This is a genomic window from Thermaurantimonas sp., assembly GCF_046299575.1.
In the GTDB taxonomy this organism is placed as follows: Bacteria; Bacteroidota; Bacteroidia; order Flavobacteriales; family Schleiferiaceae; genus Thermaurantimonas.
On the sequence record NZ_JBKBHX010000005.1, the window covers coordinates 115,343 to 214,258 of the forward strand.

Annotated in this window: 94 protein-coding genes, 2 tRNA genes and 1 rRNA gene (1 of these 97 running past the window's edge); 59 read left to right on the forward strand and 38 right to left on the reverse strand. The window is 41.8% G+C overall.

Annotation, left to right across the window (positions count from 1 at the left end; genetic code table 11):
- On the forward strand, positions 1 to 410 hold the 3' portion of the coding sequence (locus ACK4EX_RS08065; protein ID WP_409771582.1) for an acetyltransferase. 226 nt of this gene lie to the left of the window's left edge; the window shows 410 of its 636 coding nt (coding positions 227-636); its start codon lies beyond the left edge, outside the window; it ends in the stop codon at positions 408 to 410.
- Here the strand turns inward: ACK4EX_RS08065 and ACK4EX_RS08070 are convergent.
- The 7 genes from ACK4EX_RS08070 to ACK4EX_RS08100 form a co-directional block, all read right to left on the reverse strand.
- Complete coding sequence (locus ACK4EX_RS08070) at positions 407 to 1,213, reverse strand: energy transducer TonB (RefSeq protein WP_409771584.1); 807 nt, start codon at positions 1,211 to 1,213, stop codon at positions 407 to 409. The two genes, ACK4EX_RS08065 and ACK4EX_RS08070, sit on opposite strands and share 4 nt — an antisense overlap.
- Entirely contained in the window at positions 1,210 to 1,707 is a 498-nt protein-coding gene (locus tag ACK4EX_RS08075) for a biopolymer transporter ExbD (RefSeq protein WP_409771586.1), read from the reverse strand. The genes ACK4EX_RS08070 and ACK4EX_RS08075 overlap by 4 nt, the downstream gene beginning before the upstream one ends.
- Positions 1,704 to 2,306: an ExbD/TolR family protein gene (locus tag ACK4EX_RS08080; protein WP_409771588.1), complete on the reverse strand. Its 603-nt coding sequence runs from the start codon at positions 2,304 to 2,306 to the stop codon at positions 1,704 to 1,706. The genes ACK4EX_RS08075 and ACK4EX_RS08080 overlap by 4 nt, the downstream gene beginning before the upstream one ends.
- Positions 2,307 to 2,308: 2 nt before the next feature.
- On the reverse strand, positions 2,309 to 3,100 hold the full coding sequence (locus ACK4EX_RS08085) for a MotA/TolQ/ExbB proton channel family protein (RefSeq protein ID WP_409771591.1): 792 nt from the start codon (positions 3,098 to 3,100) through the stop codon (positions 2,309 to 2,311).
- Positions 3,101 to 3,233: 133 nt separating this feature from the next.
- Positions 3,234 to 3,590, reverse strand: a complete 357-nt coding sequence (locus ACK4EX_RS08090) for a PUR family DNA/RNA-binding protein (RefSeq protein WP_124398158.1) — start codon at positions 3,588 to 3,590, stop codon at positions 3,234 to 3,236.
- A gap of 116 nt (positions 3,591 to 3,706) precedes the next feature.
- Positions 3,707 to 3,790, reverse strand: a tRNA-Leu gene (locus ACK4EX_RS08095).
- A 17-nt stretch (positions 3,791 to 3,807) separates the two neighbouring features.
- Positions 3,808 to 3,880: transfer RNA gene (locus ACK4EX_RS08100), tRNA-Lys, on the reverse strand.
- A gap of 218 nt (positions 3,881 to 4,098) precedes the next feature.
- Here ACK4EX_RS08100 and ACK4EX_RS08105 point away from each other — a divergent pair.
- From ACK4EX_RS08105 to ACK4EX_RS08120, 4 genes are all read left to right on the forward strand, one after another.
- Entirely contained in the window at positions 4,099 to 4,653 is a 555-nt protein-coding gene (locus ACK4EX_RS08105) for an RNA polymerase sigma factor (protein ID WP_409771594.1), read from the forward strand.
- A complete protein-coding gene (locus ACK4EX_RS08110; RefSeq protein WP_409771597.1) occupies positions 4,637 to 5,380 on the forward strand; it encodes a hypothetical protein in 744 nt (247 codons plus the stop codon). The genes ACK4EX_RS08105 and ACK4EX_RS08110 overlap by 17 nt, the downstream gene beginning before the upstream one ends.
- 2 nt (positions 5,381 to 5,382) lie before the next feature.
- A complete protein-coding gene (locus ACK4EX_RS08115; protein WP_409771600.1) occupies positions 5,383 to 6,564 on the forward strand; it encodes a hypothetical protein in 1,182 nt (393 codons plus the stop codon).
- A gap of 154 nt (positions 6,565 to 6,718) precedes the next feature.
- On the forward strand, positions 6,719 to 7,432 hold the full coding sequence (locus ACK4EX_RS08120; RefSeq protein ID WP_409771602.1) for a pirin family protein: 714 nt from the start codon (positions 6,719 to 6,721) through the stop codon (positions 7,430 to 7,432).
- Between the two features lie 115 nt (positions 7,433 to 7,547).
- Here ACK4EX_RS08120 and ACK4EX_RS08125 read toward each other — a convergent pair whose 3' ends face one another.
- From ACK4EX_RS08125 to ACK4EX_RS08175, 11 genes are all read right to left on the reverse strand, one after another.
- A complete protein-coding gene (locus ACK4EX_RS08125; protein WP_409771604.1) occupies positions 7,548 to 8,726 on the reverse strand; it encodes an acyl-CoA dehydrogenase family protein in 1,179 nt (392 codons plus the stop codon).
- Positions 8,727 to 8,872: 146 nt separating this feature from the next.
- Entirely contained in the window at positions 8,873 to 9,823 is a 951-nt protein-coding gene (locus ACK4EX_RS08130; protein ID WP_409771607.1) for an arginase, read from the reverse strand.
- 9 nt (positions 9,824 to 9,832) lie between these two features.
- Entirely contained in the window at positions 9,833 to 10,990 is a 1,158-nt protein-coding gene (locus ACK4EX_RS08135) for a 5-(carboxyamino)imidazole ribonucleotide synthase (protein WP_409771610.1), read from the reverse strand.
- Between the two features lie 524 nt (positions 10,991 to 11,514).
- On the reverse strand, positions 11,515 to 11,874 hold the full coding sequence (locus tag ACK4EX_RS08140) for a hypothetical protein (protein WP_409771612.1): 360 nt from the start codon (positions 11,872 to 11,874) through the stop codon (positions 11,515 to 11,517).
- An 815-nt stretch (positions 11,875 to 12,689) separates the two neighbouring features.
- A complete protein-coding gene (locus ACK4EX_RS08145) occupies positions 12,690 to 12,785 on the reverse strand; it encodes a hypothetical protein (protein WP_409771777.1) in 96 nt (31 codons plus the stop codon).
- 263 nt (positions 12,786 to 13,048) lie between these two features.
- A complete protein-coding gene (locus ACK4EX_RS08150; protein ID WP_409771614.1) occupies positions 13,049 to 13,774 on the reverse strand; it encodes a hypothetical protein in 726 nt (241 codons plus the stop codon).
- A gap of 217 nt (positions 13,775 to 13,991) precedes the next feature.
- On the reverse strand, positions 13,992 to 14,708 hold the full coding sequence (locus ACK4EX_RS08155; protein ID WP_409771615.1) for a hypothetical protein: 717 nt from the start codon (positions 14,706 to 14,708) through the stop codon (positions 13,992 to 13,994).
- Between the two features lie 186 nt (positions 14,709 to 14,894).
- Positions 14,895 to 15,569, reverse strand: coding sequence for a hypothetical protein (locus tag ACK4EX_RS08160; protein ID WP_409771617.1), 675 nt, complete (start codon positions 15,567 to 15,569; stop codon positions 14,895 to 14,897).
- Positions 15,566 to 16,291, reverse strand: coding sequence for a class I SAM-dependent methyltransferase (locus ACK4EX_RS08165; RefSeq protein ID WP_409771619.1), 726 nt, complete (start codon positions 16,289 to 16,291; stop codon positions 15,566 to 15,568). The genes ACK4EX_RS08160 and ACK4EX_RS08165 overlap by 4 nt, the downstream gene beginning before the upstream one ends.
- A 705-nt stretch (positions 16,292 to 16,996) precedes the next feature.
- Positions 16,997 to 17,944, reverse strand: coding sequence for a hypothetical protein (locus tag ACK4EX_RS08170; protein ID WP_409771622.1), 948 nt, complete (start codon positions 17,942 to 17,944; stop codon positions 16,997 to 16,999).
- A gap of 6 nt (positions 17,945 to 17,950) precedes the next feature.
- Positions 17,951 to 19,864, reverse strand: a complete 1,914-nt coding sequence (locus ACK4EX_RS08175) for a phospholipase D-like domain-containing protein (RefSeq protein ID WP_409771624.1) — start codon at positions 19,862 to 19,864, stop codon at positions 17,951 to 17,953.
- 104 nt (positions 19,865 to 19,968) lie between these two features.
- On the opposite strand from ACK4EX_RS08175, the gene ACK4EX_RS08180 reads away from it, so the two are divergent.
- Positions 19,969 to 20,112 carry a hypothetical protein gene (locus ACK4EX_RS08180; protein WP_409771626.1) on the forward strand — a complete coding sequence of 48 codons (144 nt, stop codon included), beginning with the start codon at positions 19,969 to 19,971 and terminating at the stop codon, positions 20,110 to 20,112.
- A gap of 134 nt (positions 20,113 to 20,246) precedes the next feature.
- Here the strand turns inward: ACK4EX_RS08180 and ACK4EX_RS08185 are convergent, their stop codons facing one another.
- A complete protein-coding gene (locus tag ACK4EX_RS08185) occupies positions 20,247 to 20,471 on the reverse strand; it encodes a hypothetical protein (protein ID WP_409771628.1) in 225 nt (74 codons plus the stop codon).
- A 24-nt stretch (positions 20,472 to 20,495) separates the two neighbouring features.
- Between ACK4EX_RS08185 and ACK4EX_RS08190 the strand changes: the two genes are divergently transcribed.
- Positions 20,496 to 20,954 (forward strand): transposase, encoded by a 459-nt coding sequence (locus tag ACK4EX_RS08190; RefSeq protein WP_409771779.1) that lies wholly within the window; start codon positions 20,496 to 20,498, stop codon positions 20,952 to 20,954.
- 152 nt (positions 20,955 to 21,106) lie between these two features.
- Here the strand turns inward: ACK4EX_RS08190 and ACK4EX_RS08195 are convergent, their stop codons facing one another.
- On the reverse strand, positions 21,107 to 22,621 hold the full coding sequence (locus ACK4EX_RS08195) for an MFS transporter (RefSeq protein WP_409771630.1): 1,515 nt from the start codon (positions 22,619 to 22,621) through the stop codon (positions 21,107 to 21,109).
- Between the two features lie 250 nt (positions 22,622 to 22,871).
- The gene (locus ACK4EX_RS08200; protein WP_409771632.1) at positions 22,872 to 23,792 is read right to left on the reverse strand and encodes a restriction endonuclease; all 921 of its coding nucleotides are present in this window, start codon (positions 23,790 to 23,792) and stop codon (positions 22,872 to 22,874) included.
- 655 nt (positions 23,793 to 24,447) lie between these two features.
- On the opposite strand from ACK4EX_RS08200, the gene obgE reads away from it, so the two are divergent.
- Together obgE and ACK4EX_RS08210 are read left to right on the forward strand one after the other, a co-directional pair.
- The gene (gene obgE / locus ACK4EX_RS08205) at positions 24,448 to 25,440 is read left to right on the forward strand and encodes a GTPase ObgE (RefSeq protein ID WP_409771634.1); all 993 of its coding nucleotides are present in this window, start codon (positions 24,448 to 24,450) and stop codon (positions 25,438 to 25,440) included.
- A gap of 79 nt (positions 25,441 to 25,519) precedes the next feature.
- Positions 25,520 to 26,014 (forward strand): phosphatase PAP2 family protein, encoded by a 495-nt coding sequence (locus tag ACK4EX_RS08210; RefSeq protein WP_409771637.1) that lies wholly within the window; start codon positions 25,520 to 25,522, stop codon positions 26,012 to 26,014.
- A 5-nt stretch (positions 26,015 to 26,019) separates the two neighbouring features.
- On the opposite strand, the gene ACK4EX_RS08215 is transcribed toward ACK4EX_RS08210, so the two are convergent.
- Positions 26,020 to 26,223 (reverse strand): hypothetical protein, encoded by a 204-nt coding sequence (locus ACK4EX_RS08215; RefSeq protein ID WP_409771640.1) that lies wholly within the window; start codon positions 26,221 to 26,223, stop codon positions 26,020 to 26,022.
- Here ACK4EX_RS08215 and trmD point away from each other — a divergent pair.
- Together trmD and rimO are read left to right on the forward strand one after the other, a co-directional pair.
- Positions 26,197 to 26,907, forward strand: a complete 711-nt coding sequence (gene trmD, locus ACK4EX_RS08220; protein WP_409771642.1) for a tRNA (guanosine(37)-N1)-methyltransferase TrmD — start codon at positions 26,197 to 26,199, stop codon at positions 26,905 to 26,907. The two genes, ACK4EX_RS08215 and trmD, sit on opposite strands and share 27 nt — an antisense overlap.
- Positions 26,888 to 28,195, forward strand: a complete 1,308-nt coding sequence (gene rimO / locus ACK4EX_RS08225) for a 30S ribosomal protein S12 methylthiotransferase RimO (RefSeq protein ID WP_409771781.1) — start codon at positions 26,888 to 26,890, stop codon at positions 28,193 to 28,195. The genes trmD and rimO overlap by 20 nt, the downstream gene beginning before the upstream one ends.
- 77 nt (positions 28,196 to 28,272) lie before the next feature.
- Here the strand turns inward: rimO and ACK4EX_RS08230 are convergent, their stop codons facing one another.
- A complete protein-coding gene (locus ACK4EX_RS08230) occupies positions 28,273 to 29,679 on the reverse strand; it encodes an LruC domain-containing protein (RefSeq protein WP_409771645.1) in 1,407 nt (468 codons plus the stop codon).
- A 6-nt stretch (positions 29,680 to 29,685) separates the two neighbouring features.
- The gene (locus tag ACK4EX_RS08235) at positions 29,686 to 30,045 is read right to left on the reverse strand and encodes a hypothetical protein (RefSeq protein WP_409771648.1); all 360 of its coding nucleotides are present in this window, start codon (positions 30,043 to 30,045) and stop codon (positions 29,686 to 29,688) included.
- Between the two features lie 347 nt (positions 30,046 to 30,392).
- Here ACK4EX_RS08235 and glgP point away from each other — a divergent pair, with 347 nt between their 5' ends.
- Positions 30,393 to 32,090, forward strand: coding sequence for an alpha-glucan family phosphorylase (gene glgP, locus ACK4EX_RS08240; RefSeq protein ID WP_409771650.1), 1,698 nt, complete (start codon positions 30,393 to 30,395; stop codon positions 32,088 to 32,090).
- A gap of 418 nt (positions 32,091 to 32,508) precedes the next feature.
- Positions 32,509 to 32,841: a hypothetical protein gene (locus tag ACK4EX_RS08245; protein WP_409771652.1), complete on the forward strand. Its 333-nt coding sequence runs from the start codon at positions 32,509 to 32,511 to the stop codon at positions 32,839 to 32,841.
- Between the two features lie 29 nt (positions 32,842 to 32,870).
- Here the strand turns inward: ACK4EX_RS08245 and ggt are convergent, their stop codons facing one another.
- Positions 32,871 to 34,535 carry a gamma-glutamyltransferase gene (gene ggt, locus ACK4EX_RS08250; RefSeq protein WP_409771653.1) on the reverse strand — a complete coding sequence of 555 codons (1,665 nt, stop codon included), beginning with the start codon at positions 34,533 to 34,535 and terminating at the stop codon, positions 32,871 to 32,873.
- 91 nt (positions 34,536 to 34,626) lie between these two features.
- On the opposite strand from ggt, the gene ACK4EX_RS08255 reads away from it, so the two are divergent.
- The 6 genes from ACK4EX_RS08255 (at position 34,627) to argS (ending at position 39,814) form a co-directional block, all read left to right on the forward strand.
- Positions 34,627 to 36,228, forward strand: a complete 1,602-nt coding sequence (locus tag ACK4EX_RS08255) for a DUF4139 domain-containing protein (protein WP_409771656.1) — start codon at positions 34,627 to 34,629, stop codon at positions 36,226 to 36,228.
- A gap of 130 nt (positions 36,229 to 36,358) precedes the next feature.
- Positions 36,359 to 36,697: a 30S ribosomal protein S6 gene (rpsF, locus tag ACK4EX_RS08260; RefSeq protein ID WP_409771658.1), complete on the forward strand. Its 339-nt coding sequence runs from the start codon at positions 36,359 to 36,361 to the stop codon at positions 36,695 to 36,697.
- Between the two features lie 3 nt (positions 36,698 to 36,700).
- Entirely contained in the window at positions 36,701 to 37,006 is a 306-nt protein-coding gene (gene rpsR, locus ACK4EX_RS08265) for a 30S ribosomal protein S18 (RefSeq protein ID WP_409771660.1), read from the forward strand.
- An 8-nt stretch (positions 37,007 to 37,014) separates the two neighbouring features.
- Positions 37,015 to 37,464 (forward strand): 50S ribosomal protein L9, encoded by a 450-nt coding sequence (gene rplI, locus ACK4EX_RS08270; protein ID WP_409771663.1) that lies wholly within the window; start codon positions 37,015 to 37,017, stop codon positions 37,462 to 37,464.
- 97 nt (positions 37,465 to 37,561) lie between these two features.
- Positions 37,562 to 37,849, forward strand: coding sequence for an Asp-tRNA(Asn)/Glu-tRNA(Gln) amidotransferase subunit GatC (gene gatC / locus ACK4EX_RS08275; RefSeq protein WP_409771666.1), 288 nt, complete (start codon positions 37,562 to 37,564; stop codon positions 37,847 to 37,849).
- 192 nt (positions 37,850 to 38,041) lie between these two features.
- On the forward strand, positions 38,042 to 39,814 hold the full coding sequence (gene argS, locus ACK4EX_RS08280; protein ID WP_409771667.1) for an arginine--tRNA ligase: 1,773 nt from the start codon (positions 38,042 to 38,044) through the stop codon (positions 39,812 to 39,814).
- A gap of 124 nt (positions 39,815 to 39,938) precedes the next feature.
- On the opposite strand, the gene ACK4EX_RS08285 is transcribed toward argS, so the two are convergent.
- Positions 39,939 to 42,116: a S46 family peptidase gene (locus ACK4EX_RS08285; protein ID WP_409771669.1), complete on the reverse strand. Its 2,178-nt coding sequence runs from the start codon at positions 42,114 to 42,116 to the stop codon at positions 39,939 to 39,941.
- A 94-nt stretch (positions 42,117 to 42,210) separates the two neighbouring features.
- On the opposite strand from ACK4EX_RS08285, the gene ACK4EX_RS08290 reads away from it, so the two are divergent.
- From ACK4EX_RS08290 to ACK4EX_RS08330, 9 genes are all read left to right on the forward strand, one after another.
- Positions 42,211 to 43,554, forward strand: a complete 1,344-nt coding sequence (locus tag ACK4EX_RS08290) for an exonuclease domain-containing protein (RefSeq protein ID WP_409771671.1) — start codon at positions 42,211 to 42,213, stop codon at positions 43,552 to 43,554.
- Positions 43,517 to 45,166 carry an amidohydrolase gene (locus tag ACK4EX_RS08295; RefSeq protein ID WP_409771672.1) on the forward strand — a complete coding sequence of 550 codons (1,650 nt, stop codon included), beginning with the start codon at positions 43,517 to 43,519 and terminating at the stop codon, positions 45,164 to 45,166. Before ACK4EX_RS08290 ends, ACK4EX_RS08295 begins: the two co-directional genes overlap by 38 nt.
- A 100-nt stretch (positions 45,167 to 45,266) precedes the next feature.
- Positions 45,267 to 46,973 carry a bifunctional metallophosphatase/5'-nucleotidase gene (locus ACK4EX_RS08300; RefSeq protein ID WP_409771674.1) on the forward strand — a complete coding sequence of 569 codons (1,707 nt, stop codon included), beginning with the start codon at positions 45,267 to 45,269 and terminating at the stop codon, positions 46,971 to 46,973.
- A 3-nt stretch (positions 46,974 to 46,976) separates the two neighbouring features.
- Complete coding sequence (locus tag ACK4EX_RS08305; RefSeq protein ID WP_409771676.1) at positions 46,977 to 48,374, forward strand: OprD family outer membrane porin; 1,398 nt, start codon at positions 46,977 to 46,979, stop codon at positions 48,372 to 48,374.
- Positions 48,375 to 48,517: 143 nt separating this feature from the next.
- Positions 48,518 to 51,181: a gliding motility-associated C-terminal domain-containing protein gene (locus tag ACK4EX_RS08310; RefSeq protein ID WP_409771678.1), complete on the forward strand. Its 2,664-nt coding sequence runs from the start codon at positions 48,518 to 48,520 to the stop codon at positions 51,179 to 51,181.
- A 439-nt stretch (positions 51,182 to 51,620) separates the two neighbouring features.
- The gene (locus ACK4EX_RS08315) at positions 51,621 to 52,001 is read left to right on the forward strand and encodes a hypothetical protein (RefSeq protein ID WP_409771679.1); all 381 of its coding nucleotides are present in this window, start codon (positions 51,621 to 51,623) and stop codon (positions 51,999 to 52,001) included.
- The gene (locus ACK4EX_RS08320) at positions 51,998 to 52,216 is read left to right on the forward strand and encodes a helix-turn-helix transcriptional regulator (protein WP_409771681.1); all 219 of its coding nucleotides are present in this window, start codon (positions 51,998 to 52,000) and stop codon (positions 52,214 to 52,216) included. Before ACK4EX_RS08315 ends, ACK4EX_RS08320 begins: the two co-directional genes overlap by 4 nt.
- A 17-nt stretch (positions 52,217 to 52,233) precedes the next feature.
- Positions 52,234 to 53,661 (forward strand): 23S rRNA (uracil(1939)-C(5))-methyltransferase RlmD, encoded by a 1,428-nt coding sequence (gene rlmD / locus ACK4EX_RS08325; RefSeq protein ID WP_409771683.1) that lies wholly within the window; start codon positions 52,234 to 52,236, stop codon positions 53,659 to 53,661.
- A gap of 129 nt (positions 53,662 to 53,790) precedes the next feature.
- Positions 53,791 to 54,549 (forward strand): hypothetical protein, encoded by a 759-nt coding sequence (locus ACK4EX_RS08330; protein WP_409771686.1) that lies wholly within the window; start codon positions 53,791 to 53,793, stop codon positions 54,547 to 54,549.
- A gap of 340 nt (positions 54,550 to 54,889) precedes the next feature.
- On the opposite strand, the gene ACK4EX_RS08335 is transcribed toward ACK4EX_RS08330, so the two are convergent.
- Positions 54,890 to 55,207, reverse strand: a complete 318-nt coding sequence (locus ACK4EX_RS08335) for a methyltransferase domain-containing protein (protein ID WP_409771784.1) — start codon at positions 55,205 to 55,207, stop codon at positions 54,890 to 54,892.
- 278 nt (positions 55,208 to 55,485) lie between these two features.
- Here ACK4EX_RS08335 and ACK4EX_RS08340 point away from each other — a divergent pair, with 278 nt between their 5' ends.
- The 7 genes from ACK4EX_RS08340 to ACK4EX_RS08370 all read left to right on the forward strand — a co-directional run bounded on the left by ACK4EX_RS08340 (position 55,486) and on the right by ACK4EX_RS08370 (position 62,045).
- Positions 55,486 to 56,277, forward strand: a complete 792-nt coding sequence (locus ACK4EX_RS08340; protein ID WP_409771688.1) for a ParA family protein — start codon at positions 55,486 to 55,488, stop codon at positions 56,275 to 56,277.
- Between the two features lie 39 nt (positions 56,278 to 56,316).
- A complete protein-coding gene (locus ACK4EX_RS08345; RefSeq protein WP_409771689.1) occupies positions 56,317 to 57,216 on the forward strand; it encodes a ParB/RepB/Spo0J family partition protein in 900 nt (299 codons plus the stop codon).
- A 31-nt stretch (positions 57,217 to 57,247) separates the two neighbouring features.
- Positions 57,248 to 57,829 carry a DUF5683 domain-containing protein gene (locus ACK4EX_RS08350; protein ID WP_409771691.1) on the forward strand — a complete coding sequence of 194 codons (582 nt, stop codon included), beginning with the start codon at positions 57,248 to 57,250 and terminating at the stop codon, positions 57,827 to 57,829.
- Positions 57,826 to 58,536 carry a 4-hydroxy-tetrahydrodipicolinate reductase gene (gene dapB / locus ACK4EX_RS08355; protein ID WP_409771693.1) on the forward strand — a complete coding sequence of 237 codons (711 nt, stop codon included), beginning with the start codon at positions 57,826 to 57,828 and terminating at the stop codon, positions 58,534 to 58,536. Before ACK4EX_RS08350 ends, dapB begins: the two co-directional genes overlap by 4 nt.
- 12 nt (positions 58,537 to 58,548) lie before the next feature.
- The gene (gene lepB / locus ACK4EX_RS08360; protein WP_409771695.1) at positions 58,549 to 60,201 is read left to right on the forward strand and encodes a signal peptidase I; all 1,653 of its coding nucleotides are present in this window, start codon (positions 58,549 to 58,551) and stop codon (positions 60,199 to 60,201) included.
- 59 nt (positions 60,202 to 60,260) lie between these two features.
- Complete coding sequence (locus ACK4EX_RS08365) at positions 60,261 to 60,866, forward strand: WbqC family protein (RefSeq protein WP_409771697.1); 606 nt, start codon at positions 60,261 to 60,263, stop codon at positions 60,864 to 60,866.
- A gap of 114 nt (positions 60,867 to 60,980) precedes the next feature.
- On the forward strand, positions 60,981 to 62,045 hold the full coding sequence (locus ACK4EX_RS08370) for a hypothetical protein (protein ID WP_409771699.1): 1,065 nt from the start codon (positions 60,981 to 60,983) through the stop codon (positions 62,043 to 62,045).
- A 254-nt stretch (positions 62,046 to 62,299) separates the two neighbouring features.
- On the opposite strand, the gene ACK4EX_RS08375 is transcribed toward ACK4EX_RS08370, so the two are convergent.
- The 4 genes from ACK4EX_RS08375 to ACK4EX_RS08390 form a co-directional block, all read right to left on the reverse strand.
- On the reverse strand, positions 62,300 to 62,821 hold the full coding sequence (locus tag ACK4EX_RS08375; protein WP_409771701.1) for a DUF2452 domain-containing protein: 522 nt from the start codon (positions 62,819 to 62,821) through the stop codon (positions 62,300 to 62,302).
- The gene (gene gatA / locus ACK4EX_RS08380) at positions 62,769 to 64,193 is read right to left on the reverse strand and encodes an Asp-tRNA(Asn)/Glu-tRNA(Gln) amidotransferase subunit GatA (RefSeq protein ID WP_409771703.1); all 1,425 of its coding nucleotides are present in this window, start codon (positions 64,191 to 64,193) and stop codon (positions 62,769 to 62,771) included. Before gatA ends, ACK4EX_RS08375 begins: the two co-directional genes overlap by 53 nt.
- Positions 64,194 to 64,226: 33 nt before the next feature.
- Positions 64,227 to 64,409, reverse strand: coding sequence for a twin-arginine translocase TatA/TatE family subunit (locus tag ACK4EX_RS08385; protein ID WP_409771705.1), 183 nt, complete (start codon positions 64,407 to 64,409; stop codon positions 64,227 to 64,229).
- 366 nt (positions 64,410 to 64,775) lie between these two features.
- Positions 64,776 to 65,651 carry a cupin-like domain-containing protein gene (locus ACK4EX_RS08390; protein ID WP_409771708.1) on the reverse strand — a complete coding sequence of 292 codons (876 nt, stop codon included), beginning with the start codon at positions 65,649 to 65,651 and terminating at the stop codon, positions 64,776 to 64,778.
- Positions 65,652 to 65,980: 329 nt separating this feature from the next.
- Between ACK4EX_RS08390 and pafA the strand changes: the two genes are divergently transcribed.
- From pafA to ACK4EX_RS08415, 5 genes are all read left to right on the forward strand, one after another.
- Entirely contained in the window at positions 65,981 to 67,603 is a 1,623-nt protein-coding gene (gene pafA, locus ACK4EX_RS08395) for an alkaline phosphatase PafA (RefSeq protein WP_409771711.1), read from the forward strand.
- Between the two features lie 52 nt (positions 67,604 to 67,655).
- Positions 67,656 to 70,001, forward strand: a complete 2,346-nt coding sequence (locus tag ACK4EX_RS08400) for an alpha-amylase family glycosyl hydrolase (RefSeq protein WP_409771713.1) — start codon at positions 67,656 to 67,658, stop codon at positions 69,999 to 70,001.
- Between the two features lie 135 nt (positions 70,002 to 70,136).
- The gene (locus ACK4EX_RS08405) at positions 70,137 to 70,613 is read left to right on the forward strand and encodes a hypothetical protein (RefSeq protein WP_409771715.1); all 477 of its coding nucleotides are present in this window, start codon (positions 70,137 to 70,139) and stop codon (positions 70,611 to 70,613) included.
- Positions 70,613 to 71,830: a hypothetical protein gene (locus ACK4EX_RS08410; protein ID WP_409771717.1), complete on the forward strand. Its 1,218-nt coding sequence runs from the start codon at positions 70,613 to 70,615 to the stop codon at positions 71,828 to 71,830. Before ACK4EX_RS08405 ends, ACK4EX_RS08410 begins: the two co-directional genes overlap by 1 nt.
- 60 nt (positions 71,831 to 71,890) lie before the next feature.
- A complete protein-coding gene (locus ACK4EX_RS08415; RefSeq protein ID WP_409771719.1) occupies positions 71,891 to 72,130 on the forward strand; it encodes a hypothetical protein in 240 nt (79 codons plus the stop codon).
- Positions 72,131 to 72,331: 201 nt separating this feature from the next.
- On the opposite strand, the gene ACK4EX_RS08420 is transcribed toward ACK4EX_RS08415, so the two are convergent.
- Together ACK4EX_RS08420 and ACK4EX_RS08425 are read right to left on the reverse strand one after the other, a co-directional pair.
- Positions 72,332 to 72,811, reverse strand: a complete 480-nt coding sequence (locus tag ACK4EX_RS08420) for a type II toxin-antitoxin system VapC family toxin (protein ID WP_409771722.1) — start codon at positions 72,809 to 72,811, stop codon at positions 72,332 to 72,334.
- Positions 72,812 to 73,075: 264 nt separating this feature from the next.
- A complete protein-coding gene (locus tag ACK4EX_RS08425) occupies positions 73,076 to 73,204 on the reverse strand; it encodes a hypothetical protein (RefSeq protein WP_409771725.1) in 129 nt (42 codons plus the stop codon).
- A gap of 28 nt (positions 73,205 to 73,232) precedes the next feature.
- On the opposite strand from ACK4EX_RS08425, the gene ACK4EX_RS08430 reads away from it, so the two are divergent.
- Positions 73,233 to 73,532: a hypothetical protein gene (locus ACK4EX_RS08430; protein WP_409771727.1), complete on the forward strand. Its 300-nt coding sequence runs from the start codon at positions 73,233 to 73,235 to the stop codon at positions 73,530 to 73,532.
- Between the two features lie 56 nt (positions 73,533 to 73,588).
- Here the strand turns inward: ACK4EX_RS08430 and dnaG are convergent, their stop codons facing one another.
- Complete coding sequence (gene dnaG, locus ACK4EX_RS08435; RefSeq protein ID WP_409771729.1) at positions 73,589 to 75,526, reverse strand: DNA primase; 1,938 nt, start codon at positions 75,524 to 75,526, stop codon at positions 73,589 to 73,591.
- Entirely contained in the window at positions 75,523 to 75,954 is a 432-nt protein-coding gene (locus ACK4EX_RS08440; RefSeq protein ID WP_409771731.1) for an exosortase F system-associated membrane protein, read from the reverse strand. Before ACK4EX_RS08440 ends, dnaG begins: the two co-directional genes overlap by 4 nt.
- A 154-nt stretch (positions 75,955 to 76,108) precedes the next feature.
- On the opposite strand from ACK4EX_RS08440, the gene ACK4EX_RS08445 reads away from it, so the two are divergent.
- The 3 genes from ACK4EX_RS08445 (at position 76,109) to ACK4EX_RS08455 (ending at position 78,609) form a co-directional block, all read left to right on the forward strand.
- Complete coding sequence (locus ACK4EX_RS08445; RefSeq protein ID WP_409771733.1) at positions 76,109 to 76,954, forward strand: UDP-2,3-diacylglucosamine diphosphatase; 846 nt, start codon at positions 76,109 to 76,111, stop codon at positions 76,952 to 76,954.
- Complete coding sequence (locus tag ACK4EX_RS08450; protein WP_409771735.1) at positions 76,951 to 77,937, forward strand: glycosyltransferase family protein; 987 nt, start codon at positions 76,951 to 76,953, stop codon at positions 77,935 to 77,937. The genes ACK4EX_RS08445 and ACK4EX_RS08450 overlap by 4 nt, the downstream gene beginning before the upstream one ends.
- Before the next feature lie 315 nt (positions 77,938 to 78,252).
- Positions 78,253 to 78,609 (forward strand): hypothetical protein, encoded by a 357-nt coding sequence (locus ACK4EX_RS08455; RefSeq protein ID WP_409771737.1) that lies wholly within the window; start codon positions 78,253 to 78,255, stop codon positions 78,607 to 78,609.
- Here the strand turns inward: ACK4EX_RS08455 and mtaB are convergent.
- Positions 78,576 to 79,994, reverse strand: coding sequence for a tRNA (N(6)-L-threonylcarbamoyladenosine(37)-C(2))-methylthiotransferase MtaB (gene mtaB / locus ACK4EX_RS08460; RefSeq protein WP_409771740.1), 1,419 nt, complete (start codon positions 79,992 to 79,994; stop codon positions 78,576 to 78,578). The genes ACK4EX_RS08455 and mtaB overlap by 34 nt on opposite strands.
- On the opposite strand from mtaB, the gene ACK4EX_RS08465 reads away from it, so the two are divergent.
- The 5 genes from ACK4EX_RS08465 (at position 79,993) to ACK4EX_RS08485 (ending at position 85,082) form a co-directional block, all read left to right on the forward strand.
- On the forward strand, positions 79,993 to 81,573 hold the full coding sequence (locus tag ACK4EX_RS08465; RefSeq protein WP_409771742.1) for an ABC transporter substrate-binding protein: 1,581 nt from the start codon (positions 79,993 to 79,995) through the stop codon (positions 81,571 to 81,573). The two genes, mtaB and ACK4EX_RS08465, sit on opposite strands and share 2 nt — an antisense overlap.
- A 131-nt stretch (positions 81,574 to 81,704) precedes the next feature.
- A complete protein-coding gene (purQ, locus tag ACK4EX_RS08470) occupies positions 81,705 to 82,406 on the forward strand; it encodes a phosphoribosylformylglycinamidine synthase subunit PurQ (protein WP_409771744.1) in 702 nt (233 codons plus the stop codon).
- 1 nt (position 82,407) lies between these two features.
- Positions 82,408 to 82,926, forward strand: a complete 519-nt coding sequence (gene cysC / locus ACK4EX_RS08475) for an adenylyl-sulfate kinase (RefSeq protein ID WP_409771746.1) — start codon at positions 82,408 to 82,410, stop codon at positions 82,924 to 82,926.
- Positions 82,927 to 83,063: 137 nt separating this feature from the next.
- Complete coding sequence (locus ACK4EX_RS08480) at positions 83,064 to 83,717, forward strand: CoA transferase subunit B (RefSeq protein ID WP_409771748.1); 654 nt, start codon at positions 83,064 to 83,066, stop codon at positions 83,715 to 83,717.
- A 15-nt stretch (positions 83,718 to 83,732) separates the two neighbouring features.
- Complete coding sequence (locus tag ACK4EX_RS08485) at positions 83,733 to 85,082, forward strand: hypothetical protein (protein WP_409771750.1); 1,350 nt, start codon at positions 83,733 to 83,735, stop codon at positions 85,080 to 85,082.
- Between the two features lie 193 nt (positions 85,083 to 85,275).
- On the opposite strand, the gene ACK4EX_RS08490 is transcribed toward ACK4EX_RS08485, so the two are convergent.
- Positions 85,276 to 85,905 carry an META domain-containing protein gene (locus ACK4EX_RS08490; protein ID WP_409771752.1) on the reverse strand — a complete coding sequence of 210 codons (630 nt, stop codon included), beginning with the start codon at positions 85,903 to 85,905 and terminating at the stop codon, positions 85,276 to 85,278.
- A 378-nt stretch (positions 85,906 to 86,283) separates the two neighbouring features.
- Between ACK4EX_RS08490 and ACK4EX_RS08495 the strand changes: the two genes are divergently transcribed.
- From ACK4EX_RS08495 to ACK4EX_RS08540, 10 genes are all read left to right on the forward strand, one after another.
- Positions 86,284 to 87,477 carry a pyridoxal phosphate-dependent aminotransferase gene (locus tag ACK4EX_RS08495; protein ID WP_409771754.1) on the forward strand — a complete coding sequence of 398 codons (1,194 nt, stop codon included), beginning with the start codon at positions 86,284 to 86,286 and terminating at the stop codon, positions 87,475 to 87,477.
- Between the two features lie 4 nt (positions 87,478 to 87,481).
- On the forward strand, positions 87,482 to 88,105 hold the full coding sequence (locus ACK4EX_RS08500) for a DUF4254 domain-containing protein (protein WP_409771757.1): 624 nt from the start codon (positions 87,482 to 87,484) through the stop codon (positions 88,103 to 88,105).
- Between the two features lie 4 nt (positions 88,106 to 88,109).
- Positions 88,110 to 89,099, forward strand: a complete 990-nt coding sequence (locus ACK4EX_RS08505; RefSeq protein ID WP_409771759.1) for a glycosyltransferase family 9 protein — start codon at positions 88,110 to 88,112, stop codon at positions 89,097 to 89,099.
- A 329-nt stretch (positions 89,100 to 89,428) separates the two neighbouring features.
- Positions 89,429 to 90,103: a VWA domain-containing protein gene (locus tag ACK4EX_RS08510; protein ID WP_409771762.1), complete on the forward strand. Its 675-nt coding sequence runs from the start codon at positions 89,429 to 89,431 to the stop codon at positions 90,101 to 90,103.
- Between the two features lie 60 nt (positions 90,104 to 90,163).
- The gene (locus tag ACK4EX_RS08515; RefSeq protein WP_409771763.1) at positions 90,164 to 90,394 is read left to right on the forward strand and encodes a hypothetical protein; all 231 of its coding nucleotides are present in this window, start codon (positions 90,164 to 90,166) and stop codon (positions 90,392 to 90,394) included.
- 963 nt (positions 90,395 to 91,357) lie between these two features.
- Positions 91,358 to 91,798, forward strand: coding sequence for an HYC_CC_PP family protein (locus ACK4EX_RS08520; RefSeq protein ID WP_409771765.1), 441 nt, complete (start codon positions 91,358 to 91,360; stop codon positions 91,796 to 91,798).
- Between the two features lie 375 nt (positions 91,799 to 92,173).
- Positions 92,174 to 92,521 (forward strand): heavy-metal-associated domain-containing protein, encoded by a 348-nt coding sequence (locus tag ACK4EX_RS08525; protein ID WP_409771768.1) that lies wholly within the window; start codon positions 92,174 to 92,176, stop codon positions 92,519 to 92,521.
- 18 nt (positions 92,522 to 92,539) lie between these two features.
- Positions 92,540 to 94,753: a TonB-dependent receptor gene (locus tag ACK4EX_RS08530; RefSeq protein WP_409771771.1), complete on the forward strand. Its 2,214-nt coding sequence runs from the start codon at positions 92,540 to 92,542 to the stop codon at positions 94,751 to 94,753.
- 150 nt (positions 94,754 to 94,903) lie between these two features.
- A complete protein-coding gene (locus tag ACK4EX_RS08535) occupies positions 94,904 to 96,175 on the forward strand; it encodes an NAD(P)/FAD-dependent oxidoreductase (protein WP_409771773.1) in 1,272 nt (423 codons plus the stop codon).
- Between the two features lie 195 nt (positions 96,176 to 96,370).
- Positions 96,371 to 97,732, forward strand: coding sequence for a TrpB-like pyridoxal phosphate-dependent enzyme (locus tag ACK4EX_RS08540; RefSeq protein WP_409771775.1), 1,362 nt, complete (start codon positions 96,371 to 96,373; stop codon positions 97,730 to 97,732).
- 915 nt (positions 97,733 to 98,647) lie between these two features.
- Here the strand turns inward: ACK4EX_RS08540 and rrf are convergent.
- Positions 98,648 to 98,758, reverse strand: a 5S ribosomal RNA gene (rrf, locus tag ACK4EX_RS08545).
- Positions 98,759 to 98,916: the final 158 nt, after the last annotated feature.

Sequence of the window (98,916 nt, forward strand, 5' to 3'; positions counted from 1 at the left end):
GAGTGCTTGATGAACGATTGACAGGCAGAAGCATAGAATTTCCTTCGTTGGTTCATCCGAGAGCAATGCTTGTGGATCTGAATGGGATTACGATTGGTCAAGGCACTGCCGTTTGTCCCGGGTCGATATTAACTACTGAAATAGTTATTGGCCTACATGTTCTGATCAATCTAAACTGTACAGTAGGCCATGATGTCCAAATAGGTGATTACAGCAGTCTGATGCCGGGCGTGCACATATCAGGACAAGTGCGCATAGGCAGGGAGGTGATGATAGGAACCGGCGCAGTAGTATTGAATGGAATTACCATTGGCGATGGTGCCACCGTAGGTGCCGGAGCAGTGGTTAACAAAGATGTGCCTGAGGGAACTACTGTGGTAGGTGTACCTGCCAGGCCTCTACAGCGTTAATCTTTCAGAGCAAAGCGTATGGGCAGCGCATACCGCACATTTACCGGGCGATTGTTTTGGCGCCCGGGCGTCCATGTTGGCATGTTTTTTATTACGCGTAGTGCTTCTTCGTCACAACCGCCTCCGATACCCCGGGCTATTTCCACATCTCTGATTTGGCCATTTTTGTCAACGGTAAATTGTACGATCACTACGCCTTGAATATTAAGCTCTCTGGCTATTTGTGGATATTTTATGTTTTCGGCCAAGTAGCGCATCAGCGCTTCCCTACCTCCGGGAAATTCAGGTTTTATCTCTACCACAGCAAAGAGCACATTTTCTGACTCGTCTGCTTTTACTTTGACGCTCTGCTCATCGATCACTACGCTGTCGATGCCTTTTACCGTTTCTGTTCCGGGATTAGCTTTTTGAAATTCTTCTTGTGTGGGCACGTAGGTTTCTTCTCGCACCTCTTCGTCTTTTTTTATTTCGGGCTTAACGAATTTTAAAGTTGATACCTCTGCAGGTTTTTCGATGGTCTGTTGGGGTTGGTTTACCATCTCAATGGGGGGTGGTTGCAATAGCTGGGAATAAGAGACCACCGTGAGTTGCTCAACTTTAATCGCGTCTTTTTCACGAGCTGATTTGATCTTGTACACTAACAGCGGACTGCCATAGATAGCAAGCACTAAAACGCTCGACACCAAAAGTCCGATCCATTCTCTTTTCCATATTTTACGACGCTCCACAAAACTTCCGTACAGCTTATTTCGCCGGTAGTAGAGCCATTCTTCCCACTGGAGGAATTCTTCAGGAAGTTTCATGTTTTTAAGAATTTAGTCTCCTGATCGTTTAGTTCGTCGAGAGCATAGCGATTGAGCCCATGATTATTCAGTGCATCGATGGTGTGTACTACCGTTTCATAAGGAGCTGTTTCTGTGGGTTTTATAAAAATTACTGGATCTTTTACTGAGTTTTTAAAGGCAGTAAAAAAGTTTTCCGTTTGTTTGACATCGTTAATCAGCAGTTTTTCGAAATCTCCTTCCGGAAGTCCTTGATAATAAAGCACTGTATCTTCTTTATACGGTATCAGAACTAACACCCTGGAGGCTTTGATAGCCGGTCGCTCACCCTCTTGTTTATCTTCAGCAGGCATAATGAGTTCCATGGCAAATGGTCGGGTAAGTGTGGTGGTGAGCATAAAGAAGGTGAGCAATAAGAAAGCCATATCCACCATTGGATTCATGTCGAGGTCAACCCCCGATTCAAGAATCTTCTTTCGCCAACGCTGGGCTTTTTTCGTGGTAGTTTCTTTCATGGTTGTTTCGTAGAGGGCATTTTTTCGGTCAGAAGGTTGAAGCGAAGAATTTTGTTGTCTAGCAGGGTTTTGATCACTTTTTTTACGTGCTGATATTCAGTGTCTTTATCAGCTTTAATGGCTACGCGTATGGTCGGATTCACCACGCGAGCATATATCACCCACTCAGCCAACTCATTCGAAAGGCTATCGGTAGGAATACCCGCCATAGGATAAAATTTCAGATTCTCCCGGTCTTTCAACAAATTGGACAATTCAGATATGGGAACACCAAAGCCGCTTAATAGAGAAAAGTTTTCGATTTGATAATCTGAAAGTTCTAATTCGTAACGACGAGCAATGTGCTCTATAAGTGCCTTTTTTGAAAATTTTCCGTCGATTCCAAAAAATACTTGCCCCGAGGGATTGACGTAAATTGCCATCACACTCACCTCTGGCATTTGTATTTCGGCATTCGAAGTTGGCAAGATCACTTCAGTGGGGTCGTCGGTACGAAAAGAGGTGGACAGCATAAAGAAGGTGACCAAAAGAAAGGCCATGTCCACCATGGGATTCATGTCGAGTTTCACAATTTTAGGACGAGCCTTTTCAATGGCCATCTTTAGGCAGTTTGAAGTTTAAAATATTGTGCGATTGAAAAATTAAGTTCATCTATTGAGTAGATAATTTGCTCAATTTGAGTGGCTAAGTAGTTATAAACGATAATACCAACTGCCGCGGTAGGAATACCTAAAGCAGTAGTTACCAACGCCTGCGATATACCATTGGCCAGACCCACGGCATCAGGAGCGCCGACGCGAGCCATAGAGGCAAAGGCTACAATCATACCCGTAACCGTACCCAAAAGTCCGATTAATGTAGAAATTTGAGCTAGAGTAGAGATTACAACCATATTTTTTTGAAGGATAGGAATTTCAAGCTGAGTAGCCTCTTCTAACTCGGTTTCGATCCAGGCAATTTTTTCGGCCTGAGTAGCTTCAGGATGCGCTTGTTCCCACTGATGGTATGCTTGAAGAGCAGATTTCACTACATTTCCCAATGCCCCTCTGTGCTGATCGCATAGCGCATAGATGTCATCCCACTTTTTTTGTTTCAAGAGGTTTCGCACTTCAGACACAAAAAGCTGCGTTTGAATCTGGCCATAGGCCTTGCGCAGTGTAATGAGCCTCTCGATGGCGTAAGCAATAAGAATAATTTGAAAGGAAATAAGCACTACAACCAAAGGACCCCCTTTATACATTACACCGAGATAATTACCCTTTATGGGTTCTCCCGTATTAATACCTCCTACAAAATTGCTTCCAGCGCCAAGTATCTTTTCATAAATCAACCATGCCAATACGAGAGCAATTGGAATTACAAGCGCAGCAAACCAACGTTGGTAATTTTTCATTTTTATTTTTTTAGTAAAGCAAAGCTAAAAATCCTCTTACAAGATATGACGATTGTCAGATATCGATTTGTTTTTAATAAAAAAAAACCGGCACAAGGCCGGTTTGTAATATTTATAATTAAAAATCAGAATTTTATAAATCTTCGAAGTCGAGAGACTTTTCTGACCTACGAGAAGAAAAATATTTTTCTTTGTTGAAGTTCGGATCGTGCTTTTCTGAAATTACTTCTTCTCCTTTTTCGTTGATGATAAATTCAGTAATATCATCAAGCATTTGTTTGAAGGCATTAAAATCCTCCTTGTAGAGATAGATTTTGTGTTTTTTGTAATAAAACTCACCTGAACCTTCAGTTAACTTCTTACTTTCAGTGATGGTGAGGTAGTAATCGTTTGCTTTGGTAGCCCGTACATCAAAAAAGTACGTTCTGCTTCCGGCTCTAAGAACTTTGGAATAAATTTCCTCTTTGTCCATGTTGTCTTTCTCCTGCATGATGGGTAGTGTTGATATGCCACAAAAATATTTTTTTCCTTGAAAACAGCAAATGAAATTTGAAAGATAAGTACGGCTCAGAAATAAAAAATTCCGCCGTTGAAGCGGAACCAGTGTGCCCAGGACTGGACTCGAACCAGCACGCCCGAACGGGCACCACCCCCTCAAAGTGGCTTGGCTACCAATTTCAACACCTGGGCAAAATTTTTTGGGGGAGTGACTCGGCTGGGGCTCGAACCCAGGACCCCAACATTAAAAGTGTTGTGCTCTACCTGCTGAGCTACCGAGTCGTCAGTTGTTTTCTCAATTGGGGCTGCAAATATATGGCGATTTTTTATCTTTAATAGCCTAATTTTCCTTTTTAGAAAAATTTCACAAACTCAGTTTAGCTGACTTTATATCAAATTCGCCCATCAAATCATTTTTAAAATTCCTTACACATGCAACCTTTTCGAACTCTAACTGCATCTTTAAGATGAAATTTCTTTGAAATTAGTACCTTACCATTGTGAAGACAAAAGATGCAGAACTGATAGATCAGTTGGTAAAAGGCAGGGCAAAAGCTCAGGAACAGTTTTATAACATTTTTGCACCCAAAGTATTTGCTTTGTGCCAACGGTATCTATCCGATAAAGATGAGGCAGAAGACACCATGATTCAGTCGCTGCTAAAGGCATTACAGAATATCCATTCTTATAAAGCCGTAGGCACACTGGAAGGATGGGTTAAGCGCATTGCAGTGAACGAATGTCTTAGCAAGCTGAGGAAAAAAACGACATTCCATATTTTTTCACTTTATGAACTGCATAAGGAAGACGTCGATTTTTACTGTGAAGATTCAGATGTTACTTACCTGCTTGAACTTATTCGTGAATTACCCGAAGGATATCGAACTGTCTTCAATCTATATGTAATAGAAGGGTATAGTCATTCCGAAATATCTGAAATGCTTGGCATCAGCATCGGCACATCTAAATCACAGCTAAGCCGCGCACGAGCTATTCTAAAAGAAAAACTCATGAAAACGCATTTAAAAAACAGCTCAAATGAAAGAGAATATTGATCAATTATTTAAAGAAAAGTTTGAGAATTTAGAAATACAGCCCAGGCCAGTATCAAAAATAATTTTTCTACAAAAAGCAGCACAAAAAAAATCGATTCAAATGTTTCGATTTGCCACAAAAGCTTCAGCTGCTGTTATCTTGATTTCAATAAGTGGATATTTCATTACAAAACATATAGTTAATACCACAGAAAGTCAACTAATTAGCTTCCAAGAATATGAAAAAAAATCAGACGAAAACGCTAAGCCCGAAACAGATGAAATTTTTGATAAGAAAAATCACTCAAAAATTATCTATTCAAAGAGAAATATTTCGCATTCAAAGAATATAAATTATTCACATAAAAATGAATATTTTAACAAGGATAATTCTTTAAATATTCTACAAGTAAGTGATTTATTTTTTAAGGATACTACAGCAGAGCATACTCCCGAAAGTATTTCTATGATAGAACCAGAAATAGAAATAAAAATTACCGGTTTTTCAGAACAAATAGTCCATTATTCTCAGGCTGAATACAATCAAAAACCAACACAGATTTCATTTCATCTTCTAAGCCAAAAACTCACTGTTCATTCACCCGTCTTCGAAGAAGTCGATCAGGTATATCATCAGCTGAAAAAAGGGTTAAAAGATTTTAATTTAGCTGATGCCAGCCGGGCTATTTCAAATAATCTGGTCGATCGATTTTCATCACGAAAATATCAAAATCAAAATAACAATTAATTATGAGAAAAATCCTGTTTACTACTATGGTGCTGGTATGCACACAAATAATGACAATTACAGTAGCTCAGCAAAAGAACACAGTTTCAGACACCGTGCCCAAAGTATCAATCAAGGTTGAAGTAGATGGCACCCAGATTTCTATCAATACTTCGGATATACGCACAATAAGCGAGAAAGAACTCGACGAAGTCATCAAAAAGATTACCCGAAATGCTCAAAAAATTGCGCATAAAATGCAGTTAATGATTCAGCGAATTGAGTATCTGCGCGGACAGAATGCACTTGAACCCCGTATGGCTGATTCAATTCTAAAAGAAATTGTAAAGGCTGCTGAGGAGGGATTAGCTTTTAATAAAATGTCAAAAGACAATTGGAAAGAGTATCTCGATGACCATTTTGATAAAATAAATGATCAGTTCGAAAAAATAGAAGACCGCATACAGGAACTTGAAGATATCGCAGGTATAGCATATCAACCGCCCGTAGGAAATTCACAGAAATCTGATAAACCAGGAATATATTTTAAACGTGACTCTGTCTATGACTTTAAATTTCCCAAATACCGTTCAGGCCAAAAGGTATCTATTTTCCATTTTTCATTTGGAGTCAATCAATTAGGTGATAACAGCATTCTTAATGCAGATCTGCTGCGCTCCTGGACTTTCTCTGTTGGCATACACGGCAACCGAAAGTTTACAAAAACCAGCATTGCAGGCCTGTATTACGGGCTCTCTTACCGATGGACAGCTTTTGGTCTGCCAAACGATGTGCGTATGGAAGCTGCTCCGACAGGTATTAAGTTTGTAAGCGATCCGCAATCAACAGCTACGCGCAGCCGCCTCCGAAGTCAATCGATCGAAGCTCCACTTCTGCTCACATTTTCGCACAAAAAAGGATTCATCGACGGTGCCTATTTCGGTTTAGGCGTATTTGGCGGCTGGCGATTTAACAACAGCACCTTTATAGAAGACCTTACTGCCAATAATGATATGAAGCGCGAAACGGTAACATATGCTCATTTTCACATAAATCCTCTCTATGCCGGTGCAAGAGCGATTTTTGGGGTTCGCGGAGCCACGGCTACTATTTCGTATGAACTTTTTTCCTACTTTCGAAACAGAGCTAATCTTCCGAATCTAAGTCTTTTGAGTTTTACGCTTGGCGTTGATCTAACTGATTGATAAACACTCTTTTTACTTTTTCTGATTTGTGTAAATGTCACCTACCCCGGCTTTGCTGCCGGGGTTTTTTCTTGTTTTCATAGAGAAAATCTATTGGAAGTGCATTTTAAATGTAAATACATTTGTTTCAAATAAAATTTAAAAAAATAAAATCATGATAATCAACATTTTAAAATCAGAAGATAGGGGAAAAGCAGACTTAGGATGGCTTAAAACCAGATATAGCTTTAGTTTTTCAAATTATTATAACCCTCGCCGTATGCATTTCGGTATGCTGCGCGTGCTCAACGATGACCACATCGCCGGCGGAATGGGCTTTGGGATGCACCCGCATGACAACATGGAAATCATTACCATCCCTACCGCAGGGGGATTGCGTCATCGAGATAGCATGGGCAATAGCGCCACCGTACATGCCGGCGAGGTACAGGTGATGAGCGCCGGTAAAGGCATTTACCACAGCGAAGTCAATCCATATCAAGAGCCGGTAGAGCTCTTCCAGATCTGGATCTTTCCCGACAAGGATAATGTAGAGCCACGCTATGACCAAAAGTCATATTCCGATATGCTCGTCCCGGGACAATGGTCGCTCATCGTCGGCCCTAAGGGAGCATCAGATGTTGCTCTCTGGATTCATCAGAATGCCTTTCTGTCGTTGTTTCAAGGAAATGAAACTCCCATAGCCACCCATTATACCCCCTACTCTCCGGGTCAAGGGCTCTATCTGATGGTGGTGGAAGGTAATGCCACAGTAGAAGGGCATCAACTCAATCGACGTGATAGTATAGAAGTGTATGATTTTGAAAGGCTTAACATTGAAACAGCGCCTAACACTCAACTACTTGCTATCGAAGTACCAATTAAGTAATTATCCTACACCGTCTTTCGTCGATAAAAGTGCACATTTAGTTAAAAATAATACCCTGGATTCTTCGAATTTGAAGTCTCCAGGGCAATTTTTATTACTTAAGTTTCCTAAATGATCACTTAAACGCCGGGATTCCGGTAATATCGGCTCCGGTAATAAGAAGATGGATATCGTGAGTACCTTCATAGGTAATCACTGACTCGAGATTCATCATATGGCGCATGATGGGGTAATCGCCCGTAATGCCCATTCCGCCCAGGATCTGACGTGCTTCGCGGGCTATTTTGAGAGCCATTTCCACATTGTTGCGCTTAGCCATGGAGATTTGAGCCGATGTAGCTCTGTCTTCATTGCGCAATACACCCAGCCGCCATGCCAGAAGCTGTGCCTTAGTAATCTCAGTGATCATTTCAGCCAGCTTTTTCTGCTGTAACTGAAAAGCTGCAATCGGTTTATCAAACTGAATGCGCTGTTTGGCATATCGCAACGCAGTATCGTAGCAATCCATCGCTACGCCGATGGCGCCCCAGGCGATGCCATAGCGAGCACTGTCGAGACAAGATAATGGCGCACCTAAACCAGAACGACCAGGCAACAGATTTTCCTTAGGCACACGAACATTATCAAAGACCAATTCGCCCGTAGCACTGGCGCGAAGACTCCATTTATTCTTCGTTTCCGGTGTAGTGAAGCCCTCCATACCGCGCTCAACAATCAAACCGTGGATACGGCCTTCTTCATTCTTAGCCCATACTACAGCAATATCGCAGATAGGAGCATTGCTGATCCACATCTTGCTGCCATTGAGCAGATAATGGTCACCCATATCGCGAAAGTTGGTCACCATTCCGCCCGGATTTGAGCCAAAATTGGGCTCTGTCAGACCAAAAGCTCCCAAATACTCCCCGGAAGCCAGTTTTGGAAGGTATTTGCGTTTTTGCTCTTCAGTGCCGTATTTGTAAATGGGAAACATCACCAGGGACGACTGTACCGAACAAGTCGAGCGAATACCGCTGTCACCTCGCTCAATCTCCTGCATCATCAACCCGTAAGAGATGTAGTCAAGGCCAGCTCCGCCGTATTCTTGTGGTATAAAAGGCCCGTATGCTCCGATTTCTGCCAACCCTTTTCTCAAATGCGCCGGAAACTCAGCACGCTGGGCATACTCCTCAATAATGGGTGTTACCTCACGCTTAACCCATTCACGGGTTGTATCGCGCACCAGTTTGTGCTCCTCACTCAGCAATTCATCCACCAGATAGTAATCCGGCGCCTGAAACAAATCGTTACTCATATCACATTGCGTTATTCATTCGGCAAATCTACACGTCCTCGAGTATCCTTTTACTTAACTCATCGGTTCTTTGATAGTTTGTAATGATTTATTATTCAGAAAACTTTTTCATAAGTTGACGACCGACATAAGTAGCGATCTTACTTTTAATTATTAAGCTTTATGGTCTCGACGACAGTGGATAGGATGCGGAAGGCGGCCTCGCCCATGGCATTGCCCTTGTCATCGAGCACGGGATTGATCTCGGTAAACTCGAGGCAGACGACGCGAGGGTCTTCGAGCAGGCGATTGATGATGGCGGTGGCTTCCTCTTCATAGAGGCCGCCGGGTACAGGAGTGCCGGTGCCGCGAGATACGGAGGGGTCCATGCTGTCCACATCGAAGGAGATGTAGATAATGTCGCAATCGGCAAGATATTCAAGGGCTTTTTCGGCTGCGCGTACGGGGCCTGATTCGCGCACCTGCTCTACTTTGATGACGCGTACTTTGTTTCGGATGATAAGGTAATCCTCAGGCATCTCGGTACTGCGCAGTGCGATGAAGACAAGGTCGCTGTAGCGGATGCGGGGTGACTTGCCCTTAAGCTGGTTCCAGTACTGTAGGGTGCTATCGGGTACTTTCTTGAGCTTGCAATCGAGGTTGTCTTCAGAGAGGGCAGTGGCCAGCGGCATGCCATGTACATTGCCTGAGGGGGATGTGTAGGGCGAGTGAAGGTCGGCGTGGGCGTCGATCCAGATGACGCCAAGTCGCTTGTCTGGAAAGGCGCTTTTGATGCCGGCGATGGTGCCGCCGGCATTGGAATGGTCGCCGGAGATGACGATGGGGAAGTAGCCGTTTTCAAACACTTCGACGAGTTTCTCTTCGATGCGCTGATACATCGTGACGATGCCGTCGAGCCGCTTGGCGTATGGGGTGACGTCTTCCTCGAAGAGCATGTTGTTGAGGTGCTTTACTTCTTCGACTTTGTATTTTTTGAAAAATTTTGGATTGAGCTTAAAGGAAGCGATGCGCATGGCGTCGAGGCCGAGGCTGGCACCCCGTGTGCCTGCGCCCAGCTCGCTCATTACGCTTACAAGTCGTATTTTCCGTTTGGCCATATATATGGTTTAGATTGAAATGACGTGAATGGTATTTTTAATGGTCTGAATCTGAAGGAGTAATTCGTCAATATGGCTGCCGATGGCGGTGATGTGTCCCATCTTGCGGTGGGGTTTGGTGGTGCTCTTGCCGTAGAGGTGCAGATATACGCGAGGCATGGCGAGCACTCTGTCAGCGCCGGCGTAGTGCACTGGTCCCTGATGGTCAGGGTGGCCGGTGAGATTGAGCATCACGGCGTGGTGAAGGAGTGTGGTGTCGCCCAATGGCAGTCCGGCAATGGCTCTGAGGTGCTGCTCAAACTGGGATGCGGCTGTGGCTTCGATGGTGAGATGGCCAGAGTTGTGCACGCGGGGTGCGGCTTCGTTGATGAGCACGCGCTGGTCAGTAGTAATGAAGAATTCGACCGCCAGGGTGCCTACAAGGTCGAGCTCCGAGGCTAGGCGTGTGGCCAGCCCGATGCATTGCTCCTCAATATCAGACCCAAGGCTCGTGGGTGCAAATACCAACTCGACAAAATGAGCCGTGGGGTGAAACTCCATCTGCACCACCGGCTGGCAGGCAATCTGTCCGGCAGCTGAACGGTGAACGACTACGGCTGTCTCCGCAAGGATGTCGATGCACTCTTCGAGGATGCAGGGCACGTCGGGCAACAGAAGGGCATCGGCCGGTGCGTGGAGTTTGCGGACGCCACGACCGTCGAATCCGCCACGGGCTGCCTTCCAGATGATGGGAAACTCAACCCGAGTCTGCTCCAGATGCTGTAGCAGGCTTTGGCGATCTCGAAATTCATGATATAGGGGCGTAGGAAGGTGGTGGTCAGTGTAAAACTGCTTCTGTCGCTGCTTGTCCTGAAAGATTTCGATGATATCAGGCTGAGGATAAATTTTTTTGCCCTGCCGCTGGAGATCATATAGCGCGTGGGTATTTACATCTTCGATTTCGATGGTGAGGATGTCGCAATCGCGGCCAAAGTCGAGCACGGTGTGGTAGTCGCGAAAGTCGCCTTGTACGAATTCTTTCACGTAATGGCGGGCCGGTGCATCGCCGGAGGGGTCGAGGACTTTCAGGTAAAAGTCCCAGGGTGCTGCTGCCAGGGCGAGCATTTTGCCGAGCTGTCCCCCTCCGAGAATGCCAATCTTGCGGTCGGTTGAAAAAAAAGAATTCATAAAAAATGTGCGAAAATCTGTGATTCCCTTGACTTCATGGAAGAATGAAATCCTCCGGGCCAAAGGTAAGGCAGGTGAAGGAAGGGAATTGAGGGAGCTGTCAGAAGAATTGAAGTTGTCGGTCTTTATGTAAAGAAGCTATTGTTGGATATATTGAGGGAGTGAGTGTTCCCGACTTTAAGTTGATCACATCCTTTTTATATTGTTGGATATATTGAGGGAGTGAGTGTTCCCGACTTTAAGTTGATCACATCCTTTTTAAGGGTGTATGGCATCGTTAGGCTTTTCAAAGGGCTAAACACGCACCGCTGCTGATAATAGAAGCAATAAGGCTAAGGCGTTTACTAATGTAGTAAATAATTAATACGGGGACTACCTTAAGGGATGAACAACATTTGAAAATTATTGTTTTTAATTAGCTAACCCTTATTCGAAGAATCTCAGATGTTAATTTCCGACTTTACCACAAATATTTAAGTAAAGCCATTGAATTGGCTATTGGAATAAATCAGTTCTAAATTATGTCATTCAGTGTTTTTTATATCTTCTTCGACATGTAAAATATGCAGCAATCTGTGAATAATTGGCGCAAAGAAAACCGCAGTTATACTCAGAAATGCAATACCGCTATACAAGGCGTAAAAAGATGAGAACAACTTAGCTTTTGGCGTAGTCATTTCTGCCACAGGACCCATCCCAGTCAGAATCATGCATGACATATGGAAACTGTCGATCCACGACAGTTGGCCAATAAGGTGATAACCAATTGTCCCAAGTAACACGGAGAAGGCAACCAAAACAAAAGCAAAGAGTCCATATCGACCCAATCTGATTAGGAAGTGTGGGAATGGTGTTACTTTCTGTCTTCGATTTTCAAGTTTCATTTATTTTTATTTGTTTAAATAAGTCTTAAAGGCCGATGGTGTGAGATTTATAAATTTCCAACGGGTGAATATTTGGAAATACCAAAAAAATGTCAATTCTATGCTGTACTAAACCAACCAAAAGTAATTTAAAAAATTTTGCTAAGATACAGAAATATAAACTGGGATATTGATTAACCTTGAGCTTGTTGCACACCTTGATTGAGTTTGAAGATATACATAATATCAATATTGAAAAGGTGTTGAATATTTGAGATATAAGAATTAAAAAAGTGCACAATAAGTTATTTAAGTTTGTGGATTTGTGAACTTCTGGTGTATGAAAGGAAAAATCAACGCTCAAAAGAAGTATTACCAAGCATGAATTAGAGTCTGTGAAAATCATAAATGTTAGACTATTAAGATTTATTAAAATTTTATTCGAAGAGCCTGTAAAAAATCTCAGAAATTGGTTTTAGAAGTGCGATGAGTTATACCCTGAAAAAATTACTGAAGTTTATCCAACGCAAAGCACAAATAAAAGTGTCGGCCATGCCGAAACCTGAATTAGGCTTGAACACTATCAAAAATTTTCTTCAACACCTCAAAATGACATCAATATTGCCCATATAAGCAAGGCAAAAAATCACAAGCAAAAAAAAAACCAAGGATAAAACCAAGAGCTCTTAAAAGGGCTCTAATCCAGTCAAAATTTTAAGTAAAACTTAGTTATAGAATTTAAAAAGAGGTTGTGCAACGGTTACCCTTGTTACCGGCTGCCTTGCTGTCCGTCCGAAGTCGGTCAGATTGAAGTTTGCATACACCTTCGTTCATTGTCATTTGTCCTTTGTAAGGTGAAATTGGTATCTGTGTTTGATGTTTGAATTGTAATACTGTCCAAATGAAGAAGCGTTCTTAAAACCTGTCCGAATTTCAAGAGGTAAATTTTAATAGAGATAGTCTTGCTTGTCTGTTTCCAAAATGAAGTAACCTGTTTGGTTATCGCAACTGAATTACTTAGCACCTCTAATCCATAAACTCTTACTTGTATTTACATCGTCCTTGAGATTGAAATGTGCGTTTTCAATTTGTCTCTCTGCCTCGTCAAATGAGTTAAAAGTAGTCGGAAGTTTTCCGCAGTCAGTCCCACTACATGATGAGAAAACTATTATGAGCAGAATTGAGAATAATTTAATCATGATGTTATTGTCGGTGGAATGTTTAGAAAAGTTAGTCGGATGAAGGAACAATAGATGCAAAGACATAAAATTCCTGGAAACACTCCGATAATATTGTCAATTACAAAGTCCATAGATTCCATAGGATCGCTGCTAATGATTTCCAGATTAATGAGTAGTAGCATCAGTCCTGATGAAATAATGAAATGGATAACAAAAGAAAGAATTAATAATCCAACCAAAGTCCAAAAACCCAGAAAGATGTCAGCGTTTGGGTTTATTTTATCCAGAACTTCAAACAAAACTTTGTTTGCAAGCATTCGAAAAACGATTACACCTTGAACAAAAATTGAAGTCCCGGGTGTACTATAAATAAAACTATCAACAAAGGGAGTTGAAGATAGCAACAGTGTAATGCATATTGAAATTAGACCTGCTTTTGTAATAGCCCACCAATTTTCGGTTAGGAAAGAGAGAGAAATAAAGTCGTCACCACCGCACAGAATTGGAAAGATAGCCGTAACTAAAAATGAAACGAGTATTCCTTGTAGAGCAGGTCCTGCAATTAAATGTATCAGGCAACCAGCCATTTCAACACCTCTGTTGTCGCCACCTTTACTCAACGCAAATCCGAACAAGAGAAAGTAAGTTAGAAAGATTGTTCCATAAATTAAAATGCCTACCCAAATCTCCCAATGAGAAAAGAACATACCGATGCCGTCTACGATTGATGTCCAAAACATAGTTTTCTTTTTTTGTTAGTGTTTGCTCTGTTCGGTTTTCAGCAGTCCCGTTTGTGCCACCAGTGTCGTCATAAGGTTGCCGGTAACGTATGGCGTGTTGCCACAGTTGGCAATTTCGGGGCAAAAAAATTGGCAACCTGCACAAAAGTTTTATAGGTGCAGTCAGCCACACTTTTGTACGTCACCGCCAATTAAGGCAACATGCTGTTATGTGTGGTTATTTTCTTTTCCAAATTGTCACTTCTCCAAATGGTCCTTCGCTGTAATATGGACTTATAGTTCTTTCGTATTTGTAATCTTTCCAATTAAAATTATTGTAACCCATTCCATAGCCACCATAAAAAATTATGTCAGGTTTCCCATATTGATTTTTTAATACTACCCACGCTAATGCACCATTTCTATCACTGAAATTAGTCCAATTTAATCCAAACGCTGTTCCAGGTTGAATTATAGCCAATGCTTTTGCTGTTTTTTTGTTTGACCAATATAGAGCTTGATAGGTTGCAACACCTTCACCACCAATGTAAATTAAACTAAACCTATTTGGCCCGTGAGCTTCTGAAAAGTTCTCCATTCTTTCATAGACTGCCCAATGTGCAAATGGTATTTTAAATTCCTGTTTGTAGCGGTAATATTGTTTTATATCAAAATTTGGGGGAAGATGCATTTGCCAACCATTAGGAATTAATTCTTCTTTCCTGATAGGTCTATGGCCCAAAAGCTTGTATCCACGAAAGTCATTCAGATGTTTTAATAAGGCTTCTTCACCAGTTGCGTAGTCACAGTAAAAATAACTTTGAATTTCTCTACCATAAAACTTAATTATACCCCAGTCAAAACCGCATGCAGGATAGTAAAATGAATTATCAAGCAGTTCATTGATTGGAAGTTGCTTGGTTAGGATAATATCAGTTGTAAGATTTTCAATCATAATCATTTCATTTTCTGTATTTATAATCACACATAACTTTTTTCGGCTTTGCGTTCGGGCGGGTTTCGGAGCACAAAACTGTCAATCACCACTACACTTGAATATAAGCACAAATCTCCAAGTTTGCACTTCACCCCGCCTGACGCAAAATCCGAGTTATGCCTTCGCCCTTCTTTTTCTTTGTTTCTATTTCGCATATTTAAGTCTGTTGTTTTTAAGGTCAAGAACAACCTTGAAATTATTAAAAAAGTCAAACCCGATAATACCGTCCGTTCCACCCAGCATCAATGTCATTTGTAGCAGTGTCGGTAAGTTTCCATATTTCACAACAAATTCGTTGTCTCCGAAAACTGTTGTAATTTCAAAGCATTCCGTTTGAAATTTACCTACTCCTGGATAAAAGTCTTCGTCTGTTCCTACGCTTCCAAAGTTACTTGTCAAGCTGTCCGATAAATATGAAAGTTTCGCTCCTGTGTCTAAGAAGAATTTTAGTTCTTGGTTATCAACTGTCATTTTAATTATCGGTATTCCCATAAAATTTGAAATGTCCGCTTGAGTTCCGTCAATATCAATTTCCTGTTTGCTAAACTCAACTACTTGATTTTGATAGTCTAAAAGAATAATGTATTCAGATAATATATCGGCCCCAAGCAGAGTTGTAATTTCTGTTCCAAGCATATCAGAAATTTTTGAAACGGTCAAACCCATGTAGTTTGTTGTGCAGCCGAAACTTTTTGACAAGAAATTTAAACTATCTGAGGAGTGAATGGTTGAGGGAGCGCCTGTGTCTATTAAAATTCTATTTTCACCGTCATTGATAATCGGGTGTCCCTTGAACAGCTGTAATTGAAATTGTTTCATTGCTTTTTGTATAGTTTGTATGTTGAACCTGTTGAATTGAATTGCGGAAACGATTCCAAGGTATCAATGAAGCCATTTTCACTTAGTAGTTTGTCGAGGGTGCTGATTTCCCAATATCTTATTTTAAATTCATCTTCATAGCTAAATTCTTGTCCGTTAAAAATGCCACTACATTTTTCCCTGTATGTATAAATGTCATTTTCGTTGTAGTTTGTTAATTCCACAAGTCGTCTAAAAGTGTTTGAGTTTATATTTGTCAAACGACCTGCCTTAAAAAAAACTGCATTGGGTAAATCAAAAAAGAAATAGCCTTCTGGGTTAATATGCCTACAAATATTCTCTATGTTTTTAGAAAGTTCATCTTCTGTAGTTGAATAATTTAAAACGGTAAAAATTGCAATCGCTAAATCTGCTTTACCATTTACATATTCTGAAATTGAACAGTTATGAATTTCTATTTCAGAATTTTTTCCGTCTATCTTCCTTTTAAAGTCATTTACCATTCCTATGCTTTTCTCGACAGCTATTACATTGTAACCTTGTTCTGCTAAGGGTAGGGAAAGTCTCCCTGTTCCCGCTCCAAAGTCAAGAATTGTCCCTTGTGGCAAAATTTGATTGATTACCTTTAATGTTTCAGTTGTCAGGTTGTTGTAAAAACTTCCAAAAGTCTGTTCATAAACAAAGTCGTAATATGTTCCCCAATTGTCGTGTGGTTGTTTCATTGTTGTCTGTCTTATAGTGTGAGGCATAACGTTTTGGCGGTTTGCCGCAGGCGGGGCTTTTCAGCACAACGGTTCATTTGGAAAACCGCAGTTCAATAATACGAAAAAACTGTCAACCGAAGCACTGCACCCCCGCTTGCGGCAAACCGCTGTGCCTGTTGCACAACTAACTCAAAACTGTGAAAAAATAATGTAAAAAGCAAGCGTGAAAGAAGAAGTGTTTATTAAGCTTGCAGTTTGCAAGGCAGAAAAGAACTTCAACCCAAGATGCTCTATTAGGTGCATATCGACAGCTTGGTACCGGAAGATAATTTTTATCGTCAGCTATCATGCGCCATTGATTTAAACTTTTTGCAGAAATTTTATTAAGGTGCCAACAAGCATGTATTGTTAAGTGCAATGAGTTATAACCTGAAAAAATACCTAAAGTTTTTCCAACGCAAATCGCAGATAAAAGTGCAAGCCATGCCCAAACCCGAAATAAGGTGGAACACTACAGAAAATTTACTGCAACGCCTTAATATAACTTCAATAGTTCTATTATAAGCAAGGCAAAAAATTGCAATCCAAAAATCAAGAAGAAAAACAAGTGCTCTTAAAAGGGCTCTAAAGCAGTTAATTTTTTGTTGTAAAACTTAATTTATCATTTTAAAAAAGAGGTTGTGCAACAGTTACGCCTGTTGGCGGCTGCTTTTCTTTTGACTGTCAATGTTTTATGAGTTTTTGTATATAGTCATTAGGTAAATTTGTCTCTGCTGTTATGGGTCTCCATTCAAAATGTCTAAATCCACTTTCTTCTGCCCAAATTTTCCAAACTAGTCGTAAAATATTGTTGTCACTTAAATCTCCTGTATTCTTAAAAGTTCCTTTCTGAACATTAAACCCACGGTCATCAGTTTCCATAATATAAAGATTCACTAGCTTATTATTTTCTGAAACAAGTGGTTTTATCTTGAATTGAGGATTGTTTCTAATTGCCTCTTCTGGAGAAACTTTATTTGTTCTGCAAAACTTTCTTACTGCTTCAATTTGCGGCTCCCCATAATAAAATTCCTTAGAACCTGCTTTGGTAGAATATTCTAAATATCCATCTGTAAAAATGAATATATGATTATGGAAATAAAGTATTGTAGTGTCTGTTTCACTAATTAAATATTCAGGCTTTTTAATGTGATTTCCTGAATTAACTTCATTGTAAATTAAAGAAAGCAAATCCAAGCCGCCTTTATCACGTTCACGATAATTACATCTTACAATATCCTTAAATTCTGAAATTGCATCATTTAAATTTTTGTTATGGCTTTTATTGTTTACAAATTGTTGCTTTTCTTCTAGATTTTTAAATTGTCCAATGTCAATTTTAGCAGTTGGACAATTAGAGCGTTTATAATTTGCTCTTGAAAACGAAATTGCTGACCTGTCATTAACTTTAATGCCTGGTTTAACACAATGAGATACGAAAAAGTCTAAAATTTGATTAATTATAGCAGTATCATTTGGGTTACGATACATTCTGCTTGATAAATCGGTATAAATTATTATATTATCGTATTCAATAATATAAGTTTCATCTTTAGGTATTTCAATGCATCCACGGCATCCAGTGAGGATTGCTATTAAATATATGCAAAATAAAAAATTCAACATTTTCATAAATACTTATTCAAAATTTCTTTTTTCCCAATTTCTATGAGCAGTTTCAAGGCTCTCAATTTTGTTTGTGGCAACTTTGGTAGCGAAGTAATTGTTTAGGAAATTGTAGTATCCTGTTTTGAAGGCAGAAATTCTGCCGTTTATAACATTTTTCAAAAACTGTCTATTCCCGGATTCTACACTTGATATAAATGAATTAAATACATCTCTGAGGTTCTTATTCTTTTTCTCATTCCGTTCTTTCAATTCCAGTTTTTTGTTGTTTTCGTATGAATTAATCTCGTTCTTTTCGTCTTCATATTTTACAATGTTTGCTTTGAACTCATCAATTTCTGAATTTAGAGTATCTAGTCTGACCTTGAGCACTTCATATTCTTGCTGTTTTTCTGAAAGCTTTCTTCTATTTGAGTTTCTAAGCAGCGTTTTTTCTCGGTCTACTGATTCAGGATTTGATTTATTGTAAGCTAACCAAATGTTTTCAATTAATACTTTGGTTAGAAATAATGGTAATGCACCAAATACGAAAATCAACCAAAACTCACCGGTTGTAAATGCACTTCCTAATTCCCATTTTTCAGCACTACCTACAAGTAACCTTTTAATTTCAAAAGTGTGTTGACTTATCAGAATAGCTACAACAACGTCAATAGCAAAAATTCCTATTATCCAACCAACAGCAATCTCGATAAATTTATTTTTGTTGCTCAACAATTTAATGCTTGTTAATAAAACAGGAACAATAAAAAATAAAGCCGCAATAGTACCATAGAACACCCCTTTTTTACTGAATATTTTTACTAATGCATTCGCATCAAATAATGGTGGTGATTCAGGGGTTATACCACGTGATAAAAGTTTGAGTACTTCAGCTTCTTCAAAGAATATCTTCCATATTGCACTGCTAAAAAACAGAGATAGATATAGAAAAAATAGAGTAGTTAGTAATAGCTTTAATACTGTCGGAAGTGACCAAAAACTTTTTACGACAATTTGCCTATCTAAATTGTCTATTTCATCATTTATTTCAGTAATTGTTGCTTTGATTTTATTAACATCAGCATTTATTGTATTGTATTCTTCTTGTTTTTCCTTAAGTCTATTTCTTAAGTTTTCAATTTTATTATCGATAATTGCTTTTTTATCATTGCAATAGTTGTTCAATAAGTTTAGATCAGCCTCTAAGTTTTTAAGGTTTGATTCAATAGCCATTTCTAAAGAAGCCGTCATCCTTGTTTTAACAAGTGTTTTAACATGGTCTTCCTGACTTAGTTTACTATTTACTCTTGCTAATGAGGTGTCAAGATATGCAAGAAATACATTTTCAGCTCCAAGATTTTCTTCCGCTAGTTTTCGTCCTTCTTCAACTATTTGGTTATGATTAAAATCGTCAAATATTTGCGAAATGTGATTTTTTAATTGTTCCGTAAATTTTTCAAGGTAATTATCCTCTTGGGTTGGCTGGAGAATAGGTTTTTCATTTAAATAGATATTTGTCACGGTCGAATCTTTAGTAAGTGTGTCAAAAATATTTGAATATTCAGATATTAAATTGTAAGAGTCTGTAATATTTAAAGATTCTTGATTGTTTTTTGTTGCATTGTATGTGTAATTATATGAACCGTGAAGTAGAAGTGAGTTGTCTATAATGCAAAATTTGTGGTGCATTATACCGCGTCCATTTGATTCGTAAATGATTAATGTAAGCTTACCTTTTAGATATTCCCTAATTTCATTATTAGTTATGTCGCTGGATAAAACAACAGTAACTTCACGATCATTTTTACTAGCTGTAATTAATGCATCAGCTATCTCTCGATCAGTAAAATAAGCCATTGCCACTCTAATAGTGGATTTAGCTTGTGAAATTGATTCAATAATTTTGGCCTTACACGCCTGTCCGTCAGTTATTACTTGTTCCATTTATTTTACTATTTCTTGTTGGTGTCGTTATTTAAGGTTGCCGCTTACGGTTTGCAGGTTGCCGTAGTGCGACTTATTTAGTATAAACTTAAATTGACAATAATATGTTACAAGACCCAAATGTAGAACGGTATATTGAAGAAGCAGTAGAGCCGTTGAAAAAAGAGATACAGTTGATGAAACTTCAAATCGAAGCATTGAACCAAGCATTGCGGCAAACGGCTGTGAATGTTGCACAACTTATTTGATTTCAAACATACACAAAATTTCTATATTGAGAAGGTGTTAATAATATGAGATATAAACATTTGATTATTAATAACATAAGTTGATTAAGTGAGTGGGTTTGTGTATCTTTGAAGTATGCAAGGAAGAAAAATTCTCAATCAGAAGATGTATTACCAAGTGTGTTTGGACGACTTGGTACCGGAAGATAATTTTTATCGTCAACTTTCACGAGATTTTGTACAAGGCTACCGAATTTTATTATGGCAAGGAAGGTCAGGCGAGTATTGACCCGGTGGTATTTTTCAAGATATGTTTGGTAGGCTAGGAAGGCTTTATTTACACCAAGGAAAAAGACCAATACGAATGCCAGCGAGGACATCGGGCGATACTACCCTTTAGAAGAATAGCCACCGACAGCAAAGGCTACACCAAAAGGATCTACCGCAGTGATAACAGCAAATGTAAAGATTGCCCCTTAAGACAAACCTGCATAGGCAAGAGTGATTTTAAGAAGATAGAAGACAGTATAGATAAACCGTATTACGATAGGATGCATGAAAAACTAAGCAAGAAGAAGGAATACGCCCAAAAGCTAAGCCGCATACGGAGCAAAACCGTAGAGCCGGTATTAGGTACCTTGCTAAACTATTTAAATTTACGCAGAGTAAATACTCGGGGCATGGCGGGAGCCAACAAGCATGTATTGTTAAGTGCAATGAGTTATAACCTGAAAAAGTATCTAAAGTTTATCCAACGCAAAGCACAAATAAAAGTGCAAGCCATGCCCAAACCCGAAATAAGGTGGAACACTACCGAAACTTTACTGCAATACCCCAAAATGACTTCAATAGTTTCATTTTAAACAAGGCAAAAAATTACAACCCAAAAATCAAGAAGAAAAACAAGTGCTCTTAAAACGCCTCTAATGCAGCCAATATTTTAAGTAAAACTTAGCTTTTAGAATTTAAAAAGAGGTTGTGCAACAGTTACCCGTGTTGGCGGCTGGCGTTCTTGTCAACCGTTTATGCTCAGCCATTTATTTGTCCCACCGCAAAGCCAAATTGCATTTAGTCCTAACTCTTTTAATAGTTTTGCTCCGTCTTCTGACCGTCCGCCACCTTTACTACAAACTGTTACAAATTGAAAATTCTTGTCAAATTTTGAAATGCTGTCTTTCAAGTCTTGAAGAGAAATGTTCAAGGCGTTCGGTATGTGGGCTTGTTCATATTCTTGTTTACTTCTTACGTCAATGATTAGGATTTTTTTGTTTGTTTGAAGTGCTTCTTTTACTTCATCAACTTCAATACAGTCTTTGATTGATTTAATTTGTTCGGGCATTCGGAATTTGATAATGAGTGAAGAAATAATTGTTAGTCCGCCTATTAGTAGAATGGCATAATCAATACCAAATAGATCTGCTGTAACTCCTGAAATTACAGCACCAAAAGCATAACCCAAGTCTCTCCAAAGTCGGAATGTGCCAATACTCTCTGCTCGTTGTTTCGGGCTTGTCGCTTGTGCAATGGTGGATAAGAAAGTTGGGTAAACCAATGCTGTTCCCAAACCTAAAATTGCTGAAATAGAAGCCAAAACATAAAAGTCGCTACTGAATGGAATAAATAAAATGGCTAATCCTTGTAAAAGCATACCCCAAAAAAGCATTGCTTTTTTTGAGTAGTGGTCGGACATTTTACCTGTAAAAAGTTGTCCGATACCCCAAACAGTTGGGTAAATAGCTGTGATTATTCCAATATTTTCGTTGTTGTAGTTTAACGAAAACAATACGATTGGAAGCAAGCCCCAAATCATTCCGTCATTGAGGTTGTTTACAAGTCCTGCCTGTGTGACTGAACTTAAAGTTTTGTTCTTAAAAGTTGTTTCTAAAAAGACATTGTCAAGTTGTGCTGTATTGTCGGTAGCACTCTCTTTATGAACAAAAACCCTTGTGTCCTTAACCCATAGGGCTGTCAAAACGAAACCAAGAATGGAAATGAATATGCCTATGTAAAATGGATAAGGTGTAATACCATACGTGTTGGCTATATAACCTGTCAAAAAAGCAACAACACCCACAGCAAAGTAACCTGTAAATTCGTTTAAACCCATAGCAAATCCACGGTCTTTCTCTCCAACAAGGTCTATTTTCATCACAACTGTGCTACTCCATGTCAGTCCTTGACTTACACCCAAAAGCACATTGGCAAATATTACCCAACTCCAGCTTGAAGCGTAAATGAGTATAAACGGAATTGGATTGGCGATAAGCCAACCGAATAAAAGTAAATTCCTGCGTCCGAATTTATTGGCAAGTCGTCCTGTATAATAGTTTGCTATTGCTTTTGTAATACCAAAGGCTGTTATGAAAGAAAGAATGGCAGTTTTTGAAGCAACACCAAATTCCAGTTCAGCAAATTGAGGGAAGATTGTTCGCTCCATTCCAATCATTCCACCTACAAAGGCGTTCACGATTACCAAAATGGTAAACTGTTTCCAATTTTCCTTAAGACCGAGATTTATATTTTCTGTCATTACTTTTAAAAGCAAATTTCGCTCAATTTGTCCTTGTTAACTGTTACAAAAGTCACATTTGATTTAGTTTGGAGTGTCGTAATACGCTTGCCGCCAACGTTTTGGCGCTTGGCGCAGTGGCGGATTTCGGAGCACTTCACTGTCAACCAAGCACAAATGCTGATAGAGGCACTGCACTTGACTTAACCACGTCACTCGCCATTGTGCCAAACGCCTGTTAGCGGGTCGGCCTTCTGTCTGTCCGTATGTTTTATTCTTCTCCAAAATAGTCGCTGTCAATTTTTTTAAGTTCATAAGTCTGCTGTGTTGTGCAACCAAGATTGTAGTCAATCATTAGTTGAGCCAACTGTTCACCGTCTATGAGAACAATTTTCGTTTCATTTCTCGGTGTGTATTCCAATGCTTCTTTTGTGAAATTTGATGTCGTTATGAAAATTCCTTTTTTGGCTCCTTGTCCGGCAAGTGCACCAACGAATTTTTGAAGCTCAGGTCGTCCAACCACATTTCCAGGTTTCCAGCGTTTGGCTTGAATGTAAATGATGTCAAGACCAAGTTTGTCTTCTTTTATTGTTCCGTCAATTCCTTCGTCACCGCTTCTTCCTATTGCTTTTCCTGCGTCTTTGATAGAACCACCATAACCCATTTTTACTAAAAGTTCAACTACAAGTCGCTCAAAGAAAGCAGGAGAGAGGTCAACAACTCTGTTAAGCAGTTCAGACGCTAAGGATTTTCTTATTCGCTGATACGCTTTGTCTAAACTCTCTTCAGGTGTCTCGTCATTGTTTTCAATTATTGTCGTTTCGTCTTCTTCGCTTTCGTTATTGTTTCTCGAAGCGTTTAGAAACTCTAAAAATGCAGGAAACTGTCTTAAATATTTTGCATCAATGCGGTCAGGGTTTTTCGCTAAAGTCTGTCTGCCAAGGTCGGTGATTACAAACGTTGCTCGTTTTGGAGAGTCAATCAGTCCTGCTTTTTTTAGATAAGTCTTAGCCCAACCAACTCTATTGTCAAAAATGGCTTGGTTGCCACTTGCCAACAGTTCTTTTCTTTCTTCGTCTGTTACTTGAAATTCAATTGCCAAACTTTCAATCAAGTCTCTGTATTTGTGTTCTTGTCCATCTGAAACAAGTTTGAGTAATGGAAGCATTAAGGATTGATAGTCTGGAATCATATTTTCATTTAATTGTCAATTCGTTATTAAATATAGTTGTCGTTTATTAGGCTGCCCGCTAACACAAAAATATACGAAATTCGCATTACTGATTTTAAAAAGATAAAACTTTTTTGAGCCTTTTCTTGTATTTGATAATCAATATATTATAAATTACATACATTCGCATTCAATGTATCACATTGTATATCTAATCTTTTTTATCTAAACTAATAAACACGTATATTTCTGATATGTACTTTAGTTTTTTTTGTATTCATATGGTAGCATGCAATGATTATTTTAATCGGTATAGAAATATGAACGTGGTTAATGTTTTATTGATTGAGCATCTGACAACAATTTTATTTTATACATAATGTACTTTCTTTTCTCGACATTTTCTATAGGTTGTTTTTCGTTTTAGACGAATTTCCATATTTTTAATGGAGAAGAATAACCAGGACGAATTTTTATGATTTTTGAATTAAAAAGTGGTAGGTGTTTGCAAGTATGCGTTCAGACGGATTCTTAAATTAGAAATTTTAAAACTCTAAAGATTGCTGATTTGAGTTATGTCAGATAAGGGGATGCATATTAACAAAAGCATAATAGGGCGACAATTAACTTTGCAGGCCTTTTTATGGAAATTTACAATTCTGAAAGTCAGTAGATTATGTCCGGGTCAAACTTCGTGGATTACGTAAAAATCTGGTTTGCCAGCGGTAAAGGCGGTGCGGGATCGGCACACCTGCGTCGCGCCAAATATGTGCCAAAAGGGGGACCTGACGGTGGCGACGGTGGACGGGGCGGTCACGTGATCCTGCGCGCAAATCCACAACTCTGGACGCTGCTACATCTCAAATACCAGAAACACATCAAAGCCGAAGCCGGTGAAAATGGCTCCTCCAACAACTGCACCGGTCGCCAGGGCAAGGATGTGGTAGTAGAGGTGCCGCTCGGCACTGTGGTGAAAAATCCCGACACGGGCGAAGTGCTGGCCGAGCTGACCGAGCCGGGACAGGAGTTTATCGTGATGCGGGGCGGCAGAGGTGGTCTGGGCAATACGCATTTTAAATCGCCTACCAATCAAACTCCGCGCTATGCTCAGCCGGGTGAGCCTGGTGAAGAGGGCTGGCGCATACTGGAGCTGAAAATCCTGGCTGACGTGGGACTTGTTGGCTTTCCGAATGCAGGGAAATCGACGCTGCTGGCTACCATCACGGCTGCAAAACCAGAGATTGCTGACTATCCTTTTACGACGCTGGTACCTAATCTGGGCATTGTGGCCTACCGGGATTTTAAATCTTTTGTGATGGCTGATATTCCGGGAATCATCGAGGGGGCAGCCGAAGGACGGGGACTTGGCCATCGCTTTCTGCGCCACATCGAGCGAAATAGCGTGCTGCTCTTTATGATACCGGCTACAAGCGATAGCATTACTAAAGAATACAGAATCCTGCTGAACGAACTGAAGAAATACAACCCCGAACTGCTCCACAAACGACGGCTGCTGGCTGTGACCAAGTGCGACTTGCTGGATGAAAAAGCAATGAAAAACCTCTGGCGGAGGGTACCGAAAGAGGTGGACTTCGTACCCATATCGTCGGTAGCGCAGCTGAATCTCGATGTACTAAAAGACAAACTCTGGAATCTGATACATGAATGAACTGCTGCAATGGTTTACAGCCGGCGATGAGCGCCTGCTATTGGCGATCAACGGCAGTGGTACGCCGGGGATGGATGCGGTGTGGCTGTACGTGACGGGCAAATGGAGCTGGATGCCGCTCTATGGGCTGCTGCTGTTCTGGGTGTGGAAAGTAGCCGGCAGAGAGGGTTTTACAGCCTTTGTGGTGCTGGTGGGCATTGGTCTGCTGCTGAGCGATGTGGGATCGGTATGGCTTTTTAAAAATACGTTTAAGCGGCTTCGGCCATGCCATGTGGAGGCTTTGGCAGGGCAGCTCCGGCTGCCGGGTGGCTGTGGGGGCCAGTATGGGTTTGTGTCGAGCCATGCGGCAAACAGCTTTATGCTGGCAGGACTGCTGATGGCGTTGTTTTACAGAGGTCATAAGTGGATAGTGCTGATGGTGCTCTGGGCGGGATTGGTGAGCTTCAGCAGGCTATATCTCGGGGTGCATTACCCGACGGATGTGCTCTTCGGGGCGGTATATGGCGGTGTGATTGGTGTATTTTTGGGGTGGCGGGGCAGACACCTTGTGACAGGATTCACAGGAAAGCGATGATGTGATCAGGTATGTGCACGCTGCGCGTGAGGCATGCGAAGGGCGCGCGCAAGCGCGGTGCGAAGGCTGAGCACAGCGAAGCCGAGCACGGAAGCGATAGCGTACCCCGGAGCACGCCGACCCGAACGACGTAGCGAAGCGAAGGAAGTGAGGGGCACGCCCAAAATGAAAAAAGAAAGAGAATGAGAATTGACATTATAACGGTGCATCCGGAGCTGCTCTCCGGCCCCTTTAGCCACAGCATTCTCAAGCGGGCGCAGGAACGCGGGCTGGCTGAAGTGGTGGTGCACGACCTGAGGCCCTGGGGCCTGGGCAAACACAAGCAGGTGGATGACTACCAATACGGTGGTGGGGCGGGTATGGTGATGATGGTGGAGCCGATTTACCGACTGGTGCAGCATCTGAAATCGCAACGCTCGTATGACGAAGTGCTGTATATGACGCCTGACGGTGAGCCCTTTAACCAGCAGACAGCGAACCGACTGTCGATGAAGGAAAACCTGCTGATCATCTGCGGGCATTACAAAGGGGTGGATCAGCGGGTGCGCGATCTGCTGGTGACGATGGAGCTTTCGATCGGCGACTACGTGATCTCGGGGGGCGAGCTGGCTGCGGCTGTGGTGGCCGACGCGGTGATTCGGCTGATACCGGGTGTGCTCAACGATGAAACATCGGCCCTGACCGATACCTTTCAGGACGGGCTGCTGGCACCGCCGGTCTATACGCGTCCGCCGGAATTTATGGGGCACAGCGTACCGGAAGTGCTACTGAGCGGCCATCAGGCGATGATAGAGCAGTGGCGTTTCGAACAGTCGCTGCAGCGAACCCGTGAGCGCCGGCCGGATTTATATAAAAAATTCATTGAAACAGATCATGCGAACGAAAAGCATTAAAAAGAAGAAAATCAATGTAGTCACCCTCGGCTGCTCAAAAAATCTGTACGACAGCGAGGTGCTGATGGGACAGCTGCGCGCCAGCGGCAAGGAGGTAGTGGCCGAAGCTCCGGTAGGTGACATAGTGGTAATCAATACCTGCGGCTTTATAAATAATGCCAAGCAGGAGAGCATAGATACCATCCTGCACTATGTGGATCTGAAAGAACGCGGCAAGGTGGAAAAAGTCTATGTAACCGGCTGTCTGAGCGAGCGCTACAAACCGGACCTGGAAAAAGAGATTCCTGAGGTGGATCAGTACTTTGGCACGCGCGACCTGCCGCGGCTGCTCAAGGTGCTGGGGGCCGACTACAAGCACGAGTTGGTAGGTGAGCGGCTGCTGACCACGCCGGCGCACTATGCATACATGAAAATATCGGAGGGCTGCGACCGCCCGTGCAGCTTCTGCGCCATACCGCTGATGCGCGGTGGGCACAAGAGCACTCCAATCGAAGTCTTGGTAAAACAGGCCGAATCGCTGGCTGCAAAAGGGGTGAAAGAGCTGATCCTCATCGCTCAGGACCTGACCTACTACGGACTGGACCTGTACAAAAAGCGCGAACTTGCCCGCCTCCTCACCGAATTGGTCAAGGTAGAGGGCATCGAATGGATCAGGCTGCACTACCTGTATCCGGCAGGCTTTCCGGAAGATGTGCTCGAGGTGATGGCTCGCGAACCGAAAATCTGTAAGTACGTGGACATACCGCTGCAGCACATCAGCGATCCGATACTGAAAAGCATGCGTCGGGGTACTACCCGTGAAAAGACGAATCGCCTGCTGGCACTGATGCGCGAAAAGGTGCCGGGCATAGCGATACGCACTACGCTGATTGTGGGCTATCCGGGGGAGACTGATGAAGACTTTGAGATCCTGAAGGAATGGGTGCGCGAGACGCGCTTCGACCGGCTGGGGTGTTTTACCTATTCGCATGAAGAAAACACTCATGCCTACCAACTGACGGACGACGTGCCTGAAGAAGTAAAGCAGGCCCGTGCAGCCGAAATCATGGCCGTACAACAGCGCATATCGGAAGAGCTAAACCGACAGAAAGTAGGAAAAACCTTTCGCGTACTCATCGACCGCACGGAGGCCGGGCACTACATCGGCCGGACGGAATTTGATTCGCCCGATGTAGACAATGAGGTGCTGATCCCAATCGAATCGGCCGAATATCTGCGGATCGGCGACTTTTACAACGTGCGCATCACCGACAGCACAGAGTATGATTTGATCGGTGTAGTTGTCTGATCATTGATATCTCAATACGGAATAAAAAAAGCCCGGCTGTTTAGCCGGGTTTTTTTTACCACAAAAACCACACCCAGTTAAGGCTTCTGATAAATTTTTGTATTATCTCTGTATCCTGACAGATTGAGATACCAATCCGGAAACAACATTCCGCTGCTCATCGCCCACTGGCTGAACTTAAGGTGAGCACTGGTAATGGGCGTCTTTTCGATTGGATAATCAAATGTGCCGGGTATGTGAATTGCCCATGGAAGGTTCTGTTTGTTTTTATAATATCTGCCAGCCGAAGGATTTGAATCGTCATCGCCTGTGCCGAAGAGAGCTGTATTAGCCAATGAAGTAGGGGCTTTATCAGGCAGGTGAATTTCGCGGCCACGGGTCAAATTTGAGAAGATGAAGGGGTTGAAATTTGTCAAATTCAGCTGAGCTATTGTATAGGTTGGCGTGCTGAAGGTTATATCTATCAATACGGTCTGAGGCTCACGATAGGTTGCTCCAGGTGTAGTATTTACACCAATCGCACCTTGGCCAGGGTGGGGCATCAAGGAATATGCATTGTCAAAAACAATAACAGTAGGTATACTCTGACCGGCTTCCAGGCCATTGGAATTTAGTGATATAATGTTTTCAGACAGTGAGAAACCAGTAGCAGAGATAAGACTTTGATTGGTAGAAGTGCTTCCGAACTGGAATCCAAAGCCATTTTTAAATCCGGCTCCAAAAGCTTTGAGTGTGAAGCTTGCCTTAATGTCTTTTACTTTATTCAGGCTATTGGTGATTGCAGTTAATTTGTATTCAATAACCATATCGTTGAAGTCGTAGTCACCATTATATGGCCAGAGGTCCTCAAATGCAAGTGTTCCCTGAGCTGCTATGGATGAAAAGGCTCTCTGTGGGTCATTAGGAAATTCGTCCTGACCATCAGGCACACCATCTCCATCGGTATCAGCCGGTGCTGGAGTACAACCTGTACCATTGCAATTCATTACATAAGTAAAGTCAGCAACTGAGAAATTGACAATTTGTCCGTTTGTACCGGCTTTTGCAGATACGCGCTGGTTCTGAAGCGAAGTAAGAGTATATGTAATTTTCAGAACGCCAGCCTTGCCTCCTCCAATATTTTTGGTATTGTCAAATTTAAAACCCTGGAAAGGATCTGAACCAAGATTCGGACCGACCACTAGATTACCACCTGTCATACTGCCAGAGAGCACTTGTAAACTCATATTTGAATATGTACCGGGTGCTGCCTCTATGGACAAATGTGATAGCTCTCTACATCTTGGACCTCCACAGCCGTTGTGTGTGACATGCAATACGATAGTGTAGGTATTGTTGGGGTTACAAACTACCGACTTTATAGTGGTTGAGAATCCTCCACCGTTTACTTTGGTGATTTCGCATGCAGCAGATTGAGAATAAGTTCGTTTTCCAAAAAAGAATATTGTTAGAATAAGCATTAATCTTAAAGAAAAAGATTTCATGGTGTGTTAATTTAAAGTGAAGTGAATAGTTGACTGATCAAGATTTATTTCATAGACGTTATCTAGGAATTCAGCTCTTATTGTTTTATGATGTGCCGGGAGCTGAATTGTAGTCTTGTAAGATTCATCTTTGGTGAGCATCGCTTTGTGGATCACATTTCCATCTGAGTCTTTTATCAAAAGAACAGAATTTGCGTATCCGATGATATCCAGTTGATATGTTTTTGCAGCATCCCATTCGAAAGTACTGTTGACGACCATTTCATGGATGTCTACAGGACCGGTTGGATTGTTTGAGACAGGATCTTTATTACAGCCTAATAGTATTGATCCAAATATTGTTAAAATTAAAAGCTGTTTTTTCATGATTTAAATTTATTTTACTAAAACTCAAAAAAATTACATGCCAGATATCATATGATTTTGATATTCAAAATCATACATTTTTTCAAAATGTTTTTACTTGTCCCATTATTGGATTTTAATATATGTACTTTCCCAAAATTGGATTTTTTCCCGAGTTGTTGTTGTCAAATTAAGTTTAGGACAAATTTTTTTGAGATTTTTTGCAGCAGTCTATAAAATTAAAGTTAAGCTTAACAATTTACTGATTGCATAGTCATCTTTAAATTAAAATAAAACGTATAAAATGTACACTAATATCCCTAATGAGTATTTCATATTTGTAATCTCTAACACAAAAAGAAGTTATAATGAGCCGTTCAGAATACAGCAACTGGAAAATGCCCTATATTCCTGATGAGAGATATTCAAAGAGAGTAGCATACTTCTCAATGGAATTTGCCATTGATCAAAGTTTGAAAATATATAGCGGTGGTCTGGGCTTTTTGTCGGGCTCACACATGCGCTCTGCTTATAACCTTAAACAAAATTTGATTGGCATAGGAATTCTCTGGAAATATGGTTATTACGACCAAAATCGAAATCACGATCAAACGCTGAGGGTTGATTTTATTGAGAAGAATTATACCTTTTTAGAAGATACTGGAATCGTTGTAGAAGTTCAAATATTCGACAATCCTCATGTAAAAGTTAAAGCTTTTGTCTTGCGGCCTGAAATTTTTAAAACAGTTCCTATATATCTGCTTACCACCGATGTGGACGAAAATGATCACCTCTCCCGCACTATTACCAATCGCCTATATGACGACAATGAACTTACCCGCGTGGCACAGAGTATTGTGCTTGGCCAGGGTGGTGCCAAAGTAGTAGAAGCACTGGGTGGTGCCGACATTTATCACTTAAATGAAGGACATGCTCTGCCAGCATTCACCTACCTGTATGGCAAAGCTTCCGATAAAGAGGCCATAAAAAAACAATTTGTCTTTACAACACATACTCCTGAGCCTGCTGGAAATGAGGAACACTCATTAGACTTATTACAGAAAATACATTTTTTTCCAAATTGGAACAAAAAAGACATTGAACGAATAACTCATCAAACACCCGATAGAGTTAATTATACACTAGCAGCGCTTAGGCTATCAAAAAAAGCCAATGCCGTAAGCAAACTGCACGGCGAAGTATCGCGCGAAATGTGGAAAAACTACCAAGACGTATGTGAAATTGACCACATCACCAATGCTCAGAGTCTTACTTATTGGGGCGATAAACCCATACAGCAAGCTCTAGAAGCCAATGATTATCAGGCCATAGTAGCCCGTAAAAAAGAATTAAAATACGATCTCTTCAAAGTAGTGGCAGACCAAACCGGCAAACTCTTTGACCCTGAGGTGATTACAATTGTCTGGGCGAGAAGGTTTGCAGCGTATAAACGACCTGACCTGCTCTTCCGAGAAATGGAACCCTTTATGGAAGCCTTGACCAATAAAAAATATCCTGTTCAAATCATCTGGGCAGGCAAACCCTACCCTACCGATTATAGGGCAATTGATGTCTTTAATCGAATTGTACACCTTACAAAGCGTCTTCCCAATGCGTGTATACTTACCGGATATGAACTTGCTCTTTCTCGCATTTTGAAAAATGGCACCGATGTATGGCTCAATACCCCACGCAAACCCCGAGAAGCATCAGGTACAAGTGGAATGACTGCCGCTATGAACGGCGCAGTAAATTTCTCCATCAACGACGGATGGATGGTAGAATTTGGCAAACACCGGCACAATTGCTATCTGATACCTGATACCACTGCACCCGGAGTCGTGGAAATTCAGGATAAAGAGGATTTTGAAAACCTTTACAAGGTTTTAAACAACGAACTGCTCCCCGACTTTTATGACGGGAAGGGTATGTGGAAAAAGATTATGATGAACTCCATGAAAGAGGTATTAACCTACTTTAGATCTACCCGCATGGCCGATGAATACTACACAAAGCTCTACTTGTACCAACCAGTTTCAGAAAAAAAGACTTCCAAAAAACGTTAATCCGCCAAAAGTTAATTTGCATAAATCCTAAATTTTAAGCATTTTTATTGAGTTCCAAACTTCTTAAAACTGGGCAAGTACTTTAGCGCTTGTACAACCGGGAAAATAACCCTTCTTAGCAGAGATACATTCGATTTTTTGCAATTTGATTTAGCTTTGACCGTCAAGCTTTATGATTTTAGAGTCAAGTAGGTTTTCTAATGCATCCATCGGCTAAAAGAAGCTGGATGATAAGAATTTACCTTATAATTTTAAAATCCCATTTACCAAAAAAATCAAAAAAGAGCTATTTCATCAGCGATTTGAAATGATTGATTAAAAAATTTTTGTTATTTGTGAAATTTCGCTGAGAGAAAATTTTTTTAATCTTTTAATTTTGCCGGTGGAAAGCGAACTAAACTTTTAAAAAGTACCCACCATGAAAACAATCATTAGCCAACGTTCTGTACAATTTCTCAACAAAAGCATTGCAAATCAAGCAACAGCCACCAATTCATCTTTAGCGATGGCTGTGCAACAACTCAGTTTGGGCAACTTTAATCCCCTTGAGAATTATCTGAGAGAGAAACTTCTTTTGATCGACGATCAAGAGATGCGTGCCGAAGTAATTACAAATTTTTTTAACAAGGTAGAAAACCTCATAAATACCCTCCGCCACAAGGCTGCCATGGAACACGACATCTTTGAGATCGAAAACATGGAAAAAGCATCTGTGTATCTGCCAATACTTAAGAAGAAATTTATTCGATAACCCGCTCAGGCGCAGGTCTAACACATTTCTTACAGTCCTCCGGCGGCTGAATTTCCCTTACGATGGAAATCAGCCGCCGGAATCATTCTATCTCCCTGAAATTCAATTGCATTAAAAATTCCAATTTGTTCAATTTCCTGAATCTTATATCCCATGCGGCTCAAATTTTTTAAGCTTTTTTCTGAGAGTGCCCCCCTCTCCACGACCAAATCTTCCGGTAACCATTGAGCGTGCAGTTTTTTATGATCAATGGCAACCTGCAACGCCCAGCCACGGATCACCAAGTCGATTACCTGAAAGACGTTTGTAATAATCGTACTACCACCTGGTGTACCAAGAGCAGCAATCGGTTTTCCATCTTTTAAAACGATAGTGGGCGACATACTGCTCAGCATTCGATGACCAGGCCGGACTTTGTTGGCATCTGAATAAGGAAGTCCAAATTGATTGCTGTGGCCAGGGGCTGTCGAAAAGTCATCCATTTCGTTGTTGAAAAACATGCCTTTGTAATACAACTTAGATCCGAAGTAACCATTGAGGGTAGTAGTGATACTTACAATCAGTCCTGAAGAATCAGCCGTGCAGAAGTGCGTTGTTTGAAAGCTTTCGATTTTGCCTGATTTTGCCGATCCCAGCTCATCAGGGGGAGTTATTCGGCCTTCAGAAATAGAAGCAGCACGCGATTTCAGGTAATTATCCGATTGAATTTTCTGAATGTCATATTGATCCACAGCTAAGGGATCACCTAGATACCTATGTCGATCGGCATATATGCGTTTGGCCATTTCAGCAAAGTAATGCGTATACTTAGTTGAGTAAGGCTTAAAGCGATTGAAACGAAGCAACTCAGACATTTTAAAAAATTGATACATTCCAATGCCGCCAGCCGAAGGCAAAGACATGGTGTAAATGGTATGCCCGCGATAGCTGATCACTTGCGGTTCACGCCAAAGAGCTTTGTAGAGAGCGAAATCTTCGGCCGTGTGACATCCGCCTCCTGATTGCAGAAATTCAGCCATATCACGGGCGAATGTGCCCAGGTAGAAAGAATCCGGTCCATAGACAGCTATTCTTTCGAGCGTTTCAGCAAGCTCGGTTTGGACAAACCAATCTCCTTCTTTAAAAGGCGCATTTAAGTTTAGAAACGAAGGCAGCCGGCCGTTGATGCGAAGTATTTCTTTAATATTGTTATTCCAATGATCCGCCATATATTTTGTAAGCTTATGTTTTTTAGCCAATTCAATGGCGGGCTGCAAACACTCTTCCCAATTTAAACGGCCAAGTGAATCGTGCAGCATCTTCATGCCAGCTACTGAGCCTGGTATGCCGACCGCTGGAGCACCATCAAGGCTTGCCCGAATAATGGGCATCCCTACCGAATCCAGATACATATCGGCTGTAGCTGCCATCGGAGCAGACTCGCGAAAGTCAAGAGCCAGTACTTGCCCATTAGGTATGTATACGACAGCAAATCCACCACCTGCAATATTGCCTGCCACCTGATAAACAGCGGCTAAAGCAAAATGTACTGCCACGGCTGCATCTACCGCATTGCCTCCCCTCTTGAGGAGCTCAACCCCGGCCTCTACTGCCAGCGGGTGTGCGGCTGAGATCGCTCCGATACTGTATGCTTTATTCTGGGCTTTAAGAGAAATTACAAATATTTCGAGAAGGCTAAGCAAAAAAATTCTCATTTACTGCGTTTTGTCATAGCATAGATACTTAATGATTTCAAACCTTCGTTGCCGACTTATAAGGTAATTTTTCACAAAAAAAATTATTCAAATGAAAGTTCAGAATGTTCAAATAGCCATTGGACTTTTTGTCTTCACGAGCTTTTGCCTAAGTGGACAAAATTCCATTGGAGTCACGGTTACAGATGCCGAAGTTTATTCCAACGGCTATGTACAACTATATGTACAGCTCGAAACCAATTTGAGAAAAGGCGTAAATGCCATAACAGTCCTTCTACCCGGTCAAGAAATACAGCCACAAACGCTTGCTGTCGAAATAAATCCTTCAGGTAAAATTTCACGCATAAGTGAACCTATGGAACTGATGTGTAACGATGATGATAGTTGTCGATATTATTCAGATCAACTAAAACTCTTGCGAGAAAAAATCCAAGCAAAATCTCTGGAGCTAGAAAAACTCGATGCTCAAGAGAAATTATTGATGGAAAATTCGCGCTTAACAAATAGCAATAATCTGAATTTGCAATTGCTGCGCGATGCTCTACAATTTTTACAAAAGCAGCTTAGTGATGTTAAAGAAACTCGTGCAAAGACTAAAGCTCAGTTAGACGAACTTCAGAAAGAATATCAATCACTTCAAAATCAACTCAATCAACGTACAAACTACATAAAACAATCCTATAGAAAAGTTTCGATATTGGTAGATGTGAAATCCGATGCTTTTTACAAGCTTAATATTAGTTACGTAGCTACAGGTGTGCGATGGAACAGACAACAAGAGATTGATATCGCTGAAGCTGAAGAAAAGGCATATTTAAAAAATCTTGCTCAAGTGCATTCAGATTATATAGAGACCTGGCGGAATGTAAAGCTCACATTGATTGACAAGGAATTTAATTTCTCTGAAAAACCACTTCAAATACGACCTTTAAGAGTAGTATTTCACAATGGGTTGATCACTTTGAGAGACCGGAACGAAAACTTAAATCGCCATAAACCTAAGATCTTAACTCCAACTGCAGTGCAAGGAGCTTTTTCGCCCGAAGATGCAGGAGATGTTCAAACAAGAAAGCAACAAGGACTTGACGGAGAAATTTTTATTTTAACAGGCGCATATACACTTTCTTCTACCAAACCTTTACAAGCTGAATTGTCAACGGATACACTTTCCATAAGACTGCATTATGTGGTAGCTCCCTACATGGTCAATAAAGTGCAACTGCTCGGCGTAATACTCGAACGCACTGAAGCAATTAGTGAAACGCCATCTGTTGTAAGACTAAATGGCAGACCGGTAGGTATTAACGCGCCTGAATTTTACAGCAGCGACAGTGCTGCCTTTCAGTTAGGATACATTAAGGATGTAACCGTTCAGCGAAAGCGCGAAAACCCTTACTCATCACGGTCATTTTTTGGAAATACTCAGCGCGATACTTACGAATACACTATTAGCATTATCAATAGACGCTCCACACCCATTTCTATCACCATCATCGATCGGGTACCCGTAAGTACCGACAGTCAAATAGATGTGAAATTTAAAAAGGCGGATAACATCCAGCCAGGTCGCAACGGCGTACTGCGCTGGCACATATCTGTACCCCCTGGAAAACAATATTCTGTATCTTTTACATTTGAAATTTCATATCCTAAAGGTCGCACTATAACTTTTATGGAAGGCTATGAGGATTAACTTGAGGATAACTTTAGGATTTATAAAGCTTTTAATGAAAAATGTTTTGAAAAACAGATGTTTCCCCTATTTTTGCAGCCCTTATTTTAAATCAATATCAACTAACTAAAGTAAATTAAATCAACAGGTTATGGTTCAACAGTACGAGACTGTTTTCATTTTAAATCCCGTCTTGTCAGAAGAGCAGACAAGGGAAACAGTCGAAAAATTCAAGGGCATCATCGAGGCCAAGGGCGGAGAGGTGACCCATGTAGAACACTGGGGGTTAAGAAAGCTCGCTTACCCCATCCAGAAAAAACGCAGTGGTTTCTACCATTTGCTGGAGTTTAAAGCTTCCGGAGAACTGATCGACACCCTCGAAACTGAGCTCAAGCGCGATGAGCGCGTGATGCGCTACCTCACTGTTCGCATGGACAAATACCACATCGAGTACGCTAAAAAAAGAAGACAAAAACTTCAAAACGCTTAAAAAATGGACATCACTAACGAACTTGAAGCATCAGCAGCCGGTGGAGGTAAAGGTGAAATCCGCTACCTACAGCCCATCGCTATAGATACTACCAAGAAAAAGAAATATTGCCGCTTTAAAAAGTATGGCATCAAGTTTATCGATTACAAAGACCCCGATTTTCTACTTCGCTTCGTAAACGAACAGGGAAAAATTCTTCCCCGTCGTATAACCGGTAATTCGCTGAAATACCAGCGCAAGCTGGCTCAGGCTGTTAAGAGAGCTCGTCATTTAGCCTTATTGCCGTTCGTAGCTGATAACCTTAAATAAGATAGGCCATGGAAGTAATACTAAAGAAAGACGTTGAAAACCTGGGTTTTAAAGACGATATCGTTGATGTAAAACCAGGCTACGCCCGCAACTACCTCATTCCACAGGGCATGGCCATCTTAGCTACCGAATCTGCTAAAAAAGTTCTGGCCGAAACCCTTCGCCAAAGAGCTCACAAAGAGGCTAAAATCATTGAAGATGCTCGCAAACTGGCAGAAAGCATGCAGGCTGTTGAAATAAAACTGCCGGTAAAAGTCGGAAAAGGAAACAAACTCTTTGGCTCAGTATCAAATGCTGATCTGGCTGCTCATCTTGCTGGTATGGGCTTTCATGTAGATAAAAAGTATATCTACATTCCTGGATCTGTAATCAAAAACACCGGAAAATTCACTGCGAAAATCCGCCTACACCGCAATGTGCAGTTTGATCTGGAGTTTGAAGTTGTAGCTCAACAATAAAAGCCTTTTTTAATTGTAAAAGTCGCGGCTCAGGGGTCGCGACTTTTTTATTTACTCTTCTGCGATTGATACCTTTGCGTCATCTTTTTTATAAAAAATGAAAATCAGCAAGGAAGAAATCTTAAAAATTGCCGCCCTGGCTAAATTATCGCTCAATGAAGAGCAACTTGCTTCTATGGAAGCAGATATGAATAAAATTCTGGCATTTGTAGAGAAAATCAATGAACTGCCTTTAGAAGGTATTGAACCCTTGGAATATGTAAACGAAGACACAAATGTTTTGAGAAACGACCAGGTTGCTTACACCGTAAGTCAATACGATGCTCTAAAAAATGCTGCATTAAAAGATACCGACTACATCAAGGTGCCAAAAGTGTTAGGGTAATACGATTTTTACAAAATATAGCATAAAATTTTATTATTTTAACTCAAGCTATTGATTTTCAGTCACTTTAAAGCTTTTTATTAAGCAAGTTTTTTCAACTCTGTTTTTAATTATGTGAGCAAAAGGGATTAAAATAAAAGACCCGAATTCCATGCTTTGCTCCGAAATTTGCCGGCCAATTGAATACGGACAATGAACGAACTAAAACAAACGCTTTCCTTCTTACTTCTTCAAATTTTACAAAAAGATTACTCAAACGAAATCAAACACGTTGATCTGCAACCGACTCGAAAAGAATTTGAAGGCGACCTTACATATACGGTTTTTCCTTTGATAAAAATCACTCGAAAAGCGCCAGAACTACTCGGGCAAGAAATCGGCGAAAAACTGCTTGCTACAGCACCTGATTTGGTCGAAAAATTCAACGTTATTAAAGGCTTTTTAAACATCTCCATACGCAAAGGCTATTTTCTCTCAAAACTTATAGAACGCTACAAGTCAGGCCATTGGGTAAGTAAGACTGCTGAGCCACAACACATCATGGTGGAATACTCGTCGCCAAATACCAACAAGCCTTTGCACCTGGGCCATATTCGCAACTGCTTGCTTGGCTGGTCGGTATCGCGCCTTTACGAAGCCATCGGTCACACAGTTTACAGAGTTCAGATCATCAACGACCGCGGCATTCACATCTGTAAATCGATGGTAGCATGGCAAAAATTTGCCAACGGTGCTACTCCAGCATCAACAGGTATCAAAGGAGATCACTTTGTTGGGGATTACTATGTTCTCTTTGAAAAAGAGTACAAACGCCAGGTAAGTGAACTAGTGCAGCAGGGCCTTCCGGAAGAAATTGCAAAAGAACAAGCGCCTATCATGCGAGAGGCTCGCGAAATGCTATTGCGTTGGGAACAAAACGACCCGACTACCTTGGAGTTGTGGAATAAAATGAACTCCTGGGTATACGAGGGTTTTGATCGCACCTATGCCCGTCTGGGGGTGAATTTCCACAAGAACTACTACGAGAGCCAGACTTTCTTACTTGGCCGCGATATCGTACAAAAAGGATTAGAAAAAGGTATTTTTTACAAAAAAGACGACGGCTCGGTGTGGATCGACCTCACGGCCGATGGCCTCGACCACAAACTCCTCTTGCGTCGCGATGGTACATCAGTATACATCACTCAAGACATTGGTACGGCTGTAGCTCGCTTTGAGGAATTTCCGATTAAAAAACTCATTTATACGGTAGCCAATGAGCAAGACTATCATTTTAAAGTGCTTTTTCTAATCTTAAAAAAACTTGGCTATAGCTGGGCCGATCACCTCTACCACTTGAGCTATGGAATGGTAGAACTGCCCCATGGCAGGATGAAGAGCCGCGAAGGTACCGTGGTAGATGCAGACGACCTGCTCGATGAAATGGAAAAAACCAGTGCCGAGCTCACCGCGCAGTTTGGAAAAGCTGAAGGCTTGCCCGAAGAAGAAAAACGTCATCTCTACACTGCCATAGGCCACGGTGCTCTTAAGTATTTCATTTTAAAGGTAGACCCTCGAAAGAAGATGATCTTCAACCCCGAAGAATCGATCGACTTTAACGGACACACGGGGCCTTTCATCCAATACACTCACGCACGCATCAGCTCATTGCTTCATCGGGCTGAAAGCGTTTCCATTCCCAATGTATCAATTGTACTAAACGAGGAAGAATTTAACTTGCTCAAATCTCTGATGCTTTTCAGCGACACAGTGCATAAAGCTGCAGATGAGTACAACCCATCTGAACTGGCAAACTACCTATATGAAGTTGCAAGACTTTACAACTCCATGTATCAAAAGCACAGCATACTTACGGCTGAATCAGGCGAAAAAAGACAACTCCGGGTTTTCTTAAGCGACTGTACCCGCATTATACTTAGTCAAGGTCTTGATCTGCTGGGCATTAAAGCACCAGAAAGAATGTAATTGTTTATCAAAAGTACCAGTATTCGCTTAAAAGGCAGTAAACTGATTTCTTAAATAAAAATGGGGGCTTTTTTTTAATACCCCCTTCTTAATTTAAAGTCAAGTACAGACCTAAATGAGAAAATTAATTGCTGAAAACGAGCTCCATTTCATCGAGCAAATAACCAGCACCGGCATATACATCTACTACCCACAGAATGTAACGCACATCGACCATTATATTTCGGCATCGAGTAATGTCGTAATTGATATCACTCATGGTGCCTTCCCAGAGGCGATCGAAATTCAAACCAATTAAGTATCCATCGGCATTAAGGGCTGGGCTACCGGAGTTTCCGCCGGTAGTGTGATTGCTGGCGATGAAGCATACCGGTAATCGGCCGTTGGCATCAGCGTAACGGCCAAAATTCCGAGCTTCGTACAATTCCAGATAGCGCTTGGGAAGGTCAAATTCGTAATCTCCCGGTTTGTATTTCTGTTTAACGCCTTCGGCGTAAGTCTGGTGGTGATACCATATGCCATCGCGCGGCATCATGCCTTCTACCTGTCCATAGCTCACGCGCAGTGTACCATTGGCATCCGGATAAAAGCGACGCTCGGGAAAAGCCTCCATCAGTGCCTTCATGTAGTCAGCTTGCAAGTCTCTGGCAATGAGGCTGAGACTGTCATAGGGTTTATTAATATTGCTTAAAAAATAGCTGTACATATCGGCTGAGAGGCGATATAAAGGATCTTTTTCGAGCTTTTTTAAAGCAGCAGCCCATTGGCGGTCTTTATATCCCTGTGCATCAGCCAATATTGTATGCAGGTATGATCGGTCGTACACTGTGCGACGCACTTGAGAACGATCGCGATTCAAAGCTTTTTTATAGCGCATCAAAGCAGGGGCTGGGGAAATCTTGAGATCAGCATTTACGTACATGTACATCAGGTGTTCGAATGCCTCTCCGTCGGCATCCCGGTCATAGTCTTTCAGAAATTCCTCAATGGAGGTAAGTAATTTCTCACGATTTTCGAGCAAGTGCTTCATGCGTGTAGAATCTGGCAATTGATAAATACTGATGAAGTTTCGAGCGAAATTCATTAATTCTACTCCCTGAATGGCCGTTTCGATGTAGTAGTCCCGTGCCAATTGATAGGGCACTAAGTCGTTGTATGCCTTTTTAAGGGCGGTAAGGGTGCCGGAGTAAGCACTGCTGAGTTTCGGATTTTGCGCAATTTTCTGTTCGAATTCAGCTTCAAATCGCTGTTTGCGCTCTACGCCCTTGGTTTCGCGCACGCCTTCTGTCTCGCCGATCCATTTTTTCCAGGCATTGGCTATGCGAGCATATTTAGCTGCGTATTTAATTCGCACCTCATCACTAGTACGCATGCGACGGTCGAGCAGCGAGAGCAGTGTATCACGAATCTGAATTTTTACCGGATTGTACACATTTACCATGTTGTGTACTTCATTCGATGGCAGGTACTGATTGGTACGACCCGGAAAACCAAACACCATTGTAAAGTCGCCGGGTTTTACACCACCCATGTAGATTTTTAAAAAATTTCGCGGTACGAAAGGTTTGTTATTGTCTGATATTTCTGCAGGCTTGTTATCAGGCCCGGCATACACGCGGAAGAGGGCAAAGTCGCCTGTATGGCGTGGCCATACCCAGTTGTCAGTATCAGCACCGTATTTACCAATGGCTGAAGGAGGTGCTCCTACCAGTCGAACGTCTTTAAACGTTTCAGTGGCAAAGAGGATGTATTGATTGCCGTGGTAGAAAGGTCGCACAATGTAGTCATAGCCTTCTTGCGCCTTTTTACGGCGAATCAGTGACTGAATGTTTTCTTGCAATTTCCTCTGCCTTTCAGCTCCTTTGAGCTCATGGGTACCTTTAAGCACATCGTTGGTTACGTCTTCCATATAGCGCACAAACATGGCAGTTAGTCCCGGATTCTTCAGCTCCTGGTCGAGCGACATGGCCCAGAAGCCGTTTTTTAACAGATCGCGCTCTACGGAGCTGTGGTATTGAATCTGTCCATAGCCACAGTGATGGTTGGTAAGCAACAAGCCTTTGGGTGAAATGATCTCGCCGGTGCAACCCCCGCCAAACTGAACTATTGCATCCTTCAGTGAAGCCTGATTGACGCTGTAAATGTCCTGAGCACTAATGCGCATGCCCAGTGATTTCATTTCACTTTCATTGAGCTGTGAAAGCAGCATCGGCAGCCACATGCCTTCTACAGCTTTTGCAATAGAAACATGTAAGAAAAACCATGTGAAGAGCGTAATACGTAAGAAACATTTTATCAACATATCTGTGCTATTTTGAAAAGCAAGTATATGACAAGGAAGCTTATTTTTAGCCGACTGATTGGGATCAGAAAATCTTCAACGCAACTAGCCCTTTATGCCCACCTTGTATGCTGTAGTAGATGTAGAGACGACAGGCTCCCGCCCGGGTGTAGCTGAAATTACTGAAATAGGTATTGTACTAACTGATGGAACGAAAATTTTAGAAACTTGGAGCTCACTCGTAAAGCCTACAGTACATATACCTTCTAACATCATAGCCCTCACTGGCATTACAAACGAAATGGTACAATCTGCCAGGTCTTTCGCACAGTTAGCTGACGAAGTGTATTGTTTGTTAAAGGACAAGGTCTTCGTAGCGCATCATGTGCACTTTGACTACGGATTCATTAAAGCAGCATTTGCAGCAAGTGATATACATTGGGAAGCTGAAAAAATTTGCACCTCCAGACTTTACAGAAAGCTTTATCAATCCGAAAAATCTTCTCTTGCCTGGATTTGCAACCAACTTGGCATTGTAAATACTCGTCCTCATCGGGCACTACCCGACGCTATAGCCACAGCCAAAGCTTTTGTGAGGATGCTACATCACTACCGGAATACTTCAGGTAAAGACTTCTCACCGGCTGCGTTGCGTTCGGCATCAACCCATGCGCTTACGGATCAACTACCCACTTCGACTGGAGTGTATTATCTGTTGGATGAGGCTGGCAGAATTCTCTACGTCGGTAAAGCATCAAATATTAAAAATCGAGTGTATCAACACTTGCGCAACCCTGAAAAAAGCCGCTATATAGCTAAGGCGTCGTATCTCGAAACACATAGTCATTGGTTAGCTTTATTGGTAGAAGATTCTGAAATTCAGCGCTTATGGCCACCCTTTAACAGCGCTCAACGAAGACCTCCGAAATATTGGGGCATTATCCATTATTTTGATTCTTTTGGAAACATCCGATTTGGAATAGCAATGCAGGCAAAAAGACACTCTTCACTTGCTTATTTTCAAAATTACAGACAAGCACAAGAATTTTTGCTCAAACTTGTAATAGATTATAACCTCAATCCATCGATGTGTAGTGCTTCGGCTACTACGGCAAAATACTTTGATCCGCAGCACAATCAGGCGGCAGAAAAAGCGATTTGCGATTTAATGGCTGTTAAAGAGGCATCTTCTGTATTTACAGGTTGGCTTGAGCTGAAGGATCATTCATGGAGCGGCAAAGTCTTTATATGTTTTATAGAAGGTATAATAATCGGATATTCGATAACAGCTACAGACAAACCAGACATTTCAAACCTCCAGCGTCTGCGCATCGGTATTCATACGCCTTACATCCTGAGAGCACTATTTTCGCAGGCATCTCCATCAGATTTTACCCATGACCAATCAATACAACAAGCCTTTGACCATCAGGAATATCCTTTACTTCGGTTTTGTTAAGCTGTTTGTATTTGCCTTACTCTTTAATGCATGCTCTTCGCGCCAAAATGCTGATATCCTACTGACAAATGTTCAATTAATCGGCGCTGATGGTGCAATTGAAGGAGATTGCATCGCAATAAGTGGCGATACAATATCTGCAACAGGCCATTTCCGCGAAGTAAAAAAACATTGGAAGGCAGCCCAAATTATCGACTGCCAGGGGGCTACCGTCTTGCCCGGTCTGATTGATGCTCATGCTCATTTTTATGGATTAGCGCTTAATATGACATCAGCCGACTTACGCGGGACATCCTCACCCGAAGAAGTGGTCGAGCGATTAAAAAAGTTTTATGCCGAAAATCCCGGTCAATGGCTCACCGGACGCGGTTGGGACCAAAATCTTTGGCCCGATGGGCAAATGCCCCTGCCTGCTTATTTAGACACTGCTTTTCCAAACATACCCGTTTATCTAACGCGCATTGATGGACATGCACTTTGGATCAACCAGGCTGCTGCACGATTGCACGGAATAACTGGTAATGAACAAGTTACAGGCGGTAAGCTCGAGAAACGCGATGGACGCTTCACCGGAGTGCTGGTAGATGAAGCTATGAAACTCGCCCCCGTACCTAAACCATCTATGGACCAACTCCTCCCCTATTTGCAAAAAGCTGAGCAACAGCTCTTCGAAGCAGGAGTTACTTCTCTCACTGATGCAGGCCTGCCTTGGGAGGTGATTGATGGGTTTCGTCAGTTCTATCGCCGAGGTCTTCTTCGCATCGGATTAAACGCTTTGGCGGCTGACGATGACAAAACCTTCGAAAATCTGCTTACATATGGTCCCATATCCGAAGGCGAATATAGCGTAACAGGGATGAAATTTTACAGCGATGGAGCATTGGGATCTTACGGTGCTTGTCTTTTGAAGCCATACACTGACAGGCCCGATCAATATGGACTGTTGCTGCGCGATCCGGAATATTTTTTAACAAGGTTCGACAAGCTTCGCTCTTATGGCTTACAAGTAGCTACGCATGCGATAGGTGACAGTGCCAATCGACTAATTTTAAAAATATATGACCAGCTTTTGAAAGGATATGAAGATCAAGATCTTCGCTGGCGAGTTGAGCATTGCCAGGTTGTGCATCCGGAGGACTTAGCGTATTTTAAAAACCCCAACATCATCCCGTCTATACAGCCTACACACGCCACCAGCGACATGATGTGGGCACCGCGTCGATTGGGCGAGCGACTTAAAACCGCTTATGCTTACCGCAGTCTATTAGAGACATCAGGCATGGTAGCTCTCGGAACTGATTTTCCTGTTGAAAATATTTCGCCCGTTTTCACCTTTTATTCAGCCACATTTCGAAAAAATCCACAGCGCGAGCCGGCTGAGGGCTTCTTAATTGATCAGGCAATCAGTCGCCAGCATGCCATTAAAGGAATGACCTACTGGGCGGCCTACAGCATGTTTCAGGAACACAAAAAAGGGGATTTAAAAATCGGTTTAAAAGCAGATTTAACTGTGTTGAATAAAAATTGGCTGACCTGTAAAGCCGACGAAATTCTCGACTCCAAAGTGATTATGACCATAAAAAATGGAAAAATTGTGCATAAAAGCAAATAAATTCAGCGTTTAAACAAAAGGCATTAACATTTTTGTAACATTAATCACGGAAAATATTGATTTTTTACGTAAAAATTGCCGATATTTAACAACAAAAGGCATGCCTTCAGAAAAAAGAAGAAGTTTTTTAAAGAAGTTGGGTCTAGTCAGCTTGGGTGTTGGAAGTGGATGGATGAACGGACTAATGGCCTCTGATTTAATTAAAGAAAATTTTGAACCAGAAAGCTTATCAGAATCCGGTAGCCGCAGCTCACGCACTATTTTGAATATTTTACAAACAACCGACGTACACTGCCAAGTATTTCCTCACGATGAACTCTTTTGGGAAAACAACCAGGCCGTATTTCGACAATGCGGTGGATATGCTCACCTCGCTACCTTCTTTAAAGAAGAACGCAAGCAATATAAAAACACATTTATCATCGACACTGGTGATATGTTTCAGGGCAGTGAGCTCTCGGTGAAAACGAAAGGAAAGGCACTTGTTCCCATATTAAATGCCTTAGGCTATGACCTCTATTTGCCCGGCAACTGGGAGGTAGTGTACTACAAAGCAGCCATGCAAGATCTTATGGGCTCACTTAACGCTCCTAAGGTATGTGCCAATATGTATCACGACCTCGGAAATGGCAAAAGAGGTGAACTTATTTTTCAACCTTATTACATCTGGCATGTAGCTGGAGTTAAAATCGGTTTTTTAGGTTATACCGACCCCCTGGTTCCCAAGCGCCAATCTCCTAACTACAGCAAAGGCATCATTTATACCGATCCTGAAGAAAACCTTGAACACTATGTAAAAGTGCTGCGCGAACAAGAAAAATGCGCTTATGTGATTATCGTAGCTCATTTAGGACTTTCGCAACAAATTCACCTTTCCAATCAGCCAGCTTGTGAAGGGGTGGATATCATCCTGGGCGGTGATACACATGAGCGTGTGCGCAAACCCATTGTGGGAAAGTATTCAAAAGTTGTAGAACCGGGAGCCTTTGGCTCATTTGTAGGCAGACTTCAGCTGGTAATCGAAAATGGAAGAGTAGTTGATGAAATATACAAACTTGAAGAAGTGTCACCTAAAAAACTTAAGGCTGATTCAGTAGTTCAGAAAATCGTAGAGGAGAGCGAAAAACCCTTTATTGACGATCTAAGAACAGTAATCGGCTATAGTACTATACCGCTTTACAGATATTTCGTGATCGAAAATACTATTGACACCCTTATTATCGATGCCCTGCGATGGAAGATGCCCGACATAGACATCGTACTGTCAAACGGTTTTCGCTTCTGTCCGCCTCGCGTACAACGCGACAAAACCGGTTACATTCCCATTACAAGTTCATACCTCTATGACATGTTGCCAGTCGACAGCACTGTGCGCATGGGCTATGTAACAGGTAAACAAATCCAACAGTGGATCGAACGCGAACTGCACAACGTTTTTGCTGAAAAAGCTAAAGAGCGCTTCGGCGGATGGGTGGTGAAATTCGATGGAATGAAAGTTAAGTTTAAAGCATATGCACCTTTCGGCAGCAGAGTACAAGAACTCACTGTAGGAGGTCAACCTATCGACCCGGATAAAACCTATTCTATTGCTGCCTGTGAACGGGATGGCGATCCTGCTGACGTGCTCTGCCGATTTACTGGCGTCAAAAATGCCCGAAACATGGACTTCTCACTTCACAAAATGATAAAAGAATATCTCAAAGTAAATTCACCCGTAACACCTACCCCCAAAGGAAATGCTTTGGCGCTTGATGCTCCATCGAATTTGCTAACTCAAGTATACGGTGTTGATTACCAATTCACTTAAACATTGAAACACGCAAAACTCGTGGTAAAAACGATCGGAACATTCTTATTGCTTTTTTTTTCGCTTTCCAACGCTTTTGCTGGAGTTATTGATACCACACAATCGAGTCTTCAAAACTTTTTAAAAAAAGGAAAAATGAGTGGCCATATGCGCAACTATTTTATGGCCACAAACAACTATGGTCCGCTTACCGATTACTACTCACTGGCAATAGGTGCAGGTATTGGTTATCAAACACTTGAATTTAAAGGATTTACAACAGGATTCAGCGGATTTTTTCTCTTCAATGTCTGGTCAAACGACCTCGGCACCATCGATCCCCTTGGAAAAGGCCGTAGCCGATATGAACTGGGCAACTTCGACATGCAAGACCCCTACAACCGCAACAACCTCGAGCGACTTGAGAGCCTTTTTCTTAAATACCGCTTTGGCAAGTCCTCATTAACCATCGGTCGACAAAATCTGCTTACCCCCTTCATAAATCCGCAAGACGGCCGCATGAGGCCGTCGCTGCAAGATGCCTTTTGGCTCGAGGTACAAGAACTTAACTGGCTCGAGTTCAGAGCAGGCTACATCTACGGTATGAGTCCGCGCTCTTCAGTCAATTGGTTTACAGTAGGCAGAAGTATAGGTGTATATCCTGTGGGTAAAGGAGTAGATGGCAATCCTTCGGGTTACAGAAACTCAGTGGAAAGTGACTATGTTTTTCTTGGAAATCTTCAACTTAAGCCCTTTTCAAGTTTGAAAATGAATTACTGGTTTTACCACGTTGACAATGTATTTAATCTCCATTTTATCCAAACAGACCTCAATTATCCAATCTACTCCAAAAAAGGCAGCATCATTGCAGGTGTGCAGTATGGCCTGCAGTCAAGCAGCGGAAATGGCGGAAATTCGAATCCGGCCAAAACCTATTTGCTGCCAGGACATTCCACCGGCTTCATCAGTTCACGCCTGGGAATGCGTTGGCTCAACAACACTTTTTCACTCAACTACACGCACATTTTTGATCAGGACAGATTTCTCTTTCCTCGCGAATGGGGCATCGAACCTTTTTACACCTTCATGGCACGCGAGCGAAACGAAGGAGCTGCCAACACCCATGCCTTCACCTTTCGCTCAGAACATCAGTTAAACAGTGCTCTTAAAACGGGTGCTATTGTCGGTTATTTTCTGATGCCCGATGTACTAAATTTCCGCCAGAACAAAAACGGTATGCCCTCATATAACCAACTGAATCTATACCTAAACTATAGTTTTAAAGGCCCTTTGAATGGATTGAATTTACAAGCATTGTATGTATATAAAGGACTTGTCGGAGAAACCTACAACGATTTGCAATATGTTTTTAATCGAGTAATGATGTCAAATTACAACCTTATAGTAAATTATACTCTTTAAAAGAATTTACAAGGTTTTGAGATATAGTCAGGCTCTTTTATTAAAAAAATTTTCGTTTTTTTCTTGAATTTTTGGCTCAAAATCTAAAAAACAAAACTTTTAATCGGCGGGAAGCCTTAATTTAGTAGCATGTATTGCTGCTGATGATACGATTTCTCGCTGGTTTTATGTTTTTGAGCTTTACCCTGAATGCCACCCACAACAGGGCTGGTGAGATCACGTATCGCCATATTTCTGGCCTTACATACGAAGTCACCATCACTACATATACTAAAGAATCAAGCGTAGCAGCCGATAGATGCAGCCTCACCGTTTCATGGGGCGACAATACTACCTCAGTGCTCAATCGACTCAATGGCCCTACGAATCTGAACTGTGGCCCTGGAATAGGTATGGGCGTAAGCCTTGACAATGCCAACGACGTAAAGATGAATATCTATCGAGGTACACACACCTATCCCTCAGCGGGCATATACACCATCAGCATGGAAGACCCGAACCGCAACGGTGGGGTAAGCAACATACCTGGCAGCATATCCGTCCCTTTTTACATCCAAAGTGTTTTGATCATCAATCCCATTCTTGGTCCAAATAACTCGGTGACGCTGCTCAACCCTCCCATTGATGATGCATGCCTTAATCAACCCTACACCCATAATCCGGGAGCCTTTGACCAAGATGGAGACTCTCTCGCCTTCACTTTGGTAAACTGTCGTGGTGCCGGCGGAGTAGAATTTCAAACCACCTATGCACCCAACCTCGTTCAAGACCCTGTAAATATCGATCCTATAACGGGTGACTTTCAGTGGAACTTGCCGAAAAACCAAGGTCAGTACAATTTTGCCATTCTCATATCCGAATTTCGAAAGACCACCTCAGGTCAGTGGGCTCTGATCGGACAAGTGACGCGAGACCTGCAGATCACCGTTGGCCCATGCAACAACAAGCCACCTGTAATACCACCGGTAGGTCCATTCTGCGTTGTAGCAGGCCAAACGCTGCAATTTCCCGTAACAGCCCTTGACCCTGACTTCAGGAATGTAACCCTTACTGCCACCGGCGGACCCTTTGTGCTGCCTCCACCTGCCACATTATTGGGAGCTTCTACCGACTCTGCGTTTGTCACGCGCATCTTTCGATGGACAACTGCCTGCAACCACGTACGACCCCAGCCGTATCAAGTCTATTTCAGAGCCGTTGATCAGCCGGCTAATCCCTTTGAAAATCCACTATCAGCCTACATGACCACTGAAATATCAGTAATAGGCCCACCCCCTCAAAATCTGCAGGCGATAGGCTCCATGGGTCGCATTGAGCTGTCGTGGAATACATATGACTGCTTCGAGATGGTAAAACGCTATAAAATCTACCGACGCGAAGGCCCTTCGAGCTTTATCCCTGACTCCTGCCAAACTGGACTGCCGTCTTCTTCTGGTTTTACTCTTATTGGATTTGCTAACGGCGGGCAGTCAATCACTTTTACAGATTCTGTCATTCCAAAAATGGGAGTAGTGTATTGTTACAGAATCGTAGCTGAGTTTGAGAATGGAGCAGAAAGCATTACCTCAAACGAAGCCTGCAGCGAAGTACTGCGTACCGCACCAGTCCTTACTAATGTAGATGTGGAAAACACCTCTCAGAATCAAGGCCTCATCCACATCCGTTGGACACCACCTAAAGAAATCGACACCTCTAATTTTCCACCGCCCTACTCGTATCGCCTGGAACGTACTACCGGCATTGAGGGCATTGATTTTCAAACCATAGCCCTTCTATCTTCCTTCTTAGACACTACTTTTACTGATTCACAGCTCAATACAGAGAAAACGATCTATCGCTACAGAGTTGATTTTCTATCCGGGCAAAATCAAACAGTAGTTGGTAGAGCTTATCCTGCCACCCAGCCCTTTTTAGAATTGACTCCCTCTAACAGAGCCCTGCGCCTAAGCTTCCGGTACGATGGACCATGGTATAACGATGGCTTTGTAGTGTATCGCCGTGCACCAGGTAGCTCTACGTTCGACTCCATTGGCTTTAGCACTCAACCTACTTTTCTCGATACCGGCCTGGTGAATGGCGAGAGCTACTGCTACTACATTCAAACCATTGGAGCGTTTACCGGAACCGGTATGCCCGCACCCATACTAAATCGCTCACAAATCACATGCGGTGTGCCAATGGATACAGCATTGCCCTGTTCTCCCCTAGTACAAGTGGACTACAGATGCGAAGACAAATACCTTTCCTTTGAATTTACCTTCAACGATACAGGTGCTTGTCCAAGTGATGTAGATGTGCTTTATTACAACATTTACTTCAAAAAACGGAAATCAGATGATTATCCAAACACTCCTTCGGTAACGAATATAACCCAACCGACTTATCAGCTCCAAAATATGAACTTGGCCGGTTGCTACGCCTTTACTGTGGTTACCGTAAATCCCCTTGACCCGGCACGTCCGGCAAAAGAAAGCAGAAAGTCACCTGACTTATGCCTTGCCCCCTGCCCTGCCATTCAAATGCCCAACGTTTTTACCCCAAACAATGATGGGCAAAACGACCTCCTTTTGCCAATTAAATGGTCGGATGTACTCAGTGGGATGATAACGATATTCAATCGGTGGGGACAAATCGTTTATCAATCAGAGGCCAGTGCATTTGCTGAAAAGGGATGGAATGGCGTTGATCAAACCAGTGGACGACCCTGTCCAGAAGGCACCTACTTTTACACCATCACTGTACAACTAAATACAGAAGATGGCGCTCAAACTGTGGATTTGAAAGGAAGCATTACCCTTTTTAGATAATCATTTTTTATTGTTATTTATGCTATGTAATTGGATTACAGACCTTGAAATTTTTGATTATAAAACAATTATAAAACAGTCTGGCTCATTCAATCAGTTTCAGAATTCTGAACCTCTAAAAATCTTCCACCTTTTGATTATGAAATAACTTATTGAAATAAATTTTCTTCTACCGATTCTATCATAAAAACTTGAAAAGCTCTACTTACTTTTAGAACGGAAATCATTGGCTTCAGACATCTCTTTAGTCAAGAAATTAACTGATTTGGAAGAAAAAGACACTTTATTGTAAATTTTTATTGTCATAATGACAAGTATATTTTACATTTGAACATAAAAAGAAAGAGCCATGAGCCCCTTATTTCTCCTACCGCGTCGATTCAAGAAAATCGGATGGATTTTATTTAGTCTCGGAGTCTAAGCCGGATTCTACTGGCTATTGATTGACTCTGAGCCTAAGTGGTTAAATTCAAAAGTCTTTGTCTTTTACACAGATCTGCTTTTTGGGAAAGACCTATGGTATACATTTCAGGAGAATAACCTTCTCGACGAGGTCGCCTCTGTACTGCGTATTGTCGGTGGCTGGTTGGTAGCATTTAGTCGGGAAACGGTGGAAGACGAATTCATCACTAAGATTCGTCTTGACTGTTTGGCTTGGTCCATTCACATAAACTACCTAATTCTACTCGCCACAATCCTGTTTATACAAGGCATGACGTTTTTTTATGTATTGGTCTTCAATATGTTTACTCCACTCATATTATTCATTATTCGCTTCAGATGGTTAATTTGGAAACATTCCTATAAATTCGAGGCATGAAAAATCGCCTTCGCGTAGAAAGGGCGGAAATCAGACTGTCGCAAGCCGAACTTGCACAACGGGTAGGAGTGAGCCGCCAAACAATAAATGCCATTGAACGCGGAGATTATAACCCATCTGTAGTTCTGGCCCTAAAAATTGCACAGGTATTCGGAAAACAGGTCGAACAGATTTTTCAGCTCGAAGATTCCGACTGGCAGAGGAATGGTCAGTAACTACCTTTGTCTCCAGAATGAACGTAAAAAAAGGAGCTCAGCTCATCCTCGAAATTCAATCAGCAGGCGCTCAAGGAAAGGGTGTTGCACGTACATCCGAAGGACAAGTAGTTTTTGTGCCTTATGGAATTCCGGGCGATCAAGTAGAAGTAACTGTTATACAATCGAAAAAAAAATTTCTCGAAGCTCAAATTGACAAAATTTTAAAGCCATCGCCATCGCGCATCTCTCCAAAATGTTCACATTTTGGCATTTGTGGAGGCTGTAAATGGCAACACATGGATTATGAAGCTCAACTTGCGCATAAAAAGGCAGAAGTAACCAACAACCTTAAACATCTCGGAGGCCTTCAACTGCCCGAGCCAGACCCGATACTGGGCTGCAGTCAAATATTTGGCTACAGAAATAAGGTCGAATTTTCTTTCAGTTCCATGCGTTGGTTGTCAGAGGCTGAGGTAGCATCTCGTAATTTGTATGATCGACGCGCACTTGGTTTTCACATTCCAGGCCGATGGGACAAGGTGCTCCACATCGATTACTGCCACTTGCACGATGCCTATTCAAACGAAATCCGAAATTTTATCTTTAAACAAGCGATTGAAAACAATTGGAGCTTTTGGAATCCTCGTGAGCAGCGCGGCCTACTTCGCACCATAATGCTGCGAATCAGCTCTACAGGTCAATATATGGTTCTTTTACAATTTGGAGAAGACAATCAAAAAGTCATCGATTCATTGCTCAGTCGTTTGTTGAAAGCATTTCCTAAAATTTATACTTTGGTATATGCCGTTAATACTAAAGGAAATGACGCCATTTACGACCTCAACCTCCAAACTTTCAGCGGACCAGGCTTCATCGAAGAGAAGATGAAAGCCTACAAAGAAGGTGACCCCGATCTCATATTCCGAATAAGTCCTAAAAGCTTTTATCAAACCAACTCACTTCAGGCTGAAAAACTCTACAGCCGTGTACTTGACTATCTACAACCTACAGGAAATGAGAACATTTACGACCTCTACACCGGTACAGGCACTATAGCCCTCTACATGGCAAAGTATGTAAAACGCGTAACAGGCATTGAGTTAGTACCTGATGCCATTGCAGACGCACGCTCTAATGCTGAGCTTAACGGAATTAATAACATAGATTTTGTGGTTGGCGATATGAAAACAGCCTTTTCTGAAGATTTTATTACTCACTATGGGCACCCTGATGTAGTAGTGGTCGATCCGCCTCGTGATGGGATGCATCCCACTGTAGTATCTCAACTACTACGCCTTAATCCACAACGCATAATCTATGTAAGCTGTAATAGTGCCACCCAGGCCAGAGACATTGCCCTAATGAAAGACAAATACTCTATAGAATGTTACGGACCTGTCGACATGTTTCCCCACACCCACCATATAGAAAACGTCGCCTTATTAAAAGCAGTCACTTGGTAGTGATGCAGTCTTTTTGATCGCATCTCACGCCGTTTAACAAGCTTCCAACGACTTTTACAAAATTCTTTTGGAGTTAAACAAATTTTAAGAACTTTTGTTATTTTTGTGTTAGCAAATCACAATCTAACGATGAAAGCCGAAACTATCCGAGCCATATCCCTTTTTCATGAAATGGAATTGGCTCCTACTCCTATGGAAATTTACAAATACATCAAAACCGACATCGATTTAACCAATTTTACCTCCATGCTCTTTCAAATGGCTGAAGATGGAGAACTCGTTTATGAGAACAACAAATACGCTCTGCCAGGCAAAAAATACCTGATCGATACAAATTGGAACAGGGAATTAGAAATCCAATATTTTATCAATCAATTTCGCGCGGTAAGCCAATTTTTAAAACTTTTCCCTTTTATCAAAAGTGTTAGTGTCAGTAAAACAAGTTTTTACAACAATTCAAACGAAGTTTTTCTGAACTTAATTGTTGAGAAAGACACTGTTTATACAACTTATTACTTTGTAAAAAAACTGCTGAAATATTTTGATAAATATTCCATTTTCGACACAAAAATTCTCTTTATACTTACTTCAGATTCTAACATAGAAAAAGAAGACTCTGAAGCTTTTCTGATTCAAGAAGTTCACGAAATTTCCGGTGATTACAAGTTTAAAAATATTGTGAATGTTCACTTTGAAGATTTAAATAAAAAAACTGATTCGACTTTATCTGGTAAAATCGTTGCTTTTCTGTTTGAAAAGTATTTAAAGAGAAAATTTGAGCGATTAAGTTTTAAAAGAAAAGGTGTTTTTACTTTCACTAATATTGATCGATTTAAAGAGAAAATTTCTTTTACTAAAAGTTTAAATCAGCTAATCTACCGAACTTAAAGTCACTATTGTCAATACAGCATTATTCTCTCCTATCTTAATGATTTGATCAATAATATTTGAAAACAAAAAGAAGGGAGTAAAACCTATAATACCAATTGAGCTCATTAGCTTAACCGAAATTCTATGATCTTTTATCAACGGTACATAAAAAAATAAAAATATTTCGTGCGAAATGCTGTAAATTTTAAACGCGTATTTTTTATAATAATTAACATTATATCCAGAAGATCGGAGTAAATCTAAGAATTCACACTCTGAATAGAATCTTTTAATGTTTACTTCCTTTTCATAATGCTCATAGCTTTCTATAAATTTTTGAAGGAAATTCAGATATCTCTTATAACGAACAGGTTGATATAGGATTAATTTTCCATTTTACTTCAAAATATTTTTTAATATTTAACAACATTTCCTGATCATTCTCTACATATTGAAGCACGCCAACCATATAAACTAGATCAAAATTAACATTGGAAAGTGCAAAAAAATCACTTTCGCTCAAAAGGTGAACATTAGTTAATTTAAAAAAGGTACAAAGTCTTTCAACAAAAACGCGGTTTTCTTCTCGAACATCGTATCCGAAAAATGTAATTTTTTTATATCGCAATGCAAAAAGAATCAAATGAAGACCCTCTCCAAATCCAATTTCTAAAATCTTTTAAGCTCGTTGATTTTTGATATGTCTGCTAAATTCGAAAATGAAAATAATGTATCTCGGATAGTAAAGAAGAACATATAAAAAGTAAAACACTATGATCCAAGGATGCTCGAGTAATATTTTCGGGTAATGATGAGACTTTAAGACTAGTTTTTTATTCACTGATTTTCAATATTTTAAGAAATCAACACATAAGTTATCGCAAGCCATTTAACGTAAAATTTAACCCATAGCGTCAGGCGAAGTATGTACATTTGCAATCAAAAATACACTGTATGGGTAAGGTTGTAGCCATAGCCAATCAAAAGGGTGGAGTAGGTAAGACCACTACAGCGGTGAACTTATCAGCAAGCCTCGGCGTACTAGAACAAAGAGTTCTGCTAATCGATGCTGATCCTCAGGCGAATGCCACTTCTGGCCTAGGCGTCGACCCGCAGTCAGTCACTTTGGGCACCTATCAATTAATTGAGCATCAGGTAAATCCTAAAGACGTTATTATAAAAACAAATACGCCGAATGTATGGCTTATACCTTCCCAAATTGACCTTGTAGCTGCTGAAATCGAGCTTGTAGATAAGGAAAGGCGAGAATACATGCTGCGGGCAGCCATATCTGAAATTCGTGACGACTTTGATTACATATTAATTGATTGTGCGCCTTCTTTGGGTTTAATCACCATAAATGCCCTTACTGCAGCCGACAGTGTAATTGTTCCAATTCAATGCGAATATTTTGCTCTCGAAGGACTGGGCAAACTGCTTAATACCATTCGTAGTGTGCAGTCTATTCACAATCCTGATCTCGATATCGAAGGGCTACTCCTTACCATGTATGACTCTCGTTTGCGACTGAGCAATCAGGTAGTGGAAGAAGTTAAAACGCATTTTCAAAACATGGTATTTGAAACCATCATTTCACGGAATGTTAAACTTTCAGAGGCACCGTCTTTTGGCGAAAGCATCGTAGTGTACGACGCTACCAGCCAAGGCGCAGTAAATTACCTGAACTTAGCGCGCGAATTTTTGAAAAATAACACGGCATCAACAGAAAACTCTACTGCCAAATAGCGTATTTTTGACTTTTTAACGGTATTGACTACTCTAAAAATGGCGGACACTAAAAAACAAGTGCTCGGCAGAGGTTTATCAGCCCTGCTCAAAGACCCAACTACGGACATAAAATCTGCTGCTGATAAAAATGCAGAACAACTGGTAGGAGCGGTAGCTGAGATAGATATCGATGCTATTCATCCAAATCCATACCAGCCAAGAACGAACTTTTCGCGCGAAGCTCTCGATGAATTGGCGCAATCAATAGCACAACTGGGTGTAATACAGCCAATTACAGTTCGTAAGACGGGTTTTAATCAATACGAAATCATCAGTGGTGAACGCCGGTGGAGAGCCGCCCAAATGGCTGGTCTTAAAACCATACCTGCATATGTGCGACTGGCTGATGACCAAAACATGCTCGAGCTAGCCCTGGTTGAAAACATCCAGCGAGAAGATCTCGACCCAATCGAAATCGCTATCAGCTACCGCCGACTCATCGAAGAAATCAACCTAACTCAGGAAAAGCTCAGCGAGCGTGTAGGCAAAAAGCGGTCTACCGTAACAAACTACCTGCGACTGCTCAAACTACCCGACCTTATACAAGTGGGCCTGCGCGACCGTCTTATCAGCATGGGACATGCACGTGCCCTCATAAATATCGATGATGAAGAAGCTCAAATTGAGATTTATAAAAAAATCGTAGCAAAAGAACTCTCAGTAAGACAAGTAGAAGAACTTGTAAAGCGCTACAAGGAAAAAGGAGAGCTCGAATCAGATCGAAATCAATCTAAGAAACAAATAGATGAGGAATTAGACGCCATCAGAGAAGTACTCTCCCGCGCGCTGCGTACCAAAGTGGAAATCAGCAAAAAACCCGATGGCAAAGGACGAATCGTTATCAACTTTGAAGACGCAAACGACCTGGAAAGAATACTTGCCATCGTGCAGCAGTAAAGCTTTGCGATCGCTGTGTATTCTTCTTTTAATGGGTTTTCTTACAAACGCTCAGGGTCAAATAGACTCTTTAGAAAGAAAGAGGCCATCGCAAAAAAATCATATCATATCAAGAATTTTTAAAAACCCTGAGCGCCACTCTGTACAACGAGCGGTAGTTTATAGCGCTATAGTTCCGGGTCTTGGTCAGGTGTACAACAAAAAATACTGGAAGGTCCCAATCGTGTATGCTGCACTTGGCGCTTCAGGATACTTCGTTTTAGAAAATGACCTGCAATATCGCTACTATTACGGCGGTTTAGAGCGCTTGGTACTCGATAGCGTCGATATTTTTGAAGGTAGATATTCGCCACAAAACCTCATCTTTATTGCCAATACATACAGACGCTGGCGCGACCTATCGGCACTGCTCTTTGTGGCTGCATATGGACTTAATATACTTGACGCTTACGTAGATGCACATTTTTATTACTACGACATATCTGACAAACTCAGTCTTCACATAAAACCGAGCTTTCTGCAAGTTAATACAGCTTTTATCCCGGGAGTGCAGATTACTTTTATTTTTGACTCCGGAATCTCAAAAAAATCACAAAACCTAGTTCAGTTTTGAAAATAATACTCATCGGATACGGAAAGATGGGAAAGATGATCGAATCCCTTTCCCTTGATACACAAGACGAAATCATTGCCCGCATTACCAAGACTGAAGACATAGCTGCATATTCGAATCAGGCCGATGTAGCTATAGAATTTACAAGGCCAGAAGCAGCCGTTGACAATATTCATGAATGCTTCAGGGCTGGCATTCCTGTAGTTTCCGGCACTACCGGATGGTTTCAGCATTTACCTAAAGTTATCGAATTGGCTGAACAATACGGAGGTGCATTACTGTATTCGTCGAACTTTAGCATTGGGGTACAGCTATTTTTTAAGATTACAAACAAAGTTTCAGAAGTCTTATCCACTTTTTCGCAATACTCTCCAAGTATTCGCGAGATCCACCATACGCAAAAACTTGATGCTCCCAGCGGCACAGCAATCACACTTTCGCAACTGATGTTGCCACACTACCCCCACTTAAGAGGCTATTCGCTCAATGAATCTGAAGAAAACACGCTTAGAATAAATGCAATTCGCGAAGGGGATATTACTGGGATTCATGAAGTAAAGTTTACTTCTAATGTAGATGAGATAACCTTGAGGCACGAAGCGTTTTCACGTGTAGGTTTCGCTCAAGGGGCTCTGGCTGCTGCCCGGTGGATTATAGGGCGAAAGGGTGTTTTTACAATGGATGATATGCTTAACATAAACTTTTAACTGCATACGCACATGCATCAAAGCAATTTTCTGACTTTTTTTATCATTCTGGAGGTCTTTACATTTCTGTACACATTCCGCTTTTATCAGGCAGCTGGCCGTAAGGCATGGGAAGCAGCAATACCAGTGTATAAAACCTATGTGCTGCTTAAAATTATTAAAAGACCAACCTGGCAAATATTTCTCTTTTTTATTCCGGTAGTCAGCAATCTCATGACCCTTGTAGCTTTATATGAACTTCTCCACGTATTTAACTACCGCAAGTGGAAAGACTTTTGGACCAGTGTAATTACCCTTGGTGGATACTTGCTCTACTTGCAACTTTCAACACAACTCCGGTACGTGGGCCGCGATAATGCCTACATCAAAAAGCACGTAGGCGAAACACTGAACTCCCTTGTCTTTGCAGTGGTGGTGGCATCTGTTCTGAGAGCTTTCACCTTCGAAGCCTATGTAATCCCCACACCATCCATGGAGAAGACACTACTTGTAGGCGATTTTTTATTTGTAAGCAAGATGCACTACGGCAATCGACTTACTATTACCCCACTCTCTATACCCTTGATGCACAGCAAAATACCTTTGCTAAATTTCGACTGCTTTGTCGATTGGGTACAGCTTCCCTATATCCGATTGCCCAAATTTCAAGACATAAAACGCTTTGACAATGTGGTTTTTAACTGGCCAATGGAGAGCGACTTACCCATTGACAAGAGGATGAACTATATCAAGCGATGTGTGGGCCTACCCGGCGATACGCTTGAGATAATTGACCGCGAGCTAATTATCAATGGCCAAAAACCCACCTACCCTGACCGCACCAGATTGCAATTTGAATACTTCGTGCGCACCAATGGTGCTCCGTTCAACAAACGCATACTGCATGATAAACTCGATATTTACTACTCAAAAGACCTTGTACCGGGCGAAAATGACTTTTCACAAGTAAGGCAAATCAATCAAAACGAATATTTGGTCTTTATTCCGGAAGATAAGGTTGACCAATTTAAATCCCTACCAAATGTTGAAGAAGTAATACCCGTAATAGCTCCACGAGAGCCAGGTTCCTATGAATCCAATGCGCCCTTAGTTTTAAAGAACTACATAGACCGCTACCTCGTTCCAAACAGTGAGATGTTTCCGAACCGTTTCCACTCCGACATTATCAAATACGCCAATACTAGAGATAACTACGGGCCTGTGTACATTCCAAAAAAAGGAGCTACTGTACAAATTTCGCCTGACAACATTGAGTGGTACGAGCGCATTATCTCTGTCTATGAGGGAAATGAACTGCAAGTAACTGATAGCCTCATTTACATCAATGGTAAACAAGCTGATTCATATACGTTTAAGCAAAACTATTATTGGATGATGGGCGACAACCGCCACAATTCGCTTGATTCGCGCTATTGGGGATTTGTACCCGAAGATCACATCGTCGGTAAGCCTGTATTTATCTGGATGAGTTATGACAAAACCGCTGAAAAACTCACTGATCGAATACGCACAAAACGCGTTTTCACAACGGTTCATGGCGAAGGAAAACCGAGGTCATACTTCTGGCATTTTGTAGTGGTAGTCGCTGTGCTCAATTTGCTTTGGAAATATGTGATTAAAAAGATCAGAGACAAGAAGCGCAATCTGCCGGAAAAGACGATTTAAAAAATCGTCTTCAAAAATAATTCTTCCTTCAAAAGGGGATATCAATTAAAATTTTAGGAATGCCAACAAACACGATAGGTTTTCCTCCCTTCTTGTTTCCCTCTACCTCGTGGTTTAGCAAATGGTTGAAAAACACAGATAAATGCATTGTGACAGATTGGCCCTGGCAAAAGCAATCAGCCTTTAATCGCTTTTACATCGATGGGCCTAATGGTCAGCAAATACTTACTATACCTGTAAAACATCCCGAAAGGGATTCATTAGTAAGTCAGATTCAAATTTCCTATCACATCGATTGGCCATCACTACATTTAAAAACTCTGCATTCCACTTACAATAACAGTCCTTTTTATGAATTTTTGCAAAATAATCTTGCAGATTTATATAAAAATCGACCGGTTTACTTAATTGAATTTGTTCTTCTTTCAATCGATTTGTGTCTTTATTGGTTAAAAGAAAAAAAAACTGAAAAATGTGATCAAAAGACCTCTCAATTACTTCAACTAACTGATATTGAGCTAAAAAAGGGATTTTTTGCCGATGAAAGGACCAAAGAATACACTCAAGTTTTTTCTTACAAAAATGGCTTTTTGCCAAACGTGTCGTGTATGGATTTAATATTCAACGAAGGTCAATTAGCTAAGGCTCATCTGATTGACCTTTAAATAATTGATATTTTTGCAAAAAAAGAAATAATGTCCGTGAAATTGTTTTCAGTAAAAACGAAAACCTTACTCCTTTTATATATTCTCTCACACTTATCGATTGCACAGAATACCATGTGTGAATTTACCGAAGTACTTCAGATAGAAGCACAGTCGGGTATGCGCATTCGCGAAAAGCCGGATGCAACGGCTAAAGCCATCGGAGGAGTGCCATATAAGTTTAAAATTGAAGCTTGTGCTGAAACTTTTGGAAAAGCCAGTTTTGAAGGGATTGAGGGCAATTGGAGATTGGTGCGTTACAAGAATACAACAGGTTACATGTGGGATGGTTTAACAGTATTGGTATCCTCCTTTAAACCTCAGGCAGCAAATCAAAAAATAACTATTGAAAACCAACCTCAAACAGCCCGGGACGAATATCGAATAACAGAGGCCTCAGCTTCAACAACTACAGTTTCACAAACGCAAAAAGTCACTGCTAATCAAACAAATACAAGAACGACAGTTTCGCCTTTTTCTGAAGTAAAGCTGATCACCGAAAGCTATCCGTACTGCAGAGACATTACGGCTATCGATCGCACTTTGTACTACTATGCAGTGATGGCAGAAGATGAATACTACCAAATAAAACCTATTGATCTGACCATTGAGTTAAGGAAAAATAGCCCAAAAAACAAACTGCACTTTGATATAAAACCTTCAGAGGGCGATGGTTCTTTGTTCATAATTGGCCTCCCATCTCCCTTTAAAAACTGGAAAAAAATAAGAAACAACGATTATGTACTTACTCAATACAATAGAAAATTAACTCCTGGAGTACGCCTTGAGCTCTATGCCAGCGAGCCTGGTAATTCGTTGGGAAACATTAAGATAATGGCAGCTGGTACAGTGAAATCGTATAATAACGATTGTCCTGTGGTGGAAAATTACAAACTTTTAGTAGAAATGGTGGTAAATGAAAAAGAAGTAATTGAGGTATCGAATCAAATCTCACAGCCAGGAGCGTGCGGTGTACCCGATCTGTTTTGGTTTGGAGATTTAAATCAAGATGGGTATACAGATTTTATCTTGGTAGGTGAATATCCCAAATATACTGCTTTTACTTTGTTTTTTTCGCAACCTGATAATCCACAGCGCTTTAAAAAAGTGAGCGAGTGGGTGGTGGAAGATTGTGATTGATTGTAGTTTTTCTCTACTCACTCCCTATCCTCTAACAAAGAAAATTCTGAAGTACAGTTTCAGTACTCGCAGCGCTCTATTGCCTTTGGCAACTAATTGTGCAAACAATTAATTTGTATATAACAGTAATTAATTCTGAATATTTCTGCGTTCCAAAAACAAAAGTGGCTGAAGAGCGCAGCTGCCTGATTTGCACCTAATCTGCTTTTACTTATTTAACCAGGTAAGTACAATTAGATAACAAAGAATAATAATTATTGAACGATCTCCCAGGTGTGGTCTGCTAAGAGCTTTACGCTGTAGACGTAAGTGCCGGGGGCTTTGGAGCGGCCCCATTCTTTTGGCCCGATCATGCTGAGCACATGAGAACCATCAGGCCGCTGGTAGAGATGGTAAATGTGGTTTATTTCCGGACGAAAGCGAATCTCACAACTATAAATGATGCGGGCCAGCTCTTTGCGCTGCTGTATGGCATCGGCCTGACGCATTAGAAGTTCGACTTGTTCTCTGATTTGGGCGAGTTGTAAGTCGGTCTGATGCTCCATGGCTGCTACGGCCCTTCCAATGGTCTTACCTTGATCAATGGGCTTGATCACTGCGCTACCTACGTGGTGAGCATAAGGCAAAGTGGAAGGTTTTTCAGCTACTTTGTCAGCGTCGATAGGATTTTTGATTTCTTCAGCCATGCTTTTTGTAACAGTTGTGAAGATGGATTTGTTGGCTTCAGGTATTAATGCTTCTGAGCTGGATAGCAAGTTCGAATAGCTGGAAGTCATTGTATTTGGGTGCCATGAGTTGGATGCCTATCGGCAGACCGTTTGAATGGTAACCCGCTGGAATGCTCATGGCAGGTATTCCGGTGATGTTTGCCAGCACGGTGAAGATATCTTCAAGGTAAAGTTTGGTCGGGTCATCAAATTTCTTGTCGATGGGAAAGGCAGTTCCTGGTGTGGTAGGAGTTAGTAGAAAATCACAAGAGTCAAAGAGGGCAGTAGTTGTATCAGTTATAAGCCTGCGTGCGCGTTGGGCACGGCCGTAGTAAGCTTCGTAAAAGCCGGAGGAGAGCACAAAGGTGCCGAGCATGATTCGGCGTTTCACCTCAGAGCCAAAGCCTTCAGTACGTGTCAGGATGTACACTTCATCCATGGTCTTGGCATTGGGACTGCGATAGCCGAAGTGCACACCGTCGTAACGGGCGAGATTGCTCGATGCTTCAGCTGTAGCAATGATATAGTATGTAGGTGTAAGATAATCGAGATAGGGCATGTGAACCTCAACTACCGAATGTCCCTGGCTGCGAAGCAGTTCAAGTGTATCGAGAGTCTTTTGGCGAATTTCGGGGTCAAGGCCAGGGTGATTGAGCGTTTCTGCCAAATATCCGATGGTGAATTTTTGTTCAGAATGTAAGGCTTTGCTAAAGGCTTCTACCGGGCGCGAAGAAGAAGTAGAGTCCATGGGATCTTTGCCGGCCATTACTTCCATCAGCAGTGCCATATCTTCGAGGTTTGTGGTCATTGGCCCCACCTGATCGAATGAACTGGCAAAAGCGATCAATCCGTAGCGCGAAAGACGACCATAGGTGGGTTTAAGACCATAAATTCCACAGAAAGCTGCCGGCTGGCGTACGCTGCCACCGGTGTCGCTTCCGAGAGCAGCATGGCAAAGACCTACAGCTACTGCTGCAGCTGACCCACCTGACGATCCGCCCGGCACCATGGCTGAATTGTGTGGATTTTTTACTGGTCCATAGTAAGATGTAGTATTGGACGAGCCCATGGCAAACTCATCCATGTTGAGCCGGCCGATGATGATAGCATCTTCTTTAATCAGTCGCTCTACAACAGTAGCAGTATAAAGGCTTTCAAAACCATCTAAAATTTTTGAGCCAGCCGAAACACGATGATCTTTTAAACAAAGGTTGTCTTTAATGCCTATGATCATGCCCGCGAGCTTGCCAGCTGTACCGTAGCGCAATTTTTGGTCGATCACTGTGGCGCGCTCACGAGCCTCGCCATAGAAGATTTCCACAAAAGCATTATGGGTGTCTTTTTCAATGCGTTCGATATAGTGATTTACAGCTTCCAGACAGGTAAATTCTCCTGCTTTAAGAGCTGATTGCCATTCACGCAGGTTGGTGTATTTCATCATGCCAAAAAGTGCATTTTTGGGCTGAATTGCTTTTTACTTAGTGTCGTCCTTTTTTTCGGGATCTTTCATAGCATCCTTAAACTCTCTAACGCCAGATCCGAGACCGCGCATGAGTTCAGGAATTTTTTTTCCACCAAAGAGCAACAGAACAATTACAACGATTAAGACAATCTGCCATGGACCTACCATGCCAAGGAATATGGAGAGAAAATTCATTTTTGCTGAATATTCGATTTGTTTGCAAAGGTATGAAGGAATACCATCTGCATAGTGACATAAAAATTCAACTATTAAGATTTTAAAAACTGATTGAGCAATCGCGAATATAAAATAAATGAGTTGTAGGAACAAGAAATGTTTTTACGTCAATCCCTTAAACTTAATGAAATATACAATAAGATCACACTTCTTTGGGCAATATTACTTGTAAAGCTGATTGATTTTTTTTTTAGAAAAGAATTGTTCGAATTCGAACTATTTTTTGAAAAATAGCATAAAAGGAGCTTTAATCGATTTATGTGATTAAAGCTCCTTTTTGACAACAATTGGATTTTATTTTATATGAATAATAAGGCCTTATAATTAAGCAATTTGTAGTTCGCGTTCCTGTACGCGTTCATAGGCTTTTTTTGTTTTGTATTGTATCCAATCCTGGCCAAAAAGTTTGCGCATGGCATTGTCAAAATTTCGCACTACAAAAACATTATTTACTGCTTCTAATAAATTTTTTGGATGTGTCGGAATGCCTCTTAGAGACAACGAAAAACCATTGGTGTTATAAATCATGTAATGCCACCATCCTTCAGGCATGTAGAGCATATCGCCATGCTGAAGGGTAGCTTTGTAGAAGGTTACCTTTTTTAGTGCCGGATATTTTTGAATATCAGGATTTTCAAAATCGATTTCTTCAAGACTTATGGTAGAAAATGGCACATGGTAGAGGTTTGGCGTGTCATCAGGCGCTGCCAATATGGCAGTCTTAGTGCCGACAAAATGATAGTGAAAAATGTTGGCCAGGTCGATATCGTAGTGCATAAACACTTTGGAACCAGCCCCGCCAAAGAAGAGCATGGGAAGGCTTTTAAACAGGCGTACTCCGAGATCTGGATAGATAATATCTTTTTGAAGTTCGGGAATTTCTTTTAAAAAATTGTAAAGAAAAATCCGGTATTCGTTTTTTCCACTGAGCAGATAGTCGATGTATTCGTCGAGTTTCATCCATGCAACCGGTTCATTTACTTTTTTAGAGGCATCTACCGGCTTGTTGTCGTACAAGGGTACTACTTTGTCCCGACCTTTGGATTTGATATATTCAAGATTCCATTTTTCGAATGCCGGCCAGGTACGGGCAGCCCCCCTTACTACGACCGGCCGCTGAGGTTTATAGTATTTCCTTACAAAATCAGTTTTGGTAATATCATTGATGGATTCAATTTCAATAGTTTTTACCAGTTCCATACTTTGTAAAAATTTTTTACAAATTTGCATGACTCAGCGCTCTTAACAAAAAATATACCTTACAAAAAGGATAAATCATTGGTTTACTCAAACTGTCGTTTTTTCAGCTTATCGCCATTTAAAGATTACAGTCTTATTCAACGGGTTGTTAGTTGAAACATATCTATAATTTCATCAAAATTTCACTTCTCAGCAAACATAATTTTAGTATTGATAAGTTCGATTACTTTTTTAAATGTTATGAGCATTATGCTTAGGTTAAAAATTTCCTTGCATTTAGTGATTCCTTGCCGACATTGTGTTTTTTTGTCAGTGAAATAGTCCAAATCATGAGGAAGCTTTTACTACCTGTGGTCTTGTTATGCGATATTGTCGGTGCTCAGCCGAAACTTGTTGTAGGAATCGTGGTGGATCAGATGAAGTACGAATACCTCGAGCGCTTTGAACCCCTTTTCGATGCCAACGGTGGATTCAAACGACTGCTGAGCGAAGGATTCAACTACAGAAATGCGCATTACAACTATTCCCCGACTTATACCGGGCCGGGTCATGCCAGTATATACACCGGTACTACGCCCATGTATCACGGCATAGTGGGCAATGAGTGGTACGACCGCTATCGGCAAAAAAGCGTGTACTGCGCAGAGGATGAGACTGTAAGAACCGTAGGTGATGACAGTCGTGAGGGGCTGATGTCATGCCGTCCGCTGCTGGCCAGCACCATCACCGATGAGTTGAAGCTCCAGAGTGCACGCAGTAAGGTTATAGGTATTTCCGTAAAAGATCGCGGCTCCATCTTTCCTGCTGGTCACGCAGCAGATGCTGCCTATTGGCTGGCGGATGAAAGTGGCCGTTTTATAACTTCCACCTATTACATGTCATCCCTGCCAAAATGGGTGACCGATTTTAACAGACAGAATCTGGTGGATAAATACCTTTCTCAAAACTGGACAACAGCTCTTCCCTTAAGCGCATATTTGCCGTACACAGAAGCAGATGACTGCTCACACGAGGGCACGTTTACCGGCATGGCAAAGTCTGTATTTCCTTATCCACTGCCCTCTCTGAGACAAAAAGGCGGCAGAAAACTCATCAAGGCCACGCCTTTTGGAAATTCGATCATCTTCGACTTCGCAAAGGAAGCGATCAGGCACGAAAAACTCGGCCAACGCGCTGAAACGGATTTTCTGGCCATCAGTTTTTCCAGTCCTGACTATATCGGCCATATGTTTGGCCCGCGCAGTGTAGAGGTGGCCGATAATTATGTAAGGCTCGACAGAGAATTAGGAGAATTTTTAGATTATCTGGACAAAACGGTCGGAAAAGGAAACTATCTCATTTTTCTGACTGCCGACCATGCCGTAGCCGATATCCCATCCTATCTGATCGAACGCCGTGTGCCGGCTGGTGGATTCGATTATTCGGTAGTCAATGAGCTTAAAAAGCATCTTTTCGACACGTATGGCGATTCATTGGTTGAAAGGGCGACCAACCTTAACATATACCTTAACCACTCTGCTATACAATCGCGAAAGCTCGATTATCAGAAAGTAATGGAATCAGCCAAATATTTCCTTCTGAGCAAAAGCCCCATCGTGCATGTATTTACAGCTCAGGAAATTACTCAATCACACACATTGAATTTCCACCATTTATCTGAAACAGCACGCGGATATTACTACAGGCGCAGTGGCGATATAGTGATGGTACTCGAGCCCGGCTATATCGAAGGAAGTGGAGCGCGTCGTGGTACCACACATGGCTCTATGTATCCTTATGATACCCGAGTGCCGATTGTATTTTACGGCGCAGGTATCAAGGCCGGAAATTCAAGTCGTCGAGTGCACATCACCGACATTGCGCCCACGCTGGCTCTGCTGCTGAAAACTACATTTCCAAATGCCTGTATGGGACATCCTCTGGTGGAAATTACTGATGAACTGACTAAGTAAGTGTTGTAAATACACTTAGTCCGAATATATTTGTTGCGATTTTTACCAAACAATGACCCCCGGAATCCAGAGAATTTCTGCAATTTTTTCGGTTTTTGGACTATTTTTTCTGATTTCGTGCGGCAGAAATACTGATGGCTTTTCAGCCAATGACGATATCCGATACCTTTATCCCTTTACACCGATTAGGCTCTCACCTGATACCACGGTATTTTATTTAGACGATTATTTCCCGGATGAGCAGGTAGATTCCTTTCGCTTTCCCGACCCATTGCAAGTGGTTAACACAAACGAATCAAAGGTTTTCAAATTGGTCGGCAATGCGTCAGCAGCCATAGATGTGGCTACATTTTACACCTCATCCGGCAAATTTGAAATCCCAGTCTATCGGTCTGAAAAAGTACGCTACACATATACCCTGCCCGCATCCATAAATGTAAAACAATCTGTAGCCATCAAGGGAACCTTCAACAGCTGGAATACGCTGGCAAATCCCTTTGAACTTAAGGATGGAGTATATCAGACCACTATTCTGGCAGATCCCGGCACATATGAATATGTGCTCGTAGTAGATGGCCGCGAAATGACCGACCCCGAAAATCCCCAAACTGTGAGCAACGGCATGGGAGGCTTCAATTCTTTGCTAACCATTGAATCCGGTAAAACGGAAAACTGCGGTTATGTAGAAGCCGTGAGCTACCAGGAAGGCATGCTTCGCATTAAAGGCATCAGCCAGGGGCAGAGGGTCATCGCATTTTTTAACAATCAAAAGCTTTCTGACAATTTTATTCATATAAACCCGGAGCATGTGGACATCGTTTTCCCGTTGGCTTCAGTTCGTTTTCCCCGCTCCTGGCTCCGGGTTTTCTCATTTTCGGATGGCTGTCGCAACAATGAAATACTCATCCCATTGGCTGAAGGCCGACCGGTAAGCTCCTACAGCCAGCTCACCCGCAACGACTGGCATGCTACTATCTGGTACTTTCTGATGGTAGACAGGTTTTACAACGGAAATCCAGCCAATGACCAGAAAGTAGTTGACCCGGAAATATTGCCTATTGCCAACTATTTTGGTGGTGATTTAGAAGGCATTCGTCAGAAAGTAGCTGAAGGATATTTCGATTCTCTCGGGGTCAATGCCATCTGGCTTTCGCCCATTACCCAAAATCCTTCAGGCGCGTGGGGACTGTGGGATAAAGGTGGTGTAAAAACCAAATTTTCCGGCTATCACGGCTATTGGCCAATCTCCAATGTACGTGTAGATCACCGATTCGGAACAGCCGAGGAGCTGAATGCCCTGCTTGCCACCGGCAAGAAAAAAGGTTATCGCTTTGTGCTTGACTATGTGGCCAATCACGTACACCAGGAGCACCCTGTTTACCAGAAAAACCCCGATTGGGCTACCTCTCTCTATTTGCCCGACGGCAGCCTCAATACCGAGCGCTGGGACGACCATCGGCTCACCACATGGTTTGATGTATTTATGCCTACGCTCGACCTAACCCGGCCCGAGATTGTAGAACCCATGACCGACTCGGCGCTGGTATGGGTACGCGATTTTGGCTTTGACGGTTTTCGCCACGATGCTACCAAGCACATCGACGAACTCTTCTGGCGCACGCTGACCAGGAAAATCAAGCAGCTGGACCGCGTACGTCATAATGGTGACCGCATCTACCAGATTGGTGAAACTTATGGCAGCCCTGAGCTTATCGCTTCTTACATTTCAAGTGGCATGCTCGATGCGCAATTTGACTTCAACCTCTACGATGCTGCCATTCGATACTTTGCCATAGGAAGTGAAGCGGATCTCGATAAACTACTGACAACCATTCAAACAAGCCTGAAAACCTACGGTATGCATCATCTGATGGGTCACATCACCGGCAATCAGGATCGGCCGCGCTTCATCTCTCTCGCATCTGGCGATGTGCGCTTCGATGAAGACACCAAACTCGCCGGCTATACCCGTCAGATCGGCAAACCTCACAGCGATGCTTATCTGAAGCTGCAAATGCTTACAGCCTTCAACATAGTCTTGCCAGGAATACCCATCCTCTACTACGGAGATGAAATCGGCATGCCGGGCGCCAACGACCCTGACAACCGACGGATGATGAAATTTACAAACTGGGACTCAGACGAAAAATCAACCTTTGTAATTACACGCCGTCTCATTGCCCTTCGCAAGCATCAGTTGCCCTTACTCTACGGCACTACGCGCGTGTATGTCGATGGAGGATTGCTGGTGGTGGAGCGGAATTACTTGGGTAAACGGATAAGAGCTTTTTTCAACAACACCTCATCCCCCAGGCCTATGCCCGATGGAAAGCTGCTTCTGACCAACTCTGCTGACGGCACCTTATCGCCTTATACCTTCGCCATTGCCGAAGTTTAAAAAATCCGACAACTTTGAAAATTGAAATAAACAAACCAGAAGTGAATATTTAATAGAAAATTAGCATATCATTAACTCTCTCTCTCTTTCTTTCTTTCTTTCTTTCTTTGGCTTAGATAATAAAATCTAAGTCCTATGAAAAAAAATGTATTAGTCATGGCTGTTGTGGCACTGTTAACTGTCACCGGCTGTAAGAAGGGTGAGCAAAACCTTACAAAGGAAACAACTTCACCAACTTTTCGCCTAATTGGAGGTGGTGGATATGAATTTGGAACGTTTAATAAGGAGAAATGCGAAGAATCGGGTGGAGATATTAATAAATGTTGTCCTCCTCCTGCTGCAGAATGTTGTAAATGTCCTGTAGATGTACCAGCGAGCCATTATAACATCGTTTTGGATCCCTTAAATGGTAATAATCCATATGAAGTCGCCGAATTTTTTCTCAACAGTGATTGGCAGACCTTCTTTCCACAGCTTATTGGCGAAGATGATCTTCTTAGCGATCTGAGAAACGGATACTACACTTTAGAAAAAACGATTGCGGGAAATAAAGTATATTGTACTTTTCAATCAAATGCAGACAAATTAACTTTAATTATAACATTAATTTGATGAAGAAAACACTAATTTATGTGATAGTAGCAGCCGTTTTTATATCGGCTGCTATTTATTTTTACAATATTATTAATAATAATAGTAAAAATGAAATTATAAGAACAAAACATTTAACTCATTCAAATTATTTATTTCCCAAAAAATTAAATTCGATTTCTCAAGGTGATATTCAAAAATATAAACTATTTGTTGATAAAGATACACTATTAATCTTCGATAAAAATTTAAATTTAATAAATAAAAAGATAATTAAAAGTACTTTTCCATATTACAATTATTTTAATTATCGAATAACTACTATCAACAACAATAAATATTCAAGTGATAGTACAATTGAAATTATTTCATTTAATAAAATTTCTTTTGATTCTTTAATCTATATAACAGAGTTAAATTTGAATTCAGGAGAAGTAATTATAAAACATAAATTTAGTCCTTTTTTCAAATTTAATGAAACTTGCGATTTTATAAATAGGACAGGAATGCGTTATTACAGAATTGATAGTATTTATATATTATGTTTGGGAAAGGAATTGACAGATTGTAACAAATATGTTTATGATATTTCAAAATCAAATTATTTTAAAAGTCCAAATTATGGAATTTTTAAGTTTGACAGCGATAATAATCTAATTTGCATCAATAGAATCGGAGACTTCAGCGAATACAGTGATTTAAAAATAATCTGGCAAATACCTTTTATTTCAATTACTCAAAATAAGGAAATTATTTTATCAAATTATTTTTCAAATAAGATACATATTTATGACATTATGGGTAGAAAAATTAACGAAATAAAAATTAATCATAAAAATTTTAATTTCAAAAAATTTTTAAATTCAGATCTTCTTACCGGAGGGTGTGGAATTAATACTGAAAAATATATATTTATTGAAGATAGTACACTGTCTTTTGGTCCAGTTTATTATTTATCAAAATATAAAATTTATCTTACTTCAATAAAATATCCAAAATCAATTAAAAATGGTATAAGTTCATTCATTTTTTTTGATAATAAAGGAAAAATTCTTTTAGAGATAGAAAATGAAAATATTTATAATAGAAGTTATCATTTTGTAGATGATTATTTAGTGAGAGTGGTTTTAGACATGGAGGATTATGATGAAAATTATCGAAAAATTTCGTTTGTTGACATTGATTTATATGATATAATTCAAAATACATTCAACAAACCCTGGTGGAAGTTTTGGTGAATAGGATTTGGAAATGTCGATAATTGTATCTGTCTTCGCATCACCTCTTGCAAGCATCAGTTGCCCTTACTCTACGGCACTACGCGCGTGTATGTCGATGGAGGATTACTTGTGGTGGAGCGGAATTACTTGGGTAAACGGATAAGAGCTTTTTTCAACAACACCGCATCTCCCAGGCCTATGCCCGATGGAAAGCTGCTTCTGACCAACTCTGCTGACAGCACCTTATCGCCTTATACCTCTTTGCGGCTTGATAAAAGCGCGGGTTATAGATGCGCAATACCGTCGAATTACAGCTGAAGTATAAAAGAAAAACCGCACTTCATATAAGCACATCAGCCCGCAGTTGCACTACAATGCAGTTAAGCACGGGGCATTATTGTCGTTTGTGATTTGCGTTTCTTGAAGTATTCAACGATTTCTTCTTTTGTCATCTTCGATAACTTTTCGCTCAATTTGTCGCGTTGTTGACGCATAAATTTCACAGCGTCAAATGTTTTTTCAGTCGTCTTCATATTTTTCAAATTCTCTCGGTGAACGTATTTCTAATTGTTTGTAACCGTTTTTTATGTTGACATAATTATAACCTCTAATTCTTTCGATGTTTACTATGTGCTTAAAGTTCCAACTTATCAAAAAATCTGCATGATTTATAGTCGCTAAGGCAATGTGTAAGCAGTCAGCAAAACTGGTTCGTCCAACAACTTTTTCATTAATGTATTCAGTCGCCAGGTCAACTGCTTCTTCTGTTATTTCAATAAACTCTGTCAGGTCGGTATTAAGACTTTCTACAAATTGTTTTACTTTTTCAGGCGCGTTTTCAAGTTCTTCCTGAGTTACTGCCGAATATAGTACAATGAATTCTCCCTTTTTGATTCTGTCAAACAGCGGGATAGTGTGTTCTTTGAATTCTTCGTCAAAGTATCCGCCAAAAACAGAAGTGTCTATATAAATTCTTTGTTTCACAATATTTGTAGTCAAATTATTATCAAATTTATGAATTTTAAATGTTATGTCGGTCAGTTTTTGGTCTAGTGATTACATTTTAGTCTAGTGCAAAACTTCGCCATTGCCGAAGTTAATAAAATCCTTTAACTGTGAAAATTGAAATAAACAAACCCGAAGTGAATATTTAATAAATAATTAGCATATCATTAACTCACTCTTTCTTTCTTTCTTTGGCTTAGATAGTAAAATCTAAGTCCCATGAAAAAGAATGTTTTAGTGATGGCTGTCGTGGCCCTGTTAGCCGTCGCCAGCTGTAAAAAATCTCAAAAATGAAGAGAGCGGAATTACTGAGAAGAAACTTCTTAAGCCTTTTTCTTCAGAACTAATTATTCGCACAGCAGATGTTTCATCAGAAAATTCTACCATTTTAGCTTTTATAAGAAAAATAGATATTTTGAAAAATCTCAACGAGTATTCATCAATTCATTATGAAGCAGATAAGAAATTAGGTAAGAGCTTTATTTATGGCAATGCAAAAGATGCTGAAGGTAATATGGTGGTTTTCCGCATTCCGGTCATAGAATCTGACGGATTGATCAATCTGGGCGTTCCGGGTGGTACAGTTGAATCTTGTACAGGAGTAAATTGTGAACGTTGTGAATTTGCTCCTAATGGTGGTTGTATTTGTCTGCGAAGTGGTTCCATAACAGGTGGAGCATCATATTGTAATCACTCTATCTCCAGACCAAGATGACGAAATAGACAATCGATCTTATTATGGGCTTTTGGGTTTAAATCCTTTTAAAAAATTTATCCGACCACTCTTCTCAATCGATTATTGATTTTTCTTCGAAGATTAATTTTTGTAAGGATTTCACGCGATAGGGTTTCGGATTGTTTCTCATCTGCAAGCGAAGAGATGGTTTGGGTAAGTTTTTGAATGTCGCGTTCGAGGTGTAGGTCTTTAAACCGAAGGATGGTCTCAATGGTGTCGATTTCCAGCAAGGCATTGAAATCTGTAACATAAATTCCTCTTGCCACCCAGTTAGGACTGATTTTGTAGCTGATGGATGATAGTTCGGCATATAGAGCAGCCACTTCCTGATGTTTTACAAAGAATGAATGGTCAGGAAATGTATTTAGTTCTCTGAAGTAGTTAAAAATCAAGTTTGCGAGGGCACTGTGCTCGTCGTTCTCAAAGGTTAAGCCATCTTCTTCAAGGCTGTGGTAGATCAGCTCGCCGATGCGTGCTTCGATAAATTCATGGTCTTCAAAAGGGTGTTTGAATCGGTCTTCTTTATTCCCAAAGTTGACCAGAAGCCAGAGAAGCTGGCGTTCGATGGCAAAGAGAGGTGAAATGACTTTTTCCTGAGAGGGAGCTTCTACTTTTTTCAGTTCTGAAGTTCGCTGCCTGACCTTTTGCTCCTTTTGCTGTTGCAGGGCGTTTCGGCTGATGATAGTTTGCAGTTCGGTGGCCAGAATGGTTTGGTCGATGCCGAGTATGTCAGCAGCTTCTTTGAGATAGACCGATTGTTTCAGTTCGCCTTTCATCAGGGCGATGCTTTCGAGCAGTTCGCGTGCTGCCTGAACTTTTTGTATGGGGGTGGCTTCAGGCCCGGTAATGAGTACACGAGCTTTGAAACGGATAAAGTCCTCAAGATGGGATTCGATAAATGCACGAACCTCTACAGGCGAATGCTTGCGGGTGAAGGAATCGGGGTCATCTCCTTCGGGAAAAAGCAGGACTTTTACATCGAAATCTTCTTTGAGAAACATGTCAATTCCCCGCTGAGAAGCGCGAATGCCGGCAGGGTCTCCATCGAACAGAATGCCTACCCTGGAAGTCAGCTGACGGATCAGGCGCACCTGGTCATCGGTGAGGGAGGTTCCACTGGAGGCCACTACATTCTCTATACCGGCCTGATGCAGTGAAATCACATCAGTATAGCCTTCGGCCAGAAAACAAATGTCTTCTCTTCCGATTGCCTTGCGGGCTACATGAAGGCCATAGAGTATTTTACTTTTGTTGTACACCGGGCTTTCCGGTGAGTTGATGTACTTCGCAGCTTTTGCCTGGCTGTTCATGATGCGCCCGGCAAATCCGGCGGTGCGACCTCCGCGGTCAATGATGGGAAAAATGACGCGCTCACGAAAAGCATCGTATAGGTCGCCCTTATCGCCTTTTTTTATCAGGCCCAGGGTGAGCAGGTAGTCGGGATTGTGGCCGGCTCTGCGGGCAGCATCCACCAGAGCAGTTGAGTTTGAAGGGTTGTAACCGAGCTGAAACTTCCGTATGGTGTCGTCAGTAAAGCCGCGCTCCCTAAAGTAGGCCAACCCCACACTTCGCCCCTCTTCGGTGTTCCAAAGTTGCTCTTCAAACCAGCGCCTGGCCCATTCATTGACAATAAAGAGGCTTTCCTCCTGAGTTTTGGCTTCTTTTTCTTCGGGGGTAGGTTCTTTTTCTTCGATTTCGATGCCGTACTTCTTAGCGATGTATCGCAAAGCCTCTACATACGACATTTTTTCATATTCCATCAGAAAGGTGATGGCGTTGCCCCCGATGCCTGATGAAAAGCATTTAAAAATCTGCTTGGCCGGACTTACATAAAACGATGGTGTGCGTTCATTGGTAAAAGGGGAAAGTGCCTTGTAATTGGCACCTGCTTTTTTCAGATGTATGAAGTCGCCAATGACTTCTTCTATCCGCATGGTCTCAAAAATCCGGTCAATGGTCGCCTGACTGATCATCGTGCCGAAATGTTTTTCTGATAATAAAATGCTGGTATCAGCAGCATCATAAAAAAGGGATTAACGACTAGTCGGTGCAAATGGCTCAGAAACCACCTTAACACATCCCAGTACCAAATAACTCCCACCACATAAACGGGCATCATCACCAGGGCTTCAACCAAAAACACAACAAATGCAAAGTTCATATACTTTTTTTCTTCAAATAATGCCCACAGTATGCCTAAGGCCATGGAATCGTTTATAAGAAAACGAGCATATTTAGAAAGAAAAAATTTCCAGGGATCAAAATCAGCGACCTTATCGGAAGCAGCCCCCGTTTCATAAAATCCAGAATAGAACCACTCCTTTTGAAATACATAGACTAATATCAAAACAGTAAGGCAGGCAAAACCAATTAAATAACGTTTTAATGGAAGTGTATTCATTATGGAAAAAGAAAACTAGTGCTAAGGTATTTGAAATCCTTTTCTTGATGAAAGTAAAAGGTTTTCAACATCAAAATATTGATAAAAAAGATTGTTTTTTTCATTGATTAACAATGAGATAATCTGAATTCGTAAAAATTTGCAAAAACATCCCTTGGAAAGGCGCGAACTGAAACTGGTAGTCATCTCCGACACGCATCTGGGCACATATGGTTGCCGGGCAAAGGAACTCCATCGATACCTGAAAAGCATCAAACCCGAAATCCTGATCCTCAACGGCGATATCATCGACATCTGGAATTTTAGAAAAAGCTATTTTCCGGCCTCGCATCTGAAAGTGATCAAGCAGATCATCAGCCTGATGAGCAAGGGGGTACAGGTCTATTACCTCACCGGCAATCACGATGAGATGCTTCGTAAGTTCAGTGAGTTTTCTTTGGGAAATTTTACGCTGGCCGATAAGCTGGTGATTGACCTCGACCGAGGTGAACGTGCCTGGATCTTTCACGGCGATGTATTTGACGCTAGCATACAAAACGCAAAATGGCTTGCCAAACTCGGCGGTTGGGGCTATGACATGCTCATACTCATCAACAGTATGGTGAATTTCATCCTCGAAAAGATGGGAAAAGAAAAATATTCTCTTTCAAAAAAAATAAAAAACAGCGTCAAAAAAGCCGTCAAGTACATTTCAGACTTTGAAAATACAGCAGCAGAGTTGGCCATTGACAATGGAATGAACTATGTGGTATGCGGCCACATTCACCAGCCTCAATACCGTGAAGTATCCAACAAGAGAGGTAAAACCATATATCTCAACTCAGGTGACTGGGTCGAAAATCTGACTTCACTGGAGTACAACCATGGGCAATGGAGCATTTTTAAATTTGACGAACATTTTCAATTTCAGGATGATCCAAATGAAGAACCGGAAACAGATACCCTCGGCGTTGAAAATCTGCTGATGCGCATCGCTGCCTTTCAACCCACTGTGAAATGAAAAAAATTCTATACGCCATTCAGGGTACCGGCAATGGCCATGTATCAAGAGCTTTGGTGGTGGTGCCAATCCTGAAAAAACATTTTGATGTAGATATACTCATCAGTGGTCGTCAGTCGAATCTTCATCTTCCCTTTGAAGTACACTACCGATATGACGGAGTGAGCTTTGTGTATGACAAGGCCGGAGGCCTCAGTTATTCAAAAACGCTCTTTCACAACAATCTTGCGAAGGCCTTCAAAGAAATTAAGAGCCTTCCGGTGAAGAATTATGATCTTGTGATCAGCGACTTTGAGCCCATAAGTGCATTTTCGGCTCTACTGCATAAGGTACCTTCACTTGCCTTTAGCCATCAGGCAGCTTTTCTGAGCAAAAAAGTACCACGACCTAAGCGAAAGAGCCGGGTTGGCGAGTTTGTATTAAAAAAATATGCACCGTGCAGACACGCACTTGGAATCCATTTTCAGCGCTATGAATCTTGGATTATTCCCCCCATTTTAAGGCCTGAAATTCTGAATGCCACTCCCACAGACGATGGGGATTACGTCGTGTACTTGCCGGCATTTGGCGATTCTCAACTGGTCAGAGTGCTGGGCAAATCAGACGCGCGGTTTACCGTTTTTTCAAAGTTTTCAACCTTTACCTATAAAAGAAACAACGTAACCATCATTCCAGCTGATGCAAAAGAGTTTACAAAAAGACTCATTAGCTGCAAAGGGGTGATTACGGGTGCCGGTTTTGAAACACCGGCAGAAGCTCTGTATCTGGGCAAAAAACTTCTGTGCATACCCATCAAAGGCCAGTACGAGCAGTATTGTAATGCTGCTGCCTTGAGCGATATGGGTGTACATGTAGCTGAAAAACTGAGTGTTTCAATAATAAATCATTGGATTTCAACATCTTCAAGCTTTGCTCTTACGTTGAAAAATGATCTAAAACAACTGCCTTATAAAGTTCCGGAATTGATAAATCAATTTATTTGATTAATTGGTTTAACGTTACAAAAGATGCTTTTAAAAAAGCAAAATATAAATTTATGCACTCAATCGACCATTTTCAATGAAAATTTTTCAAAAAGCAGCAGAAGTCATATTGCATAATTAAATTATTGTGTTCTTTTGTAACGATGATTAAGATGTGGCGAAATACATATACTTATAAACACATGGGCATGATTAATTGCCCATTGAAGTATGTATGGCGCCCGTCGAATGATCCTAATTAGAAAAAAATTTTAAGACATAAATAAAAACCCAAGGGCGCCCCAAATAGGCGCCCTTTTAATTTTTAAATGGCCTATGATACACCTACTGGAAAAAACGCGTGTGTACACCCCTGAAACTCTGGGGGTGGGCGATGGCGAAAGTCAGATATCACTTTTACAGGTGCTCACGGTGATAGAGTCTGAATTTAAAGAGCAACTTGAAGAACTTCGCTCAATACGGGGTAAAGATTTGAAAATTAAAGATGTAGAACTTCAAAACCAAATGCCTGCTCCTGCAGGAAATCCACTGGTAGTACGCTCTTATGTATATAAGCTCGACAAAAAAGGAGGGTACGAAATAAGGGTTTTTGTACACTCACGCAGCAAAAAGACCGAAAATCGCGTGGCCAAGGCTACCTATGTGCTAACACCAATCGATGCGGATGCTTGAGCCTTATTTGCGCTTTTTGAAAATTCGACAATCTGCACGCGCATAAATCCATCTTCGTCTATGCGCTGAAGCGATACGACTTGCAAGCTGTTGGCCAATTCAGGATTCCAGTAGGAGCGACAGCGGATGTAATTGTCGGTGTATCCCTGAATGTAGCCTTCGCGGTTTTCCGCTTCCCACAACACTGTGCGAACTGAATTGAGTTGAGATTCCATAAAAGCGCGCTGCAGCTTAGCTGAGAGGGTGCGCAGCATTTTGTTGCGCGATTTGCGCACTTGCATGGGCACTACACCAGGCATGGAGGCTGCCGGTGTATTGTCGCGCTCTGAGTAGGTAAATACGTGCAGGTATGATATCGGAAGCGAGTGTATAAATTCATATGTCTCTGAGAAGTGTTCGTCAGTTTCACCCGGAAATCCAACGATCACATCTGCACCGATGCAAGCGTGAGGCATCAATTTTTTAATCAATTGGACGCGGTCGGCATACAGTTCACGGCGATAGCGACGTCGCATCAGGCCGAGAATGTGATTGCTGCCGCTCTGCAATGGTATGTGAAAATGTGGCACAAAGTGCTTGCTTTGCGCTACGAATTCGATGATTTCATCGCGAAGCAGGTTAGGCTCAACGCTGGAGATACGAATGCGTTCAATGCCCGGAACATTGTCAAGTGCTGTTATAAGATCAAGAAAGGTGTGGTCGTGTTTTTTATTGCCAAATTCGCCTTTGCCGTAGTCACCTGTATTTACGCCGGTGAGCACTATTTCCCTGATGCCCTGGCTGGCAATCTCTTCGGCTTTGGCAAGTACATTCTCAAGGGTGTCACTTCTCGAGATACCGCGTGCCAGCGGAATGGTGCAGTAAGAGCATTTGTAGTCGCAGCCGTCTTGCACCTTCAGAAAAGCACGTGTGCGATCGCCGATGCTGTACGAGCTCACAAAAGTGTTGGCTTCCGAGATTTCGCAAGAGTGCACGGTACCGCGGTCGCTTTTATTTAAATCCTTTATGTACCGGAGTATGTTGAATTTTTCAGTAGCGCCAAGTACGAGATCTACACCGGGAATTGCAACGATTTCTTCAGGTTTCAGCTGGGCATAGCAGCCGATTACCACTACGATGCCTTCCGGATTGGTACGCTGAGCTCGTTTTACGATTTGGCGTGTTTCGTCATCGGCATTTTGAGTGACGGAGCAGGTGTTGATCACATACACATCAGCCGGCTGTTCGAATTCCACGCGCTCAAAGCCGTTTGCCACAAAATCGCGCGCAATGGTGGATGTCTCGGCGAAATTAAGTTTGCAGCCTAATGTGTAAAATGCTACTGTCCGTCTCATCTCATTCATGGTTGCAAAGGTAAGACTTCCGCTCACTTCGTTGGCTTTCATGGTTTTAACCATTTTGGGTTTATTAACCAATTGTAAAGAAAGCTCATCAGGCAGAAAGGCCAAAGTATTTCGCTACAACGAGTCAGCAGGCATCACTTCGCTTGATCCCGCCTTTGCCCGTGCCCAAAACAACATATGGGTCGTACATCAGCTCTACAATACGCTGATGGAATACGACCAGCATCTGCAGATAAAGCCCTCTTTAGCAGAGATGCACAGCATAAGTGACGATGGACTTGAATACCGCTTCCGTCTCAGAAAGGATGTGTACTTTCACTCAAGCATTCTATTTTCACCAGATAGCACGCGCAGGCTTACTGCTCACGACGTAGCTTTCAGCCTGAAGCGACTCGCCGATCCCTCGCTGGCAGCACCAGGCAGCTGGACGATGCAGTATGTATCGGAAATCAAGGCTCTGAACGACGACAGTCTGCTGATCAGACTTCGAGAACCCTTTCCTCCGTTTTTGGGCATTCTAACGATGAAGTACTGCAGCGTAGTACCGCGGGAAATTGAAAAAATGCCCAAAGACTGGCTCAGCAAGCATCCGGTGGGTACCGGGCCGTTTTACTTAAAAGTGTGGGACGAAAATGAGGTGATGATACTGCGGAAGAATCCGCTCTATTTTGAGCGCGCTGCCGATTCAGTGAGGCTTCCGTACCTGGAAGGGATAAAAATTACTTTTACAACAGAGCGTCAAAGCGCATTTCTTGAACTGCTGAATGGGAGGATCGACATGATCAGCGGTCTGGATGCCTCTTACAAAGACGAAGTGCTCGATGTAAATGGCCAGTTGCGAGAAAAATATCGACGAGATTTTATACTTCAGAAAGCGGATTATCTCAATACGGAATACCTTGCTTTCAACCTTGAGAAGTGCAAGTCCGAAAATCTGCCCTGGGCTGATGCACGTGTAAGAAAGGCCATTAACCTGGCCATTGACAAAGAAGCCATCATCACCCACCTGCGCAACGGAGCTGGTATGCCTTCAAGGCGAGGTTTTGTTCCCCCAGTCTTAAATCCCTTGGGTTTTTACAAAGAATCTTTCGATATCGAAAAAGCCAAATCACTGCTCGCTGAAGCCGGATTTTACCAGCTTCAGCCTTCTCCGGTGCTCACTCTTAGTACCACCGCCACGTATGCCGATATGGCTGAATTAATTCAGCAAAATCTTTCAAAAATTGGCATTAGAATGCGTGTAGATATACAGCCACCGTCTACGCTCAGGCAGAATATGGCGGCCGGTTCTATAATTTTTTACAGAGGTAGCTGGATTGCTGACTACGCGGATGGAGAGAATTATCTCAGCCTTTTCTATTCGGCAAACGGACCACCCGCAGGTCCGAATTATGCACGCTTCTCAAACAAAGTGTTCGATGCTGAGTACGAAAAGCTCCAGACCATTGTCAATCCAGCCCTGAGAGCCGAACGCATAGCCGCACTTGACAGTTTGCTGATGCACCAAGCTGCCGTAATTCCACTGATGTATGACCAGGTAATTCGCATTGTGCACAAGCGGGCCGAAGGGCTGGAAATTAATCCTCTGAATCTGTTGGAATTGAGAAGACTGCGACTATAAAAGTCTTTTTATTACTTACGACCAAATAACTGTAAAAAACAAAAGAACTTCTTTTGAAATAGGTTTCAAAAAATATCAACAATCATCTTTCCTACGACCGATGTACCTTTGACCACTGATTAATTGAAGTAATGAAATTCGGTGTAGTCGTTTTTCCAGGCAGCAATTGCGATGAAGACATGGTGTATGTACTCCGCAATATTATGGGTCAAAAAGTAGTAAAGCTTTGGCATAAGGAACACGACCTGCAAGGGGTGGATATGGTGGTACTGCCTGGCGGATTTTCATACGGCGACTACTTGCGCAGCGGGGCCATCGCGCGCTTCTCACCGATTATGAACGAAGTAATCGACTTTGCCGAAAAGGGCGGCTATGTGCTTGGCGTATGCAATGGTTTTCAAATCCTCTGCGAAGCTCATCTATTGCCCGGAACATTGATGCACAATACGTCACACCTCTTTATTTGCAAAAATCAATACATCATTGCTGATAATAATGCCTCTGCCATCAATGCTGGTCTGCCGCTCGATCGTCCGCTCCTCATACCCATAGCACATGGCGAGGGCAATTATTATGCGGACGCAGAAGTCATCAAAGAACTGGAAGACCACGCACAGGTGCTCTTCAGATACTGCGATGCCAATGGAAATGTAACCCCCGAAGCCAACCCCAACGGATCAGTGAACAACATCGCTGGAGTGACCAATCGCCACCGCAACGTCTTCGGCATGATGCCCCATCCCGAACGGGCTGCTGACCCCGAGCTGGCAAATGTAGACGGCCGCCTGATTTTTGAAAGTCTTCTGAACCACTGTCTCTCCGAAGTGAAGTAGCATGCCAAAAGAGGCTAAGGTCATCTGGATGACCGGACTATCGGGTGCCGGGAAAAGTACCCTTGCCAATGCCTTAAAAAATGAACTGCAAAGCAAAGGAATCATTGCAGTAATTCTCGACGGCGATGAGCTGCGCCGGGGCATCAATAGCAATCTTGGCTTCAGCGAAAGCGACCGGATGGAAAACATCCGCCGGGCTGCCTGCATGGCTGACCTGCTTCGCAGACAAGGAATGTGGGTCATAGCTGCTCTCATTACACCTTTAGAACAGATGCGGGCAATGGCAAGGCAAATCATCGGTGAGGAAAATTTTCTGTTATTGTACATTAAAGCGCCCCTGGAAATCTGCATCGCCCGTGACCCGAAGCACTTGTATAAAAAGGCTATCAAAGGTGAAATACAAGATTTTACAGGAATATCCGCACCATTTGAAGAGCCCATCAATCCGGATTTGGTCATTGATACAGGCTCACGGCACATCGACGAATGTGTAGAAGAGATTTTACAATCTCTCTCATAACGGCTGTAGTCGATTTTATTTTAAGCCCAGATAAGTGACAAGGTTTTCTGCGTTTTAGCATCTGGTATTATTTCTGCCTTTATCCGCTTTGAGATTCTATCTTTACAGCCTTTAAGTAACGCATTTCACTCTGACCTATGCTTACCAAAGAACAAATCGCCCAACGCATTGCCAAAGAACTCAAAAACGGTTACTACGTGAACCTCGGCATTGGAATCCCAACGCTGGTAGCCAACTATGTGCCCGAAGGCATTGAAGTGGTTTTTCAGAGCGAAAATGGAATGCTTGGTATGGGCCCCTTTCCCTACGAGGGGGAAGAAGATCCGGATGTGATAAATGCCGGTAAGCAGACAGTGACAGTACTGCCGGGTGGTGTGTTTTTCGACAGCAGTACCTCCTTTGCCATGATAAGAGGTCGTCACGTACACCTCACCGTTCTGGGAGCTATGGAAGTATCTGAAAAAGGGGATATAGCCAACTGGAAAATCCCCGGAAAAATGGTCAAAGGCATGGGTGGGGCAATGGATCTGGTAGCCAGCGCCGACAACATCATCGTGGCCATGATGCACACAGATAAACATGGAAATTCCAAGCTGCTGAAAGAGTGCACTTTACCCATTACCGGTGTGCGCTGTGTAAAAAAAATCGTCACCAATCTTGCAGTACTCGATGTGACCGAACGCGGATTTGAGCTTCGCGAGCTGGCACCGGGCGTGACCGTAGAAGAAGTAAAAAAAGCCACAGAAGGCACACTCATCGTAGAAGGTGATATTCCTGAAATGCAGTTTTAACCTCCAACCCGCATTATGCTTGAGCGACTGCGCCATCACCCGGCATGGCCTGCTACCCTGATAGCGCTATTACTCATCTTTTACATCACCTACGACAAGCGATGGACCTACAGCCCCATCATCGAATGGGATGTGTGTAACTACTACAGCTACATCAAAGGCATTCTCTACGAAGGCGATCCCCACCTTCGCCTTTGGAATGTGGACACCAATCGAATGGAGCTTTACACTTACACCAGTGACCGAAGTGAAAAAATGACCGGAGGTCTCGCATTCCTCTATCTTCCGGGTGTGGCAGTGGCGCATGTAATTGCTTCTTTATCTCCAGAATTTTTAGCTGATGGCATCAGTCTGCCTTTTCGCATAGCATTACAATACAATGTGATACCCTATCTCTGGCTAGGTTTTTATTTTCTCTATCTCGTTCTTTATAAAGTAGTTAATCGACACTGGCCGGTGATACTGGCGCTTTTCACGCTCTTTTTCGGAACCAATCTCCTCTATTACAGTGCTATCGAAAATGCTATGTCGCACGCTTATACATTTTCGCTTTATTCTATCTGGCTATACCTGTCGCTTGAGTGGCTCACAAAGCCTCGTGTCTGGATTGCTATTGTAATGGGTGCGCTGGCGGGCATCATTGTGTGGATACGTCCGGTCAACATCATCCTGCTACCTGCATCCATAGGATTGTATTGGTTTCTGAAAAGTCACGATCGCAGCCCTGTCGTCTGGCGTTACTTGCCATCTCATCTTATCTGGATGATTTCTGCAGCGATCCTCATTCTCATACCCCAACTTATCTATTGGAAAGTGACTTCGGGTCGCTGGCTGGTCTATTCTTATGGCGATGAGCGGTTTTTCTTTCTTTCACCCCGCATAGCCGATGGATTCTTTAGCTGGCGTAAAGGGTGGATTCTCTATTCACCGGTATTGCTGATGCTTATTCCGGGCTTTTTGGCTTTATTGAGGAGGAGTTGGCAAGGCACAAGCATTTTTTTTGCCTCGTTTATCTTGTTTGTGTACATCACTTTTAGCTGGTGGTGCTGGTGGTATGGTGGAGGCTACAGTCAGCGTCCCATGATCGACATTTTGCCCCTGCTCGCTCTACCACTTGCAGCAGCCTGGAATCTTATACCAAGATTTATTCTTCCTTTTCGGATTGTTTTGATCATTTTCGTAGCTGCCCTGACCGCTCTAAATGCCTTTCATGTATGGCAATACAAAAACTACCTGATCCATTTCGATTCCAATACCCGAAAGTCATACCTGATGAATTTCCTGCGCACCACGCATGCCCCCGGCTGGTGGGAAGCCCTTGAAGCTCCTGATTATGAAGCTGCTAAAAAAGGTCTAAAGCGATAATTTTTTTGATTACTGCGCTTAACTTTAACCATTACCTCTCTGAGGTACTCATTGTGTTTTAGTGAATCAATAGATTTATACTAGATTAATATCAATTTACGAAGAGCTATGAATTCTAGCTAATTGTGCCAATTCTCAAATTACCTGATAAACAGACGCCTTCCTTCAAACATAGTTTAAACGATTGTAATATTTACAACTTTTCATCACTAACTCGCTCAAATTTTAGCTCTTCCATCATGTTGCTATAAAGTGTAAAAGTTTTCCCATCTGATTCGTAACGAACAATTTTTTTCAATGACGAATTAAAAAAATTTTGCACCATATTACCTTGGCACTCTATCATCGTAGTAGCTATTTGTTTAAATTTCAAACTGTTACCTTCACCAAGTTCATATTTCCCGGAGATACGATTACAGGAGTTGCTGCCACTCACTCGCTGATCGTAACTGTGTAAAATGATAAATGCTTCTGAAAATCGCTCTGAACCCAAAGTCAATTTTTTTACGTCTATACCACTTATACGAACTAATCGCCAATACACATCGGTAATGTCATCGGGCGACACTTTTACCAAAGCGTGAGTAAGCTCAGAGGCTGGCACCTCGTTGTACTTAGACGGCAGCAGCATAAGGCGACCTTCACCGACCCGAAAACTAAAATTTCCTACAGTAATGCGATTACCATCGCTCATCCACTCTGCAGTGCCCTCCGCTGTGTGAATGGAATCCCCATTTCCAATATACTGTAGGATAAGTCGGTACGAGTTGTCGCTGTGCAGCTTCAGTCGAGCAAATATCCCGTCACAATTAGAACAAGGCAAAATCCCTTTGTAATCTCCGCTCCAGTCAACTGAAGTTCTAGAATTGTCGTGACCAGCAGTAGTAGGAAGATCGTTAAGCGAATTCTGCGAAGTGCATGCTATTAATAAAAACTGTAGCCACCAAAGAGGTTGTAACTTTCATATAATCATAAATTTATTAAGAAAAATCAGGTTTAATATTTCCAAATTATTATTTTTAACAACAAATGGCAATTTTTTGATAAACGAAACTAAAAAATCAAAAAGTACCTGATTCAAAGTAAAAATAAAAACTTTAGAATTATCAAAACCGGATACTTGTAAAAAACTCTCGCTTGGAAACAAAAATCTGAATGAATACAATATGTTTGCAGCCTCTACAGTTTTCTAAACACTCTTATGAACTTATCTGAACGAATCACCAACCTACACGAAAGTCAGACCCTTGCTATGGCACGCAAAAGCCGGGAGCTTAAAGCTCGAGGCATCCAAGTTATTAATCTAAGCTTAGGCGAACCTGACTTCAATACCCCAGATTTCATAAAAGAGGCTGCCAAACGAGCAATTGATGAAAACTACTCCCACTACTCCCCTGTCTCAGGCTATTTAGAATTAAGAGAGGTCATTTCCAAAAAATTTGCGCGCGACAATGGTCTTACATATTCACCAGATGAAATTGTAGTGAGCACCGGGGCCAAGCAAAGCCTAATAAACGTGGTGATGTGTTTGGTTAACCCCGGAGATGAGGTGATCATTTTAGCTCCCTATTGGGTGTCTTACACAGCTATGGTTAAGCTTGCCGGTGGAATTCCTATATTTGTTTCAGCTGGAGTTGAGCAAGACTTTAAGCCTTCGGCTGAACAGATTGAGCGAGCCATTACACACCGCACCAAGCTTATCTTATTCAGCACACCGTGCAATCCTACAGGATCTGTATTTACATATAACGAGTTAAGCGCTCTGGCCAATGTGCTTCGTCGTCATCCAAACGTATATGCCATATCTGATGAAATTTACGAACACATTATTTTTGATGAAAAACACATAAGCCTCGCCAGTTTCGAAGGTATACGCAATCGTGTGATCACCGTCAACGGACTTTCAAAGGGATATGCCATGACGGGCTGGCGCATAGGTTTCATTGGTGCCCCACGCGAAATTGCTCAGGCCTGTGACAAATACCAAGGTCAGTATACCAGTGGCACCTGCACCATCAGCCAGCGGGCAGCTATCGCAGCCCTGGAAGCCGATCCATCAGAAATCAACTATATGAGAGATGCCTTTCGACGAAGAAGGGACATCGTTCTCGACCTGCTCGGAAAAATTCCGGGTTTTAAAGTCAATGTACCAAAAGGGGCTTTTTATGTATTTCCAGATGTATCGGAGCTGCTGGGCAAGCGCTATGGCAATCAAATCATCCGAAATACAGAAGATCTCTGTATGTACTTTCTAAATCATGCTCACGTAAGCCTGGTGACCGGCGATGCCTTCGGTGCAGAAAAGTGCATACGATTGTCATACGCTGCCTCTGAAACAGATCTGATTGAAGCAATAGCACGCATCCATCAGGCAGTAAATAATTTAACGGATTAATGTTATGCCCATTCAGACTGATATTGATTTCATCTATCAGATTTTCGAACAGAGTATAGATGACTATCACATTCACGACGATGTAAACCGACCCATTTCTGTTCCTTATGAAGAGGGTACTTTTGAATACTATCTATATCTGAAAAATGCCATAGACTGCGTACAGTGGCATCTCGAAGACCTGATCCGCGATCCGGATATAGATCCGGCGGAAGGCCTGAAAATCAAACGAAAAATTGATGCACTCAATCAGCAGCGCACAGATACGGTAGAAAAAATAGATGACTTCTACCACAATTTCTTTGCGCCTATCAAACCCCGACCCGATGCCCGGCTCAATACCGAAAGCATCGCATGGGCATTGGACAGGCTCTCCATACTAAGTCTGAAAATCTACCACATGGAAGCCGAGGTACAACGGGATGACGCTTCTGATGAACACATTGACTTCTGTCAGAAAAAACTAAGTCTTCTCTACACGCAAAAAGCTGATCTCACAACGGCCATCCGACAGCTGCTCACCGATATAGCCGAGGGAAAGCGCATTGTAAAGACCTATCGCGCAGTGAAAATGTACAACGACCCCTCGACTAATCCCGTTTTGTACCGAAAAAATTCAAAAGACTAATCCGATGAAAGTGCTTGCCATTCGCTTCTCAGCTATGGGCGATGTGGCACTATTGGCAGCTGCAGCCAAGGCATGGCTTATGCATCGCTCGGACGCCGAATTGATTGTGTGCTCTCGACCAATGTTTGAACCTCTGTTTGAGCAGATCGACCGGTGTTTTTTTTTCGGGGCTGATGTCAGAAAGCACTACAAAGGTCTTTTGGGAATGAAAATACTGGCCGACCATCTGGTGAATGAATTTGATTTCGACCATGTGGCCGATCTTCACGACGTGCTGCGCAGCAGAATGTTGAGCACATTTCTTCGCTTTCAGGGATTTCCGATTACACGGATCAAAAAGGACAGAATCCAAAAAAAAAGACTGACCAGTCGCACCAATAAGCAACTCACCCCGCTAAAACACACGGTGCAGCGCTATCTCGATGCATTGCCGGGCGAGGTGCAGTGGAATGATGCTCACCTTCCAGTTTTTTCGCCGATCAAAAACCAGTCTGAGATGGCAAAACCTGTGGTAGGCATCGCTCCGTACGCCAAGCATCCTACCAAGCAGTGGCCTGAAAACAGAATGGTGGAGCTGGTGAAAAAACTTACCGAAAGAGGTATTCGTTGCCTCCTCTTTGGCACCATTGCTGAGCGTCACCATTTTAAATCCTTTTTCAAGACCAATAGTCTGGTAGAAATGGTACCCGACAACTGTTCGCTGAAAGAAGAGATTCAACACATCCGAAAGCTCGATGCTTTTGTGGCAATGGATTCATTTAATATGCATCTGGCCACGCTATGTGGAATACCGGTGGTAAGTATCTGGGGTTCGACACATCCGTTTGCGGGGTTTTCGCCTTTAGGGGAGTCTGCCCGGCACATCGTTCAGATCGAACTCGAATGCCGTCCTTGCTCTGTGTATGGCAATAAACCGTGCTACCGTGGCGACCACGCTTGTATGCAGAGTATATCTGTAGAGCGGGTTTTTAAAGAAATAATTGGTGTTTTGTAAGGCCCCGAATCTTTTATAATCACCTTGTAAAGCCTTCATTATCAAAAATAACCATCAAATTAGAATGGAATCAGCATTAGCATAGCGCACCTCATCTATTGGTTTTTTAAATGACTATTAAATACGATAATCTGACCAGCAACTAAGAAATCATTAGACGAATAAAGTTAAAGATTTTTTAAATATAATTTCACATGTGAAATTTTATTTTACAAGTAATATTCTGTTTTTTAATGTAAAAAGTAATTTATTGAAATATTTTTTCATATTTGATTGAAATTTCTATTTTACTTTAGTGAATCAAAATGTCTAACCTTAAATCTAAAGCCATGGAAAAGAAAACCCACGTACATAACTTAATCATCCTCGATGAAAGCGGTTCAATGAGCTCAATCAAAAGTTTAATCATCTCAGGGTTTAATGAGCTTATTCAATCCATCAAAGAAACTCAAAGAGTAAAGTCAGAACTCGAACACACCATTTCATTCTTTTCATTTAACAGTAATGGAATAAAAGAGCATTACTTCATGGTAACTGTTGACGATACTATTCAAGAGATAAATTCTTCGAATTACAATCCTCATTCAATGACGCCCTTGTACGACGCAATGGGTTTTAGTATTACAAAATTGCGTAACGCTTTAGAAAATCATGATAACTATGAAGTTTTAGTAACTATTCTTACAGATGGATTAGAGAATCATTCGACAGAATACACGGCAGATGCAATTAAAAAATTAGTAGAAGAACTAAAAGCTAAAGGTTGGACTTTCACCTACATTGGTACTGATCACGATGTATATTCACAAGCTCATAATATCGCTGTTACTAATATATTGTTTTTTAATAAAACTGAAATGAATATTAAAGAAATGTTTGAAAAAGAAAAGAAAAGTAGACAAAGATATTATTATAAAATTATGGAAAATAAAAAAGAAAATATGAACAAAGATTTTAATGATAAATTCTATGAAGACGAAGATATTCCGAAGGAGAATAATTGAGGAAATGATTCCCCAAAATAAGTTTATAATGTTTAATAAAAGTTTTAAAATTTTAACTTTATGAAAAACTTTTTTACTAAAGAAGTATTTGAGGAAGAAGATAAAAAATTAAAAGAATTGTTCTTCCCGGTAGAACTATGTGAAATAAATGTGCGTTTGCCTGACAAAAACATGATATTTGCAAAAACATTTAAAGGAGTAGTTCGTACCGATACTAAATACATTTTTTCTGTGCTTTCAGATGTTTATAAACTCATTACAAATGAAGAAGCACTCATTTTAGGAAAATAAATTTTCAACCTTTTATTTAAAAATATAAATATAGATGAAATAAAGCCATATCGAATCATACATTCTAATTCATTTGGAATGTGTAGAATGCAGCTAACAAGAGAATCTTTAAACCTTATGGTTTTTTAACAAGATGAATGGTTGCCTTTTATTCAGGTTTCTAACAGTCACAATAAAGTTCATTTACTCAAGTTTGATTAAGGTTTTGTGAGAAAGCTTTGTATGAATGGAATAATCTTTCAAAAAGACGCTGTAGAAATCAAGATAAATCACAGTAAGAATGAAAAATTTAATTTAAAAATCATCGAATGATTGAGAAATTTCGAATTTACTTCGATTGCTTTTTCATCATACCTAAAAGAATTAAAAAAAATCGGCTTTGATAGATCGTATTTAGTCCCTCTGACTTGTAAGATATTCAATTTAAACTTTGTACTTGAAGCAGATTGGATAAAAAATAGTTTTTTGGATAGATTTAAAATAGAAAAAAGATTGAAAAAGATAGACAGGAATTTCAAAAATTGAATTACTTAATTAACAAGTTAAGTGAAGAGTATTTTACAGAATTAGGAAATAATATGTATGCAGCGTTGAATGTGTTAACAGATTTAGTTTCAAATTACCCGAACGAAGTAAAAAAATTTAAACAATTCGCCCAATATTCAGACTTTTACTTTTTTAGACCTACGCAGTGGATGATTGAAATGAATGAAAGAAATCTTAATGATAATAAGCACTTTGCTGATTATCTAGGAGAGTATTTAAAATATCATAATTACTAAAAAGAGAACAAATTAAGTTTTTATCCAAATTAAATGTCTAACATTAGTTAAATTAAAAAAAAAAAAAAAAAACTAAAATTGTTTAAGTCAAAATTTTTTAGCAGCAGCCATGAATAAAAGATAGCATACAGATGCTTTAAGTCACTTGTGTTTCTAGAAGGGATGGAATATTTTTGCTTTTATGATAAAAATCCTCCTGAGAAAATTTGGTGCGCTCCTGCTGACGCTGGCTATGGTCAGTGCGCAGACTGGGGTGGTCATTTCGTTTCACTACTGTAAGGGGGAGCTGGTCGAATCTTCGGTTTACCTTCCGGTAGAAGAATGCGGGGGTGAAAGTAATTATGCAGCTTCATGCCAATCCGTCGGTGATGAAGGTCTTTGTACTACACAAATCTATAATGACTGCTGCACGACTGAGGTCATAGCGCTGCAAGCTGATCACAATCTGCAGCAGAGCAAAAAGTCTGAAATACCCCATTTTTTTCCGGATAAGGCTTCATATGAGTTAATTGCTAAGTTTCCGGTTTGGACTCCATCTATTGAAGAGCCTCTCAAAGATGTACCAGCCGGTCGGACGGTACCTCTTTACATATCATTGCATCGGCTGATTTATTACGGATAATACTACACTGATCGCTTCTTAGTTGCTTTCCCGGCTCTTTTCAGGCTATTGCTTACTCAAATGGTTTCTGAAAGTATATGACTGCATGGATGAGGGTAATAGAACAGCCCTTTTAGAAAGTTGCAACACTTTCGGGGATGCCATCGAGAGATCGAAATGAAGGAAATGGTCGGCACCTGCCCGCGTGAGGTGCCTGGAGGGTGCCGGCGAAGCCGGCAGTGCGATGCGCAGCGAAGCACGGAAGCGAAGCGTACCCCGGAAGGGACCGACCCAGACAGAGCGCGCCTGAGCGCTCTGTCTGGGACACGCCCAAAAAAATCAAAATCAAAATCAAAATTGAAATCAATCATTCATTCCAATAAAAATTTGACAGATATGAAAAAAATTCTCGTTATACTGCTGATCATCCTTGGTTATCAGGTATTTTCTCAAAAGAGGGTGGAAGCCACCATCCATGTGGATGGGGTATGTGATATGTGCAAAAAGCGCATTGAGCGTGCGCTGGATGTGCCGGGAATCACCTTTGCCGAATGGGATAAGAAAACTCATAAGCTCTACGTGGTGTATCGGCCTAAAAAAATCAGCGAAGAGCGCATTCACCAGCTGCTCAACGAGGCTGGACATGATACCGAAAAATCCAAAGCGCCGGACGATCGCTATGAAACTGTGGCGGAGTGCTGCCGCTACCGCGACGAAAACAATCCTCATAAAAAAGGTCACTAAAAGCCTTTAGAAATGAGGATGTTCAGAATTTTTTGGGCAGTGTTATTCACTGCCCTTCTCTGGCCTGTGGCCGCACAGAAGGTGACAGGGCGGGTCTTTGCCGATGAAAATGGGAGGCTTGAGCCACTGCCGTATGCCAATGTCTTCTGGAAAGTGGACAAATCGGGTACGGTGACCGATGAAAACGGCCTTTTTACCATTGACCGGCCGGCGAAAAACGATACATTGGTGGTGAGTTTTGTGGGATATAAGCGGCTGGAGCTGTATCTGCGGCCGGGAGTGAGGCAGCTTGACTCCCTCATCTTGCGTCCGGGTAATCTACTGGCAGAAGTGGAAATCCGGGAAGTAATCAAAGGGATCGAACTCGACCCAAGAGCTGTGCAACTGACACAAACCATCGGAAAAAAAGAACTGCTGAAGGCAGCCTGCTGCAATTTGTCGGAGAGCTTTGAGACCAATCCGGTGGTGGAGTCAAGCTTTACAGATGCCATAAGCGGAATACGACAAATCGAGCTACTTGGCCTGTCGGGCAAATACACGCTGCTACAAACGGAAAATATACCAACCGGGCGAGGCATGAATCAACTGCTTGCACTGGCCTCCATACCAGGGCCGTGGATTGAATCCATACAGCTGACCAAAGGTATCGGCAGTGTGGTCAATGGGTTTGAAAGCATGACCGGCCATATCAATGTAGAGCTGCTGAAGCCTGAATCAGCCCCCTACCTGCACCTGAACGGATATGTAAACAATGCACTGCGAATGGAAGCCAACGCTCTGCTGGGCAGTGTGGTGACGGATCACCTTTCGCAGCACACGCTCATTCACCTGAATTCCAGTCCCCTACCCTGGGATATGAATGGTGACAACTTCATGGACATGCCTATCGGCCAACAGGTGAATCTGCAGAACAAATGGAAGTACTCCGACGGACATCGATTTGAAGGACAAGCCGGATTGCGCCTGTTAAACGACAGCAGGGCGAGCGGAACGATGGAAACACCGCTCTTTGGTGAACTTACAAATGTCCAATGGCCCTACAGGGCAAGAGAGCGCAGGTGGGAATTTTTCACGAAGAATGCTTTTGTATTTCAGACCGAAAAACCATCTTCCTTAGGCCACATTGTAAGCATACACCAGCACACATCGGACAGACTGTATGGCACAAGACAATTTGACGGACATCAATGGAGCCTGTATCAAAATCTCATCTACCAATCAGGAGATCAGACCAGTGCATGGATACTTAAAGCCGGGCTGTCACAGCAGATCGATCGAGTATATGGGGCTTTTACAGATTCGACCGGTGTGCAGGCCTACGACCAGCGCACGGAAGCGGTGCACGGGGCTTTTGTAGAGATGGCATGGATGCCCTCTGAAAAGTTTTCGGCTGTGATGGGAGGGAGGATTGATTATTCCAACTTGTTCGAATGGTTTGCCACACCTCGTCTGCACGTTCGGTATGCACCCTTTGAAAACACGGTGATTCGCGGACATGTGGGTTCCGGACGACGCACACCGCTGCTGGCGCTGGAAAGTGCGCAGGCACTGATGTCAAACCGACGAGTTTTTATCACCGGCCAGCTACAGCAGGAGCATGCCCTAAATGCCGGACTGAGCATGCAGCAAGATTTCAGGCTAAATTACCGCAAGGGTACGATTACGGCAGATATTCAACGTACGTATTTCTACAACCAGTTTGTCCAGGACTATGACCTGCATGCTCTGGAATATCACGGCTATTTCAATCGTGGCTCTACGGCAGACCACCTGATGCTGCAGCTCGACTATGAGCCCATGCGCCGGCTTGAGACCCGACTTGCCTACAGACGGCAGTGGGTGTTTACGGAATTTACACATCAGCGGCTCGAAACTCCCTTTGTGGCTCCCGAGCGTTGGTTTGCCAACATAGCCTATGCCACGCGGGGCAACTGGAAATTTGACCTGACAGTGAATTATTTCAAATCCAGACGACTGCCACAAACAGCCGAGAAGGGACCATTGCGCGTCGATGACCGCTCACCTGACTTCTGGATCGTAAATGGCCAGATCAATTATACGCTGAAAAAAGGCGAAATCTATCTCGGCGTGGAAAATCTCTTAGACCTTCGCCAGCTGAATCCGGTGATATCGGCGGGCGATCCGCTACATCCGGCATTTGACGCTACCATCGTTTGGGGTCCGATTTTTGGCCGGATGGTATATGTGGGGATAAACTGGAATCTGTTTTAGAAGCCTGCATCTTTAATCGATTTGTAAATAGACCTGAATCGACCCGTGTCGATTCAGGTTTTTATGCAAAAGCTGGTCATGTTTTATTTCACTTTTCATAAGCTAAAAGAAGTCAAATGTTTGCAGATATTAGATAATAAATTCTGCCGAATGAAATCCCCTCACATTGTGGTCATAGGCTGTGGATTTGCTGGATTGGAGCTCATCAAGCATCTGAACAAGTCGCCTTACAAGATTACAGTCCTTGACAAAAACAATTATTTCAACTTTCAGCCCCTTATGTACCAGGTAGCCTCCGGAGGTCTTGGCGCTGACGCTATTGCCTATCCGCTGCGCAAAATCATCAGCAAGATGCCCAACGTTACGTTCAGAATGGCAGAGGCTACTTCAGTAGATCTGAACAATAAGGTAGTCAAAACATCCATAGGCGATATTACGTACGATTATTTGTGCATTGCCACTGGTGCGAAGACAAATTTTTTTGGTAATGAGGTTCTGGAATCTCATTGTATGCAACTCAAATCTATACCCGATGCTCTGGATATTCGCAGTGACATTTTACAGGAATTTGAAAAGGCACTAAGCGAGAGCGATGCAAACAAAATCCGGCGCATTCTCAATTTTGTGATTGTGGGTGGAGGTCCGACAGGAGTAGAAACTGCCGGAGCGCTTGCAGAAATCAAAAATCATGTGATACCGGCCGATTATAGGGAATTAGACCCGTCGTTGATGCGCGTGTATCTCATCGAAGCATCACCGAGAATCCTGTCGGCTATGAGCGAAATATCATCAATAAAAGCTGAGATGTATTTAAAAAAACTGGGAGTTCATGTGCTTACAAACACGGCTGTAACATCATTTGATCCAGCTCATGGAAAATTAAACCTTAGCGATGGCAGAACACTTGAGACTGAAACAGTCATCTGGACGGCAGGTGTAATGGGTAAGACCATAGACGGAATAGCCAATCATCTCATAGCGCGTGGTAATCGATACAAAGTGGATCAATACAACAGACTCGAGGGTTATAAAGAAATATTTGTAATAGGAGATGTAGCCTACATGACAGCCGATAAAGATTATCCTAACGGACATCCGATGGTAGCTACGGTAGCCCAACAGCAAGGCAGGAATCTGGCTAAAAACTTACTTCGATTATTTTATGACAAACCTTTGTGTCCCTTCCGGTACTTTAATAAGGGTAGTATGGCGACCATCGGAAGGCACAAGGCCGTGCTTGAAATTGGTGCTTTAAAAGTACAAGGCTATTTAGCCTGGTTTGGATGGATGTTTTTACATCTGATGCTTCTTGTGGGATTTAGAAATCGAGTGGTTGTATTTGTGAATTGGCTGTGGAGTTATTTTACCTATCAAAGAGCTATTCGACTAATTATTAGACCTTTTGAGTCGCATATTAGATAATTTTTTTCTGTTTTAACAATATCTAACTACCGTTTAGTATTTCTCAATCGAGGCACCACTGCTTTCGAATCCGAATTGTAAAAAAACTATTTTTAGACCGGAAATTTCAAATCAATTTTTAGAATGCAATGGACAACTATTGTGAATACATTTTGAATCATATTTAAGAATACTTTTGTGTAAAATGCTATTATTATGGATAAAAAAATTTACATCCCAGAAAGTGAAACGCCAAAGCAGTGGTATAACATCCTGGCAGATATGCCCAATAAGCCCATGCCACCCTTGCATCCGGCGACAAAGCAACCCATCAATCCGGCGGATCTTGCCCCGTTATTTCCTGAAGCTTTGATTAAGCAGGAAATTTCTACAGAACAATTCATTGATATACCGGAAGAGGTTTTGGATATCTATAAATTGTGGAGACCTACTCCGCTAATACGTGCATATAATTTGGAGAAAGCATTAGACACGCCAGCGAAGATATACTACAAGTACGAAGGGGTAAGTCCTAGTGGCTCCCATAAGCCGAATACCGCAGTTGCCCAGGCATATTACAATAAAAAAGAAGGTGTTCGTAAACTTACCACGGAAACAGGTGCAGGACAGTGGGGTACTGCCTTATCATTCGCATGTAATAAGGTTGGTTTAGAATGTGATGTGTATATGGTGAAGGTCAGTTATGACCAAAAACCCTACAGGAAGGTTATCATGAAAACATTTGGCGCCAATGTCTATGCATCGCCTACAGATAGAACTCAGGCCGGTCGCAATATCCTCGAAAAAGACCCGTCCAATCCCGGTAGCTTGGGCATAGCTATTTCAGAAGCCATTGAAATAGCCGCATCGGATCAGCATACTAAGTATGCGTTGGGAAGTGTGTTGAATCACGTCTTGCTTCACCAGACAATTATAGGTGAGGAGTGTATCAAACAATTAGAACTCGCTGGAGATTTTCCCGACATAGTGATTGCACCACTAGGGGGAGGCTCCAATTTTGCGGGAATTTCATTTCCATTTCTCCGATATAATCTGACAGAAGGCAAAAAGATTAGGTGTATTGCTGCCGAGCCGGCTTCGTGCCCTAAGCTCACCAAAGGCAAGTTTATGTACGACTTTGGAGATACGGCAGGCTATACCCCTCTTTTACCTATGTTTACATTAGGGCATAACTTCATGCCGGCATCTATTCACGCTGGTGGCTTGAGATATCATGGTGCCAGTGTGTTGTGCAGTCAGCTTTTAAAAGACGGTCTCATTGAAGCCGTGGCCTTACAACAGACCGAATGTTTTCGTGCCGGACTGCTTTTTGCCCGCACCGAAGGCATACTACCAGCCCCTGAAGCCACCCACGCCGTAGCCCAAGTGATTCGTGAAGCCCAAGCTGCTAAGGAAGAAGGGCGATCGAAAACCATTTTATTTAACCTATGTGGACATGGCTACTTTGATCTTCAGGCATATAATGACTTTTTAGAAGGAAAGATTACTGATCATTATTTAACCGATGAAGAGCTTCAGAGAAACCTGGTAGAATTGGAAAAATTTCAACCAGCTTAAAATGGTGGATATATATCAATAATTACTATCACGGTCTCGCCTGATTATTGCTACAGAAAGTTGATTTCAATTAAATATGTATGTTTTATAAAAATCATAAAAACCCCGTTAATGTCGGGGTTTTTTATTTTACTCAGATGTAAATACCAGTTGAAATTTTAGGCGTTTTTATTCTAATGAGCGTTGATAAATTTGGTTAGAAACCCCAGCCTAATTGAAGACCTAAACTCAGGGTAGTGGGCAGATTACCTCCAAATCTGAATGGAAAAGGAAGAGAGACAGAAAAATTAGAATTTTTAAGGTGAAAAAGCGTTCTACCTATTACAGGTGTGAATCCCACTTGGCCATTAGATTCAAAAGCTATTCTTGCTGAAAACCCATAATGCTCAGAGAAAGTATAGGTAAATCCCGGGTGAAACAAAAGACCAGAAGTAGAAATTAAATTATTGTCTTAAACTAAATGTCCCTTCAGTCGAACACTGGGAACAAATTCTATTGAAAACGCAAAGTTTTTCGCAACCCAAAAATTTACTCCTACCGGAAAGCCAACGCTATGAAGTGGAAGTATATCCGTATTTCCCTTTTTAAAATCATAATCTACAATATGCGTGACAACGCTGAAGTACGCTCCTACTCTGGGGTTTGAGATAAATGTTTCCTCGTAATTTTGACCGTAAAGTTTAGAAGTAAGAGTTGACAGTGAGAGTATTAATGTACAGTAAGCTCTGACATAAAAGAGCTTGTTTTTTGAAAATTGAAATTGCATAATAACGCCTAAGTAAGCGATGCAATAAAATGAATTTTCTATAATCATGCAACAATGTTGCATTTGAAGAGATACGAAAATCCTCATCAAAAAAAAATCCCTGACTAAAAGTCAGGGATTCAATTCAATTTCAAGTCAATAAAGATTAAGGAGGGCAGCGACATACTCTCCCGGCGGATTGCCAGTACCATCTGCGCTGGTGGGCTTAACTTCTCTGTTCGGAATGGGAAGAGGTGATCCCCACCGCAATAGCCACCCTCGAAGTCGTCTGTGTCAGTTTTTTGATTTGATTTGTTTTGCGTTGTGACTGACACCAATTCGGTTTTCGGCCTTTTCCATATCGGCATATGAAGCAGAGATAACGGACTGTGTGAGGAAGTTTACGGGTAATTAGTACTGCTCGGCTATGACATTACTG

Excerpts from the sequence above, each read along its gene's own strand:
- ACK4EX_RS08070 (WP_409771584.1), bottom strand. The coding sequence starts at position 1,213 with ATGAAACTTCCTGAAGAATTCCTCCAGTGGGAAGAATGGCTCTACTAC.
- ACK4EX_RS08075 (WP_409771586.1), bottom strand. The coding sequence starts at position 1,707 with ATGAAAGAAACTACCACGAAAAAAGCCCAGCGTTGGCGAAAGAAGATT.
- ACK4EX_RS08080 (WP_409771588.1), bottom strand. The coding sequence starts at position 2,306 with ATGGCCATTGAAAAGGCTCGTCCTAAAATTGTGAAACTCGACATGAAT.
- ACK4EX_RS08085 (WP_409771591.1), bottom strand. The coding sequence starts at position 3,100 with ATGAAAAATTACCAACGTTGGTTTGCTGCGCTTGTAATTCCAATTGCT.
- ACK4EX_RS08090 (WP_124398158.1), bottom strand. The coding sequence starts at position 3,590 with ATGCAGGAGAAAGACAACATGGACAAAGAGGAAATTTATTCCAAAGTT.
- ACK4EX_RS08110 (WP_409771597.1), top strand. The coding sequence starts at position 4,637 with ATGAAAGAGAATATTGATCAATTATTTAAAGAAAAGTTTGAGAATTTA.
- ACK4EX_RS08115 (WP_409771600.1), top strand. The coding sequence starts at position 5,383 with ATGAGAAAAATCCTGTTTACTACTATGGTGCTGGTATGCACACAAATA.
- ACK4EX_RS08120 (WP_409771602.1), top strand. The coding sequence starts at position 6,719 with ATGATAATCAACATTTTAAAATCAGAAGATAGGGGAAAAGCAGACTTA.
- ACK4EX_RS08125 (WP_409771604.1), bottom strand. The coding sequence starts at position 8,726 with ATGAGTAACGATTTGTTTCAGGCGCCGGATTACTATCTGGTGGATGAA.
- ACK4EX_RS08130 (WP_409771607.1), bottom strand. The coding sequence starts at position 9,823 with ATGGCCAAACGGAAAATACGACTTGTAAGCGTAATGAGCGAGCTGGGC.
- ACK4EX_RS08135 (WP_409771610.1), bottom strand. The coding sequence starts at position 10,990 with ATGAATTCTTTTTTTTCAACCGACCGCAAGATTGGCATTCTCGGAGGG.
- ACK4EX_RS08140 (WP_409771612.1), bottom strand. The coding sequence starts at position 11,874 with ATGAAACTTGAAAATCGAAGACAGAAAGTAACACCATTCCCACACTTC.
- ACK4EX_RS08150 (WP_409771614.1), bottom strand. The coding sequence starts at position 13,774 with ATGTTTTGGACATCAATCGTAGACGGCATCGGTATGTTCTTTTCTCAT.
- ACK4EX_RS08155 (WP_409771615.1), bottom strand. The coding sequence starts at position 14,708 with ATGATTGAAAATCTTACAACTGATATTATCCTAACCAAGCAACTTCCA.
- ACK4EX_RS08160 (WP_409771617.1), bottom strand. The coding sequence starts at position 15,569 with ATGAAACAATTTCAATTACAGCTGTTCAAGGGACACCCGATTATCAAT.
- ACK4EX_RS08165 (WP_409771619.1), bottom strand. The coding sequence starts at position 16,291 with ATGAAACAACCACACGACAATTGGGGAACATATTACGACTTTGTTTAT.
- ACK4EX_RS08170 (WP_409771622.1), bottom strand. The coding sequence starts at position 17,944 with ATGAAAATGTTGAATTTTTTATTTTGCATATATTTAATAGCAATCCTC.
- ACK4EX_RS08175 (WP_409771624.1), bottom strand. The coding sequence starts at position 19,864 with ATGGAACAAGTAATAACTGACGGACAGGCGTGTAAGGCCAAAATTATT.
- ACK4EX_RS08180 (WP_409771626.1), top strand. The coding sequence starts at position 19,969 with ATGTTACAAGACCCAAATGTAGAACGGTATATTGAAGAAGCAGTAGAG.
- ACK4EX_RS08185 (WP_409771628.1), bottom strand. The coding sequence starts at position 20,471 with ATGTCCTCGCTGGCATTCGTATTGGTCTTTTTCCTTGGTGTAAATAAA.
- ACK4EX_RS08195 (WP_409771630.1), bottom strand. The coding sequence starts at position 22,621 with ATGACAGAAAATATAAATCTCGGTCTTAAGGAAAATTGGAAACAGTTT.
- ACK4EX_RS08200 (WP_409771632.1), bottom strand. The coding sequence starts at position 23,792 with ATGATTCCAGACTATCAATCCTTAATGCTTCCATTACTCAAACTTGTT.
- obgE (WP_409771634.1), top strand. The coding sequence starts at position 24,448 with ATGTCCGGGTCAAACTTCGTGGATTACGTAAAAATCTGGTTTGCCAGC.
- trmD (WP_409771642.1), top strand. The coding sequence starts at position 26,197 with ATGAGAATTGACATTATAACGGTGCATCCGGAGCTGCTCTCCGGCCCC.
- ACK4EX_RS08215 (WP_409771640.1), bottom strand. The coding sequence starts at position 26,223 with ATGCACCGTTATAATGTCAATTCTCATTCTCTTTCTTTTTTCATTTTG.
- rimO (WP_409771781.1), top strand. The coding sequence starts at position 26,888 with ATGCGAACGAAAAGCATTAAAAAGAAGAAAATCAATGTAGTCACCCTC.
- ACK4EX_RS08230 (WP_409771645.1), bottom strand. The coding sequence starts at position 29,679 with ATGAAATCTTTTTCTTTAAGATTAATGCTTATTCTAACAATATTCTTT.
- ACK4EX_RS08235 (WP_409771648.1), bottom strand. The coding sequence starts at position 30,045 with ATGAAAAAACAGCTTTTAATTTTAACAATATTTGGATCAATACTATTA.
- glgP (WP_409771650.1), top strand. The coding sequence starts at position 30,393 with ATGAGCCGTTCAGAATACAGCAACTGGAAAATGCCCTATATTCCTGAT.
- ACK4EX_RS08245 (WP_409771652.1), top strand. The coding sequence starts at position 32,509 with ATGAAAACAATCATTAGCCAACGTTCTGTACAATTTCTCAACAAAAGC.
- ggt (WP_409771653.1), bottom strand. The coding sequence starts at position 34,535 with ATGAGAATTTTTTTGCTTAGCCTTCTCGAAATATTTGTAATTTCTCTT.
- ACK4EX_RS08255 (WP_409771656.1), top strand. The coding sequence starts at position 34,627 with ATGAAAGTTCAGAATGTTCAAATAGCCATTGGACTTTTTGTCTTCACG.
- rpsF (WP_409771658.1), top strand. The coding sequence starts at position 36,359 with ATGGTTCAACAGTACGAGACTGTTTTCATTTTAAATCCCGTCTTGTCA.
- rpsR (WP_409771660.1), top strand. The coding sequence starts at position 36,701 with ATGGACATCACTAACGAACTTGAAGCATCAGCAGCCGGTGGAGGTAAA.
- rplI (WP_409771663.1), top strand. The coding sequence starts at position 37,015 with ATGGAAGTAATACTAAAGAAAGACGTTGAAAACCTGGGTTTTAAAGAC.
- gatC (WP_409771666.1), top strand. The coding sequence starts at position 37,562 with ATGAAAATCAGCAAGGAAGAAATCTTAAAAATTGCCGCCCTGGCTAAA.
- argS (WP_409771667.1), top strand. The coding sequence starts at position 38,042 with ATGAACGAACTAAAACAAACGCTTTCCTTCTTACTTCTTCAAATTTTA.
- ACK4EX_RS08285 (WP_409771669.1), bottom strand. The coding sequence starts at position 42,116 with ATGTTGATAAAATGTTTCTTACGTATTACGCTCTTCACATGGTTTTTC.
- ACK4EX_RS08290 (WP_409771671.1), top strand. The coding sequence starts at position 42,211 with ATGCCCACCTTGTATGCTGTAGTAGATGTAGAGACGACAGGCTCCCGC.
- ACK4EX_RS08300 (WP_409771674.1), top strand. The coding sequence starts at position 45,267 with ATGCCTTCAGAAAAAAGAAGAAGTTTTTTAAAGAAGTTGGGTCTAGTC.
- ACK4EX_RS08310 (WP_409771678.1), top strand. The coding sequence starts at position 48,518 with ATGATACGATTTCTCGCTGGTTTTATGTTTTTGAGCTTTACCCTGAAT.
- ACK4EX_RS08320 (WP_409771681.1), top strand. The coding sequence starts at position 51,998 with ATGAAAAATCGCCTTCGCGTAGAAAGGGCGGAAATCAGACTGTCGCAA.
- rlmD (WP_409771683.1), top strand. The coding sequence starts at position 52,234 with ATGAACGTAAAAAAAGGAGCTCAGCTCATCCTCGAAATTCAATCAGCA.
- ACK4EX_RS08330 (WP_409771686.1), top strand. The coding sequence starts at position 53,791 with ATGAAAGCCGAAACTATCCGAGCCATATCCCTTTTTCATGAAATGGAA.
- ACK4EX_RS08340 (WP_409771688.1), top strand. The coding sequence starts at position 55,486 with ATGGGTAAGGTTGTAGCCATAGCCAATCAAAAGGGTGGAGTAGGTAAG.
- ACK4EX_RS08345 (WP_409771689.1), top strand. The coding sequence starts at position 56,317 with ATGGCGGACACTAAAAAACAAGTGCTCGGCAGAGGTTTATCAGCCCTG.
- ACK4EX_RS08350 (WP_409771691.1), top strand. The coding sequence starts at position 57,248 with ATGGGTTTTCTTACAAACGCTCAGGGTCAAATAGACTCTTTAGAAAGA.
- lepB (WP_409771695.1), top strand. The coding sequence starts at position 58,549 with ATGCATCAAAGCAATTTTCTGACTTTTTTTATCATTCTGGAGGTCTTT.
- ACK4EX_RS08365 (WP_409771697.1), top strand. The coding sequence starts at position 60,261 with ATGCCAACAAACACGATAGGTTTTCCTCCCTTCTTGTTTCCCTCTACC.
- ACK4EX_RS08370 (WP_409771699.1), top strand. The coding sequence starts at position 60,981 with ATGTGTGAATTTACCGAAGTACTTCAGATAGAAGCACAGTCGGGTATG.
- ACK4EX_RS08375 (WP_409771701.1), bottom strand. The coding sequence starts at position 62,821 with ATGACTTCCAGCTATTCGAACTTGCTATCCAGCTCAGAAGCATTAATA.
- gatA (WP_409771703.1), bottom strand. The coding sequence starts at position 64,193 with ATGATGAAATACACCAACCTGCGTGAATGGCAATCAGCTCTTAAAGCA.
- ACK4EX_RS08385 (WP_409771705.1), bottom strand. The coding sequence starts at position 64,409 with ATGAATTTTCTCTCCATATTCCTTGGCATGGTAGGTCCATGGCAGATT.
- ACK4EX_RS08390 (WP_409771708.1), bottom strand. The coding sequence starts at position 65,651 with ATGGAACTGGTAAAAACTATTGAAATTGAATCCATCAATGATATTACC.
- pafA (WP_409771711.1), top strand. The coding sequence starts at position 65,981 with ATGAGGAAGCTTTTACTACCTGTGGTCTTGTTATGCGATATTGTCGGT.
- ACK4EX_RS08400 (WP_409771713.1), top strand. The coding sequence starts at position 67,656 with ATGACCCCCGGAATCCAGAGAATTTCTGCAATTTTTTCGGTTTTTGGA.
- ACK4EX_RS08405 (WP_409771715.1), top strand. The coding sequence starts at position 70,137 with ATGAAAAAAAATGTATTAGTCATGGCTGTTGTGGCACTGTTAACTGTC.
- ACK4EX_RS08410 (WP_409771717.1), top strand. The coding sequence starts at position 70,613 with ATGAAGAAAACACTAATTTATGTGATAGTAGCAGCCGTTTTTATATCG.
- ACK4EX_RS08425 (WP_409771725.1), bottom strand. The coding sequence starts at position 73,204 with ATGGTAGAATTTTCTGATGAAACATCTGCTGTGCGAATAATTAGTTCT.
- dnaG (WP_409771729.1), bottom strand. The coding sequence starts at position 75,526 with ATGATCAGTCAGGCGACCATTGACCGGATTTTTGAGACCATGCGGATA.
- ACK4EX_RS08440 (WP_409771731.1), bottom strand. The coding sequence starts at position 75,954 with ATGAATACACTTCCATTAAAACGTTATTTAATTGGTTTTGCCTGCCTT.
- ACK4EX_RS08450 (WP_409771735.1), top strand. The coding sequence starts at position 76,951 with ATGAAAAAAATTCTATACGCCATTCAGGGTACCGGCAATGGCCATGTA.
- ACK4EX_RS08455 (WP_409771737.1), top strand. The coding sequence starts at position 78,253 with ATGATACACCTACTGGAAAAAACGCGTGTGTACACCCCTGAAACTCTG.
- ACK4EX_RS08465 (WP_409771742.1), top strand. The coding sequence starts at position 79,993 with ATGGTTTTAACCATTTTGGGTTTATTAACCAATTGTAAAGAAAGCTCA.
- mtaB (WP_409771740.1), bottom strand. The coding sequence starts at position 79,994 with ATGAAAGCCAACGAAGTGAGCGGAAGTCTTACCTTTGCAACCATGAAT.
- purQ (WP_409771744.1), top strand. The coding sequence starts at position 81,705 with ATGAAATTCGGTGTAGTCGTTTTTCCAGGCAGCAATTGCGATGAAGAC.
- cysC (WP_409771746.1), top strand. The coding sequence starts at position 82,408 with ATGCCAAAAGAGGCTAAGGTCATCTGGATGACCGGACTATCGGGTGCC.
- ACK4EX_RS08480 (WP_409771748.1), top strand. The coding sequence starts at position 83,064 with ATGCTTACCAAAGAACAAATCGCCCAACGCATTGCCAAAGAACTCAAA.
- ACK4EX_RS08485 (WP_409771750.1), top strand. The coding sequence starts at position 83,733 with ATGCTTGAGCGACTGCGCCATCACCCGGCATGGCCTGCTACCCTGATA.
- ACK4EX_RS08495 (WP_409771754.1), top strand. The coding sequence starts at position 86,284 with ATGAACTTATCTGAACGAATCACCAACCTACACGAAAGTCAGACCCTT.
- ACK4EX_RS08500 (WP_409771757.1), top strand. The coding sequence starts at position 87,482 with ATGCCCATTCAGACTGATATTGATTTCATCTATCAGATTTTCGAACAG.
- ACK4EX_RS08505 (WP_409771759.1), top strand. The coding sequence starts at position 88,110 with ATGAAAGTGCTTGCCATTCGCTTCTCAGCTATGGGCGATGTGGCACTA.
- ACK4EX_RS08510 (WP_409771762.1), top strand. The coding sequence starts at position 89,429 with ATGGAAAAGAAAACCCACGTACATAACTTAATCATCCTCGATGAAAGC.
- ACK4EX_RS08515 (WP_409771763.1), top strand. The coding sequence starts at position 90,164 with ATGAAAAACTTTTTTACTAAAGAAGTATTTGAGGAAGAAGATAAAAAA.
- ACK4EX_RS08520 (WP_409771765.1), top strand. The coding sequence starts at position 91,358 with ATGATAAAAATCCTCCTGAGAAAATTTGGTGCGCTCCTGCTGACGCTG.
- ACK4EX_RS08525 (WP_409771768.1), top strand. The coding sequence starts at position 92,174 with ATGAAAAAAATTCTCGTTATACTGCTGATCATCCTTGGTTATCAGGTA.
- ACK4EX_RS08530 (WP_409771771.1), top strand. The coding sequence starts at position 92,540 with ATGTTCAGAATTTTTTGGGCAGTGTTATTCACTGCCCTTCTCTGGCCT.
- ACK4EX_RS08535 (WP_409771773.1), top strand. The coding sequence starts at position 94,904 with ATGAAATCCCCTCACATTGTGGTCATAGGCTGTGGATTTGCTGGATTG.
- ACK4EX_RS08540 (WP_409771775.1), top strand. The coding sequence starts at position 96,371 with ATGGATAAAAAAATTTACATCCCAGAAAGTGAAACGCCAAAGCAGTGG.